The organism is Micromonospora sp. CNZ303, assembly GCF_004345505.1.
In genome coordinates this window covers 1-87,292 of record NZ_SLVT01000028.1, presented here as the reverse complement: position 1 = coordinate 87,292, position 87,292 = coordinate 1, and the positions used below count along the sequence as shown (strand labels likewise).

At 73.5% G+C, this 87,292-nt stretch carries 92 protein-coding genes, 1 tRNA gene and 1 pseudogene; 58 read left to right on the top strand and 36 right to left on the bottom strand.

Annotation, left to right across the window (positions count from 1 at the left end):
* Positions 1-340, top strand: a 340-nt coding sequence (locus EV374_RS32810; protein ID WP_165947941.1) for a hypothetical protein, incomplete at its 5' end; no start/stop codon positions are given.
* A 48-nt stretch (positions 341-388) separates the two neighbouring features.
* Here the strand turns inward: EV374_RS32810 and EV374_RS30215 are convergent.
* Positions 389-637, bottom strand: coding sequence for a GntR family transcriptional regulator (locus EV374_RS30215; RefSeq protein ID WP_486486041.1), 249 nt, complete (start codon positions 635-637; stop codon positions 389-391).
* Positions 638-814: 177 nt separating this feature from the next.
* Here EV374_RS30215 and EV374_RS30210 point away from each other — a divergent pair, with 177 nt between their 5' ends.
* The gene (locus EV374_RS30210; RefSeq protein WP_132240554.1) at positions 815-1,339 is read left to right on the top strand and encodes a hypothetical protein; all 525 of its coding nucleotides are present in this window, start codon (positions 815-817) and stop codon (positions 1,337-1,339) included.
* Between the two features lie 107 nt (positions 1,340-1,446).
* On the opposite strand, the gene EV374_RS30205 is transcribed toward EV374_RS30210, so the two are convergent.
* Positions 1,447-1,533: transfer RNA gene (locus EV374_RS30205), tRNA-Ser, on the bottom strand.
* A gap of 83 nt (positions 1,534-1,616) precedes the next feature.
* Between EV374_RS30205 and EV374_RS30200 the strand changes: the two genes are divergently transcribed.
* Complete coding sequence (locus tag EV374_RS30200) at positions 1,617-2,168, top strand: AAA family ATPase (protein ID WP_132240553.1); 552 nt, start codon at positions 1,617-1,619, stop codon at positions 2,166-2,168.
* A 9-nt stretch (positions 2,169-2,177) separates the two neighbouring features.
* On the top strand, positions 2,178-3,155 hold the full coding sequence (locus tag EV374_RS30195; RefSeq protein WP_132240552.1) for an NAD(P)H-quinone oxidoreductase: 978 nt from the start codon (positions 2,178-2,180) through the stop codon (positions 3,153-3,155).
* Between the two features lie 84 nt (positions 3,156-3,239).
* Here EV374_RS30195 and soxR read toward each other — a convergent pair whose 3' ends face one another.
* Positions 3,240-3,704: a redox-sensitive transcriptional activator SoxR gene (gene soxR, locus EV374_RS30190; RefSeq protein WP_132240551.1), complete on the bottom strand. Its 465-nt coding sequence runs from the start codon at positions 3,702-3,704 to the stop codon at positions 3,240-3,242.
* A 46-nt stretch (positions 3,705-3,750) separates the two neighbouring features.
* On the opposite strand from soxR, the gene EV374_RS30185 reads away from it, so the two are divergent.
* Both EV374_RS30185 and EV374_RS30180 read left to right on the top strand, forming a co-directional pair.
* Positions 3,751-4,518 carry a thiamine pyrophosphate-dependent enzyme gene (locus tag EV374_RS30185; RefSeq protein ID WP_132240550.1) on the top strand — a complete coding sequence of 256 codons (768 nt, stop codon included), beginning with the start codon at positions 3,751-3,753 and terminating at the stop codon, positions 4,516-4,518.
* Between the two features lie 2 nt (positions 4,519-4,520).
* Complete coding sequence (locus EV374_RS30180; protein WP_132240549.1) at positions 4,521-5,423, top strand: transketolase; 903 nt, start codon at positions 4,521-4,523, stop codon at positions 5,421-5,423.
* Between the two features lie 101 nt (positions 5,424-5,524).
* On the opposite strand, the gene EV374_RS30175 is transcribed toward EV374_RS30180, so the two are convergent.
* Positions 5,525-6,232, bottom strand: coding sequence for a glycosyltransferase family 2 protein (locus tag EV374_RS30175; protein WP_132240567.1), 708 nt, complete (start codon positions 6,230-6,232; stop codon positions 5,525-5,527).
* A 120-nt stretch (positions 6,233-6,352) separates the two neighbouring features.
* On the opposite strand from EV374_RS30175, the gene EV374_RS30170 reads away from it, so the two are divergent.
* Positions 6,353-8,515 (top strand): hypothetical protein, encoded by a 2,163-nt coding sequence (locus EV374_RS30170; protein ID WP_165947940.1) that lies wholly within the window; start codon positions 6,353-6,355, stop codon positions 8,513-8,515.
* A gap of 156 nt (positions 8,516-8,671) precedes the next feature.
* A complete protein-coding gene (locus tag EV374_RS30165; protein WP_132240548.1) occupies positions 8,672-10,270 on the top strand; it encodes a ricin-type beta-trefoil lectin domain protein in 1,599 nt (532 codons plus the stop codon).
* 101 nt (positions 10,271-10,371) lie between these two features.
* Here the strand turns inward: EV374_RS30165 and EV374_RS30160 are convergent, their stop codons facing one another.
* The 8 genes from EV374_RS30160 to EV374_RS30125 form a co-directional block, all read right to left on the bottom strand.
* Positions 10,372-10,962: a hypothetical protein gene (locus EV374_RS30160; RefSeq protein ID WP_132240547.1), complete on the bottom strand. Its 591-nt coding sequence runs from the start codon at positions 10,960-10,962 to the stop codon at positions 10,372-10,374.
* 55 nt (positions 10,963-11,017) lie between these two features.
* Positions 11,018-12,433: a sensor histidine kinase gene (locus tag EV374_RS30155; protein ID WP_132240546.1), complete on the bottom strand. Its 1,416-nt coding sequence runs from the start codon at positions 12,431-12,433 to the stop codon at positions 11,018-11,020.
* Positions 12,426-13,118 carry a response regulator transcription factor gene (locus EV374_RS30150; RefSeq protein ID WP_132240545.1) on the bottom strand — a complete coding sequence of 231 codons (693 nt, stop codon included), beginning with the start codon at positions 13,116-13,118 and terminating at the stop codon, positions 12,426-12,428. Before EV374_RS30150 ends, EV374_RS30155 begins: the two co-directional genes overlap by 8 nt.
* A 68-nt stretch (positions 13,119-13,186) precedes the next feature.
* Positions 13,187-13,699, bottom strand: a complete 513-nt coding sequence (locus EV374_RS30145; RefSeq protein ID WP_132240544.1) for a hypothetical protein — start codon at positions 13,697-13,699, stop codon at positions 13,187-13,189.
* Between the two features lie 129 nt (positions 13,700-13,828).
* Positions 13,829-15,427 (bottom strand): glycoside hydrolase domain-containing protein, encoded by a 1,599-nt coding sequence (locus tag EV374_RS30140; protein WP_132240543.1) that lies wholly within the window; start codon positions 15,425-15,427, stop codon positions 13,829-13,831.
* 165 nt (positions 15,428-15,592) lie between these two features.
* Positions 15,593-17,188 (bottom strand): glycoside hydrolase domain-containing protein, encoded by a 1,596-nt coding sequence (locus EV374_RS30135; RefSeq protein ID WP_132240542.1) that lies wholly within the window; start codon positions 17,186-17,188, stop codon positions 15,593-15,595.
* 186 nt (positions 17,189-17,374) lie between these two features.
* A complete protein-coding gene (locus EV374_RS30130) occupies positions 17,375-18,418 on the bottom strand; it encodes an aminoglycoside phosphotransferase family protein (RefSeq protein ID WP_486486040.1) in 1,044 nt (347 codons plus the stop codon).
* A 77-nt stretch (positions 18,419-18,495) separates the two neighbouring features.
* The gene (locus EV374_RS30125) at positions 18,496-19,668 is read right to left on the bottom strand and encodes a thiolase family protein (protein ID WP_132240541.1); all 1,173 of its coding nucleotides are present in this window, start codon (positions 19,666-19,668) and stop codon (positions 18,496-18,498) included.
* 87 nt (positions 19,669-19,755) lie between these two features.
* Between EV374_RS30125 and EV374_RS30120 the strand changes: the two genes are divergently transcribed.
* Positions 19,756-20,184, top strand: a complete 429-nt coding sequence (locus tag EV374_RS30120; protein WP_132240540.1) for a PH domain-containing protein — start codon at positions 19,756-19,758, stop codon at positions 20,182-20,184.
* Between the two features lie 27 nt (positions 20,185-20,211).
* Here EV374_RS30120 and EV374_RS30115 read toward each other — a convergent pair whose 3' ends face one another.
* Positions 20,212-21,126 carry a rhomboid family intramembrane serine protease gene (locus EV374_RS30115; RefSeq protein ID WP_132240539.1) on the bottom strand — a complete coding sequence of 305 codons (915 nt, stop codon included), beginning with the start codon at positions 21,124-21,126 and terminating at the stop codon, positions 20,212-20,214.
* 94 nt (positions 21,127-21,220) lie between these two features.
* Entirely contained in the window at positions 21,221-21,751 is a 531-nt protein-coding gene (locus tag EV374_RS30110) for a peptidylprolyl isomerase (protein WP_132240538.1), read from the bottom strand.
* Between the two features lie 84 nt (positions 21,752-21,835).
* On the opposite strand from EV374_RS30110, the gene EV374_RS30105 reads away from it, so the two are divergent.
* Positions 21,836-22,666 carry a hypothetical protein gene (locus tag EV374_RS30105; protein WP_132240537.1) on the top strand — a complete coding sequence of 277 codons (831 nt, stop codon included), beginning with the start codon at positions 21,836-21,838 and terminating at the stop codon, positions 22,664-22,666.
* Positions 22,667-22,830: 164 nt separating this feature from the next.
* Here EV374_RS30105 and corA read toward each other — a convergent pair whose 3' ends face one another.
* The 3 genes from corA to EV374_RS30090 all read right to left on the bottom strand — a co-directional run bounded on the left by corA (position 22,831) and on the right by EV374_RS30090 (position 25,986).
* Positions 22,831-23,889, bottom strand: a complete 1,059-nt coding sequence (gene corA / locus EV374_RS30100; protein WP_421458551.1) for a magnesium/cobalt transporter CorA — start codon at positions 23,887-23,889, stop codon at positions 22,831-22,833.
* Positions 23,890-24,326: 437 nt separating this feature from the next.
* Entirely contained in the window at positions 24,327-25,421 is a 1,095-nt protein-coding gene (locus tag EV374_RS30095; RefSeq protein ID WP_121397512.1) for an aminotransferase-like domain-containing protein, read from the bottom strand.
* 106 nt (positions 25,422-25,527) lie between these two features.
* Entirely contained in the window at positions 25,528-25,986 is a 459-nt protein-coding gene (locus EV374_RS30090; protein WP_132240536.1) for an ester cyclase, read from the bottom strand.
* Positions 25,987-26,166: 180 nt separating this feature from the next.
* Between EV374_RS30090 and EV374_RS30085 the strand changes: the two genes are divergently transcribed.
* The 5 genes from EV374_RS30085 to EV374_RS30065 all read left to right on the top strand — a co-directional run bounded on the left by EV374_RS30085 (position 26,167) and on the right by EV374_RS30065 (position 29,946).
* Complete coding sequence (locus EV374_RS30085) at positions 26,167-26,616, top strand: NUDIX domain-containing protein (protein WP_132240535.1); 450 nt, start codon at positions 26,167-26,169, stop codon at positions 26,614-26,616.
* The gene (locus EV374_RS30080; RefSeq protein ID WP_132240534.1) at positions 26,613-27,383 is read left to right on the top strand and encodes a hypothetical protein; all 771 of its coding nucleotides are present in this window, start codon (positions 26,613-26,615) and stop codon (positions 27,381-27,383) included. The genes EV374_RS30085 and EV374_RS30080 overlap by 4 nt, the downstream gene beginning before the upstream one ends.
* Positions 27,384-27,462: 79 nt before the next feature.
* Positions 27,463-28,194 (top strand): phosphocholine cytidylyltransferase family protein, encoded by a 732-nt coding sequence (locus EV374_RS30075; protein WP_132240563.1) that lies wholly within the window; start codon positions 27,463-27,465, stop codon positions 28,192-28,194.
* On the top strand, positions 28,182-29,249 hold the full coding sequence (locus EV374_RS30070) for an iron-containing alcohol dehydrogenase family protein (protein WP_132240533.1): 1,068 nt from the start codon (positions 28,182-28,184) through the stop codon (positions 29,247-29,249). Before EV374_RS30075 ends, EV374_RS30070 begins: the two co-directional genes overlap by 13 nt.
* Positions 29,224-29,946: a CDP-alcohol phosphatidyltransferase family protein gene (locus tag EV374_RS30065; protein WP_132240532.1), complete on the top strand. Its 723-nt coding sequence runs from the start codon at positions 29,224-29,226 to the stop codon at positions 29,944-29,946. Before EV374_RS30070 ends, EV374_RS30065 begins: the two co-directional genes overlap by 26 nt.
* Positions 29,947-30,331: 385 nt before the next feature.
* Here the strand turns inward: EV374_RS30065 and EV374_RS30060 are convergent, their stop codons facing one another.
* Positions 30,332-31,582 carry a glycosyltransferase gene (locus EV374_RS30060; RefSeq protein ID WP_132240531.1) on the bottom strand — a complete coding sequence of 417 codons (1,251 nt, stop codon included), beginning with the start codon at positions 31,580-31,582 and terminating at the stop codon, positions 30,332-30,334.
* 136 nt (positions 31,583-31,718) lie between these two features.
* Here EV374_RS30060 and EV374_RS30055 point away from each other — a divergent pair, with 136 nt between their 5' ends.
* From EV374_RS30055 to EV374_RS30035, 5 genes are all read left to right on the top strand, one after another.
* Positions 31,719-32,579 (top strand): DNA-formamidopyrimidine glycosylase family protein, encoded by an 861-nt coding sequence (locus EV374_RS30055; RefSeq protein ID WP_132240530.1) that lies wholly within the window; start codon positions 31,719-31,721, stop codon positions 32,577-32,579.
* A gap of 265 nt (positions 32,580-32,844) precedes the next feature.
* The gene (locus tag EV374_RS30050) at positions 32,845-34,416 is read left to right on the top strand and encodes a sugar transferase (RefSeq protein WP_132240562.1); all 1,572 of its coding nucleotides are present in this window, start codon (positions 32,845-32,847) and stop codon (positions 34,414-34,416) included.
* A gap of 38 nt (positions 34,417-34,454) precedes the next feature.
* A complete protein-coding gene (locus tag EV374_RS30045; protein WP_132240529.1) occupies positions 34,455-35,705 on the top strand; it encodes a histidine kinase in 1,251 nt (416 codons plus the stop codon).
* A 17-nt stretch (positions 35,706-35,722) separates the two neighbouring features.
* Positions 35,723-36,484: a LytR/AlgR family response regulator transcription factor gene (locus tag EV374_RS30040; RefSeq protein ID WP_132240561.1), complete on the top strand. Its 762-nt coding sequence runs from the start codon at positions 35,723-35,725 to the stop codon at positions 36,482-36,484.
* 132 nt (positions 36,485-36,616) lie between these two features.
* On the top strand, positions 36,617-37,267 hold the full coding sequence (locus tag EV374_RS30035; RefSeq protein WP_486486039.1) for a DUF5701 family protein: 651 nt from the start codon (positions 36,617-36,619) through the stop codon (positions 37,265-37,267).
* Between the two features lie 55 nt (positions 37,268-37,322).
* On the opposite strand, the gene EV374_RS30030 is transcribed toward EV374_RS30035, so the two are convergent.
* Complete coding sequence (locus EV374_RS30030; RefSeq protein WP_132240527.1) at positions 37,323-38,555, bottom strand: hypothetical protein; 1,233 nt, start codon at positions 38,553-38,555, stop codon at positions 37,323-37,325.
* Positions 38,542-39,063 (bottom strand): RNA polymerase sigma factor, encoded by a 522-nt coding sequence (locus EV374_RS30025; RefSeq protein WP_486486038.1) that lies wholly within the window; start codon positions 39,061-39,063, stop codon positions 38,542-38,544. The genes EV374_RS30030 and EV374_RS30025 overlap by 14 nt, the downstream gene beginning before the upstream one ends.
* A 285-nt stretch (positions 39,064-39,348) precedes the next feature.
* Between EV374_RS30025 and EV374_RS30020 the strand changes: the two genes are divergently transcribed.
* The 17 genes from EV374_RS30020 (at position 39,349) to EV374_RS29940 (ending at position 56,675) form a co-directional block, all read left to right on the top strand.
* Positions 39,349-39,738, top strand: a complete 390-nt coding sequence (locus EV374_RS30020) for a hypothetical protein (protein WP_132240560.1) — start codon at positions 39,349-39,351, stop codon at positions 39,736-39,738.
* 1 nt (position 39,739) lies between these two features.
* Positions 39,740-41,377, top strand: a complete 1,638-nt coding sequence (locus EV374_RS30015; protein WP_132240525.1) for a sodium/solute symporter — start codon at positions 39,740-39,742, stop codon at positions 41,375-41,377.
* A gap of 155 nt (positions 41,378-41,532) precedes the next feature.
* Entirely contained in the window at positions 41,533-42,297 is a 765-nt protein-coding gene (locus EV374_RS30010; RefSeq protein WP_132240524.1) for an ABC transporter ATP-binding protein, read from the top strand.
* A complete protein-coding gene (locus tag EV374_RS30005; RefSeq protein ID WP_132240523.1) occupies positions 42,282-43,982 on the top strand; it encodes an ABC transporter permease in 1,701 nt (566 codons plus the stop codon). The genes EV374_RS30010 and EV374_RS30005 overlap by 16 nt, the downstream gene beginning before the upstream one ends.
* A gap of 90 nt (positions 43,983-44,072) precedes the next feature.
* Entirely contained in the window at positions 44,073-44,567 is a 495-nt protein-coding gene (locus EV374_RS30000) for an SRPBCC family protein (protein WP_132240522.1), read from the top strand.
* A 169-nt stretch (positions 44,568-44,736) separates the two neighbouring features.
* A complete protein-coding gene (locus tag EV374_RS29995) occupies positions 44,737-45,300 on the top strand; it encodes a flavin reductase family protein (RefSeq protein WP_393171412.1) in 564 nt (187 codons plus the stop codon).
* A 197-nt stretch (positions 45,301-45,497) separates the two neighbouring features.
* Positions 45,498-45,869: a DUF485 domain-containing protein gene (locus EV374_RS29990; protein WP_132240520.1), complete on the top strand. Its 372-nt coding sequence runs from the start codon at positions 45,498-45,500 to the stop codon at positions 45,867-45,869.
* Positions 45,847-47,520: a solute symporter family protein gene (locus EV374_RS29985; RefSeq protein WP_132240519.1), complete on the top strand. Its 1,674-nt coding sequence runs from the start codon at positions 45,847-45,849 to the stop codon at positions 47,518-47,520. Before EV374_RS29990 ends, EV374_RS29985 begins: the two co-directional genes overlap by 23 nt.
* Positions 47,521-47,624: 104 nt before the next feature.
* Positions 47,625-48,602 (top strand): UDP-glucuronic acid decarboxylase family protein, encoded by a 978-nt coding sequence (locus EV374_RS29980; protein WP_132240518.1) that lies wholly within the window; start codon positions 47,625-47,627, stop codon positions 48,600-48,602.
* Between the two features lie 75 nt (positions 48,603-48,677).
* Positions 48,678-49,916: an LCP family protein gene (locus EV374_RS29975; RefSeq protein ID WP_132240517.1), complete on the top strand. Its 1,239-nt coding sequence runs from the start codon at positions 48,678-48,680 to the stop codon at positions 49,914-49,916.
* A 231-nt stretch (positions 49,917-50,147) separates the two neighbouring features.
* Positions 50,148-51,362, top strand: a complete 1,215-nt coding sequence (locus tag EV374_RS29970) for an LCP family protein (protein WP_132240516.1) — start codon at positions 50,148-50,150, stop codon at positions 51,360-51,362.
* Between the two features lie 213 nt (positions 51,363-51,575).
* Positions 51,576-52,523 carry an LCP family protein gene (locus EV374_RS29965; RefSeq protein ID WP_486486037.1) on the top strand — a complete coding sequence of 316 codons (948 nt, stop codon included), beginning with the start codon at positions 51,576-51,578 and terminating at the stop codon, positions 52,521-52,523.
* Positions 52,524-52,576: 53 nt separating this feature from the next.
* Positions 52,577-52,912: a rhodanese-like domain-containing protein gene (locus tag EV374_RS29960; RefSeq protein ID WP_132240515.1), complete on the top strand. Its 336-nt coding sequence runs from the start codon at positions 52,577-52,579 to the stop codon at positions 52,910-52,912.
* Positions 52,913-52,922: 10 nt separating this feature from the next.
* Positions 52,923-53,714 (top strand): glycerophosphodiester phosphodiesterase family protein, encoded by a 792-nt coding sequence (locus EV374_RS29955; RefSeq protein ID WP_132240514.1) that lies wholly within the window; start codon positions 52,923-52,925, stop codon positions 53,712-53,714.
* 73 nt (positions 53,715-53,787) lie between these two features.
* The gene (locus tag EV374_RS29950) at positions 53,788-55,245 is read left to right on the top strand and encodes an ATP-binding protein (RefSeq protein WP_132240513.1); all 1,458 of its coding nucleotides are present in this window, start codon (positions 53,788-53,790) and stop codon (positions 55,243-55,245) included.
* Between the two features lie 36 nt (positions 55,246-55,281).
* A complete protein-coding gene (locus EV374_RS29945; protein ID WP_132240512.1) occupies positions 55,282-55,731 on the top strand; it encodes an ATP-binding protein in 450 nt (149 codons plus the stop codon).
* Between the two features lie 59 nt (positions 55,732-55,790).
* Positions 55,791-56,675 (top strand): DUF5926 family protein, encoded by an 885-nt coding sequence (locus EV374_RS29940; RefSeq protein WP_132240511.1) that lies wholly within the window; start codon positions 55,791-55,793, stop codon positions 56,673-56,675.
* 114 nt (positions 56,676-56,789) lie between these two features.
* Here the strand turns inward: EV374_RS29940 and EV374_RS29935 are convergent, their stop codons facing one another.
* Positions 56,790-58,007 (bottom strand): arginine deiminase, encoded by a 1,218-nt coding sequence (locus tag EV374_RS29935; protein WP_132240510.1) that lies wholly within the window; start codon positions 58,005-58,007, stop codon positions 56,790-56,792.
* A gap of 163 nt (positions 58,008-58,170) precedes the next feature.
* Here EV374_RS29935 and EV374_RS29930 point away from each other — a divergent pair, with 163 nt between their 5' ends.
* The 5 genes from EV374_RS29930 (at position 58,171) to pheA (ending at position 61,720) form a co-directional block, all read left to right on the top strand.
* On the top strand, positions 58,171-58,911 hold the full coding sequence (locus tag EV374_RS29930) for a hypothetical protein (RefSeq protein WP_132240509.1): 741 nt from the start codon (positions 58,171-58,173) through the stop codon (positions 58,909-58,911).
* A 176-nt stretch (positions 58,912-59,087) separates the two neighbouring features.
* Positions 59,088-59,546, top strand: a complete 459-nt coding sequence (locus EV374_RS29925; protein ID WP_132240508.1) for a hypothetical protein — start codon at positions 59,088-59,090, stop codon at positions 59,544-59,546.
* 75 nt (positions 59,547-59,621) lie between these two features.
* Complete coding sequence (locus EV374_RS29920; RefSeq protein WP_132240507.1) at positions 59,622-60,011, top strand: ACT domain-containing protein; 390 nt, start codon at positions 59,622-59,624, stop codon at positions 60,009-60,011.
* A gap of 248 nt (positions 60,012-60,259) precedes the next feature.
* Complete coding sequence (locus EV374_RS29915; RefSeq protein WP_132240558.1) at positions 60,260-60,757, top strand: hypothetical protein; 498 nt, start codon at positions 60,260-60,262, stop codon at positions 60,755-60,757.
* A 9-nt stretch (positions 60,758-60,766) separates the two neighbouring features.
* The gene (gene pheA / locus EV374_RS29910) at positions 60,767-61,720 is read left to right on the top strand and encodes a prephenate dehydratase (RefSeq protein WP_132240506.1); all 954 of its coding nucleotides are present in this window, start codon (positions 60,767-60,769) and stop codon (positions 61,718-61,720) included.
* A 127-nt stretch (positions 61,721-61,847) separates the two neighbouring features.
* Here pheA and EV374_RS29905 read toward each other — a convergent pair whose 3' ends face one another.
* The 3 genes from EV374_RS29905 to EV374_RS29895 form a co-directional block, all read right to left on the bottom strand.
* Complete coding sequence (locus tag EV374_RS29905; protein WP_132240505.1) at positions 61,848-62,570, bottom strand: AIM24 family protein; 723 nt, start codon at positions 62,568-62,570, stop codon at positions 61,848-61,850.
* A 64-nt stretch (positions 62,571-62,634) separates the two neighbouring features.
* Positions 62,635-62,979, bottom strand: a complete 345-nt coding sequence (locus tag EV374_RS29900; protein ID WP_172896728.1) for a metallopeptidase family protein — start codon at positions 62,977-62,979, stop codon at positions 62,635-62,637.
* A gap of 227 nt (positions 62,980-63,206) precedes the next feature.
* Entirely contained in the window at positions 63,207-63,638 is a 432-nt protein-coding gene (locus EV374_RS29895) for an OsmC family protein (RefSeq protein WP_132240504.1), read from the bottom strand.
* Between the two features lie 112 nt (positions 63,639-63,750).
* On the opposite strand from EV374_RS29895, the gene EV374_RS29890 reads away from it, so the two are divergent.
* On the top strand, positions 63,751-64,536 hold the full coding sequence (locus tag EV374_RS29890; protein ID WP_132240503.1) for a hypothetical protein: 786 nt from the start codon (positions 63,751-63,753) through the stop codon (positions 64,534-64,536).
* Between the two features lie 101 nt (positions 64,537-64,637).
* Here the strand turns inward: EV374_RS29890 and EV374_RS29885 are convergent, their stop codons facing one another.
* Positions 64,638-65,159, bottom strand: a complete 522-nt coding sequence (locus EV374_RS29885) for a GNAT family N-acetyltransferase (protein ID WP_132240502.1) — start codon at positions 65,157-65,159, stop codon at positions 64,638-64,640.
* Between the two features lie 195 nt (positions 65,160-65,354).
* Between EV374_RS29885 and EV374_RS29880 the strand changes: the two genes are divergently transcribed.
* Together EV374_RS29880 and EV374_RS29875 are read left to right on the top strand one after the other, a co-directional pair.
* On the top strand, positions 65,355-66,176 hold the full coding sequence (locus EV374_RS29880; protein WP_132240501.1) for an HAD family hydrolase: 822 nt from the start codon (positions 65,355-65,357) through the stop codon (positions 66,174-66,176).
* Positions 66,176-66,988 carry an HAD family hydrolase gene (locus tag EV374_RS29875; protein WP_132240500.1) on the top strand — a complete coding sequence of 271 codons (813 nt, stop codon included), beginning with the start codon at positions 66,176-66,178 and terminating at the stop codon, positions 66,986-66,988. Before EV374_RS29880 ends, EV374_RS29875 begins: the two co-directional genes overlap by 1 nt.
* Before the next feature lie 33 nt (positions 66,989-67,021).
* Here the strand turns inward: EV374_RS29875 and EV374_RS29870 are convergent, their stop codons facing one another.
* Positions 67,022-67,630: a bacterial proteasome activator family protein gene (locus tag EV374_RS29870; RefSeq protein ID WP_132240499.1), complete on the bottom strand. Its 609-nt coding sequence runs from the start codon at positions 67,628-67,630 to the stop codon at positions 67,022-67,024.
* A gap of 82 nt (positions 67,631-67,712) precedes the next feature.
* Between EV374_RS29870 and EV374_RS29865 the strand changes: the two genes are divergently transcribed.
* Positions 67,713-68,510, top strand: a complete 798-nt coding sequence (locus EV374_RS29865; RefSeq protein WP_132240498.1) for an alpha/beta hydrolase — start codon at positions 67,713-67,715, stop codon at positions 68,508-68,510.
* Positions 68,511-68,589: 79 nt separating this feature from the next.
* Positions 68,590-69,786 carry an ABC transporter substrate-binding protein gene (locus tag EV374_RS29860; RefSeq protein ID WP_132240497.1) on the top strand — a complete coding sequence of 399 codons (1,197 nt, stop codon included), beginning with the start codon at positions 68,590-68,592 and terminating at the stop codon, positions 69,784-69,786.
* Between the two features lie 58 nt (positions 69,787-69,844).
* Here EV374_RS29860 and ddaH read toward each other — a convergent pair whose 3' ends face one another.
* Complete coding sequence (gene ddaH, locus EV374_RS29855) at positions 69,845-70,678, bottom strand: amidinotransferase domain-containing protein (RefSeq protein ID WP_486486036.1); 834 nt, start codon at positions 70,676-70,678, stop codon at positions 69,845-69,847.
* A 59-nt stretch (positions 70,679-70,737) separates the two neighbouring features.
* Between ddaH and EV374_RS29850 the strand changes: the two genes are divergently transcribed.
* Together EV374_RS29850 and EV374_RS29845 are read left to right on the top strand one after the other, a co-directional pair.
* Positions 70,738-71,196 carry an Lrp/AsnC family transcriptional regulator gene (locus EV374_RS29850; RefSeq protein ID WP_132240496.1) on the top strand — a complete coding sequence of 153 codons (459 nt, stop codon included), beginning with the start codon at positions 70,738-70,740 and terminating at the stop codon, positions 71,194-71,196.
* 127 nt (positions 71,197-71,323) lie between these two features.
* A complete protein-coding gene (locus tag EV374_RS29845) occupies positions 71,324-73,246 on the top strand; it encodes a beta-propeller domain-containing protein (protein ID WP_132240495.1) in 1,923 nt (640 codons plus the stop codon).
* 105 nt (positions 73,247-73,351) lie between these two features.
* Here the strand turns inward: EV374_RS29845 and EV374_RS29840 are convergent, their stop codons facing one another.
* The 3 genes from EV374_RS29840 to mobA form a co-directional block, all read right to left on the bottom strand.
* Positions 73,352-74,458 (bottom strand): T3SS (YopN, CesT) and YbjN peptide-binding chaperone 1, encoded by a 1,107-nt coding sequence (locus EV374_RS29840; RefSeq protein ID WP_132240494.1) that lies wholly within the window; start codon positions 74,456-74,458, stop codon positions 73,352-73,354.
* 80 nt (positions 74,459-74,538) lie between these two features.
* Positions 74,539-74,805 (bottom strand): DUF6457 domain-containing protein, encoded by a 267-nt coding sequence (locus EV374_RS29835; RefSeq protein ID WP_132240493.1) that lies wholly within the window; start codon positions 74,803-74,805, stop codon positions 74,539-74,541.
* Positions 74,802-75,488 carry an NTP transferase domain-containing protein gene (mobA, locus tag EV374_RS29830; RefSeq protein WP_132240492.1) on the bottom strand — a complete coding sequence of 229 codons (687 nt, stop codon included), beginning with the start codon at positions 75,486-75,488 and terminating at the stop codon, positions 74,802-74,804. The genes EV374_RS29835 and mobA overlap by 4 nt, the downstream gene beginning before the upstream one ends.
* A gap of 235 nt (positions 75,489-75,723) precedes the next feature.
* Here mobA and EV374_RS29825 point away from each other — a divergent pair, with 235 nt between their 5' ends.
* Positions 75,724-75,978, top strand: coding sequence for a hypothetical protein (locus EV374_RS29825; protein ID WP_132240491.1), 255 nt, complete (start codon positions 75,724-75,726; stop codon positions 75,976-75,978).
* 18 nt (positions 75,979-75,996) lie between these two features.
* Here the strand turns inward: EV374_RS29825 and EV374_RS29820 are convergent, their stop codons facing one another.
* Positions 75,997-76,611 carry a response regulator transcription factor gene (locus tag EV374_RS29820; protein ID WP_132240490.1) on the bottom strand — a complete coding sequence of 205 codons (615 nt, stop codon included), beginning with the start codon at positions 76,609-76,611 and terminating at the stop codon, positions 75,997-75,999.
* 133 nt (positions 76,612-76,744) lie between these two features.
* Between EV374_RS29820 and fdhD the strand changes: the two genes are divergently transcribed.
* Positions 76,745-77,647, top strand: coding sequence for a formate dehydrogenase accessory sulfurtransferase FdhD (gene fdhD, locus EV374_RS29815; RefSeq protein ID WP_132240489.1), 903 nt, complete (start codon positions 76,745-76,747; stop codon positions 77,645-77,647).
* 53 nt (positions 77,648-77,700) lie between these two features.
* The gene (locus EV374_RS29810; protein WP_132240488.1) at positions 77,701-78,108 is read left to right on the top strand and encodes a hypothetical protein; all 408 of its coding nucleotides are present in this window, start codon (positions 77,701-77,703) and stop codon (positions 78,106-78,108) included.
* An 84-nt stretch (positions 78,109-78,192) separates the two neighbouring features.
* On the opposite strand, the gene EV374_RS29805 is transcribed toward EV374_RS29810, so the two are convergent.
* Positions 78,193-78,903, bottom strand: coding sequence for a GAP family protein (locus EV374_RS29805; protein WP_132240487.1), 711 nt, complete (start codon positions 78,901-78,903; stop codon positions 78,193-78,195).
* A 162-nt stretch (positions 78,904-79,065) separates the two neighbouring features.
* Between EV374_RS29805 and EV374_RS29800 the strand changes: the two are divergent.
* The 3 genes and pseudogenes from EV374_RS29800 to EV374_RS29790 form a co-directional block, all read left to right on the top strand.
* A pseudogene (locus EV374_RS29800) lies at positions 79,066-79,234 on the top strand (Scr1 family TA system antitoxin-like transcriptional regulator); the annotation flags it as partial.
* 12 nt (positions 79,235-79,246) lie between these two features.
* Complete coding sequence (locus EV374_RS29795; RefSeq protein ID WP_132240556.1) at positions 79,247-79,441, top strand: DUF397 domain-containing protein; 195 nt, start codon at positions 79,247-79,249, stop codon at positions 79,439-79,441.
* 395 nt (positions 79,442-79,836) lie between these two features.
* Positions 79,837-80,709: an alpha/beta fold hydrolase gene (locus tag EV374_RS29790; protein ID WP_132240486.1), complete on the top strand. Its 873-nt coding sequence runs from the start codon at positions 79,837-79,839 to the stop codon at positions 80,707-80,709.
* A 122-nt stretch (positions 80,710-80,831) separates the two neighbouring features.
* Here EV374_RS29790 and EV374_RS29785 read toward each other — a convergent pair whose 3' ends face one another.
* Positions 80,832-81,620, bottom strand: a complete 789-nt coding sequence (locus EV374_RS29785) for a class I SAM-dependent methyltransferase (protein ID WP_132240485.1) — start codon at positions 81,618-81,620, stop codon at positions 80,832-80,834.
* A 163-nt stretch (positions 81,621-81,783) separates the two neighbouring features.
* On the opposite strand from EV374_RS29785, the gene coaD reads away from it, so the two are divergent.
* On the top strand, positions 81,784-82,206 hold the full coding sequence (gene coaD / locus EV374_RS29780) for a pantetheine-phosphate adenylyltransferase (RefSeq protein WP_132240484.1): 423 nt from the start codon (positions 81,784-81,786) through the stop codon (positions 82,204-82,206).
* Positions 82,207-82,269: 63 nt separating this feature from the next.
* Here the strand turns inward: coaD and EV374_RS29775 are convergent, their stop codons facing one another.
* Positions 82,270-82,776: a VOC family protein gene (locus EV374_RS29775; RefSeq protein WP_132240483.1), complete on the bottom strand. Its 507-nt coding sequence runs from the start codon at positions 82,774-82,776 to the stop codon at positions 82,270-82,272.
* A gap of 103 nt (positions 82,777-82,879) precedes the next feature.
* On the opposite strand from EV374_RS29775, the gene EV374_RS29770 reads away from it, so the two are divergent.
* Both EV374_RS29770 and EV374_RS29765 read left to right on the top strand, forming a co-directional pair.
* Positions 82,880-83,644 (top strand): AraC family transcriptional regulator, encoded by a 765-nt coding sequence (locus EV374_RS29770; RefSeq protein ID WP_486486042.1) that lies wholly within the window; start codon positions 82,880-82,882, stop codon positions 83,642-83,644.
* Between the two features lie 108 nt (positions 83,645-83,752).
* The gene (locus EV374_RS29765) at positions 83,753-84,916 is read left to right on the top strand and encodes a serine hydrolase domain-containing protein (RefSeq protein WP_132240481.1); all 1,164 of its coding nucleotides are present in this window, start codon (positions 83,753-83,755) and stop codon (positions 84,914-84,916) included.
* Between the two features lie 7 nt (positions 84,917-84,923).
* Here the strand turns inward: EV374_RS29765 and EV374_RS29760 are convergent, their stop codons facing one another.
* Both EV374_RS29760 and EV374_RS29755 read right to left on the bottom strand, forming a co-directional pair.
* Complete coding sequence (locus EV374_RS29760) at positions 84,924-85,964, bottom strand: DUF4192 domain-containing protein (protein WP_132240480.1); 1,041 nt, start codon at positions 85,962-85,964, stop codon at positions 84,924-84,926.
* Between the two features lie 167 nt (positions 85,965-86,131).
* On the bottom strand, positions 86,132-87,292 hold a 1,161-nt coding region (locus tag EV374_RS29755; RefSeq protein WP_132240479.1), incomplete at its 5' end, for a pectate lyase family protein.

Here is an 87,292-nt window from a genome sequence, read left to right as displayed (position 1 = left end):
CTTCCAACCGGACGAGCACCCCGACATCAACCGGTGCCTGTGCGGCGACAACCGGGACGAGCTGTTCCGCCAGGCCCGCGACCTGCGCAAACAGGTCGAATCGCAGGTCACGTTCGGCGTACGGGTCGAGACGACCAACTGGCAGACCGACCCGGACGGCACGGTCTCGGCGATGGTGGACCTCCGGTTCACGGAGGTCGACTCCACGGGGAGCGTCACCTTCACCGGCGCCACCCACCGGTGGCGCTTCCAGACGGCGGAGGAGGGCGGTTTCGGCGGCGGCTGGAAGGTCTGCCGCGTCGACGCGCCGCCGCTGTGCGGCACCTACCTCCGCTGCTGACGACACCTCCGCAGGTACGGGGCGAGCCGAACGAGCAGGCTGGGACCTCTACTGCGAGTCGGTGTCAGGCCGCTCGGCCACGAACGTTCCTCGTGCATGCACGGTGACGACAAGACCCCGGTCGCGCAGTTCCCGCATGGCCATCCGCACGGTGCCCCGGGCTACGCCGTAGGTCTGCTGGAGGTGTAGTTCGCTCGGCAGCGGCTGACCAGGAGTTAGTTTGCCCTCTTCAATCTGGGCGGCGAGCAGGTCCGCCAACTGCCGATAGAGCGGCACATTGGACAGCGGGCTCGTCATGGGCGAGAGCGTAAGCACGCACATGATCTGTACGTCTGCGGGGATATTCAGTCTCTAGACGTCTAGCATCTAGACGTCTAGAGACTGTACGTTAAGTCACGGTCACCCAACAGAGCGGCCCTCGGCCAGCGACTGCACCGCCGACCGAGGGCCTTGATCGCCCCAGGGAGGCGACCCGTGAGCACCCTACCCACCCTGGCCGCCTGTCGAGAGCCTGCGACCGTCCGCATCGAGCTCTACACAGCCGACTCCCTCGACGCCTGCGCCTACACCTGCGCAGCACACGTCAGCAGCGCAACGACTGCGAGCGCGCGGGCGGGACTGAATGCCCACCCGGCCGGCGCGGCAGGTCTGGATCGGCACTGCGGCTACGTGCACGTGTACCAGACCGGCGCCCTTGCCGAGGTCAACCCGACCGCCTGCCCGCGCTGGTGCGACCGGGACGGCTGCCAGCGCCGAGGCCACCACCGTTCCCGAACCCGTCACCTGGACACCAACCGGCTGGAGGCGTTCATCGTCGACGTGGGCCTGGTGCAAGCACTGCACCCGGCCGCCGAGGCAATGGTGAGCCTGACAAGCGTCGAGGACAGCGCCGCCGCCAACCTCGTGCTGTCGATAAGGCAAGCCCGGGTGTTGCGGTACCGGCTGAGCCACCTACTGGACATAGCCACGGCAGTTCGCAACGGCGCGCGCTGGGCGTAGCCGCACTCCCCGTTCTGGCGGGCTTAGGCCCCCACCCGCCCCCCCACCAGCGCTCAGCCCCGGCCGAAAACCGGGGTTGAGCTGCGTCAGGACCGATCGTCAGGAAGCGGAGGGTGTGGGATTCGAACCCACGAAGACATCGCTGCCTTACCGGTTTTCAAGACCAGCGCCATCGGCCACTAGGCGAACCCTCCCGGGCCGCGCGCCCGAGGGTGCGCGACGTGCCTAGTCTGCCACGGACCCGCTGCGGGCGAGCGGGCACCGCACCCGCGCTGGCATGATCGACGGCGTGTGGGAGAACCCGTCGGTGGTGCTGATCAGCGGAATCATGGCCGCCGGAAAGTCCACTGTGGCCGAGGCGCTGGCCCGGCGGCTGCCCCGCGCGGTGCACCTGCGCGGCGACGTCTTCCGGCGGATGGTGGTCAGCGGCCGGGAGGAGATGACCGCCGAGCCGTCGCCGGAGGCGTGGCGGCAGCTGCGGTTGCGCTACGACCTCGCGGCGTCGGCGGCGGACCGGTACGCCGCCGCCGGCTTCACCGTGGTGCTCCAGGACGTGGTCCTCGGCGCGGAGCTGCCGGCGATGGTCGACCGGATCCGGCACCGGCCGTTGGCGGTGGTGGTGCTCGCGCCAAGCCCCGAGGCTGTCGCCGCCCGCGAGGAGGCGCGCGACAAGAAGGGGTACGGGGACTGGCCGGTCGCCGACCTGGACGCGGACTTCCGGGCGCAGACGCCCCGGATCGGGCTCTGGCTGGACACCTCGGCGCTGACCCCGGCGCGGACGGTGGACGAGATCCTGGCCCGGGCGTGGACCGACGGGCGGGTGGGGTAGACACGGAACATGCGCGCGATGACTGTCCCGGAGCCCGGCGGACCCGACGCACTGGTCTGGAGCGAGGTGCCCGATCCCGAGCCCGGCCCGGGCGAGGTGGTCGTCGACGTGCGGGCCAGCGCGGTCAACCGGGCCGACCTGCTGCAACGGCAGGGGCACTACCCGCCGCCGCCGGGCGCGCCCGCGTACCCCGGGCTGGAGTGCTCCGGGGTGATCAGCGCGATCGGTCCCGACGTGACCGGCTGGGAGGTGGGCCGGGAGGTCTGCGCGCTGCTGGCCGGCGGCGGCTACGCGGAGCGGGTCGCGGTGCCGGCCGGGCAGCTCCTGCCGGTGCCGGCCGGCGTCGACCTGGTCGACGCGGCGGCGCTGCCCGAGGTCGCCTGCACGGTCTGGTCGAACGTGGTGCAGGTGGCCCGGCTCGGCAGGGGCGAGACGCTGCTGCTGCACGGCGGCGGCAGCGGCATCGGCACCTTCGCGATCCAGCTCGGGGCCGCGCTCGGCGCCACCGTGGCGGTCACCGCCCGCGCCGCGAAGCACGAGCGGCTGCGTGAGCTGGGGGCGGCGCACACGATCGACTACCGGGAGCAGGACTTCGTCGAGGAGGTCCGGCGGGTCACCGGCGGCCGGGGCGCCGACGTCATCCTCGACATCATGGGCGCCGCCTACCTGCCCCGGAACGTGGCGGCGCTGGCCACGGGCGGCCGGCTGGTGGTGATCGGCATGCAGGGTGGCCGCAAGGGCGAGCTGGATCTCTCGGCGCTGCTGGCCAAGCGGGGCACGATCGCGGCCACCGCGCTGCGGTCCCGGCCGCTGGCGGAGAAGGCGGAGATCGTGCGCGGCGTCCGCGAGCAGGTGTGGCCGCTGGTCGAGTCGGGGGCGGTCCGGCCGGTCGTGGACCGGCGGGTGCCGATGACGGAGGCGGCGCGGGCGCACCGGCTGGTCGAGTCGAACGACCACGTCGGCAAGGTGCTGCTCACCACCGGCTGACGCGCGGCCCGCCCCGGCGGGGGACGGGCCTGGCCGGGCTGGCGACTGCCTGGCGCTGCGGCGATGGAGCGGGCCCGCCCGGGGTCAGGGCGTCGGCGTCGGATCCGCGGCCTCGCGGGGCAGCACCAGGCGGGCGCCGGGGCCCTCGCCGGCGAGCGAGTCGCCGGGGTTGTTGAGCGTGCAGCGTTGCAGGGACAGGCAGCCGCAGCCGATGCAGCCGTCGAGGTCGTCGCGGAGCTTCGTCATCAGCCGGATCTTCTCGTTGAGCCGCTCCCGCCAGGTCGCGGAGAGCCGCGCCCAGTCCTCCGCGCTCGGCGTACGGGACGCGGGCAGGGAGTCCAGCGCCTCCCGGATCTCCTCCAGCGAGATGCCGACCTGCTGGGAGATCCGGACGAAAGCGACCCGGCGCAGCTCGGTGCGGGCGTAGCGGCGCTGGTTGCCGCCCGTCCGCTCCGCCCGGATCAGCCCGAGCCGCTCGTAGTAGCGCAGCGCCGAGGGCGCGACGCCGCTGCGGACGGAGAGCTGGCCGATGGTCAGAGACTCGTGCATCACGTCGCCTTGAGTTGAAGTGGACTTCAACTTGCAGGCTAGCGGCATGACCACGACCACCGCCAGCGCGGATCCGGCCCCGACCGCCGCGCCACCCCGTGACCCCACCGCCGCGCCACCCCGCCACCCGGGCGCCCCGCCGCTGCCGGGACCCGTCGCGCCGCTGTACGAGCGGGTGCGCGCGGGCCGGGAGTTCGGCGCGAACGTCCGCTCCACCGTCGACGTGCTCTGGGTGCTCTACGACCGGATCCTCCGGGTCACCCCGGAGACCGTAGACGACCCCGGGCGGGACCGGTTCCTGCTCTCCAAGGGCCACGCCGTGGCCGGCTACTACGCCGTACTCGCCGCGAAGGGGTTCGTTCCCGCCGACTGGCTCGACGACCAGGGCGGGCCCGCCAGCCGGCTCGGCGACCACCCCGACCGGGTGCTGGTGCCCGGGGTGGAGATCGGCTCCGGCTCGCTGGGTCACGGGCTCGGGCTCGGCGTGGGCACCGCGCTCGGGCTGCGCGCCCAGGGCCTGCTGACGCCCCGGGTGCACGTGCTGCTCGGCGACGCGGAGCTGGACGAGGGCTCCAACCACGAGGCGATCGCGTACGCGGGGGCGACCGGGCTCGGCAGCCTGACCGCGATCGTGGTCGACAACGGCTCCGCCACGCACGGCTGGGCGGGCGGCGCCGCGGCCCGGTTCACCGTCAACGGCTGGACCGCCACCACCGTCGACGGGCACGACCACGACGCCCTGCACACCGCCCTGACCGGGCACGACAACCACCGGCCGCACGTCGTCGTCGCGGTCGTCGACCAGGGGGAGTGACCGTGCGGGACCGCTTCATCGAGACCACCACCGCGCTGCTGGCGGAGGATCCGCGTACGGCCCTGGTGCTGGCCGACATCTCCGCCGACGCGTTCGCCCCGGCCGCGTACCGGCACCCGGACCGGGTGCTGAACGTCGGCATCCGGGAACAACTGCTGGTGGGCGTGGCCGGCGGGCTCGCCCTGACCGGGCTCCGGCCGATCGCGCACAGCTACGCCCCGTTCCTCGTCGAGCGGGCGTACGAGCAGCTCAAGCTCGACCTGGACCACCAGGGCGTGGGCGCGGTGCTGGTCAGCATCGGCGCGTCGTACGACCGGGCGGCCGCCGGCCGGACCCACCTGTCGCCTGCCGACGTCTCGCTGATCGACACCCTGCACGGCTGGACCGTGCACGTTCCCGGTCACCCCGACGAGGTGCCGGCGCTGCTGCGGAACGCGGTGGCCGCCGACGGCTCGGCGTACCTGCGACTGTCGACGCTGCACAACGCCCGCCCGTACGGCGGCGACGGCGCGCTGCGGGTGATCCGGGACGCGGGGCCGGGCGCACCGCTGCTGGTCGCGGTGGGGCCGGTGCTGGACGCGGCGGTGGCGGCGGTGGCCGACCTGGGCGTGACGGTGGCCTACACGCACCGGCCGCGACCGTTCGACACGGCGGGCCTGCGGGCGCTGACCGGCGACGCGGTGATCCTGGTGGAGCCCTACCTGGCCGGTACGTCGGCCCGGGTGGTGTCGGCGGCCCTGGCCGACCGGCCGCACCGGCTGCTGGCGCTCGGCGTGGGACGGGAGGAGCTGCGCCGCTACGGCTCGGCCGACGACCACACCCGCTGGCACGGGCTGGACGCGACCGGGCTGCGCCGTTCGGTCGCCGGGTTCCTGGACGCGGCGCCGGTGCCGGCCGGCCGCTGAGGCACGCCGGCCGCTGAGTCACGCCGACCGCCGAGTCACGCCGACCGCGGCGGCGTGGAGGCCGGCGGTGGCGGGGGGGCGACGCGGGAGGGCAGGAGGGGTCAGCGGGTCGGGGCGCCGAGGCGGCGGCGGCGGGTGCGCTCGCGGCCCAGGATCCAGATCGCCTCGACGCCGTCCTTCCAGGTGATCTTCTTGCCCTCTTCGCGGCCCCGCGCCCGGTAGCTGATCGGGACCTCGTAGGGGCGGATACGCTGGCGCAGCAGCTTGCCGGTGACCTCGGCCTCCATGCCGAAGCCGCGCGAGCGGATGTCGAGCGAGCGGTAGAGCGCGACCGGCATCAGCTTGAAGCAGGTCTCCAGGTCGCCGATGTAGGAGTTGAACAGGACGTTCGCCGCCATCGTGACGCCCTTGTTGCCCATCACGTACCAGAAGCTGTAGGCGCTGTGGCTGCCGAAGGTGCGGTTGCCGTAGACCACCGTGGCCCGCCCGTCGAGCACCGGGTCGAGCAGCTTCGGGATGTCCAGCGGGTCGTACTCCAGGTCGGCGTCGAGAATGACCATGTAGTCGCCCTCGGCGTTGTCGACCGCCGTCTTGATGGCGGCGCCCTTGCCGGCGTTACGCTGGTGCGTGATGACCCGCAGGCGCGCGTCGTCGGCCCGACCGAGGATCTCCCCGGTGCCGTCCCGGCTGCCGTCGTCGACCACGACCAGCTCGATCTCACACGGGTAGTCGACCGCCAGTGCCTGCTTGAGGGCATCCGCGATGCGCTCTTCCTCGTTGTAGACCGGCATGAGGATCGAGAGCTTCACGGAAATCTCCACGGTGGCGACGATATGTCTGCCCTAGCCTAGCCTGGCGGCCGGCGACCGGCGCTCAGCACTGCGGGCATTGGGCGCGGCGGCCTCAGGTTCATGGTGTTTACTGCCGGCATGTCGGCAGTCGGCTACCTGCTCGCCCTGGCGCCGCTCGCCGCAATCGGGCTGCTCGCCGTCGCGCTCCGTCCGGTCGCGGCCGGGACCGTGGCGGGGCGGCGCCTCGCGCTGGTCCGGGCGGCTCTGGCGACCGGGGCGTTCGCGGTGCTCACGGTGGAACTACTGGGCGCGCTGCGGCTGCTCACCCTGCCGGCGTTCGCCGTGGCGTGGCTGACGTTGCTCGCGGGCGCGCTCGCCGCCGTCGGCTGGCGACGCCGCCGGGACGAAGCGCGCGGCACGGCCGTGGTCGCCGCCGCGCACCGCGCCGTCGAGGCCGTCGTCACGTCCGAGCCCGCGCTGGTCGGCGCGACGGCCGGCCCGGCCGTCGGCACCCCGCCCCCTCCTCCGCCGCCAGCCGCCGCACGTCCCGTCGCACCCCGCCACGCCGGGCGGTGGACCCGGCTGGCTGACGCCTGGCGTACGGCGGGCCGGGGTGAGCGGCTGCTCGCCGGCACGGTCGGCGGGCTGCTGCTGGTCGAGTTGCTGATCGCCCTGCTGGCCGAGCCGAACAACTTCGACTCGCAGACCTACCACCTGCCCAAGGTGGAGCACTGGGTCGCCCGGGGCGGCCTGGACTTCTGGCCCACCGCCATCCACCGGCAGGTCACCATCCCGCCCGGCGCCGAGTACCTGCTGCTGCACCTGCGCCTGTTCACCGGCGGGGACGCACTGCACCACCTGGTGCAGTGGGCGGCCGGCGTCGGCGTACTGCTGGCGGCCACCCGGATCACCGCGCAGCTCGGCGGGGGACGGCGGGCCCAACTGCTGACCGCGTTCGTGCTCGCCACCACCCCGATGGTGGCGCTCCAGGCGACCAGCACCCAGACGGACCTGGTCTGCGCCGCCTGGGTGGCCTGCGCGGCCACGCTCGCCCTGGACGGGCTGCGCCGGCGCGCCGGGGCCGGGGCGATGCTGGCGCTGGGGGCGGCCACCGGGCTGACCGCGCTGACGAAGACCAGCGGCCTGGTCGCGGTCGGGCCGCTGCTGCTGCTCTGGGGGCTGGCCCAGCTCCGGCTGGCCCGGACCGGTGGCGTCCGGTCGCGGCGGCAGGTGCGTCGGACGGTCGCCGGGTCGGCGCTGATCCTGCTGGTGGCGGTGGTGGTGGTCGGGCCGTTCCTGGCCCGGGTGACCGCCGAGTTCGGGCATCCGCTCGGGCCGCCCCGGCTGCGCGAGTCCATTCCGATGGAACGGCACGACCCGCCGTCGCTGCTGGTCAACGCGCTGCGGATCGCGCACACCGCGTTCGACACGCCGCTCGCGCCGCTGCGCCGGGCGGGTGCCGAGGCGATCGTCGGCGCTGCCGGGATCATCGGGGTGGACCCGCAGGACCGGGCCACCACCTTCGGGCGGGAACGGTTCCCGGTGCCGTCGTGGTATCCGGACGAGGACCGGGTGGCCTTCCCGCTGGCCGGGGCACTGGCGGTGATCGGCGCGGCGTACGCGCTGGCCCGGCCCGGTCGGGTCGCCCCGACGCAGGCGGGTCCGCTGCGCGCGTACGCGGTGGTCGTGGTGGCGGCCGTGCTGCTGCACACCGCCATGATCAAGTGGCAGCCGTGGGGCAACCGCCTGCTGCTCTACGCGCTGGCGCTGGCCGTACCGCTGGCGGGGCTCTGGCTGGACGCGCTGTTCCGGCGCCGGGCCGGCGGCGCGGGTGGACGGCGGCCGGTGGCGGCCGGGCTCGCGGTGACCGTGCTGGCCGGCTGCGCGCTGGCCGGGGTGCTGGCGGTGTCGTACGGCTTCCCGCGCCGGCTGGTCGGGGCGGGCTCGGTCTTCACCACCTCCGAATGGGACACCCGGTTCCTGCGGCGTCCCCAGTGGGCGGAGGAGTTCCGCTGGGCCGCCGGGGCGGTACGCGCGACGGACGCCCGCCGGATCGGCCTGGTGCAGCAGAACGACAACTGGGAGTACCCCTGGTGGCTGCTGCTGCGCGACGCGGACGGCCGCCCGCCGGAGCTGGTGGCGCTCCAGTCGGTGCTGCCCGGGCGCCCGCCGGCCGACCCGGCCTCGGTGGACGCCATCGTCTGCACGGGCAGCCGGCCGGCCTGCACGGCGCTGGTGCCGGCGGGCTGGCGCGTGCAGTTCCGGGGCTACGTGGGCTACGCCCTCCCGCCGGGGAGCTGACCGCCGGGAAGCCCGCCGTCGCGCGATTCGACCGGATCGCCCTGTTCTGCACTCTGCGCGCAACGATTACGAGACGCATTCACATACCTCGAAGCCGACGCTACCTTCTGGTAACTCGATCGACGTCCCGCGATCGAGCCCGAAAGGAGTGCGTCGATGCTTGGTTCCTCCGCCAGGCGCGAACGCGCGACCCGACGACGGGCCCTCACCGTCGTCGCCGCCGCCGCTCTCGTCCTGCCGATGCTCGCCGGAACGGCCTCCCCCGCCACCGCGGCCGACCGTCCGGCCGTCCAGCCGCTCCCCGCCAACCTGGAGACGATCCGTGCCGCCGAGGCCACCGCGCTCTACGGCACGCCCGCCGTCCGCCCCATCGAGCAGCGCCGCACCGCGCTGATCACCATGGGCGACAGCGAGATCTCGGGCGAGGGGGTGGGCAACTACGTGCCCGGCACCCACGAGCCCGGCAACTGGTGCGACCGCTCGTACGACCAGGCGGTGTTCCGCACCGGCCTCACCGCCGACGAGAAGTACAACATCGCCTGCTCCGGCGCGACCCCGTGGAACCTGATCCGGGGCGGGCCCACCCAGCACAACGAGCTGAACCAGGGCGACCACCTGGCCATCAAGGCACGCAACACGCACATCAAGCTGATCTGGGTGGTGGTCGGCGCCAACGGCGACGGCACGATCCAGTTCGGCCCGGTCGCCACCGACTGCGCCGTGCGCCGGGTCCTCCTCCAGGGCGCCTGCTATCCCACCTACACCGACCAGTGGACCGTCCGCACCGACGGCAGCCGCCGGGCCGTGCAGGACGCGCTCACCGACATCCGGCGGACCATGACCGGCGCCGGCTACCTCCAGTCCGACTACGAGCTGGTGCTCATGTCGTACCCGAGCCCGGGCAGCCCGGACGTGGAGGACAACCCGAACTTCCCCGGCTGGTACGCCGGCGGCTGCCTGCTCTACCTGGCCGACGCCGCGTTCGCGCGGAACAAGGCGGTGCCGCTGTTCGAGTCGGCGCTGCGGGCGGCGGCGGCCAACACGGGCACCCGCTACCTGGACGCCAGCCGGCTCTTCCACGGCCACGAGGTGTGCACCGACAGCACCTCCGTACGCGGCCTGTTCATCGAGCTCGGCGTCTGGGACGAAAACGCGGCCCGCCAGTCCTTCCACCCCAACAAGCGGGGGCACGGCATGTTCGCCCAGTGCGTCACCCAGTTCGTCAACTCCGGGCGGCAGCGGGCGACCTGCGTGGACCCGGCGAGCACCGGCAACGGCGTGCTCTACGACGGGCTCTTCGAGTTCAAGCAGCTGCGCAACGCCGCCACGGGCACCTGCGTCGACGGCAAGGGCTACGACTCGCGCAACGGCACCCCCCAGCAGTCGTACGGCTGTCACGGCGGACGCAACCAGGGCTTCTGGTACGACCCGACCCGCCAGTCGCTGCACTCGGAGCTCTCCCACGACCGCTGCCTGGACGTCTCGGGCGGATCGCTGAGCGCCGGCACGGCGGTGAACATCCACGACTGCCACGGCGGCGCCAACCAGAAGTTCGTGCTGGCCGGCAACCAGATCAAGGCGGCCGGCAACGCCAACCTCTGCCTGGCGTTCGACAACCCGCTGCTGGGCACCCCCCGGCTGCGGCTGGCCGCCTGCTCCACCAGCAGCCGCCAGCAGTGGTCCTTCGAGTCCCGCAACTTCGCCAACCCGGTCGGCTACGGGCACGACGACTTCATCGGCTCCCGCGTCTACTGAGTCCGACCCGCCCGCGTGAGCGGTGCCGCCCTCCCCGGGTGGCACCGCCCGCGCCGGCCGGCGTGGGGTGGCCCGCCGTCGCCGACGGGCCACACCCCCACCTACTTCTGCCGGGCCGGCACGACGACCAGGCGGGCGACCCCGCCGTCGCCCTCCTTGGCACCGGCCACACCGACCGTCGTGCCGACCTTCACGTCGGCGGAGCGGATCGTCGTGCGACGCTCCACGACACGCAGCTTGTCGCCGAAGGTCCAGGTCATGGTGAAGCCGTCGGCGGACTTCACGGTCATCGAGTCGCCGTCGACGGCGGTCACCTCGCCCCGCTGCACGACGACGGTCCGCGTACCGCCGTCCTTCGTCCGGACCACGGCCTCGCCGTGCAGGGCGTCCCGCCGCAGCAGCACCCGGGCCTGCCGGCGCTCGCGGCGCTCCTCGGCGCGTTCCCGCCGCTTCTCCCCGGCCGCGCCCGGCGACGCCTCCGGCGAGGCGGGTGCGGCCAGCGGCTCGACGTCCAGGTCGCCGGCGTCGAGGCCCAGCGCGGCCAGCGCCTGGCCCTCCGCGCCCAGCGCCGCAGCGACCTCGACGGCGGTCTCCCGGGCCGGCTGACCGGCCGGTCCGGCGGCACCGCATCCGCCGACGCCGAGCGCGACCGCCGCGAGCAGCGTGGTGGTGGCGATTCCCCAACGTGCCATGGGTCTCCCTCTCGTCCGTGGAACCCCAGCCTCCCGCCCACCGGCGAGCGGAGGGTCAGAGCGATGTTCGGATCCGGTAAGGATCCGGGGGCAGCCGGACGGTGAACGCGGCGCCGCCCTCCGGCGCGTGCCCGGCCGCGACGTCCCCGCCGAGCCGGCGGACCAGGCCGGCGGCGAGCGCCAGCCCCAACCCGCTGCCGACCTTGCGCACCCCCCGGTAACGCTGGTGCAGGGCGCCGCGCTCGAAGGCGACCGCCAGGTCGTCGTCGGTGAGGCCCGGTCCGCCGTCGCGGACCTCGACGACGCCGCCCGCCAGTGGGTCCGCGCCGGCCGCCCGGACCGCGAGCACGATCGGCGCCCCCGGCGGTACGACCCGCAGCGCGTTCTCCAGCAGCCCGTCCACCACCTGCCGGATCCGGCCCGGATCGGTGTGGACCGGCACCGGCGCGTCCGGGACCTCCGCACGGAACGGCACCCCCACCGCCGCACACCGGTCGGCCCAGGTCCGGCCCGCATCGGCGGCCAGCCGGGCGAGGTCCACCGGCACCGGTTCGAGCGGGAAGTCGGCGGCCTCCAGCCGGGCCAACGCCAGCAGGTCGCTGACCAGCCGGTCCAGGTGCCGCGCCTCCGCGAGCACGGTACGACCGGCGCCGGCCGCGTCCGCCGGCCCGATCACTCCGTCGGCCAGTGCCTCGGCGTAACCCCGGATCGCGGTCAACGGGGTGCGCAGCTCGTGCGAGACGGAGAGCAGGAACTCCCGTTGCCGGCCCTCGCTCGTGGCCAGCGCGGCGGCCAGCCCGTTCAGCGCGTACGCCAGGTCGGCCACCTCGTCGGGCGGCTCCACCGGCACGCGTACCGCCCGGTCCCCGGCGCGCAGCCGGGCGGCGGCGTCGGCGGCGCGCCGGATCGGTCGGGCCAGCCGGCGGGCGAGCAGCAGCCCGGCGGCCACCCCGGCGGCGAGCCCGGCCAGCAGCGGCAGCCAGAGGCTGGGCACCACCTGCCGCCACGGCGCGGCGGGCCGGGCCCGGGTCAGCACCACCCCGTTGCCGCCGGGCAGGGCGCGCCCCTCGATCAACGTGCGCCGCCCGTCGATCACGCGGCGGGTCGACACGTTGCGCCCGTCGGCGACGCGCCGCACCACCCGTGGCGGCAGGCCGGGGCGCTCGGCCACCCCGCCCCGGACGAGGTACGCGTCGACGCCCTGGGCGTTCAGCTGCCGGACGATGCGCTCCTCGTCGGCGGTCCGCCCGGTCTCCAGCCTGGGGCGCAGCACCTCGGCCGCGAGCCGGGCCTGGGCTGCCAACGCCTCCCGGTCGTGCCGTTCCACGCCGCGTACCGCCAGGGGCACCGCGACGATCGCGGTGACCAGCACCGAGACCAGGGCGACCGCGCAGGTGACCAGCACCGCGCGGGAGGTCAGCGTCCGGCCGGGACGGTGCCGTGGCGGCGGCGCGACGGTCGGCTCAGCCATCGGCGGAGTACCCGACGCCCCGGTGGGTGCGGATCACACCGGCCGCGCCCAGCTTCGCCCGGACCTGCGCGACGTGCACGTCGACCGTCCGGGTGCCGGCGTGCGCCGCGTACCCCCAGACCCCGGCGAGCAGTTCCTCCCTGGTGAAGACCCGACCCGGTCGGGCCATCAGGTGCGCCAGCAGGTCGAACTCGGTGGAGGTGAGCTGGACCGGGGTGCCCGCGACCGTCACCGTGCGGCGGGTCGGGTCGAGGGCCACCGCGCCGACGACCCGGGGCAGGCCCGTGCCCTCGGGCGTCCCGGCGGCGCGCCGCAGCACCGCCCGCACCCGGGCGACCAGTTCGCGGGGGCTGAACGGCTTGGTGACGTAGTCGTCCGCCCCCAGCTCCAGCCCGACGACGCGGTCCACCTCGTCGTCGCGGGCGGTGAGGAAGATGACCGGCGTCCAGTCGCCGGCCTCGCGCAGGCGGCGGCAGACCTCGGTGCCGGTCATGGCGGGCAGCGCGATGTCGAGGACGCAGGCCACCGGGCGCAGGCGACGGGCGGCGGCCAGCCCGGCCGCCCCGTCCCGTTCCAGGTGTACGCCGAAGCCGTCCCGGGTCAGGTAGAGCCGGACCAGGTCGGCGATGGCCGGCTCGTCCTCCACCACGAGGACGAGCCCGCGAGGCGCGGCGTCGACGGTCACCGGCCCATGATTGCCGACCCGGTGCCATCGCGCGGGTCAGCGGATGTTCGGGTTCGGTAAGAAGACGGTCAGCGCGCCACGGCGGGCCGGAAGGCGGCGGGCCGCGCGACCGGCGGCGCCTCGCCGATGGTGGCGACGAGCCGCTCCCGGGGCGTCCGCAGCCGGGTCCGGAAGGCGTGGTTGAGCAGCGCGTCGAGCTGCCACACCTGCTTCGGGTGGCGGGTGCGGATGAGGAACCGCTCGCGGATCCCGTCGATCGCGGTGGCGGCCAGCTCGACCGAGTGCAGGCGCGCGTCGGGGCTCCAGGTGACGTTGCTGAGCTCGCGCAGTTCCGTGTTGAGGTGCAGGCGCAGCCGGTGCAGCACGCGGGTCTGCTGGGTGACGACCAGCCGTCGATGGGTCAGCAGGAGCAGGTACTCGCCGGCCATCGGGCGGTCCGGCCGGGCGCACCGGGTGACGAGGATGGTGGCGTCGCCGGAGCCGACGCAGCGCCGGAAGACCGGCATGTGCCGGGTGACGGTCTGCACCGCCAGCCCGGCCTCGGCGGCGGCCGGGAGGAACGTTCGGGAGAAGACGTCCATGCCCTGCCCAACGACGGCGGCGCGGGGGTGACATGGGCCACGCGCAAATTGCAGAACTTCCACGGCGGGCCGTCGCACCGCCTGTCCGACTCCGGGCCCACCGCATCGGTGGACCCGGATCGGGCGACCTCAGAGCAGCGGCTGCATCGAACCGAAACCGCTGCCCAGCCGGGTCGGGCTGAGCCAACCGGCGCCGTTCCACCGGTACCGCAGCACGTAGCCGGTCGACTGCTGGACCGCGACCAGGTCCGGCAGGCCGTTCCGGTCGAAGTCGCCGAGCTGGACGAGATCGCGCATGCCGCCCCAGCCGGCGCCGGCGTCGAGCGGGCTGCCGAGGAGCCCGTCCGGGCCGCCCGGGTGGATGTGCAGGCGGCCCGTGCTCTTCTCCCGCGCGAGCAGGTCGAGGCGCCCGTCGCCGGTGAAGTCGGCCCCGCCGGTCAACTCGTCCCGCTCGGTCCAGCCCGCGTCGCCGAGGGCGACCCGGCTGCCGAACCCGGTGCCCGTGCCGGGATAGAGCCAGAGGACGCCGGTGGAGGTCTGCACCGCCGCGAGATCCTGGTAGCCGTCGCCGTTCCAGTCGCCGACCGGAGTGATCTCCCGCATGCTGTTCCAGCCGCTGCCGACCCGGACCCGGGTGGTCACACCCGCGCCGTTGCCGGGGTAGAACCAGAGGTAACCGGTCGCCTTCTCGCGGGCCAGCAGGTCCTCGCCGCCGGACCGGTCGAAGTTGCCGGCCCGGACGATCGCGTCCATGCCGTTCCAGCCCGCGCCGAGCGAAATCCGGCCGCTGAGCGTGGCGCCGTTGCCGCCGTAGACGTAGAGCTGACCGGTGGCCGGATCACGGTAGCCCAGGTCCGCCCAACCGTTGCCCGTGAAGTCGGCGAACCGGGTGGCCGGCAGCACGGCGAGGTCGAGGTGGTTGCTGTCGATGTTGATCGTCACCCCGCCCCACGTCTCGTGGTGGTCGCCCTGGTACTGCTTCATCCGCCGGTTCGGCAGCCAGTACGACTCCGGCAGCGCCTCGTCCGTCACCGTCTGCACGCCGTCCCAACGGGCAAAGTCCAGATAGTCGGGGCGGCCGTGGCCGGCGAGCTCGTACGCGGAGACCTGGTCCGCGAGCCCGCCGGAGGCCACGTCGGTGTAGAAACCGGAGAGGTAACCGTGGTCGTGCAGCCGGGTGGTCCAGGCGTGGGTGAAGGTCCGCACCGCCGCCGAGCAGGTCGCGTCACCGCTCGGGTACTTCTCCATGTTGTAGAAGACCGTGCTCTCCCGGGCCAGCCCCAGGTCGCGCGCCCGCGCCGCGGCGTCGTCGGCCGCCGACCGCCCCTGCGCCGCCGCCTGCGCCGGGTCGATACGCGGCTTGCTGGTGTTGCGGCAGGGCGCCTGCGGCCCGACGTAGAGCGGGAAGAACCGCCAGCCCGCTGCCGCCTGCGTCGTCACCCACTCCCGGGTCAGGTTCGGCTGGGCGCAGGCTCGGCCGTTCCCACCGATGTAGATGCCGACCGCCCGGTACGGCGAGGCCAACCACGCCTTCATCGCCGCGTTCGACGGCGCGGTGCAGGTGTCGAAGCCCAGACCGGTGAAGGTGCCCGGGTGCGGGCCGGCATAGCTGGCGGCCCGCACGGGACCGGCCGTGGCGGTCAGGGCGACACCGGCGGCGAGCACGGCGACCGCCGTCGCCGCGACGGCCCGCCAGCGACCGACGGGCAGAGTGGAATGAAGCGTCACGAGTCCCCGATCCTCGTTGTGGATGGCCGGCGGGCGGACGTCGACACGTCTCTCGCTCGACACCGGCGCGCCGATTCTGCCCCGGCCGGCCGTCCTTGTCGAGACCGGCGACCACGACGGCGCCACCGGCCGGGCCCGCCGCGTCGCCGGGCCCGGCGGCGGCACTCAGAGCAGCGGCGTCATCGGTCCGAAGCCGGTGCCGAGCCGGATCGGCGCCGCCAACCCGGTGCCGGTCCAGCGGTACCGGTAGACGTAGCCACTCGAAACCTGCACGGCGACCAGGTCCGGCCGGCCGTCCCGGTCGAAGTCACCGGGCTGCACCAGGTCGCGCATCGTGTCCCAGTCGGCGCCGATCTTCGTGCGGGTGTCGGGCGCGCCGGTACGACCCGGGTAGAGGTAGAGGTCGCCCGTGCTCTTCTCCCGGGCAACCACGTCCGGGTAGCCGTCGCCGTTGAAGTCGCCGCCGCCGTTCAGCTCGTCCACCGTGTTCCAGCCGGATCCGAGCAGCACCCGGGTGGTGAACGCGGTGCCCGTGCCCGGGTAGAGGTAGAGGGCGCCGGTGGAGGTCTGCACCGCCACCAGGTCCTGGAACCCGTCGCGGTTGTAGTCGCCGATGCCGGTGATCTCCCGGACGCTGTTCCACCCGGCGCCCAGCATGATCCGGCTGCCGACCCCGGAGCCGGTGCCCGGGTAGAGCCACAGGTAGCCGGTGGCCTTCTCGCGGGCGATGACGTCCTCGCCGCCGGTGCGGTCGAAGTCACCGGCCCGAACGAGCACGTCCATGCCGTTCCAGCCGGCGCCCAACGTCACCCGGCCGCTCAGGGTCGTGCCATTGCCGCCGTAGACGTGCAGCTGCCCGGTGGCCGGGTCCCGGTAGCCGACATCCGACCAGCCGTTTCCGGTGAAGTCGCCGAACCGGGTGGCCGGCAGCGGGGCGACGTCGAGGTAGTCGCCGTCGATGTTGATGGTGACCCCGCCCCAGGTCTCGTCGTGCGGGCCGACGTGCTGCTTGATCCGCCGCTTCGGCGCCCAGTAGTCGGCGGGGATGCCCGGGTCGGAGACCGTCGCCACGTCGTCCCAGCGGGCGAAGTCGAGGTAGTCCGGCCGCACGTAGCCCGGGGTGTTGTACGCGGCGACCTGGTCGGCAACCCCGCGGGCCATGCTGCTGTAGAAGCCGGAGAGGTAGCCGTGGTCGTGCAGCCGGACGGTCCACGCGCTCATGAACGTGGTGACCGCCGTGGTGCAGGCCGCGTCGCCGCCGTCGTAGTCCTCCATGTCGTAGAAGAGGACGCTCTCCCGCGGCAGGCCGAGGGCCACCGCCTGTGCCATGGCGTCGTCGGCCTCGGTGCGGCCCTGCGCCGCCGCCTGGGCCGGGTCGATGCGCGGGCGGCCGGTGGCCAGGCACGGGGCCTGGAGGCCGACCCACATCGGCACGAGGTGCCAGCCCGCCGCCGTCTGGGTGGCGACCCACTCGGCCGTCAGTGCGGGCTGGGCGCAGCCCCGGCTGGACCCGCCGAAGTAGATGACGATCGCACGGTACGGCGAGTGCTCGCGCCAGGCCTCCATCTGGGCGCTGGTCGGCGCGGTGCAGGCGTCGAAGCCGAGGCCCGTGTAGGTGCCGGGCTGCGGCCCGACGGCGGCGTGGGCCGGGCCGGTGGTGACCGCCAGGGCGAGGGCGGCGCCGAGGATGCCGGTGGTGGCGACGGCCACGGTCCGGCGGGTGGCACGGCGCAGCCCGCCGAGCGAGAGGGTGGACTTCACGTTCTCCCCGTTCTGTCCTGTCAGTCGGACGGGCCGGCAGGGTGGACGCTCCGCGTCCCGTACGCCGCGCCGGCCCGCTGATTCTGACCACAGTCGACGGTCTGTGTCGAGGCCGCTACCGTGTTCGACGTCGGGCCGCCGACCGGAGCGACGATCCTTCCCGGCCGGGCGTGCCCGGCACCGCGCTCAGACCGGATCGGGCTCGAACAGCTCCTGCAACCAGCCGGGCACCGCGGACGCGTACTCCGCCCGGGCCGGATCGGGGGTCTGGAGGGCCCGACGCCAGGAGAGCGCGCGGCTCACCCGGGTGACGCGGACGGCCAGCCGGGCCGCCTCGCGGAGCGTCCCCGGGTCGTGCCGGTCGGACCACGGCTCCAGGTAGGCGTCGCGCAGCCGCGCCAGCGCCGGGTCGCCCTCGGGCAGCCCGAACGCGTCCGCGACCGAGTTGAGCGTCACCAGCAGGGTGCCGAACGGGTGGGCCACCGAGGCGTCGCCCCAGTCGAAGAAGCGGTGCCCGTCGTCGGCGACGAAGACGTTGCCGTCGTGCAGGTCGTCGTGCTGGACGGTCGGCGTGAGGCCCGACGCGGCCAGCCGCCGGCAGTCCCCGGCGAAGGCGGGCAGGTGGGCGCGCAGCCGCCCGTACGCCTCGGCGGTGAGCCCGTCCGCCGCCCCGAGCAGCAGCGCCTCCTCGTCGTCCAGCAACGCCTCGAACAGCTCCGGCAGCACCTCCGGCCGGTGGTCGGGCACCCCGAGCGCGAGCAGTTCGCCGGCCCGGGGCGCGACCGCGCGCTGAAGGTCGGCGTACTCGGGCAGGACCCGTTCCCAGCGGCTCAGCTGGCTCCGGTCGCCACCCAGCGCGTCGCGCAACGTCCGGCCGCCGTCGGGGAGCAGGGACCAGCCGCGCTCGGCGTCCACGGCGACCGGGTCGAGCACCCGGCCGGGGGCGAGTCGGGCCAGGGCGGCCAGCAGCGCCGCCTCGTGCCGGGTGCCGGGGTTGTTCGCCTTGAACCAGACGTCGCCGGCGTCGGTCGGCACCCGCCAGACCAGCGACCAGGGCCGGACCCGGGGCTCGACCGGCCCGACGATCCGCCGCCCGAGCCGACCGAGCTGGTCGCCGACCCAGCCGAGCGCGGCATCCCGCCAGTGCGGGTCCGTCCAGTCGACAGGTGGTGTGGTCGCCCGGTGGGCGGGCGGCGTGGCGGCGTCAGTCACGCCGGGCAACTCAGTCACGCCGGGCAACCTAGCCGCCGCCCGTGCCGCGGGACCACGGGTTTTCCCGTCGCCCCACGGCAGCTCGGCGGTGCGCCCTACAGCAGCTCGACGATTGTCGCGTTGGCCATGCCGCCGCCCTCGCACATCGTCTGGAGGCCGTAGCGGATGTCGTTGTCCCGCATGTGGGCGAGCATGGTGGTCATGATCCGGGCGCCGGATCCGCCGAGCGGATGGCCGAGGGCGATCGCGCCGCCGCGCGGGTTGAGCCGCTCCGGGTCCGCCTCGGTCTCCGCCAGCCAGGCCAGCGGCACCGGCGCGAACGCCTCGTTCACCTCGTACACCCCGATCTCCTCGATGCCCAGCCCAGCACGGCGCAGCGCCTTCGCGGTGGCCGGGATGGGCGCGGTGAGCATGGTGACGGGGTCGTCGGCGGCGACGACGGCGGTGTGCACGCGGGCCAGCGGGCGCAGGCCGTGCCGGCTGGCCCACTCACTCGTGGTGACGGCGAGCGCCGCCGCGCCGTCGGAGATCTGCGACGCGGAGCCGGCGGTGACGACGCCGTCGGGGCGGAACGGGGTGGCCAGCTCGCCGAGCTTCTCCAGCGAGGTGTCCCGCCGGATGCCCTCGTCGGCGGCGAACTTGCCGCCGTCGGCCAGGGCGACCGGGGCGATCTCGGCGTCGAAGGCGCCGGCGTCCTGCGCGGCGGCGGCCTTCTCGTGGCTGGCGAGGGCGAACTCGTCGAGCTGCGCGCGGGAGAAGCGCCAGCGCTCGGCGATCAGCTCCGCCCCGACGCCCTGGTTGAACGGCAGCGGCGCGTCGTCGGCGAAGCCCTCGACGCCGCGGTAGCGGTCGCGCAGCTGGTCGCTGAACGGCGACCCGCCGGCCACGCTGGAGCCCATCGCGACCCGGGTCATCGACTCGACGCCACCGGCGACGACCAGGTCGGCCTGGCCGGAGAGGACGGTGGCGGCGGCGAAGTGCAGGGCCTGCTGGCTGGAGCCGCACTGCCGGTCGAGCGTGGTGCCGGGCACCGACTCGGGCCAGCCGGCGGCGAGCACGCCGTTGCGGGCGACGTTCCACGACTGGTCGCCGACCTGGGAGACACAGCCCCAGATCACGTCGTCGACCTGCGCCGGGTCGATGCCGGTGCGCTCGGCGAGGGCACGCAGCACGTGCGCCGAGAGGTCGACCGGGTGCACGGCGGCCAGACTGCCCTTGCGCCGCCCCACCGGGGTGCGTACCGCGCCGACGATGACTGCGTCACTCATGACTACTCCCCGGTAACTTGGCCGGCCCCGATCCTACGTCGTCGGCGGGCCGGGCGTCCTCCCCCGGTGCCCTGGCATGCTGAACGGATGGCTGCACACCCGGCCCCGACCCGGCAGTGGCGGGTGCCGCCCACCCTGCCGGCGCTCAAGCTGACCGGCGCGGTCGCGCTGCTCGCGCTGGCCCTGCTCCTCGACGGGAGCGACCCGATCCGGCTGGCGCTGGCCGTGCTCACGGCCGCCGCGCTCGCCGGCTGGGCCGCGCGCGACCTGGTCGCGCCCGTCCGGCTCGCGGTCGACCCGGACGGGATCACGGTCGTCCAGGGCTTCGCGGGACACCGGCGGCTGCCCTGGTCGGCCGTCGAGAAGGTGACCGTGGACCGCCGCGCGCGGCGGGGCCTGACCAGCGAACTGCTGGAGATCGACGCGGGGGAGTCGCTGCACCTGTTCGGCCGCCACGACCTCGGCGCGGATCCCGCCGAGGTGGCCGAGGCCCTGCGCGAGGCCCGCCCGCACTGAGCGGGCCCGCGCATCCGGGCGCAGGGGTCAGCCGCCGACGATGGCCGCCGTACGGACCATGGCCAGCCCGATCAACGCCACCACGATCAACGCGCCGCCCGCGAACTGCACCAGCGTCCGACGCGACCGTGGGGCGTACGCGAACACGAGCGCCAGCAGCGCGCCGATCACCAGGCCGCCCAGGTGCCCGGGGATCGAGATGCCCGGCACGGTGAACGTGAAGACCAGGTTGATCACCAGGACGGGGAGCACCTGGGAGATGTCCCGCCCCATCTTCCGTTCGATGACCACCAGCGCGGCGAACAGGCCGAAGATCGACGTGGAGGCGCCGGCGGTGAGCTGGTTCTCGGCGCTGAACAGGTAGGCGGCGACGTTCCCGCCCAGCCCGGCGACCAGGTAGAGCATCAGGAACCGCAGCGGCCCGAGGCTGGCCTCCAGCGACCGGCCGAGCACCCACAGCGCCCACATGTTCAGCAGCAGGTGGACCACGCCGTAGTGCAGGAACATCGCGGTGACCAGGCGGTACCACTCGCCCTCGGCGATGCCGCCGACCGTGCCGTCCGGGAAGAGCGCGCCGCCGAGCACCGAGCCCCAGTCGGTCAGCGGCGTACTGCCGCCCATCAGACCGCCGAAGCCGGAGCCGCCGACCAGCGCGTCCCCGCCCCGGTCGGAGGCGATGGAGAGCAGCATCATCAGCACGTTGAGCGCGATCAGCGCCTTGGTGACGTAGCCGTGGCGGCCGGCGGCACCGCCACCGAAGGCGGTACGCGCCGGCCGCACGCTACGACGTCCCTCCGCCACGCACTCCGGGCACTGGAACCCGACCGACGCCTCCCGCATGCAGTCCGGGCAGATCGGCCGGTCGCAGCGGGTGCACCGGACGTAGGTCTCCCGGTCGGGGTGCCGGTAGCAGACCGGGGTGGTGGGTGGTGACTCGCTCACCACGCCGGCCCGCCGTCGCGGATCGCGCGGACCACCAACCGGTTCCGGCCCTCGGAGCGCTCAGTCATGTCGGCAAAGGTACCTCGCGGACCGCTCAGGCAGCGGTCCGCTCGATCTCGACCCGCTCGATGACGACGTCCTGGAGCGGCCGGTCGTTCGGGCCGGTCGGGGTGTTGGCGATCGCGTCGACGACCTTCACGGACTGCTCGTCGGCCACCTTCCCGAAGATGGTGTGCCGGTTGTTCAGGTGCGGCGTCGGCGACACGGTGATGAAGAACTGCGAGCCGTTGGTGCCCGGCCCGGCGTTCGCCATCGCCAGCAGGTACGGCTGGTCGAAGCGCAGCTCCGGGTGAAACTCGTCACCGAACTTGTAGCCCGGGCCACCCCGCCCGGTGCCGGTCGGGTCGCCCATCTGGATCATGAAGCCGCTGATCACCCGGTGCGAGATCGTGCCGTCGTAGTACGGCCCGCTGCCCGGCTGACCCGTACGCGGGTCGATGTATTCGCGGTTGCCCTCCGCCAGCTCGACGAAGTTCTTCACGGTCTTCGGGGCGTGGTTCTGGAAGAGCTCCAGCCGGATCGGGCCAGCGTTGGTGTGCAAGGTGGCGTAGACAGCCTCGGCCACGGGTACTCCTCACTCGTTGGTCAGTTCCATGCGGATCCTCCCATGTGCCCGATCTGGCAGTGCGGAGGCATCCGAAGGTGGAGGATGACGAAGGAACAACTCCCAGGAGGTGGGACCGTGTTTGGAATCGGGCGGCGTAAGACCCAGGGGCAGCTGGCCAAGGTGGAGCTGAACCAGGGCCTCGGTCACCTGAGGCAGGCCGCGACGTACGCCGCGAGGGGTGCCGGCGCCACCGTCGCCCCGCGGGTCCAGGCGGCCCGGGGCGCCGTCGCGCCGACGGCCGTCATCGTGCGCGACCGCGCGTCGAGCGGCCTCGCGTCCACGGTCGCCGCGCTCGCGCCGCTGGCCCTGGCCGTCCGCAAGGCGCAGGCCGAGGCGGCGGGCAAGGCGGTCACCGGCAGGAAGGCCCTGGCAGCCAAGCAGGTCGCTGCCGGCAGAAAGGTCAAGGCGAAGAACATGAAGGCTTCCCGGAAGAAGAACTCCCGGCGGGGCGGGTCCATGATGACCGGTCTGCTCGCGGCCGGCGCGGTGGCCGGGGTCGCCGCGGTGGCGATGCGGCGGCGCCGGGAGCAGCAGGAGTGGGCCGAGTACGACCCGACCCGCACCCTGGAGCCGATGCGCGACGAGGTGGAGACCATGGAGATCCGGACCCCGGTGACCGACGCCTCGACGGTGTCGAGCGGTTCGGGCGTGGCCGGCGGCCCGACCGGCGCCGGCAGCTCGGCGGTGGCCGGCAGCTCGGCGGTGGCCGGCAGCGACAGCGCCTCCACCACCACCCCCGGCAAGCAGCCGACGGTCCACGCGACGGACAAGGTCCCGTCGGTGGCCGAGGGCGCCAAGGACACCTCGGGCCGTCCGGCGGACGACCTGACCGAGGCGCTCGGCAAGGGCGGCGCCAAGAACGGCCGCCGCTGACCCCCTGTCGGTCCCGGAAAGCGCCGGCGAAGCGGCTCCCCGCCGCACCGCCGGCGCTTCCGCGCCCGACGGAGGCCACGGCACCGGGTCCGCGCCGGGTCCGCGCCCGGCGGCTGCCCGTCAGGCCGCGGGCCGTCAGGGGGCTGCGCGTCAGGACCGGGCCGTCAGAGCCAGCCGTTGCGGCGGAACCAGCGGTAGAGGGCCAGCGAGATCGCGAGCATCAGGGCGAGCACGACCGGATAGCCGTACGTCATCCGCAGCTCCGGCATGACCTCGAAGTTCATCCCGTAGATGCCGGCGATGGCGGTCCACACCGCGGCGATGGCGGCCCACGCCGCGATCTTGCGCATGTCGTTGTTCTGGTCGACCGTGACCTGGGCCAGCCGCGCCTGGAGGATCGAGTTGAGCAGGTCGTCGTAGGAGTTGACCTGCTCGACGGTGCGGCTCAGGTGGTCCTGCACGTCGCGGAAGTAGCGGCGGATCTCCTTCGGCACGTCGCGGTTCATCTGCGCGGTGAGGGTCAGCAGCGGGCGCTGCAACGGCATCACCGCGCGCTTGAACTCCACCAGTTCCCGCTTCATCTGGTAGATCCGCTGGATCCGGCCGGTGGACTGGCGGTCGAACACGTCGGCCTCCAGCGTGTCGAGGTCGTCCTCCAGCCGGTCGGCGACCTCCAGGTAGATGTCCACCACCCGGTCGGTGACCGCGTACGCCACCGCCCAGGGCCCCTGGAGCAGCAGGTCCTGCTTCGTCTCCAGGTCGGCGCGGACGGGGGCCAGCCGGCAGGCGTCCCCGTGCCGCACGCTGATCAGGAAGTTCGGGCCGATGAAGAGCATCACCTGGCCGGTCTCGACGACCTCGGAGTGCTCGGTCAGCTCGGCGTGCTCGCAGTACCGGGCGGTCCGCAGCACCAGGAAGCTGACCTCGCCGAACTGCTCCAGCTTGGGGCGCTGCTGCGCCTTCACCGCGTCCTCGACGGCCAGTTCGTGCAGCCCGTACGTGGCGGCGATGGCGGTCATCTCGGCCAACTCCGGCTCGTGCAGGCCGAGCCAGACGAAGCCGTGCTCCTCGCGGCGGGCCGCGGCGAGCGCCTCGGCGTACCGCCAGTCGCCGGGCTGCCGGCGGCCGTCGACGTAGAGGGCGCAGTCGACCACCGCGCTGCGCTGCGGGCCGGTCGGCGGGGACGCCTGCTGGGGGGTGTCGGAGTTGAGCCGGCGGGTCATCGCCCGCACCGGCGCCACCCAGTCCCGGGGCCTGAGCACCCGTCCGCCGTTCGACGCGGTCGTCCGTTCCCGGTCCGTCATCACGCCCCCTCCCCACGCGCTGCCGCCGGTGAACAGTACGCCGCCGTCGATGATCACCGCCGGTGACGATCGGCGGGAGGGTGGCGCCGGGTGGGCCGGGTCGCTTCAGGGGGGTGAGGGGACGACACGGCCCACCCGGCGCCCTTTGGGGGCGGGGGTTGTGCTGGTCGCGCCGCCCCACGTGCCGCCGGCCGGGCCGGCCCGGTCCCGTCGCCGGGCGCGGCGGGGGCCGGCACCGGGCGGTGAGTTCCGCTACACGTGGTGAGTGACGCTCGCAGCATTGTGGGCCGTCGGCCGCCCCGGCGGGAGACCCGGGGCGGCCACGATCGTCCAACTGTCAGAAATCTGACAGAAATTCAGCTCCGTACGGCCGCCATGGCCTCCGCCAGGCGCCGCACGCCCTCGTCGATGCGGTCGGCGGTCACCGCCGAGTACGCCAGCCGCAGGGCGTGCCGCCCGCCGTCGACGACGAAGTCGCTGCCCTTGACCACGGCGACCCCGCGCTCGGCGGCGGCCGGGGCGAGCCGGTCGACCTCCACGTCCTCGGGCAGCTCGACCCAGAGGAAGTAGCCGCCGTCCGGCTCCACGAACCGGGCCTCCGGGATGTGCCGGCGCAGGGACTCGGCCAGCACCCGGGCCCGCTCGCCGAGCGCGGCGCGCACGGTCTCGATGGAGCGCTCGATGTCGCCGGAGACGCAGAACTGGTGCACGATCGCCTCGGAGACCATGCCCGGCGAGATGTAGAGGCTGGTCGCCTTCTTCGCGATGTCGCCGATCAGGTCCGCCGGACCCACCAGGTAGCCGACCCGTACGCCCGGGCAGACCGTCTTGGTGAAGCTGGAGGCGTGCACGACCACGTTGCGGGTGTCCAGCGAGAGCATCGACGGCAGCGCCTCGCCCCGGAACCGGATGTCGGCGTACGGGTCGTCCTCGAAGATCGTGAACTCGTACTCGGCGGCGAGGTCGAGCAGCTCCCGGCGCTTCTCCAGGCTCAGCGTCACGCCGGCCGGGTTCTGGTAGTTCGGGATGACGTGCGCCAGCCGGGGCCGCACCCCGGACTCCAGCAGCTTGCGCAGTTCGGCGGTGTCGAGCCCGTCCGGCTGGATGGAGACGCCGTGCAGCTCGCTGCCCATCCGCTGGAGGTTGAGCAGCGTCCGGTCGTACGTCGGACGCTCCACCACCACCGCGTCACCGGGGCGGACCAGGTGGTCGAAGAGGAACGCGTCCGCCTGCAACGACCCGTTGGTGATCAACACCTGGTCGGCGGAGACCCCGTGCTTCTCGGCGATCCACTTCCGCAGCGGGAGGTAGCCGACGGAGGTGCCGTAGGCGGTCACCCCGGCGGGGTCGGCGTCGAACGCGCGGACGGCGGCGGCCTTGAGCCCCTCGACATCGACGATGTCCAGGGAGGGAGCGCCACGGGCGAAGGAGATCAGCTGCTCGGCGGTCATGGCTGTTCAGCGTACGGAAGGCGACGGGGTGCGTGCGGAAGGCACGGCGATGTCCGCATCCTGAGCCACCGGGACGGGTGACCGGCGTCGACCGGTCGGCGACAGGTCAGACCGGAAGGCCGAGCGGGTCGTGCTGCGCTTCCCGGGAGAGCCCGTCCACGTGCAGGCCGAGCGCCGCGATGAGCTGCCCCCAGTCGAAGTAGGACCGCCAGGCCGCGATCCGTCCGCGCCGGACCCGGACGACGTCCACCACGTCCCAGCTCACCAGCCGGCCGGTCGGCGCGACGGTGCCGAACGGGGTGTGCAGTACCCCCGTGTGGGTGCCGGTCAGCCGCTGCTCGACGGCCGCGCCGCCGGCCGTCTGCACCGACCCGAGCGGGTCGACGGACAGGTCCGGGAACGCCCCGGTCCAGGTGCGCAGCAGGGCGGGCAACTCGATCGGGCGCACCGTGACGCCGGGCATCGAGTAGAAGGCGTCGGCCGCGTAGAGGTCCGGCAGCCGGGCCACGTCCCGCCGCAGGAGCATCGCGTACTGCTGCTCGACCAGCCGATCCGCGCCACGCATGAGGACCTCCGTCGCGGGTCACGGCCCGTCCGTGCCCGCACGGAATCCTTACCCGTCGATCGGCCGGCCACACCATCGCGCGTGCCGGCGTTCCGGCCGGCCCGGCCATCGGGGCGGCCCCCGGACCGGCGACGAGGCCGGGCGTCGCCGCAGGGCGCCACCGCTCGCTACTGTCGTGGCGTGTCCACCGAGCCTCTACGCTGCGCCGGCGCGCTGATCGTCGACGACGACGGTCGACTCTTCGTCCAGCGACGGTCTCCACACCGGCGCATCTTTCCCAACTGCTGGGACATCGTCGGCGGCCATCTGGAACCGGGCGAGGACTGGATGGACGCGCTGCGCCGGGAGGTGACCGAGGAGACCGGCTGGACGGTGTCGCACGTGCTCGGCCACGTCGGGGAGTACCGCTACGTCGCCGACGACGGCCTGGCCCGCGTCGAGCGCGACTGGCTGGTCCGGGTCGACGGCGACCTGGCCCGGCCGACGCTGGAGGCGGGCAGGCACACCGAGTTCCGGTGGCTCGCCGCCGACGAGCTGGACCTGCTCGACGAGCACCGCGACGTCAACGACGGCCTCATCCGCCGGATCGCGGCCGAAGGCTTCGCCGCCCTGCGTTCGATCGGTCTGTGAACGACACCGTCGAGCTGGCGCCGCACCGGTTCGCCGGCCTGGTCGCCCCGGCGGTGGACCGTGCGTTCGTCGCCGGCATCCTCGCCGGCCGCGACGGCGGCGGCGCCGAGCTGAGCCAGCGGTACGGCGGGCCGGCGGCCACCGGCTTCCTGCTGGAGTTCCGCACCCGCCTCGCGGCGCCGGGCGGGACGGTCGACGAGGCCGGCTTCGCCGCCGTCACCCGCTACCGGGACCCGGTCGAGTGCCGACGGGCCCTGGACAAGCAGGTCGCGTACGGGATGATCCACCGCAGCCCCGAGGGCGGGCTCACCGCCACCGAGCGCGGGCTGGCCTTCCTCGCCGAGATCTGGCAGGTGCACGCCGAGGTCACCGAGGAACTCTGGGCGGGGCACGAGGACCGGGTGCTGCGGCTGGTGGAGGCGTTCGGCCGGGTACTCACGTGCGCACTGGTGCTGGCCGACGAGGAGGGCGCCGAGGCGGGCGCCGCGTTCGCCGCGACGGCGCCGCCCTACGAGCCGGACGGCACCACGACCGGCGTGCTGCTGCTGAACCGGCTCGGCACGATGCGCTACCACCGGGCCGACGCGCACGCCGCCGCGTGGACCGCCGCCGGGCACAGCGCGGCGAGCGCCGCCGCCCTGCCGCCCGGCCCGGAGCAGCTCGCCATCGAGCTGGAGACCGACCGGCGGGCCGCCGCCCCGTACGCGGTGCTGACCGCCGAGGAGCGGCTGGCGGTGCTGGCGGACCTGGCGGCGCTGCCCGGCTGACCCGGTTGACCGCAGCGGTGCCGCCGCCCGGGGCTATCCTCCAGCGGTGACCGGGACTCGTACGACGGAGGACGCCGCAATGATCGGGATGGTGCTCGCAGCCGGGGCGGGGCGCCGGCTGCGCCCGTACACCGACACCCTGCCCAAGGCGCTGGTGCCGGTGGACGGCGACACCACCATCCTGGACATCGCGCTGCGCAACCTGGCCGAGGTGGGGCTCACCGACATCGTGATCGTGGTCGGCTACGCCGCCGACGCGGTCGTCTCCCGCCAGGCCGACCTGGAGAAGCGGTACGGCGTCACGCTCACCCTCGTGCACAACGACAAGGCCGAGGAGTGGAACAACGCGTACTCCCTCTGGCTGGCCCGGGAGCACTTCGCCCGGGGCGTGCTGCTGGTCAACGGCGACACCGTGCACCCGGTGAGCGTGGAGAAGACCCTGCTGGCCGAGCGCGGTCCGGGCATCCTGCTCGCCGTCGACACCATCAAGCCGCTGGCCGAGGAGGAGATGAAGACCACCTTCGACGCCGCCGGCCAGCTCACCCGGATCACCAAGCTGATGGACCCGGGCGAGGCGTACGGGGAGTACATCGGCGCGACGCTCATCGAGCCGCAGGTGGCCGACGCCCTCGCCGACGCGCTGGAGGCGACGTGGCGACGGGACCCGAACCTCTACTACGAGGACGGCTACCAGGAGTTCGCCGACCGGGGCGGCGAGGTGCGGGCGGCGCCGATCGGCGACGTCTCCTGGGTCGAGGTCGACAACCACGCCGACCTGGCCCGGGCGCGGGAGATCGCGTGCCACTACTAGCCCGTACGGTCAACACCCCGCTCGTGATCGAGGTCCGGCGGGGTGCGGTGGCCGACCTCGGGCCGCTGCTGGCCGACCGGCGGATCTCGGCCGGCGGGGACGTGGCCGTCGTGGTCGGCCCCGGGCAGGGTGAGCGGATCGTCGAGCTGTGCCGGCCGTCGCTCGGCGCGGCCGACGTCTTCACGGTCGCCGGCGGCACCATCGACGCGGCGAACGACCTCGGTGACCGGCTGCGCCGCCGCCACTACGACGCCGTGGTGGGCATCGGCGGCGGCAAGACCATCGACACCGCCAAGTACGCGGCCACCCGCTACGGGATCCCGATGGTGACGGTGGCGACGAGCCTGGCGAACGACGGCATCGCCTCCCCGACCGCCTCGCTCGACCACGAGGGCGGCAAGGGCTCCTACGGGGTGCACATCCCGATCGCGGTCATCGTCGACCTCGACTTCGTGGAGAACGGCCCGGACCGGCAGACCCAGGCCGGCATCGGCGACGCGGTGAGCAACCTGAACGCCTGCGCCGACTGGGAGCTGGCCCACGAGGTGCGCGGCGAGCCCATCGACGGGCTCGCGGTGACGCTGGCCCGGACGGGCGCCGAGGCGCTGCTCAACCACCCCGGCAAGATCACCGACGACAGCTTCCTCACCACGCTGGCCGAGGCGCTGATCATGGGCGGCATCGCCAGCTCGGTGTGCGGCTCGACGCGCCCCGCCAGCGGCGGCGACCACGAGATCTCGCACGCGATCGACCGGCTGCACCCCGGCACCGCCGCCCACGGCGAGCAGGTGGGGCTCGGCGCCCTCTTCTGCACCTTCCTGCGCGGCGACACCGACCGGTTCGGTCGGCTCGCCCACTGCCTGCACCGGCACGGCCTCGCCACCACGCCGGGCGACCTGGGCCTGACCGACGAGCAGTTCGTCGATGCCGTGCAGTTCGCGCCCCGGACCCGGCCGGACCGTTACACGATCCTCGAACACCTGGCGATGTCGCCTACCGAGACGCGGGAACGGCTGGCAGACTACGCCGGTGCAATCCGCGACCACCTTGGCTGAGCCCCGTCCCACTGTCGCCGACTTCCACCGGGTGAACCGGGGCGGCGGCCTGTTCAGCGAATCGATCAGCCAGTGGCTGGGCGCGGTCTTCGCGCTCGTCGCCCAGCGCCTCGGGCTGCGCCCGACCGCGCTGACCATCGCCAACCTGGTGCTCGGCCTGGCCACCTCGGTCACTGTGGTCGCGCTCGCCGGGCGGGTCGCCGCCGGTGACGTGCCGGCCTGGGCGGTCGGGCTGCTCGCGCTGGTCGGCTGGCAGGTGGCGTACGCCCTGGACTGCGCCGACGGCCAGCTGGCCCGGGTGACCGGGCAGGGCAGCGCCGCCGGTGCCCGGGTCGACGTGCTCTGCGACGTCGCCGCCCAGATCGCCCTGGTGGCCGCCCTGTCGGCGACGGCCGTGGCGCAGGAGCCGTCGACGCCGAGCTGGCTGGTCGCCATCTTCGCCGGCACCTGGATGGTCAACCTGGTCACCTCCGTGATGCAGGCCGGCCCGAACGCCGCGAGCATGGTCACCTCGACCTCGCTGCCCGTACGCCTCGTGAAGCTGGTCCGCGACTACGGCGCGGTCATCTTCGCCGCCGGCCTGGTGCTGGCCTTCGCCCCCGCCCTCGTCCTCTGGGTGATGGTGGCGTTCACGATCGTCAACGGCGGCTTCCTGCTCGCCAGCATCGCCTTCTCCGCCCGCGCCTCCCTCCGCTGAGGCGCCGGGGCGGCCTGCGCCCGGCCGACCTACCCTCCTTCGGCCCCTGTCGAGCTGCCCCGTCTGTGCTACCGCTAGGCCGGCACCTCCGGCCCACGCCGGACCGCACGCGAGGCGCCGCCGCCATCACCGTGGCGGCGGAGATCTTGGTAAGAGAGCGCCCCTCCAGGGGCACTTTGCTACCAAGATCTCCGGCCGTCCCAAGTGGTAGAACGAGCTTCTCGGAAGGTGGCGAAGTTCGGGCAGGGACGGCGGTCAGTGGTCAGACCGGCCTGATCGTCCAGGGGTTTGCCCTCGATGCGAGGCTCGCGGCAGCGGCGGCCTCACCTCCTGGCTGGGTGACAGGCCTCTGAGCCGCCTGACCAGAGAATCGGCGACCGGGCGGTCAGCTCAAGGAGGCGTAGACGTCGAGGAGGCGCTTGGTGACCACGTCGGGGTGGAACGTGCGCTCGTAGCGCAGCCGGGCGGCCGGCGCCAGCGTCGCGGCACCGGCCCGGGCCACCGGCAGGGCGGCGGCCATGGCGGCCGGCTCCGGGGGCACCACCCAGCCCGCCTCGCCCGCCTGCACGCCGGCGGGCAGCGCGACGCGGCCCTCCCCCGGGGCGGCCGTGGCGACGGCGGCCGGGCCGGTGCCGGCCGGCTCCCGGGGCGCGTCGGCGCCGACGAGGTACGGGATGCCGCCGAGCGCGGTGCCGAGCACCGGGCGGCCGGCGGCGAACGCCTCGATGATCACAGTGGGCAGCACGTCGTGCCAGGTGGAGGCCGCGATGATCACCGCGCTGGCCTCGACCGCGGCGCGCACCCCGGTGCGGTCGAGCGGCCCGAGGTAGGTCACGTCGGCGCGCTCGGCGGCGGCGGCCTCGGCCAGCGGGCGCAGCTCGCCGTCGCCCGCGATGCGCAGCGGGCCGAGCGCCCCGTCCGGGTGCCGCCGCCAGGCGTCCAGCAGCAGGCCCAGCCCCTTCTCGGGGGAGAGCCGGGCCATGTAGAGGAAGCCGTCGCCGAGCGGCGCGGGCGTTCCCGGGTCGGGGATGCCGTTCGGCTTCACCACGATCCGCTCGGCGGGGACGCCGTAGTCGCGCAGGTGGTCGGCGACCGCCGAGGTGAGCGCGACGAAGCGGTCCACCGAGCGCCAGGTGCCCCGGTGCACGGCCAGCGTGGTCGCCATCAGGGCGCTCTGCGCCCGCGAGCCCCGGTAGCAGCGGTGCACGATCGCCGGCACGCCCAGGGCCCGGCCCCGGCAGTCCTGGCAGATCATCCCGTCGCGGAAGTAGAGCCCCGAGGAGCAGACCTGGCGGTAGTTGTGCACCGTCTGCACCACCGGCACGCCGTGCCGGTGCGCGGTCCGCACGATCCAGGGCGAGATCAGGGGGTACGGGTTGTGCAGGTGCAGCACGTCCGGCCGGTGCTCGGTGATCAGCCGGCTCAGGTCCTCCTGCGCGCGGGGCGCCCAGATCGGCGAGATCGGCAGCAGCGCCTTCGCCGACTTCGACATCGTCGGGATCTCGTCCGAGCTGCGGATGAACGGCAGCACCTCCACCCCGGCCGCGGTGAGCTGGGCGATCTCCGCGTCGACGATCGTGTTCTCACCGGAGGGCTGAGCCTCCCGGTACCGGTTGTGCGCCACCACGATTCTCACGCAGCTTGCCTTTCGTTCGCGACTGTGCCGGTCTCTGCTCGCGACTGCGGGGCTCGCAAGCTCACTCCTCGCGCTCACGGCAGGGACTCGCAAGCTCATTCCTCGCGCTCACGGGAAAGAAGGCTACCGTTGGCTGGTGCCCGAACTACCGGAGGTTGAGGCGCTCGCGGAATACCTGCGTGAGCGGGCGGTGGGGCGGCGGGTCGACCGGTTGGAGGTCGCCGCGATCAGCGCCCTGAAGACGTACGACCCGGCGCCGACCGCCGCCGCCGGGCGGACCGTGACGGACGCCCGCCGGCACGGCAAGTTCCTCGACGTGGTGCTCGACGGCGACCTGCACCTGGTGGTCCACCTGGCCCGGGCGGGCTGGCTGCACTACCGGGAGGCGTTCGGATCCGCCGCCCCGCTGCGCCCCGGCAAGGGCCCGATCGCGCTGCGGGTACGCCTCGACGACGGCTCGGGCTTCGACCTGACCGAGGCCGGCACCCAGAAGAGCCTCGCCGTCCACCTGGTCACCGACCCGGCGGCGGTGCCCGGGGTGGCCCGGCTCGGCCCCGACGCGCTCGCCGCCGACCCGGCCACCTTCACCGAGCGGATGCGCAGCCGCAAGGGCCAGGTCAAGGGGGTGCTCACCGACCAGACGGTGCTGGCCGGCGTCGGCAACGCGTACTCGGACGAGATCCTGCACGCGGCGAAGCTGTCCCCGTTCGCGCTGACCAACCGGCTGACCGACGAGCAGCTGGCGACCCTGCACGCGGCGACGCGGGAGGTGCTCGGCGACGCGGTGCGCCGTTCGGTCGGGCAGAAGGCGGCTGAGCTGAAGGGCGAGAAGCGCTCGGGGCTGAAGGTGCACGCCCGGACGGGGCAGCCCTGCCCGGTGTGCGGGGACACCGTCCGCGAGGTCTCGTTCGCCGATTCCAGCCTCCAGTACTGCGCGACCTGCCAGACCGGCGGGAAGCCGCTCGCTGACCGCCGGTTGTCGCGGCTCGTACGGTGAGTGACGACACTGCCGACTACGGAACGGATTCGGCCATCCCGCGCCGAAGGTCTGAGTTGCGGCTCTACCGGGCCCGCCATCCATCGGTATAGTGGCTCGGTCCCCGGCTTCTGAAATGGCGCGGAGCCGGCCAGACGCCCAGCGGCACCACACCTGACGCGTTGTCCCTCGGGTCAGCGCACGGGTCGGCGCCCGCGTGGGAGACTGGGACGGTGGGCGACCGGGCCCTCACGGTGAGTGAGTGGCTCGTGTCATGCGGGAGGACATGGGTGAGGTGACGACAAGCCTCCAGCGCCCGGTAACCAACACAGGCCGGAGCAAACTCGTGCGGCACGTCGACAGCTTCGAGATCCAGCCGCCGGCACCGCCGTCCCACAACGGCGTACCCCGGTCCGCGTGGGCTCGGGCCCGCCGTCGCGTGTCCCGCTGGCACCGCCCCTACATCACACTCCTGCTGCTGCTCGACTTCGCAGCCGCCGCCGTCGCCAGCCTGATCGCCATCGAGACGTTCGACCAGTCGCGGGCGGGCTTCTACAACGCCGAGCAGGATCCGACGTGGTTCCACACGGTGGCGTTCGGGCTCCTGCCACTCGGCTGGCTCGTCAGCCTCTGGGCCAACCGGGCCTACGACCGGCGCTACCTGGGCCTGGGCCCGGACGAGTACAAGCGGGTGATCCGGGCCGGCGTCGCCGTCGCCGCGACGGTGTCCTTCCTCGCGTTCGCCACCAAGACCGACCTGTCCCGCTACACGGTCGGCACCGCCCTGCTCGCGGCCCTGCTGCTGATCCTGCTCAACCGGATGCTCTGCCGCTTCGTGCTGCACGTGGTCCGGCGCAACATCAGCCAGGCCGGTCACCGGATGGTGCTGATCGGCACCCTGCCGGAGTGCCTGGAGGTCTACACGGCGGTCACCCGCAACCCGGCCGCCGGGCTGATGCCGGTCGCCATCCACGTCACCGACGGCTACGCGGCGGCCAAGGGCATCGAGACCCCGGTCCCCGTGTACGCGGGCCGCGACGTCCTCGCCCTCGTCCGGGAGGTCGGCGGCGACACGATCGCGGTCTGCGGCTCGGCGAGTTCCGAGCCGGGCGAGCTGCGCCGGCTGGCCTGGCAGTTGGAGGGCTCGGGCGTCGACCTGGTCGTCGCCCCGCAGCTGACCGACATCGCCGGCCCCCGGGTGCACATCCGGCCGATCGAGGGCCTGCCGCTGCTGCACGTCGAGGAGCCGACCCTCTCCGGGCCGGCGCTGCTCGCCAAGAACCTGATGGACCGGGTGGCCGCCGGGTTCGGCCTGCTGCTGCTGGCCCCGGTCTTCCTGTTCATCGCGATCGCGATCCGGATCTCCGACCCGGGCCCGGTCTTCTTCCGCCAGCCCCGGGTGGGCCACGAGGGCCGCACCTTCCGGGTCTGGAAGTTCCGCACCATGTACGTGAACGCGGAGGACCGGCTGGCCAGCCTGGTCGACCGGAACGAGACCGACGGCATGCTGTTCAAGATGAAGGAGGATCCCCGGGTCTTCCCGGTGGGCCGCTTCCTGCGCGCCTCCTCGCTGGACGAGCTGCCGCAGTTGATCAACGTGTTGAAGGGCGAGATGTCGCTGGTCGGGCCGCGTCCGCTGCCCGCCGACGACGGCGATTTCCTCGGCGACGTACGCCGCCGCCTGCTGGTCCGGCCGGGCATGACGGGGCTGTGGCAGGTCTCCGGCCGCTCCGACCTGTCCTGGGACGAGGCGGTCCGGCTCGACCTCTACTACGTCGACAACTGGTCGCTGGCGTACGACCTGAGCATCCTGTGGCGCACCGTCGGGGTGGTGCTCGCCCGCAAGGGCGCGTACTGACCCTTGGCGTGTGGGCCGGCAGGGGCCAGGATCGCTGCGTGGGTGGCAACCTCTCGGGCGTCTTCGGCGTCGTCTCGCTGCTCGCCGCGCTGGGTGCGGCCCTGTTCGCGGTGGTCCGGCTGCGCGCGCGGCGGGGCATCGCCACGGCCACCCAGCGGGCCACGTACGAGGTGCTGCACACCGCCGGGCTGGCCGCCGAGCCGCTGCGCGCGGGCCTGAGCACCGCGAACGCGGCGAAGGCCGTACGCCATCTGCGGGCGCTGGTGGGTGCGGCCGGGCTGGCGCTGACGGACCGGGAGAGCCTGCTCGCCCTCGACGGGCGGGGCGGGCACCACCACGCGCAACTGGTCGCGGCGGCCCGGCGGGCGGTGGCGACGGGCCGCTCGACGGTCCTCGGCGAGCCGGAGCTGCACTGCGACCGGGTCGACTGCCCGGTACGCGGCGCGGTGGTCGCCCCGCTGGCCGGCGCGGACGGGCGCCGGGTCGGGGTGCTGGTCGCGGTCGCCGACGGCCAGCCGGAGCCGGGCCTGGTGCAGGCCACCCTGGAGACGGCACACTGGGCCGGCAACCAGCTCGCCCTGGCCGAGCTGGACTCCTCGCGGGAGCGGCTGGCCCGCGCCGAGGTACGCGCCCTGCGCGCGCAGATCAGCCCGCACTTCATCTACAACGCGCTGACCGCGATCGGCTCGTTCGTCCGCACCGACCCGGACCGGGCCCGGGAGCTGATCCTGGAGTTCGCCGAGTTCACGCGGTACTCGTTCCGGGCCCACGGCGAGTTCACCACGCTGGCCGAGGAGCTGCGCTCGATCGACCGCTACCTGACCATCGAGCGGGCCCGGTTCGGCGACCGGCTCCAGGTGCGCCTCCAGATCGCCCCCGAGGTGCTGCCCGTGACGCTGCCCTTCCTCTGCCTGCAACCGCTGGTGGAGAACGCCGTCCGGCACGGGTTGTCCCGCAAGCCGGGCACGGGCATGGTGAGCATCGAGGCCCGGGACGCGGGCACCGAGTGCCACATCACCGTGGAGGACGACGGAGTGGGGATGGATCCGAGCACGCTGACCGCCGGCATCGCCGAGCTGGCCGGCGCCGCCGGGGACCCGGGCGACGCCGCGCTGCCCGGCGTGGGGGACGACCCGGGCCAGCACGTCGGGCTCTCCAACGTCGACGAGCGGCTCCGGTCGGTCTTCGGGGACGGCTTCGGCCTGGTCGTCGAGACGGGCCTCGGCTCGGGTACGAAGGTGAGCATGCGGGTGCCGAAGTTCCATCCCGGCGTACGGGCCGGCTCGTGATCGAGCGGACCGCGGAGTTGGGGGCGGCCGGGTTCCTGCGGGTGCTGGCCGTCGACGACGAGCCGCCGGCGCTGGACGAGTTGGCGTACCACCTGCGGGCCGACCCCCGGGTGGCCCGGCTGCACACGGCGGGAGACGCGACGGAGGCGCTGCGGGTGCTCCGCGACGGCGACGTGGACGTGGTCTTTCTCGACATCCGGATGCCCGGGCTGGACGGCATGGAGCTGGCCCGGGTGCTGCGCCGCTTCGCCCGGCCACCGGCGATCGTCTTCGTCACCGCGTACGACGACGGGGCGGTGGACGCGTTCGACCTGGGCGCCACCGACTACGTCCGCAAGCCCGTACGCGCCGAGCGGCTCGCCGAGTCGTTGCGCCGGGTGATCGGTGCGCGGGTGGTGCCGTCGCACCCGGCGGCGCTGGCCCGGGCGGAGGAGGACCCGACCATTCCCATCGAGCTGGCCGGCACGACGCGGATGCTGCCCCGCTCGGCGGTGCGCTGGGTGGAGGCGCAGGGCGACTACGCCCGCCTGCACACCGCCGACGGCTCGCACCTGGTCCGGGTGTCGCTGGCGACCCTCGCGGAGCGCTGGGCGGACGCAGGGTTCGTCCGCATCCACCGGTCCTACCTGGTGCAGCTCAAGCTGATCGCGGAGCTGCGGCTGGTCAACTCCGGCTACGTCGTGGTGGTCGACTCGGCGGAGCTGCCGGTCAGCCGCCGGCACACCCGCGAGCTGAAGGACAAGCTGGTCCGCGCGGCGAAGCAGGACTGGAGCCGCTGACCCACCCCGTCGGCGGGCACCGCTGTGGCTCGCCGCCGACGGACGCGCGCGGACGGAAATTCTTTCGTCGACGGGAATACGCTCGCGTTGTCGTACGCTGTACGGTACTCCGTACGACAATTGGAGGCCGCCTTGTTCGACGCCGCGACCGAATTCGACCGCCAGCTCGACCGGCTGGTGGAGCTGCGCTATCCGGCCCTGGCCGAGCTGACCGAGGACGCCTTCCGTGACCTGGTCGCGCCGCTGCGCGCGGCGGCCGTCGCCGGGGCGGCCGACCTGCCCGCCCCGACCGAGGGGCGGGTGCCCTTCCTCCTGGTGGTCACCCGCGACCTGGTGCCGGTGGAGGAGCGCGTCGCGCTGACCACCCTCGCCGGCAAGCGGAAGCCGGGGATCGTCGACCGGCACTACGCCGAGGGCGACCTGCCGAAGTTCGACCCGATCAAGGAGCTGGAGGTGCCGGCCGGGCCGGCGTACCTGCTCTTCGACGTCGACCGGGGCGAGGAGACGCTGAACCTGGCGCCCTCCGCCGCCATGGAGGTGATCACCGGCCAGGACCGGCTCCCGCTCACCATCGACGAAGGGCTCGCCTTCGTCACCCTGTATCCGGAGGCGCTGGCGAAGAACAAGTGCTTCTCGCTGGTCGGCTCCCGCTGCGGCGACAAGCGGGTGCCGGCGCTCTGGATCAGCCAGAACGCGCCGAAGCTCGGCTGGTGCTGGTACGGCAACCCGCACACCTGGCTCGGCTCCGCCTCCGCCCGCCCGGAGCGCGTCGGCCTGGGCTGAGGATGTCGGTGCGGCCGGGACACACCGGCCGCACCGACATGCCGCCGCGCGTCGGTCACCGGGGCAGCGGCAGCCGGCTCCACGTCTCACCGTCGGCGCTCACCTGAACGTGCGCCGTCTCGGGCCGGTTCATCACGTCGCGGCCCCCGAGCCAGGCCAGGCCTCGTGCCACTCCGACGGTGCCCTCGCTTCCGAGCCGCTCGCTCCGGACGAAGTGCCGCCCGCCATCCCGGCTGACCCAGAGGTACGCGGTGGCGCCGCCCGCGAACGGCTCACCGACGAGGAGAGTCCCGTCCCGTCCAAGCGTGAACGGCCTCACCGTGGAGCTGGCGGGAAGATCAGTGCCGACGTCGGCCCAGGACAGGCCGGCGTCCGTCGTGTGCAGCAGCCGGGACGAGCCGGTCGGTGGGCCGTTGCCGCCCGCCGGCCGGGGCTCGGCCAACAGGTACGCCTCCTGAGCGCTGACCGCCGCGAGCGCCACGGCCGTCACGCCCTCCGGCACCTGCGACGAGATCCAGGTGGCTCCCCGGTCGACGCTGCGCGCGACATGGGCGGCGCCCCCGAACTCGGGAGACGACTGCACGAACCAGAGCGCCCCGTCGCCGCTCCGGTCCATGCTGACCCGCGCGTGCGTCGCGGGTAGATCCCCGAGCCGGTAGACCTTGTGGGTGCCGGGCTCGACGGCGAGGGGACGGGTCATCGCCCCGCACCGGTCCTGGCAGGTCACCGGCCGTGCCCGCGCCGGGAACGCCGTCACGTCGGTCACCGCCGACTCAACGTCCCGCCACGTCCGGCCGCCGTCCGTCGAGAGGACCGCCTGGCCGTCGACGCTCACCAGGTAGGTCCGCTGGTCCAGCACGCTGTACCGGACGTCGGACACCCCGAACCCGTCCGCGTCGGGAGTGGTGACGCAGGCACCGTCGTACGCGGCCGTCCGCCACGGCGACCAGGTCCGGCCGGCGTCCTCGGTGGCCGTGAAGCTGATCCGGCAGGGATCCCGCACCTCGACGCCGACCGCGACCCGCTCGGCGAGCAGGAACAACTCGCTGACCCCCCGCTCGATCGGCTGCTCGGACGGGTCCGGGGCGGCCCAGTCCCCGCCGCCCGGATCGCGCACGGACGGGACGAGGGTCACCCCCGCGAGGGCAACCACCACGGCCAGCCCGGCCCCGGTCGCCCGTCGGCGCCGTCGGCCACGGGCCGCCCGCCGGAGGTCGCCGAGCGGGGGTTGGCGGACGGCGTCGGCGACGGCCTCGACGTCGAATCCGGTGAACTCACGATCGGACATCGGCCCTCCCGGTCTGCGTGCTGTCGGTGGCGTCGGAGTCGGTGAGCAGCGCCGCCAGCGCCTGCCGGCCCCGCGACAGGCGGGACTTGACGGTGCCGGCGGAGACGCCGAGCGTCGCCGCCACCTCGTCCACCGGCAGGTCGACGAGGTAGTGCAGGGCGAGCGCGTCCCGTTGCCCGGCGGGCAGCCCTCGAAGGGCCGTGAGCAGGGCCAGGTGCTCCGGCGCGGTGTCGGCGACGACCGGCGGCGGGCCGATCCGGCGCAGCAGTCCGTCGAGCACCCGACGTCGCCGGTACCGGCTGCGGGCCACGTTGACCGCCACCCTCCGCAGCCACGCCTCCGGGTTCTCGAGGCGGGCGAAGCGCCGGGGCGCGGCGAGCGCCCTGGTGAACGCCTCCTGGACCGCCTCCTGCGCCTCGTTGAGGTCCCCGGTCACCGCGTAGAGCTGGACGACCAGCCGGCGGAAACACCCGGTGTAGACCTCGGAGATCAGATCACCGTCGGACACCGTCACCTCCCTTCTCCGTCTCTCCCACTCCCCGGCGGGGAAGAAGGTTCCGGCGACGGCGGTTCCCACAGAGTTATCCACAGGGGTGACCCGTTCTCCACAGGTTGTCCACAGCCCGGTGTGGACGGCTTCACCCGAGCCGGCCCGGGCGGGCGTAACGCCGACTGCCGCCCTTGACATTCGCGGCGATCGGGCGAGACTGCCGGGGTGGCCGCTGCCGACGATCCCGTCCCCGCGCCCCGGCAGGGCGGATCCGGGACGCCCGGACACGCGGGCCGGCCCGGGGTGCCGTCGCAGGCCCCGGCCGCCCAGCCCCGGACCCGGATCGTGCTGGCCGAGGTGTCCCGCCGCGAGGACCGGGCGGAACGCACCCGCGCCGAGTTGGCCCAACAGACCCGGGTCGGCGACGCGCTCGTACGGGGGCTGGTCCGGGCCCAGTTCGCGCTGGCCCTCCGGCTCTCCCTGGTGGTGGCGATCGGGCTCGGCGGGCTGCCGTGGCTCTTCGCCGTCGCGCCCGCCGTCGGCCGGGTCACCGTGCTCGGCGTCAACCTGCCCTGGCTGCTGCTCGGGGTGGCGTCGTTCCCGTTCCTGATCGCCGTCGGCTGGGCGTACGTGCGGCTGGCCGAACGCAACGAGCAGGACTTCACCGACCTGGTCCAGCGGCCGGAGCGCTGAGGTGGGCAACGGTTACGTCGTACCGGCGATCGTGGCGGTCACCCTGGTCACCGTCGGCATCGGCTTCTACGGGCTGCGGCTGGCGCGGACCACCTCCGACTTCCTGGTCGCCTCGCGGGCGATCAGCCCCACCTGGAACGCCGCCGCGATCGGCGGGGAGTACCTGTCGGCGGCGAGCTTCCTCGGGGTCGCCGGGCTCATCCTCAAGTACGGCGTCGACGTGCTCTGGTATCCCGTCGGCTTCGCCGCCGGCTACCTGGCCCTGCTGCTCTTCGTGGCCGCGCCGCTGCGCCGCTCCGGCGCGTTCACCCTGCCGGACTTCTGTGAGCTTCGGCTCGGGTCTCGTCGGCTGCGTACCCTCGCCACCGCCTTCGTGATCTTCATCGGCTGGCTCTACCTCGTGCCGCAGCTCCAGGGGGCGGGGCTGACGCTGGCGACGGTGACCGGGTCGCCGTACCCGTTGGGGGCCCTGCTGGTGGCCGTGGTGGTCACCGCGAACGTCGCGCTCGGCGGCATGCGCGCGATCACCTTCGTGCAGGCCTTCCAGTACTGGCTGAAGCTGACCGCGCTGGCCGTACCGGCGATCTTCCTGGCGTTGCAGTGGCAGGCCGACGCCCGCCCGGCGGTGACCCCGCCCGACGGGCCGGCGTTCCGGACCGCGACCACCGTCGTGGTCGAGCACCGCGCGACCCTCACCCACCCCGACGGCCGGATCCAGGAGGTACGCCCCGGCGACGAGCTCTCCTTCGCCGCGGGTGACCCGGTGCCGGAGGTGTCCGGGGTCGCCACCGACGCGGCCGACTGGCTGCTGCCCAGCGCCGGGGACGACGACCGGGGACTGTTCGCCACGTACTCGCTGATCCTGGCCACGTTCCTCGGCACGATGGGCCTGCCGCACGTGCTGGTCCGCTTCTACACCAACCCCGACGGCGCCGCCGCCCGCCGCACCACGCTGGTGGTGCTCGCCCTGGTCGGGGCGTTCTACCTGCTGCCCACCATCTACGGGGTGCTCGGCCGGATCTACACCCCGCAACTGCTGCTCAGCGGGCAGACCGACGCGGTGGTGGTGCTGCTGCCCGGCGCGGCGCTCGGCGACGGCACCGCCGGCCGGCTGCTCGCCGCGCTGGTCGCGGCCGGCGCGTTCGCGGCCTTCCTCTCCACCTCGTCGGGGCTGCTCACCAGCGTCGCCGGGGTGATCTCCACGGACGTGCTGGGGCGCGGCTCGGTACGCGGCTTCCGGCTCGCCACGGTGATCGCCGGGGCCGTGCCGACGGTCCTCGCGCTCAACCTCGCCGGGCTGGACGTGTCGCAGGTCGTCGGGCTGGCCTTCGCGGTCGCCGCGTCCAGCTTCTGCCCCCTGCTGGTGCTCGGCATCTGGTGGCGCGGGCTGACCGACCTCGGCGCCGCCGCCGGGATCCTGGTCGGCGGCGGCGCGGCGGTCGGGGCGGTGCTGGTCACGGTGCTCGGCCCGCCGCTGTCCGGCTGGCCGGCCACGCTCACCGCCCAACCGGCCGCCTGGACGGTGCCGCTCGCCTTCACCGTGATGGTGGCGGTCTCGATGGCGACCCGCCGCCGGGCGCCGGCCGACGTCGGCGCCACCATGCTCCGCCTGCACGCCCCGGAGGCGCTGCGCCTGTAAGGAAGGGCCCCCTGTTAACGCCTGCGGTAGAGGAAGGGGCCCTTCCTGACAGGCGGGCCGGGCGTTCAGCGGCGCCGACGGGTACGACTCGGGGATGACCGGGGATCATCCTGCGGCCGGAGCAGCGGCTGGTTCGGGCCGGATACGGTCGACGCATGACTGTTGAGCACCCGGCGCTCTCCCTGCGTGGCCTGGCGAAACACTTCGACGGCAAGGTCGCCGTCGCCGGTGTCGACCTCGACGTGCCGGCCGGTTCCTTCTACGGTCTGCTCGGCCCGAACGGCGCGGGGAAGACCACCACCCTGTCGATGGCGGTCGGGCTGCTCCGGCCGGACGCCGGGGGCGCGTGGGTGCTCGGCAACGACGTCTGGGCCGACCCGGTGCGGGCGAAGCAGCTGCTCGGCGTGATGCCCGACGGCGTACGGCTCTTCGACCGGCTCAGCGGCGCGGAGCTGCTCGCGTACCACGGTCTGCTGCGGGGGATGGACCCGGCGGTGGTCGACCAGCGGGCGGCGGAGCTGCTGGACGTGCTCGCGCTCGGCGACGCCGGCCGGACCCTGGTGGTCGACTACTCGGCGGGCATGAAGAAGAAGATCGGCCTGGCCTGCGCACTGCTGCACGGGCCCCGGCTGCTGGTGCTGGACGAACCGTTCGAGGCGGTCGACCCGGTCTCGGCCGCGCTGATCCGGGACATCCTGCACCGGTACGTGACCGGGGGCGGCACCGTCGTCTTCTCCAGCCACGTGATGGAGGTCGTCGAGCGGCTCTGCTCGCATGTGGCGATCCTGGCGGCCGGCACCATCAAGCGGGTCGGTCCCATCGACGAGGTGCGCGGCGGCCGCTCGCTGGAGCAGGTCTTCGTCGAGGTGGTCGGCGGCCGTACGGCGACCGGCGAGGAGTTGGCGTGGCTGTCGCAGTGACCGGGCCGACCGTCTCCGCCCAGCCCGCCCGGCGGGTCTCCGCCCGGCACTTCGTCCGGCTCAAGCTGCGGGTGATGGGCAACAACTTCCGGGGCCAGGGCTGGCGGGTCGCCCTCTTCGTGGGCGGCGCGGTGCTCGGGCTCTGGTTCGCCGGCACCGGCTTCTTCCTCTTCGCCGCGCCCGGCCTGGCCGACGAGAGCCGCTACGCGCTGATGGTGGCCGCCTTCGGCGGTGGCCTGACGGTGCTCGGCTGGCTGCTGCTGCCGCTGGTCTTCTTCGGGGTGGACGAGACACTGGACCCGGCGAGGTTCGCGCTGCTGCCGCTTAGCCGCCGCACCCTCGTCACCGGGCTCTTCGCCGCCGCCTTCGTCAGCGTCCCCACGATCTCGGTGCTGCTGGCCCTGTGCGGGCTGGTGGTCACCGCCGGGGCGCTGGGTGGCTGGTCGGCCGCTGCGGTCGCCTTCGTCGGGGTGGTCGCCGGGCTGCTGCTCTGCGTCGCCGCGGCCCGCGCGGTGACCAGCGCCTTCGCCACCGCGCTGCGGTCCCGCCGGGTCCGCGACCTGGCCGCCGTGCTGCTCGCCGTACTCGCCGCGCTGCTCGGGCCGTTGCAGCTCCTGGGCATCGCCGCCCTCTCCGACGCCGACTGGGACCGCCTCCAGGGGGTGGCCGAGGTGGTCGCCTGGACCCCGTTCGGCGCCCCCTGGACGGCCGGCATCGACGTGGCCGAGGGCCGCGTCTGGGCCGCACCGGTGAAGCTGCTGATCACGGCGGCGACGATCGTCGCGCTGCTGGCCTGGTGGTCCCGCTCGCTCGAGTCCGCGATGGTGGGCGCGGCCAGTGCCGGGCCGGCCCGCGCCCAGCGTGGTACGACCGGCGGGGCGGTCGCCCAGCTCTTCCCGAGGGCTCTCGGCTGGGCGCGGCGGGACCGGTTCGGCGCCCTCGTCGCCCGGGAGGCCCGCTACTGGTGGCGGGACGCCCGCCGCCGGGCCAACCTGATCACCGTCGCGGTCGTCGGTCTCTTCGTGCCGGTCATGGTCAACCTGGGCGGCTCGGGCTTCACGATCGACGGCGCGGAGGGGTTCACGGCCAGCACCGAGGCGTCCCCGGTGCTGTCCAGCCTGTCGATGCTCTTCGTCGGGCTGCTCGCCGCCGTCACCCTGGCCAACCAGTTCGGCTTCGACGGCAGCGCGTACGCGGCGAACGTGGTCGCGGGCGTCTCCGGCCAGCAGGAGCTGCGTGCCCGGATGGCCGCGTTCTCGCTCTACGTCCTGCCGATGCTGGCGGTGATCTCCGTGGTCGTCGCGGTGGTCATCGGCGAGCCCGGCTGGATCGGGCTGATGGCGGGCACGCTGTTCGGCACGTACGGCGCGGGGCTGGCGGTGAACTGCTTCGTCTCGGTGCTCGGGGCGTACTCGCTGCCGGAGACGAGCAACCCGTTCGCGTTGAACACCGGTGCCGGGATCGCGAAGAGCTTCCTCACCCTGCTGGCGATGCTCGCCACCGCGGTGGCGGCGGTGCCGATGGTGGTGGCCGCCGGGCTGCTCGGCGACGTCTGGCTCTGGCTGGCCCTGCCGCTCGGGGCCGCGTACGGCCTGGGGGCGGCGCTGCTCGGCGCGTACCTGGCCGGCGACGTGCTGGACCGCCGGATGCCGGACCTGCTCGCCACGGTGACGCCCAGGCGCTGACGGCCGCCGGCACGCGCCGGCTCCGCCGGGCGGAGGGCGGGCCGGCGCACGCCGGACGCGGTGGTTGCCGGCCGGCGGCACAATGGCCTGATGCCCGTCGTCGAAGCGGTGATCACCGTGCCGGTCCCGCCCGAACTGGCCTTCGCGGTCTCCCAGACCACCGCGCCCGTGCGCTACCGGTGGGACCCGTTCGTGCGCGAGCAGCACTTCACCGACGGGGCGACCCGGCCCGGCAAGGGGGTGCGGACCTTCACCCGGTCCCGGCACGGCCTGGCGATGGTGAGCGAGTACGTCTCCTGGGCCCCGCCGAGCCACGTCGGGATGAAGATGGTCCGCGGGCCGTGGTTCTTCGAGATGTTCGCCGGCGGGTGGCGGTTCGCGCCTGCCCCGGAGCCCGGCCACGCCGTCGCCACCTGGCGGTACAGCTTCCGCTGCCGGCCCGCGTTCCTCCGCCCGGTCGCGGACCGGATCGGCTCCTGGCTGCTCGGCCGCGACATCCGCCGCCGGATCGCCGGGTACGCCGCCGGCTGCACGGACCCGGAGGTGCTTGCCGCCGCCCGCCGGTCACTGACCGCCGACGACTGACCCCTCCAGCGGTACGCGCACCCGCCGAGATCTTGGCCGGGAACGGCCCCTGGAAGGGCGCAGAACGTCCAAGATCTCAACCGACTGCCCGTGGGGTGGTGTTCACCGGTGCACATGGTGGCGGCGCGATTCGCCCCGAGGCCTTCGGGGACATGCTGCTGAGCGTCACATCCGGGCCCGTCGGGGCGGGGCAGGCCGCACAATGTTTCACGTGAATCATGAGCCGGGCGCCGAGATCCACCACATCGACCCGTTCGCCGTGCCCGCCGACCAACGCTCGCCCGTACGCCGGTTGCGGGGTCGGCTGGCGTCGCCGGTGACGCTCTGGACGGCGCCCGAGCCGGCGGGCCTGACGGTCTCCTCGACGCTGGTCGCGGAGGGCGAGCCGGACCGGCTGCTCGGCCTGGTCGACCCGGAGTCCGACCTGTGGGCGGCGGTCGAGTCCGCCGGCCGCTTCGCGGTGGCCCCGCTCGGCCCGGCGCACCGGCAGCTCGCCGACCGGTTCGCGGGACTCTTCCCGTCCCCCGGCGGCCTGTTCGCCACCGGCGCCTGGACCGACACCCCCTACGGCCCGGTGCCGGCCGACGCCGGCGGCTGGGCGGGGTGCCGGCTCGACTCCGCCCGCGAGTACGGCTGGGGCCTGCTGGTGGAGGCCACCATCGAGGCCGTCGAGCTGACCGGGGAGACGGACCCGCTGCTGCACTACCGGGGCCGCTACCGCGAGCTGACCTGACGACCGTCGACGGCGGCCGTCCGGCCCACCCGGGCGACGCCCGGTACCGGTGAACGGAGTGAGCTGCGTCACTCGGCGCAGCCACCGTGCCGTTCGGCGCAGCCGCCGACCGGCGTCGATCTCGCCCTTCCGTGGCGGGGAGCGCGCTTTCTACCGTGCGCGAAACTCCCCACGCCTGTGAAGGTGGTGATCCACGAATGTCCACGGACACACCCGCGTCCACGCCGTCGGCCTCGGCGGCGGACCGGTACCTGGCCGTGCAGCGGTCGGACGAGTTCGCCGGGTTGCGGCGCACGCTGCGCGGCTTCATCTTCCCGATGACCGTCGCGTTCTTCCTGTGGTACGCGCTCTACGTCATCCTGTCCGCGTACGCGCGGGACTTCATGGGCACGAAGCTCTTCGGCAGCAACATCAACATCGCCCTCGTCTTCGGCCTGCTCCAGTTCGTCTCGACCTTCCTCATCGCCTGGCTCTACTCGCGGTTCGCCGACCGGAAGATCGACCCGGTCGCCGACCGGATCCGTGCCGAGATCGGGGAGGTGGGCAATGAACACGGTCCTCGCGGCTGAGGCGGGCAGCACCACCGCCCGCAACCTCACCATCACGCTCTTCCTGGTCTTCGTGGCGGTGACCCTGGCCATCACCATCTGGGCCAGCCGGCAGACCAAGACCGCCACCGACTTCTACGCCGGTGGCCGGTCCTTCTCCGGTTTCCAGAACGGCATGGCCATCGGCGGCGACTACATGTCGGCCGCCTCGTTCCTCGGCATCGCCGGCATGATCGCCCTCTACGGCTACGACGGCTTCCTCTATTCCATCGGCTTCCTGGTCGCCTGGCTGGTGGCGCTGCTGCTGGTCGCGGAGCTGCTGCGCAACTCCGGCCGGTACACGATGGCCGACGTGCTGGCCTTCCGGATGCGCCAGCGCCCGGTGCGTACCGCCGCCGCCGTCTCCACCATCACGGTGTCGATCTTCTACCTGCTGGCGCAGATGGTCGGCGCGGGCGCGCTGGTCGCCCTGCTGCTCGGCATCAAGCCGGGTACGACGTTCCTCGGCATGGACGCCGACACCGCCAAGGTCGCCACCATCATCATGGTCGGCGCGCTCATGATCGTCTACGTCACCGTGGGCGGCATGAAGGGCACCACCTACGTGCAGATCGTCAAGGCGTTCCTGCTGATGGGCGGCGCGACGATCATGACGGTGCTGGTGCTGGCGAAGTACAACTTCAACCTGTCGGAGCTGCTCGGCGCCGCCGCGGCCTCCTCCGGCAAGGGCGACGCGCTCCTCGGACCGGGGTTGCGCTACGGGGTCGAGGTGGCCGGCGACGCGACGCAGACCTTCTACAACAAGATGGACCTGCTGTCGCTCGGCATCGCGCTGGTGCTCGGCACCGCCGGCCTGCCGCACATCCTGATCCGCTTCTACACCGTGCCGACGGCGAAGACGGCCCGCAAGAGCGTGCTCTGGGCGATCGGCATCATCGGCACCTTCTACCTGCTCACCCTGGCCCTCGGCTTCGGCGCGGCGGCGCTGGTCGGCAGCGAGGCGATCACCGCGCAGGACAAGGCCGGCAACACGGCCGCGCCGCAGCTCGCCGAGGCGCTCGGCATCGAATTCCTCGGCGGTGATCTCGGCGGGGCGACCCTGCTCGCGGTCATCGCGGCGGTCGCCTTCGCCACGATCCTGGCCGTGGTGGCCGGCCTGACCCTGGCCTCCTCGTCCAGCCTGGCGCACGACTTCTACGCCAACGTGATCAAGGACGGTAAGGCGTCCGAGCGGCAGGAGGTCAGGGTCGCCCGGGTCTCCGCCCTGGTGATCGGCGCGATCTCGATCGTGCTGTCGATCTACGCGCAGAACCTGAACGTGGCCTTCCTGGTGGCGTTGGCGTTCGCGGTGGCCGCCTCCGGCAACCTGCCGGCGATCCTCTACAGCCTGTTCTGGCGGCGGTTCAACACCTCGGGCGCGGTGTGGGCCATCTACGGCGGCCTGCTCTCCGCCGTACTGCTGGTGTTCTTCTCGCCGGTGGTCTCCGGAGCGGCCACCTCGATGTTCCCCGAGCACGACTGGCAGTGGTTCCCGCTGTCCAACCCGGGCATCCTGTCCATCCCGTTCGGCTTCCTGTGCGGGTGGATCGGCACCGTGATCTCCAAGGAGCACGACGAGGAGAAGTACGCGGAGCTGGAGGTGCGTTCCGTCACCGGCGCCGGCGCCCACTGACGACCCGACAGATACAAGGAAGGGTCCCTTGCTATCGCCCTGGCGATAGCAAGGGACCCTTCCTTGCGTCAGGGCGGCTCGGGGCAGTGGGTAGGCTGACCGGCATGAACGCTGTTGCCCGCTTCGGACCCGGTCACCGCATCCTCGTCACGGGCGGCGCCGGCTTCGTACCGTCGCACCTGGTGGACTCCCTGATCGCTCGCGGCTGCACCGTGGTCGCGCTCGACAACTTCATCACCGGGTCGAAGGAGAACGTCGCCCACCTGCTGGACGAGCCGAACTTCACCCTGGTCGAGGCCGACATCTCCGACGGCCTGCCGACCCACCACCCGGCGATGGCCGAGCGGTTCGACGCCATCCTGCACATGGCCTCGCCGGCGAGCCCGACCGACTTCGAGAAGCTGCCGGTGGAGATCCTCCGCGTCGGCTCGGTGGCCACCCTGCACCTGCTGGAGCGCGCGGTCGCCGACGGCGCCCGCTTCCTGATGGCCTCCACCTCCGAGGCGTACGGGGACCCGAAGGAGCACCCGCAGCCCGAGTCGTACTGGGGCAACGTCAACCCGATCGGCATCCGCGCCGTCTACGACGAGGCGAAGCGCTTCTCCGAGGCGGCCACCATGGCCTACCACCGGAGCCGGGGGCTCGACACGGCCATCGTCCGGATCTTCAACACGTACGGCCCGCGGATGCGCCCTGACGACGGCCGGGCCATCCCGACCTTCATCTCGCAGGCGCTGCGCGGCGAGCCGATCACCGTGCACGGCACCGGCAACCAGACCCGTTCGATCTGCTACGTGTCCGACCTGGTGCACGGCATCCTGCTGCTCCTCGACTCCCGCGAGACGGGGCCGATCAACTGCGGCACCGAGCACGAGATGAGCATGCGGCAGCTGGCCGAGACGATCGTGTCGCTCACCGGGAGCAGCTCCGAGGTGACCTACATCACCCGCAGCGCCGACGACCCGGAGATGCGCCGCCCGGACCTGACCCTCGCCCGCGAGCTGCTCGGATACGAGCCGACCGTGGCGCCCGAGGACGGCCTCCGCCGCACGATCGAGTACTTCCGCGAGCGGATGGTCTAGCGAACGCCCGCCGCCGGCGCACACGTCGGCGGCGCCACGGGGCGACAGTGGCTACGCGTACGTACCCTGAGTTACATGTCAGCGACCATGCCCGCCGGAGTTCCACTCCCGCACCTGCACCGCAGCGCCGGGCGCGCCTCGGTGCCCGGCCCCGGCCGGGACGCCGGACGCGCCCGGCCGGCCGAGGCCCGCTGGTCCCCGTCGGCGGACGAGCCACGGGCCGGCGGCCCGGGCGGTCCCGCGGGGCCGGGCGGACCGGCCGGGCCAGGCGGACCGACCGGACCGGACCGGCCGGGCCGGGGCGGCGTCCGCCCCCGCTGGGGCCGGATCGCCCTGGTGGCCGGCGTGGCCGTGCTGGTGCTCGCGCTGCTCGGCGGGGTGGGCGCCTGGTTCTACGCCCGCGGCCTCGACGACGACCTCGCCCGCACCGACCCGTTCTCGGAGATCACGGGGGGCCGCCCGGCCAAGGCGGTGGACGGCGCCCTGAACATCCTGCTGGTGGGCAGCGACTCCCGGGACCCGGACGCCCCGGTGGACAAGTCCAGCAAGTGGCGGGCCGACACGATCATCGTGATGCACATCCCGTCGGACCACCAGAAGGCCTACCTGGTCTCCATTCCCCGTGACCTCTACGTGCCGATCCCGGAGGGCGCCAACGCCGACTGCGGCAGCGGGCAGCGGGGGAAGATCAACGCCGCCTTCGCCTTCGGCGGGCTGCCGCTGGCCGTCCGGACGGTGGAGTGCTTCACCGACGTGCGGCTCGACCACGTGATGGCGATCGACTTCGCCGGCTTCAAGCAGGTCACCGACGCCCTCGGCGGCGTCGACCTGAAGGTCGAGCGGACCGTCACCTCGATCCACAAGCCGTACCGGACGTTCACCAAGGGCACCAACCACATGGACGGCGCCGAGGCGCTGGACTGGATCCGGCAGCGCAAGCAGTTCCCGGACGGCGACTTCGCCCGGATGCGGCACCAGCAGGAGTTCCTCCGCGCCCTGATGGACAAGGCGGCGAGCACGGGCACGCTGACCAATCCGAAGAAGCTGAACGACTTCCTCAAGTCGGTCACCGCCGCGGTCACCGTCGACCAGGGCTTCTCGCTGGTCGACATGGGGGTCCAGTTCCGCAACCTGCGCGGCGAGAACCTCACCTTCGTGACCAGCCCGCACGTCGGCAGCCAGACCATCGACGGTGAGTCGGTGGTGGTGTCGGACAAGGAGAAGGCGCTGACCATGTACAAGGCGATGTCGGCCGACACCATGACGGCCTGGGTCGAGGCCAACCAGAAGAAGAAGGACGGCACCGGAAACTGACCAGATCCGCCGGCCGGCCCTCCCGTGATCGACGAACGTCATCACGATTCGGAGGGCCGGCCGAGCGCTTCCTGTGAGCCAACCGCCGACCAGCCGTATCGATCTGTCCGTTCGGTCAGTTTTCCTGGATGACGGCCGTACGAACGGTATTTGACGGTCGGACGACCTCGCCAGGACGGGAAAGCGTCCGTAAAGTGATCCCGCCCCCTGACAACGCGAGCTGGAGCACGCATGCCGGTTCAGACCAGCCGTCGCCCTCCGGCGCTGGAGTCCCCCCGTGGCCCGGTCCGGGCCTCCACGAGCATCCCGAAGCAGCCCGTCAAGGGCGGCAAGCCCGGTGGCGGGTCCGCGAAGAAGCGGTCGCGCCGCAAGGACCCGCTCTGGGCCCGACTCACCCTGATCTTCGGTGCCGTGCTGATGGTGGCCAGCGGAGCGGCCATCGTCGGCAGCAAGGCGCTGATCAGCAGCGCCACCGGCAACATCGCCCAGCGCAACCTCCTCGGTGACGCCGGCAAGACCGACGCCGAGGGTGGCGCCAGCCTGGACGGCCCGATCGACATGCTGCTGCTCGGTGTGGACGCCCGGGAGCGGTGGGCCGCCGACGACGTGCGGGCGGACAGCATCATCGTGCTGCACATCCCGGCGACGCACGACCAGGCGTACCTGATCTCGATCCCCCGGGACACCGAGGCCCAGATCCCGGCGTTCAAGAAGAGCGGCTACTCGGGCGGCACCGACAAGATCAACGCGGCGTTCCAGGCCGGCGCCCGCAACGGCGGCGGCTGGGAGGGCGGCGCCCAGCTGATGGCACAGACGATCAAGAAGATGACCGGGATCAGCTTCGACGGCGCGGCCATCATCAACTTCGGCGGATTCAAGAACGTCATCGAGGCTCTCGGCACGGTGCGCATCTGCGTCAAGCAGGAGGTCGAGTCGATCCACATGTCGTACGTGGACGGCAAGCCGATGTGGAACGCGGACGCGAAGAAGACCGGCAAGCAGCGGACGCCCGTGGTGCACAAGAAGGGCTGCCGCGAGATGGAGGGCTGGGCGGCGCTGGACTACTCCCGGCAGCGCAAGAGCCTCAAGAACGGCGACTACGACCGGCAGCAGAACCAGCAGCAGCTGATCAAGGCGATGGCGAAGAAGGCCACCCAGGACGGGACGCTGACCAACCCGATCAAGCTGAACAAGCTGATCGACGCCGCCGGCAAGGCATTCATCCTCGACACCGCCGGCGTGCCGGTCCCCGACTTCGTCTTCACCATGCGCGGGGTGACCGGCAACGACCTCGTGATGCTGAAGACGAACGGCGGCACCTTCCACAGCGACGGCACCCGCGAGACGCTCAGCGCCCAGACGATGGACATGTTCCGCGCGGTGAAACAGGACAAGCTGGCCGAATTCGTCTTCGCCAACCCCGAGGTGGTCTCCAGCCGCGAGTAGCGCCGGCCCGGGGCGGTTCGCCGGGCGATGTCGGCGAAGCGGCCCGGACCGCCGTGGTCGACTCGTAGCCTGACGTGAGAGGGATTCACGTACGGGTCGCGGGGAGGCGTCACGTCCAGATCGACGGGCGACGGTCGGGGCCGGGCCGGGACCGACACCCGGCCCGCCCGGCCGCCCCGCGTCCGCTGGCCCCGGCTGCTGCTCGGCCTGGGCGTGGCCCTGGTGCTGCTGGCCGGGCTCGCCGTGGCGGGCCTGGAGGCGCTGAGCGACCGGTACGACCGCAGCGTCGTCCGGGAACAACTGCTCGACCCCACCGCCCGCCGGGAACGCACCGACCCCGACGGGCCCCTGAACTACCTGCTGGTGGGGACCGACCGCTGGCAGAGCGGCAGCGCGGCGGACCGACGCTCGGACACCATCCTCATCGTGCACGTCCCCGCCGGCGGGCGCGAGGCGTACCTGGTCTCCGTCCCCCGGGACCTGCTCGTCGCCATCCCCGCCGGCAACGGCTACGGCGGCGGCCAGGACAAGATCAATGCGGCGTACGAGCACGGCGGCGGCGGCCAGCCGGGCACCCGCCTGCTCTCGGCCACCCTGTCCCGGTTGACCGGCATCCGCTTCGACGGCGCGGCCCTGATCGACTTCTCCGGCTTCCGCAAGGTCATCGACCTGCTCGGCGGCGTACGCATGTGCGTGGACACCGAGGTCCGCTCGATCCACACCGACCGCATCTTCACGCCCGGCTGCCAGCAGATGGACGGCGGTGAGGCGCTGGACTACGTCCGCCAGCGCTACGACCTGCCGGGCGGCGACTACGACCGGCAGACCCACCAGCAGCAACTGCTCCGGGCGGTGCTGGAGCGCACGAGTGAGACGTCGCTGCGGACCAACCCGGTCAAGCTGGACCAGGTGATCCGCGCCGTGGGCGGCTCGTTGACCGTGGACACCAACGGCGTACGGCTGGAGGACCTGGTCCTCGCCCTGCGCGACCTGCCGGCGGACGCGCTGCGCGGCGTGCAGGTCCCCTCCCACCCCCAGACCATCGACCAGGTGTCGTACGTGGTGCTCGACAACGGCGGAAACGGCCTCTTCGAGGCGGTACGCGACACCCGCGTGCCGGACTGGGCGCGGGCCAACCCGCGGTGGGTCACCCGGCTGTGACGCCCGGGGGCGGCCCGCCACCGGCCGCCCGGGCGAGGATCTAGGCTTGGCCCGTGTTCGGATCCCAGGTTCCCACCGTGACCGTGACCGAGATCGCCGACGACGCGTACCTGCTCGACGTCCGGGAGGACGACGAGTGGAACGCCGGCCACGCCCCCGGCGCGCACCACCTGCCGATGATGGAGCTGCCGGCCCGGATCGCCGAGGTGCCGACCGACCGCGACGTCGCCGTCATCTGCCGCTCCGGCGGGCGCTCCGCGCAGGTCGTCGCCTACCTGATGCGCAACGGCTGGGACCAGGTGCGCAACGTCGAGGGCGGGATGGGTGAGTGGGCCGCCGCCGGACGAGGAGTGGTCCGCGAGGACGGGCAGCCGGGCCGGGTCCTCTAGGACGGTCGGGATGGACGCCCCTCTCGTCTTCGCGCACCGCGGTTCGTCCCACGACCTGCCCGAGCACACCCTCGCGGCCTACCTGCGGGCCCTCGACGAGGGCGCGGACGGGCTGGAGTGCGACGTCCGGCTGACCCGGGACGGCCACCTGGTCTGCGTGCACGACCGCCGTCTCGACCGCACCAGCAACGGCCAGGGACTGGTCAGCGCCCGTACCCTCGCGGAGCTGGAAACGCTGGACTTCGGCTCCTGGCACCCCGGCTGCGCGCCCGCCGACGGCGACGAGGTGCTGGACGAGTCGCACACGCGGCTGCTGACCCTGGAGCGGCTGCTGGCCGCGGTGCTGGCCGCGGGCAGGCCGGTGCGGCTGCTGGTGGAGACCAAGCACCCCTCCCGCCACGGCGGGAACGTCGAGCGCCGGCTCGTCGCGATGCTGCGCCGGTACGGGCTGACCGAGCCGAAACCGGACGATCCGGTACGGGTCACCGTCATGTCGTTCTCGCCGCTGGCCGTACGCCGGATTCGGGGGTTGGCCCCCGCGCTGCCCACGGTGCTGCTGCTGGATGTGCTGCCGCGCTGGGTGCGGCCGGGGCGGCTGCCGTTCGGCACCCGGATCGCCGGCCCCGGCGTCGCCCTGGTGCGCGCCCGCCCGCAGCTGGTGCCGGCCCTGCGGGCGGCGGGCAACCAGGTCTTCGTGTGGACCGTGAACGAGCCGGCGGACCTGGACCTCGTCCTGGCCGCCGGGGTGGACGGCATCATCACCGACCGGCCGGCGCACACGCTGGCCAGCCTGGGCCGCTGACCGGGGTGGCAGCGCGCGGAGGCCCGGTCGGGCAGGGGTGTCCCCGGACTGGCCGGCGGGGCACACTCGGAGGATGCCGGAGCGCACCGACCTCTCCGCTCTCATCGCCGGCCACACCACGGTGATCGAAATGATCAACTCGGGCGGCACCGGCCTTCCGGTGCTCACCCACCTGCTCCGCGTGGCCCGGTCGGCGCTCGGCGCGGCGGGCACGGCGTTCGTCGAGTTCGCGCCGACCGGCGGTCGGGTGATCGCCGCGACCGGCGCCGCCGAGTGGGCCGTCGGCCACCCCGTGCCGGCCGACGACCCCGCCACCGTCTGCCTGCTCTCCGGCGCGCGGGTGCGCCAGGTCCGCACGGACGAGCTGACCGGCCGGCTCTCCGCCGAGCTCGCCGAACGGGGCCTGCTCCGGATGGTGGTCTCCCGCGCGGAGATCGGCGGGCTGACGGTCGGCAGCCTGCACGTGCTCTACCCCGACGGCGACGACCCGCCCGACGCCGAGCAGCACGCCGTCGCGGGCTACCTGGCCTCCTGCATCGCCCACATGTACGGCGACCAGACCGGGCTGCCCGTGCACGGCGACGGGCCGGTGGTGGCGGCGCTGGCGGACGGCCTGGCCGTCGTCGACCGGGACAACCACGTCCGGCTCTGGAACCCGGCCGCCGCCCGGGTCACCGGCCGTTCCGTGGCCCAGGCGCTCAACCGGCCGTTGCCCTTCCCGCTGCCCCCGTCCGGGCAGGTGCGCGACCACCGGATGCCGGACGGCCGCTGGCTCACGATCACCTCTGGCGAGCTGCCCGGCCCCGGCGCCCTGCGGGTGGTCACCTTCCGGGACATCACCGACCAGCAGCGCCGCGACCACGACCGGGACCTCTTCGTGGCGGTGACCAGCCACGAGCTGCGTACGCCGGTGACCGTGATCAAGGGCTATGCGGACACGCTCACCGACCACTGGGAGTCGCTGACCGAGACCGACCGGCGGCAGGCCGCCCGCGTGATCGGGCAACGCGCCAACGAGCTGGCCCGGCTGGTGGACCGGCTGCTCTCCTCCGCCGCCGAGGCGGGGCCGGGCGACCAGCCCCCCGCCCCGTACGACCTCGGTGACGCGCTGCGCGCGGCGGCGGTCGACCTCCCGGCGGAGCTGCGGCAGCGGCTCGTCCTCCGCCTCCCCGCGGACCTGCCCAAGGCGCTCGGCCACCGGCTGAGCCTCGCCACCATGCTCACGGAGCTGTGCACGAACGCCGGCAAGTACTCCGAGCCTGGCTCGCTCATCGAAATCACCGCCGACGCGGACGGGTCGACGGTCTCCTTCCAGGTACGCGACCGGGGCATCGGCATCCGGCCGGAGCACGTGGAGCGGGCCTTCGACCGGTTCTGGCAGGGCGAGTCGGGCGACCGCCGCCGCTACGCCGGGGCCGGACTCGGCCTCTATCTCGTCCGTCGGATCGTTGAACAGCAGAATGGATGGGTATCCCTACGGCCGAGGGCCGGTGGCGGTACGGTCGCAGAGGTGCGGCTGCCCCGCGGGTGACCGGCGACGGGCAACGGGGGCGGGAAAGGGACGAAGGTGTTGACGGGAGCTGCCGATCGGGCATGGTGCGTGGTGGTCCCCCACCACGCCGCTGGGGCGCGGGTGGCGCGGCGACGCCTCGCCGAGGAGCTGGCCGACGTCGTACCCCCGCCGCTCCTGGCCGACCTCGTCGCGGTCCTCGCCGAGCTGGTCGGCAACGCGGTCCGGCACGCCGACCCGCTGCCCGGCGGAGTGGTCCGGGTGGCCTGGCGGCTGCGCGACTCGTCCGGCGGCCAGCAGGTGCAGCTCCGGGTGACCGACGGCGGCGCCGCCGCGGGCCCCACGATGCGGATCGCCGACACCGACGCCGTCGACGGGCGGGGGCTGCACATCATCTCCGGGCTGGCCGACCGCTGGGGCGTCGAGCGCGACGGCCTGGGCCAGAGCGTGTGGGCCGAGTTCGACCCCGCCGACGTCACCCGGTCGGACCTTGCGGTGGCCGGCTGACCGACCGCGAGGGCGGGTCCCGCCCCACCGGGCCGCCGGGGCCTCTAGGCTGTGTCGCCGTGAGCAAGCGTCGAAAGAGCCAGCGGGCCGCCGAAGCCACCCCCAAGCGGGAGAAGGTACGGGACATCTTCGTGCCCCGACCGTTCGAGGGGCTGACCGACGAGCCGGAGTGGATCGCCCTGCGGGAACTGGTGCCGGCCGCCTCCGCGCCGCTGCGGCTGGCCCCCGCCCTGGTCGAGGAGTTCGGCGACCGGGAGGTCACCCTGGCCACCGTGCTGCCGATGGCCACCCCTGCCATGACCAAGCCGGACGGGCGGGTCCTCATCGGGCTCCAGCGTCACCTCCAGTCGGGCGACGTCTCCCGGGACCTGGCCGAGGCGCTGCTCTGCGCGCTGCGGGCCGAGCCGGGCCGCCCGGTGCCCGTGCCGCCGCTGCCCGGCCCCGGCCCCCGGTTGCAGGACGTCCTCGCCGACGGCCCGCTGGAGGTCAGCATGCACGACGGGTTCGAGTTCTGGCTCGACCCGGGGGCCGGCGACGACCCGAACGTGCAGGCGTCCCTGGAGCGGGCGAACGCCGCGATCTACCCCACGGTGCGGCTCGCCGCCGCCCGGGCCGCGTACTGGTGCCAGGTGCCGGAGAAGGCGCACGTGCGCTGGGTGCTGCCCGACGACGAGGACGCCGCGCTGGACGCGCTGTCGCGGCTGAGCGTCGCCGGCACGCTGGTGCTCGGCGAGAACACCCGCTTCGCGGGCATGTTCCGGGCCCACGGCCGGCTGGTGCCCGTCTGGGACCTGCCGGAGGACGTCCCGGCCGCCGACTGGGAGCAGCCCGTCGCCGACTTCGCCAAGCGGTACGCGGAGGCGCTCGCCGAGCCCGCCCCGCTGGACGCCGCCGGCCGCCGGGCCCGCCACGGCCTGCTCGGCCGCCAACTCACCCTGCGCTGAGCCGGACACCCCGCCCGCCCTGTGCCCTCGCCCCGCCGCGCCCGCCTCGCGCGGCGGCTGCGGTGTAAGGAAGGGCCCCTTCCTAACGTATTCGGTATAGGAAGGGGCCCTTCCTCACACCGGTGGGCCCAGCGGCTCGCGGACCAGCGGGCAGGACATGCAGCGTGGTCCGCCCCGGCCCGAGCCCAGCTCCGAGCCGGCGATCGGGATCACCTCGATGCCGGCCCGCTCCAGCTGCGCGTTGGTCTCCGTGTTGCGCTCGTAGCCCACGCAGAGCCGGGGCGCGATGGCCAGGGTGTTGTTGCCGTCGTCCCACTGCTCGCGTTCCGCGGTCACCGGGTCCAGGCCGGTGTCGATGACCCGGAGCTGGGGCAGGTCCATCGCGTCGGCGGCGGCCCGCAGGAACGGCGCCGGGCCGTCCACCCGCGGGTCCTCACCGTCCGCCCCGGCGATCACCGTGTACGCCGACAGCGTGTGGGCGATGTTCGGGTACATCAGCACGGCGTCCACGTCCACCATCGTGCAGACGGTGTCGAGGTGCATGGTCGCCCGTTCCTGGGCGATCGGGACGACGAGGATGGTGTGCGCGAGCCCGGCGGCGAAGACCTGCCGGGCGAGGCGTTCCGCGCCGGCGGGCGTGGTCCGCTCGCCCACCCCGACGGCCAGCACCCCCGGCGCGAGCAGCAGCACGTCGCCGCCCTCCAGGTGCTCCAGGCCGGGCTGGTAGACGAGCTCGGTGCCGGCGAAGCGGGGGTGGTGCCGGTAGATGGCGTCGGTCAGCGTGGTCTCCCGTCGCCGCGCCGGCATCGCCAGGCTGGTCACCCCGACCCGGTCGCCGACCCAGAACGAGGAGTCCCGGGTGAACAGCAGGTTCGGCAGCGGGTCGATGACGAAGTCGTGCCGGTCCATCAGGGTGTAGACGAGGCCGCCCGGGCGCTCCCGGCTGACCCGGAGCTCCTCGTGGGCCAGCCCGGCGATGAGCACGTCGGCGAGCGCGACGGGATCGAGGTACGCGAGGTGGTCGGCGACCCGGGCGCGCAGCGAGTCGCCGAGTCTGGGCGAACGGAGCACCTCCCCGGTGAGTTCGGCCCGCGCGTCGGCGACGGCGAGCGTCTCGGCGAGGAGGGTGGCAAGGTAGAGGACCTCGACGCCGCGCTCGCGCAGGGCGGCGGCGAAGGCGTCGTGCTCCTCCTGGGCCCGTCCGACCCATGGGATGGCGTCGAAGAGGAGCGTGTCGTTGTTCCGGGGGGTGAGCCGGGCCAACTCAGGACCGGGGCGGTGCAGCAGCACCGTCCCGAGCCGACCGACTTCGCTGTCCACGTAGTGGGTCACCCTCGCAGCGTAGGGCAGGGTTTGGCGGCATCCGATAAAACAGGGGTGGATGAATATGGCATTCATCCACACTCACTCCGGCGTTCCAACTTGCCGACACAGGGGACTGGCAACGTAGGGTAGTGAGGACATAACTTCGAGGGACCTTTTGCCGGAGGTCGCGATGACTGTCTTTCCCGCTCGTCAAGCCGTACCGTCCGCCCGGGCACTGCCGCCCGCGGCGGTGCCACACCCCCGCGTGGAGTCGCCGGGGGTGCTCACACCCGTCCGTCCGTCCCCGTTGGAGTGGGCCCGCCGCCGCAGGGCGGAGCGGGGCGCCCGGCGGCTGGAGGCGGCCGGGGCACGGGCGCTCGGCCGGCTCGACCATCTCGGGCCCGCGTGGCACGTCATCGAGTGGCCCCGCACGGACGCCGCCGATCTCCTGCTCGACCACGAGCGCGACGAACGTGCCGGCTTCCTCGCCATCGGGCCGAGCGGGCTCTTCGCGGTCACCATCGCCGACCACGGCCGGGCCCGGGTGCTGGTGGCCGGCGACGTGGTCCAGATCAACGGCAAGCGCCCGCCCTACGTGGCCGAGGCCCGCCGCGACGCCAAGCGGGCCAGCAAGGCCCTCTCCGACGCCGTGGGGCTGCCGATCCCGGTGACGCCGGTGCTGACCTTCGTCGGCTCCGGCGTCATCAGCGTCTACGGCCTGCCGAAGGACTGCCTCATGGCCACCCACCGCGAGCTGGACCGCCTGCTCGTCGCCGGGGGCAGCCGGATCAGTCCGGCCACGGCCGAGAAGCTCTCGCGGGTCGCGCAGCACCCGGAGACCTGGGTGAACGGCGCGTACCGGCCGGCTGCGGACTACCGGTGGTACGAGGGCGGCCGAACGGCCGCTGACAAGCCGGCCAACCGACGGTAACGTCACCGGCGACGCCACGCACCCGGGTGCCGGTCGGCACCCGTCGGTCGCGCCGTCGCCGGCCGCCTGGTCAGGGCACTCCCTCACCGACCGGCGGCCCGGTGACCACGCGCGGTCGGCGTCACCCGCGACGACCGGCTAGCGTGGACGGACCGTCGGTGTACATAGGAGGCGCGGTGGCCCACGTCGAACTCTCGCTCTCTGACGTGTTCGTGCCGACGGCGGGAACACCGACAGGGCAGGAGTTCGACAACCTCGGTCGGTGGTCGTCGACCGTCTCCCACGCCGACGAGCCGTGTTTGCTGATCGACGCCGGGACGAGGGTCGTCGCCGTCTCCGTCGCCGGCTGCGAGCTGCTCTGCCTCGGCGACCCGGAGGACGTGACCGGGCTGCCGCTGCTCGACGGCGGGCTACGGCTGCTCGACTTCACCGCCAACCGCTGCGAGCTGACCGAGCCCGAGATCGACAAGATCCCGCCGCTGCTCGCGCTCTCCTCCGGGCGGCTGGCCCGAGGGCTGCTCCGGGTCCAGGCCGCGTCGACCGACGCGCCGGACTCGACCGTCGACGCGATCTCCACCCCGGTGTTCACCAGCGGGACGGTCGCCGGCTCACTCACGTTCTTCTCCCCGGTCTGACCAGCGGCGGGATGTGGCGTTCGCCGCACGCGGCGAATCTGGGGCGGGCCCGCACCGAGGCCGTAAGGTGCCCTCATGCTCGATATCGCTCTGCTGCCGGGGAAGTACGCCGTGTGCCGCCTGGCCGCCGGCTCCGCCCTGCCGCCCGAGTTGTCGGGCGGGCTGAGCAACGGCGACGTCGTCACGGTGAGCTGGACGGCCGACGGGATCTCGCTGATCTGCCCCGCCGACCGGGCGCCCGAGCAGGCCGTCGGCGAGACCGACTGGCGCTGCCTGCGGGTCGCCGAACCGCTCGACCTGGCGGTCAGCGGCACCCTCGCCGCACTGGTGGACCCCCTCGCCGCAGCCCGGGTCAGCGTGGTCGCCTTCTCCACCTACGACACCGACTACCTGCTGGTTCCCGCCGTACGGCTCCGCGAGGCGACCGCCGCGCTGGAGCGTGCCGGCCATCGCGTCCTCGGCTGATCTTCACCCGGCCGCTGGTTCCTCCTAGGATGGGCTCGGCCTCCCGGCCGCAGTGACGCTCCCCGATGTCCCGAGGATCGGCCGTGCCGCCCACCCCCTCGCGCCCCGCCACGCCCGCCCGACCGCCCGGCCGCCCGGCCCGGCCCGGAGCGGTTCGCCCGTGCGCCCCGTCGGCTCCGCCCCTGCCGCCCGTACGGGCCTCGTCCCGCCCGGCCCCGCCGGCGTACGCCCGCCGCCTCGCCGCCGTCGTGCTGCTGGCCGCGCTGCCCCTCGCCGGCTGCGGCACCCCACCGGAGCTGCGCCGTCCCGCCCCGACCACCGCCCCGACCCGCACCGCGCTCCCCGCCACGCCCGGTGCCGCGCCGACGCCCCCGCCCACCACCGGCCTGCCCGGCGCCGGAGGGATCACCCCCACGGTCGACCCCGGCCTGGTCGCGGTCCCGTGCCCGGACGGCCCCTCGGGAGCGCGGATCGTCGACCTGGTGCGGGGCCGGGGTGGCGTGCTGCCGAACGGCGTCCGGGTCCGGGTGCGGACCGGGCCGCTCTGCGCCGGCGAGTGGCACTACACGGTGCTCGACGTGACCGGGCACGAGACGCTCCAGGTGATCACCCAGGGGCGGCCGAACGCCCCGCGCCTGGTCACCGCCGGCACCGACGTCTGCACCGCCGAGGTCCGCGCCGCCGGGCCGCCCGGTATCCGGACGCGCGTCTGCGAGGGCGGGTCGCTCGGCGTACCGGGTGCGTAGGCTGTCGCCATGCCGGGAACACCGCCGACGCGCTTCGTCTATCTCGGGCCGGAGGGCACCTTCGCCGAGCAGGCGTTGAAGAGCATCCCCGCCGCCGAGCGGGGCAGCCGCACGCCGGCCCGCAGCGTCCCCGAGGCGCTGGAGGGCGTACGGACCGGGGAGGCGGACGCGGCCCTGGTGCCGCTGGAGAACTCGATCGGCGGCGCCGTCGGGGTGACCCTGGACGAACTCGCCGAGGGCGAACCCCTGGTGATCACCCGCGAGGTGGTCCTGCCGGTCGAGTTCGTGCTCGCCGCGCGGCCCGGCACGACGCTCCCGCACGTGCGCAGCGTCGCCGCCCACCCGCAGGCGTCCACCCAGTGCCGCGGCTGGCTGCGCGCGCACCTGCCCGATGCCGTCGTGGTCGACGTGCTCTCCAACGGCGCCGCCGCCGCCGGAGCAGCCGCCGGCGAGTACGACGCGGCGATCTGCGCCCCGATCGGGGCCGGGCGGCACCGGCTCGACGTGCTCGCCGACAAGATCGCCGACCACCCGGACGCGGTGACCCGCTTCGCGCTGGTGTCCCGCCCCGGGCCGCCCCCGCCGCCGACGGGCGACGACGTGACGTCCCTGGCGGTCTACATCGCGCACGACCGGGTGGGCGCGCTGCTGTCGGTGCTGATGGAGCTGGCCGTCCGCGGGGTCAACATGAGCCGGATCGAGTCCCGCCCGACCGGGGAGGCGCTCGGCCGCTACGTCTTCTTCCTCGACTGCGCCGGGCACGTGGCGGACGTACGCCTGGGCGAGGCGTTGCAGGGGCTGCGCCGGGTCTGCGCCGACGTGCGCTTCCTGGGCTCGTACCCCCGGCACCGCTTCCCCGGGACGGGCGACCGCCCGATCCCGGCCCCCGCCGGCCTCTCGGACGCCGACTACGCCGACGCTGCCGCCTGGCTGGCCCGCCTGCGCGCCGGCGACCTCGGCTGACGGCCGGCCCGGGACCGCCCCGGGGCCGACCCCGGGCCCCGCAACGGCACCGCCCCCGACCGGCGTCGGATCCGGTGGGGCCGGTCGACGCGGCGCGGGGGCGGTGCGAGGTGGTGCGGGGCGTGCCTCAGCTGAGCAGGCCGCCGAGGAGCCCGCCCTGCTGCTCCTGGGAGCCGCTGCCCATGACGGGCGGCTCCTCGGAGGGCTGGACGACGACGAAGCCCTGGCCGGCGAAGCTCATCGTGAACGCCTCGCCGGTGGTCCGGCCCAGCAGCGTGCCGAGGCCGAGCTGCTCGGCGCGGTGGTAGCCGGTCTGGAGGTTGGCCGACCAGCAGACCGCCGCCTGCGGGTCGACGTAGGTGGGGGCGTCGACGCTGAGCACCACCGGGGTGCCCTTGGTGGTGATGGCGATCCGGCCGTAACCGCTGAAGACGCAGTTGAACAGGCCCGACGAGGACGCCATGCCGGCCCCGCCGACCATCCGGATGTCGTACTGGAGGGTGGAGTCGAAGGCCAGCACGCTGGAGCCGTTGATGGAGAGCGCGTCGCCGGGCTCCAGGTCGATGACGTGCACGTCCTTGGCGAAGTCGGCGAGGAAGACGTCACCCCGGCCGGAGACCTTCATCAGCGGGACGCCCTCGCCGGTCAGCTTCTGCTTCAGGAACTTGCCGAGCCCGCCGGAGCCGAGCGCCTGGAACTGCACCTGCCCCTGGTAGGCGACCATCGACCCGACCCGGGCCATCACCTCGCCGTTGAGTTCGACCTTCAACATCTTGGAGTTCTGCAGCCGCATGCCGGGCTGCGCGGACTCCTTCTCAAGGTTCTCCGCCGAGAACAGCTCGCTGCGCATGGAAGTGCCTCCTGAGTTCGCGGTACCTGGACCGACGGTAGGCGACGGTGGCAACCGCCACCCGCTAGCCCCAGCCCAGCTCGTGCAGGCGGGCGTCGTCGATGCCGAAGTGGTGGGCGATCTCGTGCACCACCGTCACCGCGACCTCGTCGACGACGTCCTCGTCGTCGTCGCAGATGCGCAGGATGGGGTTGCGGTAGATCAGGATGCGGTCCGGCAGCACGCCGGCGTAGTCCCAGCCGCGTTCGGTGAGGGCGTGCCCCTCGTAGAGGCCGAGCAGGTCCTCGCCGGGGGGCGGGTCGTCCTCCACCAGGATCACGACGTTGCTCATCAGGGCGAGGAGTTCCTCGGGCACCTCGTCGAGCGCGTCGCCGACCAGCTCCTCGAAGCGCTCGCGACTCATCTCCACCGGCACCCCGCCCATTCTGCCCGACGACACGGCCCGCCCGCGCCGGTCAGTCCGCCGGCCCGGCTCGGCCGCCGGGGTCGGTCGGAGCCGGCAGCCGGCCGCCCGTCACGGGTCCGGAGCCTGCGGCCGACCGTCCGGAACCCGCCGACCGCGCGCGCCCGGCCCGACTCGGCGGGCCGCCACGGGGAGCGTGTTCCCGTGGCGGTCGACGCCGACGACGGGGACGGTCAGGAGGCGAGGCGCGCGGTCAGGCTGATCTGGGCGCCCGGTGCGAGCAGGCGGGAGATCGGGCAGTTCTCCTTGGCGGTCTCCGCGAGCTTGGTGAACTGCGCCTCGTCGATGCCGGGCACCTGGCCGACGGTGTCCAGCTCGATCCGGGTCACCGCCATTCCGGCGTCGGTCTTGTCGAGGTGGACCTTGGCGGTGGTCTCCACGGAGGTGGGCGGCGAGCCGGCCTCGGCGAGCGCCTTGGAGAAGGCCATCGAGAAGCAGCCGGCGTGGGCCGCGCCGATCAGCTCCTCCGGGTTGGTGCCCTCACCCTCCTCGAAACGGGACTTGAAGGAGTAGTTCCCCTCCAGCCCGCCCTTGCCGGTGCGGATCGTGCCGGACCCCTCGGTGAGGTTGCCCTGCCATTGTGCGGAAGCGGTACGGATAGGCATGCACCCGACGCTAGCCCAACGGGCACCCTCCGGCGACCGTTCACGCTCCGCGTCACCGGGTGCGTACTGTGTCATGATTCGGGGCAGGCCCGCGAACGCGGAAGGGTGGCCGATGTCCCAGAGTTCCCCCATTCCCCGGCAGGAACACCGGTCCGACGGTGCCGCCGTCCTGGAGTGGGGCACCGCGCAGCCGGACAGGCCCGGGCGGTTCGGGCGTACGTTCTCCGGCCTGGGCCGGGACCCCCGGCTCCCCGTGCTGCTCGCGGCGCTCGGCGCGGTGGCCGCCCTCGCCTCGATGCTCGGCGAGTGGCAGGTGATGACCATCCCCAACGGCGGCCCGCAGGGCAACACGCCGCTGCGGGTGCCGGGCGGGGTGTCCGACGTCGGTGGGTTCGGGGTGGGCTACCTGGTCGGGCTGTTCGCCCTGGTCTGCGCGGTGGTGCTCGCGCTGCGCGGCACCCCCGCGGTGCGTCCGAACGCCCGGCTCGCCGGGCTGGCCGTGGCCGGGGCGCTGCTGGGGCTGCTGGTCGCGGCCACGGCCTCGCTCGACGAGGCCGCCCAACGCGTCTTCTTCTACTCCACGGACGACGGGTTCCAGGTCGAGTACGGCCGGGGCCTGGTGACGGCGTTCCTCGCCTGTGCGCTCTTCGCGGCGGCGCTGAAGCTGGCCCCGGCCGACGCGGCCCGGATCGCCGGGAAGTCCGACGGCGGGACCGAGGCGGAAGACGGGACCGAGGCGGGTGCCGGGGCCGGGGCGGACGGCGGAGCGGGGGCGGAGCCGGTGGGCTGGCGCCGCCGCAGGTCGCGGGACCTGACGGACGACGGGCTGCCGCCCGCGCCGGCCGACCTCACCGTCGGGCCGGCCGCCCCCTTCGCCCGCCCCGAACTCCCGGACTGACCGGGGGCCGGTTCGCCGACGACCATGGTGACGAACGTCAGCCTGCCGGCTCGACGAGGACGACGACCTCGCCCGTACCCGATCGCCGAAGGTGGCGTCCCTCAGGGAGCCACCCAGCGGACCTCGCCGTCCGCTCGCTCGTCGGTGGCCCGCAGGCCGAGCCGCTCGGCCACCCGGGCCGAGGCCCGGTGGTCTGGGTGCACGTGCGCGACCAGCGCCCGGATGTCGCGCTCCGCCAGCCAGCCGACCAGGCCGGCGGCGGCCTCGCCGGCGTAGCCGCGGCCCTGGTACGGCGTCAGGACGACCCAGGCCAGCTCGGCGACCGGCCGGTCACCGTCGAGCCGCACGGTGGCCTGCACGGTGCCGACCGCGTCGCCGCTGTCCCGGTGCCGGACGACCCAGTTGAGCCAGCCCTCCCGGCCGTCCGGCGACCGCCCGACCGTCTGCCGGCGGTACCGCTCCCGGAGCTGCTCCAAGGTGGCCGGGCTGCCCCCGATGTACCCGTGCAGGGCCGGGTCGTCCAGGAGGGGGGCGAGTTCCTCGGCGTGGTCGACGCGGAGCGGCTCCAGCAGCAGCCGCTCGGTGTCGACGGCCTCCGCCACCGGCCAGTCCCGCTCTCCCATCCGTCCCACCCTACGGCCCACGGCAGGGTCCCGGACGGGGACACCGGCGGGCCGTCGACCGTTGGCACGGCATTCGCCGCAACGCCATGGTGGGGGCCCGTTCCGCGAGGTACGTTTGCTGCCCGCCGTCACTCAGGGTCGAGGCACCGAGGACCGAGACGGCTGGCTGCGACGGCGGCGGGCGAAGGAGGAACGATGACCCGCCCGGGCCTGCCCAAGCTGATCGCCACGGATCTCGACGGGACGCTCGTCCGCAGCGACGACACCGTCTCGGCGTACACCCACGCGGTGCTCGACCGGGTGCGGGCCGCCGGTATCCCGGTGGTCGGCGCCACCGGTCGCGGGCCGAGGCTGGCCGGAATGACCCGCAACGACATCCGGGCCGCGGACTTCCTGGTGATGGCCGGCGGCGGCCGGGTCGTCGACCAGAGCGACCCGGCCGGGCCGGTGGTGCTGCGCGACGAGCGCCTCTCCGCCGAGGTGCTGACCACGCTGCTGGCCGACCTGGAGGCGGCCGTCGGGCCGCTGACCGTGATGGTCGAGGCGTCGGACGAGCACGGCGCCCCGCTCTGGGGCGACTACCACCCGAGCTGGCCCTACCAGCACGAGTTCGAGGCGCGCAGCCGCGCCGAGTGCCTCTCGTGCGACGTGATCAAGGCGTTCGTCCGGACCGCCGACCACCACGTCGACGAACTGCTCGCGGTCGCCCGGCAGATCGTCCCGCCGGAGGTCGCCACGCTCACCCAGGCGGGGCTGGGCTTCGTCGAGATCTGCCCGCCGGGCGTCGACAAGTCCACCGGGCTGACCGTGGTGGCGCAGCGCCTCGGCGTCGACCCGGCCGAGGTCCTGGTCTTCGGCGACATGCCCAACGACCTGCCGATGTTCGAGTGGGCCGGCTGGGCCCGGGTCGCGGTCTCCAACGCCCACCCGGTGGTCCGCGCCGCCGCGGACGAGGTGACCCTGCGCAACGACGACGACGGGGTGGCGGTGTACCTCGATCGGCTACTGTCCCGCTGATGGGAGAGGCACCACGGCTCATCGCCACCGACATCGACGGCACCCTGCTCCGGGACGACCGCACGCTCAGCCCGCACACCGCCGAGGTGCTGGCCCGGCTGTCCGCGCGGGGCACGCCGGTCGTGCTGGTCACCGGCCGTCCCATCCGGTGGCTCAAGATGGTGTACGAGCAGCTCGCCGAGCCGCTGCCGGCGATCTGCGCCAACGGCGCGGTGGTCTACGACCCGGTCGCGGACGAGGTGCTGCGGGCTGATCCGCTCGCCCCGCAACTGCTCGCCGAGGTGGCCCGGCGGCTGCGCGCCGAGGTGCCCGAGGTCAGCTTCGCGGTGGAGATCGTCGACAGCCGGCAGATGCGGCACGAGGCGCACTACCCGCTGCGCTGGGACGCCGACCACGACGCGATCCGGGCGGTCGAGACTCCCGAGGAGCTGCTGGCGGCACCGGCGGTGAAGCTGTTGGCCCGGTCCGCCGAGCAGGATCCGGACGCGTTCGTCGCGCTGGTGGCCGCCGCCCTCGAAGGGCTGGCCGAGGCGACCCACTCGTCGTACTCGGGGCTGGTGGAGATCTCCGCCGCCGGCGTGACCAAGGCGGCCGGGCTGGCGTGGTACTGCGCGCGGCTCGGCATCGACGCCCGGGACGTGCTCGCCTTCGGCGACATGCCGAACGACGTGCCGATGCTGACCTGGGCCGGGCGGGGAGTGGCGGTGGCGAACGCGCACCGCGCCGTCCTGGAGATCGCCGACGAGGTCACGGCGGCGAACTCGGCGGACGGCGTGGCGGCGTACCTGGAGAAGGTCTTCGGGGTGGGGTGAGCGGCCGGCCGGCGTCCCCGGCCGGCCGCGCGGTCAGAGGTACTGGCCGGTGCTGTGCCCCTCGCCGCCCTGCGGCGGCTGGCCCATCCCCGGCATGCCCGGCAGCATGCCGGCGCCGGGGCCGCTGGGCAGCGCCTGCCGGCCGGAGCGCATCTGCTCCAGCTGCACCCGGGCGGCCATCTGCTGGGCGACCAGAGCCGCCTGGATGCCGTGGAACAGGCCCTCCAGCCAGCCGACGAGCTGGGCGTGCGCGATGCGCAGCTCGCCCTCGCTGGGCGCCTTCTCCTCGGTGAAGGGCAGCGAGATGCGCTCCAGCTCCTCGCGCAGCTCGGGGGCGAGCCCCTCCTTCAGCTCGACGATCGACCGCTGGTGGATCTCCCGCATCCGGTGCCGGCTGGCGTCGTCGAGCGGGGCGGCCTTGACCTCCTCGAGCAGCTGCTTGATCATGCTGCCGATCCGCATCACCTTGGCCGGCTGCTCGACCAGTCGGGTCGGGTCCTCGCCGTGTGCCTCGTCGGTCTGCACGGTGCCGACGGGCCGCCCGTCCGGGCCGACCACCACCACCGTTCCGGAGTGACCGGTGCCATCCTGGCCCGGCTCGTCGTTCTGTCCAGCGGAGTGCGCTTCGGTCATGGGACCCATCTTTACCCAGCCGCGAGCGCCCATGCGCCCGGGGACCGATCCCGACGGCGGATCCGCGCGTGATCCGCGCTACGGTCGCGCCATGCCCGCCGACCCCCGCGACGTGCTCAGCCGGCCCGCTCCGGCCCCCGACGTCACCGTCTCCTACGGCGACCACCCGGACCAGCTCGCCGACCTGCGCGTCCCGGCCGGGTCGGGCCCGGCCCGGCTGCTGGTCGTCGTGGTGCACGGCGGCTTCTGGCGGGTCGAGTACGACCGGCGGCACACCGACCCGCTGGCCGCCGCGCTGGCCGGGCTGGGCCACCCGGTGGCGCAGGTGGAGTACCGCCGGACGGGGCAGCCGGGTGGCGGCTGGCCCGCGACGCTGACCGACGTGCTGACCGGAGTGACGGAGCTGCCCCGGCTCGCGGCCGAGGCGCTGCCCGGCCGGGTCGCCGCCGGGCCGCCGCTGCTGGTGGGCCACTCGGCGGGGGGACACCTGGCGTTGTACGTGGCGGCAACCGCCCCGGACGCCGTCGGCGGCGTGCTGGCGCTGGCCCCGGTGTCGAACCTCGCGGAGGCGTACCGGCTGGATCTGGACGAGGGCGCGGTGGCCGCGCTGCTGGGCGGCGGCCCGGCGGACCACCCCGAGCGGTACGCGGCGGCGGATCCACGTTCATTGGTACCCATTCCGACACGGACAGTAGTCGCGCATGGCTCACTCGATGAGCACGTTCCGGTCCGGATGAGTCGGGAGTTCGCCGCCGCCGGCCGGGCGGCAGGCGGCGACGTCCACCTCGTTGAGCTGCCAGAATGCGAGCATTTCGGGCTCATCGATCCGGAGTCCGCCGCGTGGCCACAGATCACGGCTGCTTTCCGATCGCTGCGGAAAGATCGCTAAGCATTGACGCAGCGTCGCTGACCGGGTAGAACGCCGAGGGGGCGTGATCCGCCCTGCAACGCTCCCCGGAAGGAACTCGGTGTCGCAGATGAACCGCAGGCGGGCCCTCCAACTGCTGGCCGCTCTCGGTACGGCCGGACTGGTCGCCGGGTGCGGCACCGACGACGCCGACGGCGAGGCGGCGGGCACGGGAAGCCCGATCAAGATCGGCCTCGTGGCGCCGACCAGCGGCGGCCTCAAGGCGATCGGCGACGAGATCACCAACGGCTTCCAGCTCTTCCTCGAGCTCAACGACAAGCTGCTGGGCGGGCACCCCACCACCCTGCTCACCGCCGACGAGGGCGAGAGCGTCAAGACCGGCAAGGCTGCCGTCGAGGGGCTGCTGAAGCAGGGCGTGCTCGCCCTCACCGGTGTGGTCGACGCGAACGTCATGTCCGGCATCCGGGACACCGTCGAACAGGCCCGGGTGCCCCTGATCGGTTCCAACGCCTCGCCGTCCAGCCTCCAGAGCGTCGTCTACATCTGGCGGACGTCGTACGTGCTCGACGAGGCCGGCCGGGCGCTGGGCCGCTACCTGCGCGAACAGCTGGAGTCGTCGGCACGGCTGGCGATCATCGCGCCGGACAGCGTCGGCAGCCAGGACGTGGTGCGGGGCTTCCGGCAGGAGTTCGGCGAGTCCGACCCCCGGATCAAGGACGCGGTGGTCTCGACGGAGGTCTTCACCAACCCGTCGAAGTCCGCGTACCGGGCCGACATCCGCAAGGCGCTGGGCCGCAACCCGACGGCGGTGTTCTGCTTCTTCGCCGGGCCGGCCGCCGTCGAGTTCATCAAGCAGCTGCGCATCGAGGGGTTCACCGGCAAGGTCTACGCCCCCGGCTTCCTCACCGAGGGCGCCGTGCTGAGCAGCGTCAAGGCCGAGGACGCGCTGGGCATCCAGACGGCGCTCAACTACTCGTCCGACCTGAACAACACGGCCAACCGCCGGTTCGCCTCGGCGTACCGCAAGAAGCACGGCACCTCGCCGACCACCTACGCGATGGCCTCGTACGACGCCGCGCAGGTGCTCGACCAGGCGATCCGGATCGCCGGCGGGTCGCCCACCCCGCAGCAGGTCAACCTGGCCCTCGGCAAGATCGGCCAGATCGACAGCCCGCGCGGGGTGTGGCAGTTCAACCAGCCCCGTACGCCGCAGCAGAGGTGGTACCTGCGCGAGGTCCAGCTCGACGGCCAGGTGCTCTCCAACGTCCTGGTGACCGAGCTGGCCACGCTCGGCTGAACCACCACCGCGCCCCACCCCCACGCGTCCGGTGGCGGTGGGGCAGCGGAGCGGCGGGTCAGGGGCGGAGTTCGGCGATGCAGCACTTCACGCTGCCGCCGCCCTTCTTCAGCTCGGCCAGCTCGACCGGGGCCGGGTGGTAGCCGGCCGCCTTCAGCTTCCCGGCCAGGCGGGTCGCCTCGCTGTTCAGCACGACGTTGAGCCCGTCGCTGACCAGGTTGAGGCCGAAGGCCAGGGCGTCCTCGGCGTCGGCGACCACCGCGTCGGGGAAGAGCTGCGTGAGCACCCGCTGGCTGGCGGCGGAGAAGGCGCCCGGGTAGTAGACGACGTTCTCGTCGTCGATCGAGGCGAGCGCGACGTCCAGGTGGTAGAAGCGCGGGTCTACCAGGCGCAGCGACACCACGGGCCGGCCGAGGGCCTCCTGCGCCTCGGCGTGCGCCGGCAGCTCGGTGCGGAAGCCGTGCCCGGCGAGGATCAGCCCACCGTGCGCCTCCGGCAGGTACGCGAAGTCGCCCTCGCCCTCGTTGGTCTCGATCGGCGCGATGAACCGCCAGCCCTGCGACTCGTAGAACGCCCGGTGCGCGGCGGCCTCGGCGGCCCGCTGCTCGTGCTTGAACTGCGCGCCGTAGACCGTGCCGTCGACCACGAACGCCCCGTTGGCCGCGTAGACCATGTCGGGCAGGCCCTGCTCGGGGGTCAGCAGGTGCACCTCGTGGCCGAGACCGACCAGGGTCTCCCGCAGCCGGTCCCACTGCTTGACCGCTAGCTGCGAGTCGACCGGGGTGGTCACGTCCATCCACGGATTGATCGCGTACTCGACCGCGAAGTGCTCGGGCGAGCACATGAGATATGTCCGCTTTCGCGCGACTCGCTGCTGGTTCACGATGACCAAGGGTAGGTACCCTCGAACTTTGGTAACAGCCACAACCGTTGCTTCCCAGAGGCGGAACGTTGCAGATAGATGACGTGGACCAGCGGATCATTGCGTTGCTCGTCGCGGACGCCCGCGCCTCGTACGCCGACATCGGTCAGCGGGTGTCGCTCTCCGCTCCGGCGGTCAAACGGCGGGTGGACCGGCTGCGGGCGGCCGGCGTGATCCGGGGCTTCACCGCCGTCGTCGACCCCGCCGCCGTCGGCTGGACCACCGAGGCGTTCGTCGAGCTGTTCTGCGCCGGTCGGACCACCCCGGCCCAGATCGGGGTCGCCACCCGCCGGCACCCGGAGGTGGTCGGCGCGTACACCGTCTCGGGCGAGGCCGACGCCCTCGTACACCTGCGGGCTGCCGACATCGGGCACCTGGAGGCGGCGCTGGAGCGGCTGCGGGCCGAGTCCTTCGTGACGTCGACCCGGAGCACCATCGTGCTCTCCCGGCTCGTGGACTCCCCCGGCGTCGGCCCCTCGCCCCGCTGACCACCCCCGGCACCCGACCCGGCCCGGCGGCCGACACGGTACGGCGATCGGCATGGCGTGGCGGAAACGGCGTGGAAGGTGGAGTCGGGGTCGGAACCGCGCGTCCGACGGGCGCGTCGAACCGGCCATGACACGGCGAGCCCACATTTTCGCGGTCGGCACGCTGGCCGCGCTCACGCTGCTCGGCGGAAGCGCCCTCCCGTCGGTGCCCACCGACCTGCCGGTGCCGGGCCAGCCGACCGCCGCGCCTCGGCTGGTCTCCTACGAATCCTGCGCCGACGCGCTGGCCGGGCTGCGCGCCGCCGCCGGCGCGTCCGTCGGTCCGTGGGGCTTCGGCGGCGGCCAGCGCATCGCCTTCGATCTCGGCGCCGTGCCCAAGGCCGCGTCCGACGCACGGACGCTCTCCGCCCAGGCCGCCCCGGAGCACTCAACGACGAACGTCCACGAGCCGGGCGCGGACGAACCGGACCTGGTCAAGACCGACGGGCGACGGATCGTGACCGTCACCGGGGGCACGCTGCGGGTGGTGGACCCGGCCGCCCGGCGGGAGACCGGCCGCCTCGACCTCACCGGTGCACTGCCGGAGCTGCGGTGGGGGCGGCAGACGACCCTGCTGCTGCACGGCGACCGAGCGCTGGTGCTGGCCCAGGTGGGCGCGGGCCGGATGCCGGCAACCCGCGCGATGCCGCTCAGCGACGTACGGCGCAGCGACGTACGGCGCAGCGACGTACGGCGCAGCGACGTACCGCGCCTGATCCTGGTCGACCTCGCAGGCGCGCCGCGGGTGCTCGGCACGTACCGGATGGACGGGAGCCTGGTCGACGCCCGGCAGACCGGATCCACCGCGCGGGTGGTCGTCCGCACCCAGCCCCGGCTGGTCTTCCCGCGCGGGAAGCGGGGCACCGACGCGACACGGACCGCCGCCAACCGGGCGGTGATCGCCGAGGCCGGGGTGGAGGCGTGGCTGCCGGCGTACGAGTGGACGGCCGGGGCGGAACGGCACACCGGCCGGGTCGGCTGCGACCGGTTGAGCCGGCCGCCCGCCTGGTCCGGCACGTCGATGCTGACCGTGCTCAGCTTCGACCTCGCCGGCGACCGCCTCGGCGACGGCGACCCGGTCAGCGTCGCCGCCGACGCCACCACCGTCTACGGCACCGGGAGCAGCCTCTACCTCGCCGGGGAACGGCCGGTGCCGCCCCGGCCCGGCTCGTTCCGGGGGGACGTCCGGCGGCCGGACCCGCAGGTCACCGAGATCCACCGGTTCGACACCGGCGCGCCCGGGCGTCCCCGGTACGTGGCCTCCGGTTCGGTGCCCGGGTCGCTCATCAACCAGTACGCCCTCTCCGAGTGGCAGGGGCACCTACGGGTGGCCACGACCACGGGCGACACCTGGGGCAGCCGACCGAACTCGGAGTCCGCCGTCCACGTGCTGCGTCCCGACGGGGACACGCTGGTCCGGACGGGCGCGGTCACCGGCCTCGGTCCGGGCGAGCGGATCTATTCCGTGCGCTTCCTCGGCGGCTCCGCGTACGTGGTCACGTTCCGGCGGACCGATCCGCTCTACGCGGTCGACCTGACCGACCCGACCGCGCCCCGGGTCACCGGGGAGCTGAAGATCACCGGCTACTCGGCGTACCTGCACCCGCTGCCGGAGGGCCGGCTGCTCGGGGTGGGCCAGGAGGCCGACCGGCAGGGGCGGGCGCAGGGGCTCCAGGTCTCGCTGTTCGACGTACGCGACCCGGCCCGGCCGAGCCGGCTCGACCAGTGGCACGTGCCGAGGGCGTACTCCGCGCTGGAGCACGACACGCACGCCTTCCTGCACCACCCGGAGACGGGCCTGGTGGCGCTGCCGGTCGGCGACGACGTACGCCTGCTGCGGGTGACCGGGACCGACATCGGCGAGGTCGGCACGGTCTCCCACACCGGCCCGGCGAGCCCGGTCCTGCGGTCGCTGCTGGTCGGGAACGTGCTCTGGACCGTCTCCGCCGCCGGCCTGCGGGCCACCGATCCGACCACCGCCCGGAGCCTCGACTGGCTCCCCGTGACCTGATCCTCCCTCCCCGGCGGGTGGGGCCCGGTTTCTCGGGGTTTCCGGGCTCCACCCGCCACCACCGGTCCGGGCTGCACCCCGCCGCCCGCCGTGGTGGGGCGTGGATCAGAGGTACATGCCGGTGCGGTGTTCCTCCTGGTCCCGCTTGACCGGCTTGTCGCCCTCGCCGAAGAACCGCTTCCCGCCGAACTCGCCGTGCAGGCGGTCGTCCAGCTCGTCCGCGAGCCCGGTCATCACCTGGACCGCGAGCATGAGGTGGGTGGCCTGGAAGTTGCGGCCGAAGACGGGGATGGACGCCCACACGGTGTCGTCGGCGCAGTAGAGCCGGCCGATCGGCATCCGGTTGGTCAGCTCGGAGAGCTTCACGTAGAGCCGCTCGGTCGGCTCGACCTCGGTCAGCACCGGGGAGAAGACGTCCACCAGCGGCGGGTTGTCGCGGACCCGGACGAAGACCATCGCCGAACCGGCGCGGATGTTGATGTCGCCGTCGGAGTCGACCTGCAACCGGTCCGGCTCCGACTTGAGCATGGTCGAGACGACGGTGCGGACCTGCTCGGCGAGCGCGGCCGCGTCGTGCTCGGGCGCCTGGGCGGCGGCGGCCGCCGCGAGCGCCTCGTCGAGGTCGGCCTCCACGTTGCGGTCGGGGCCGAACTCGCTGCGCGCGGTGCCCAGCGGTTCCACCGGCAGCGCTTCGCCCTCGGCGTCGTGGATGAGGTAGACGAGGAAGGCGGGGTGCGGGGCGCCGTAGACGTCGCGCAGCGTCCGGGTGAGCAGGGCGGCCAGCCGGGTGGCCTCGGCGGTGCCGCTGTCCAGCCCGAAGTGCTCGCCGGAGCCCGGCACCACGCCGGGCGGCGACCAGCCGAGCGCGATCATGTCCGCCACGGCGGCCCGGTCCAGCCGGTAGCCGTCCGGCAGGGTGGCGTTGCCGACCGCGCGGGCGGCCAGCCGGCCCTCCTCGCCGACGTCGATGCTGACCGAGTAGACCGCGTCGCCGGTGCCGGAGGCGGTCGGGTCGAGCGTCAGCTCCACGTGCGTGCCCGTGGGCAGCGCCGCCAACCGCTCGGCGAGTGCCCGGGCGAACTCGTGCCAGGCCTGGGTGACCTTGGCCCGCAGGTCGGCCGTGCTGGGCTCGTCGAGCAGGATCGGCTCGTGGTGCGCCGGCAGGGTGCCGGGCGAGTCGCCGCCCGACGCCGAGGGGTGGTCCGCCGTCATGATCGCCTCCGTCCGTCACGGTCACCCTACCCACGCGACGGGGGAGACGAATCAGCCCGACCGTGATCGGACAGCGGAGGTCAGGCCGGTGTCCCGCCCGGGCGTTCGGCGCCGAGCCCGACCGGCCAGGCGGCGGCCAGCGCGCTGAGCCGGGCCGCGGCGCCGGCCGGGTCCGCGCCCCGCCCGACCGCCAGCCCCAGCAGGTACGCGGTGACGGGCGCGCCCGGCCGCAGCACCTGGTGCGCCACGTCCTTGGCCAGGTCGAGCACGGCCGGCACCGGCACCTGGGCGGGATCCAGGTCCAGCTCGGCACAGGCCGCCGTCACCCAGTCGTCCATGACCGTCATCGCGCCCACTCCTCCGCCCGGCGTACGTCCTCGTCAGTGTCGCAGTCGAACCAGGGCGGCGGGCCGGCACCGGCCCACGGCACCTCGCGCACCCGCAGCCCGGCGAGCAGCGCCCTGATCGGTGCCCCCGCCAGCGGCGCGGCGGACCCGTCGGGAGGCTGGTCGACGCGCTTGCGGGCGCCGCCGGCATGCCTGGCGGCGCGTTCGAGGGCGCCGCCGGTGGGCCCGCTGGCGCGCTCGGCGGCGAGGCGGTCCAGGGCGGCGCGCAGCGGGGCCACCCGCCACACGCCGCAGAGGGTCTGCCGCCGCCCGTCGCCGTCGACGTAGCAGGCGCCGTCGTGACCGGCGTCGAGGTGGCCGAGCAACTCCCCGACCGCCGCGCGGGTGAGCAGGGGCAGGTCGGCGGCGAGCAGGGCGACCACCGGCGTACCGGGGTCGAGCAGGGCCAGCCCGGCCGCCGCGGCGGCGACGGGGCCACCGCCCGGCGGCTCCTCCCGGGTCACCCGCACCCCGGCGGGCACCGGTCCGGCCGGCCCGACCAGGATGCGCGGCGCGGCGTCGGCGACCGCGCCGAGCACCCGGTCCCGCATGGGCCGGCCGCCAACCGTCCGGGCGGGCTTGTCGACGCCCCCCATCCGGCGCGCGGCCCCGCCCGCCAGCACCACCGCCGCGTACGCGTCCACCGGGCCACGGTATCCGCCCGACGCCTCGTCGGGAGACGCGAGGCGTCTGACGGGAGGTTGCGAGGATCTCCCGTGTGGAGCGACGGCCTACACAGAAGTAGGACGTGATCGTGGACGGCCGCCGGTGGAGCCTGGTCCTGTGGCGCGGCCCTCCCGAGCGACGGGCTCGACGGGGGACGGGCACGGCAGATCGGGTCCGGGTCTGCCGTGCCCAGCAGAGACGAGGAGTGCACCGATGAGAGCAACCACCAGGAAGTTCGCGGCGACCGGCGCGATGGCGCTCGCCATGACGGCCGGCACGGTGGCGGTCGTGGCCGCCCCGGCCCAGGCGGCCTACAACAGCCCGCTCTACCCCACGCTCAAGGCGTGCAACGCGGCCCGGCCGGCGTACGTCAGCTCGTGGACGTCGCCGGGACCGTGCTACCCGATGTACAACTGGGACGGCACGAAGCGGATCGGCTACTCGTTCCTCGTGCAGACCCGGGGCTGACGTGCCGGCCGCCCGGTCCTAGGCGGCGGGGTTCGCCTCGAACGCCATCGCGATCCGCGTCAGTCCCGCCTTGTTCACCGCGCCCGTCTTCTGTCGCAGGCGGTGCGTGTATGTGTCGACCGTCGACTTGGACAGGCAGAGCCTGCGGGCGATCTGCTGGTGGGTGAGGCCCTCGGCGACGAGCCGCAACACGTCCCGTTCCCGGGCCGTCAGCATGGGCTGTCCGCCGTCGCCCACGTCGGCGACGGCGTCGGGCAGCAGGGCGACCCGCGCCGCGCCGTCGAGGTAGAGGTCGCCCCGCCCGACGGCGTGGACCGCCCGCAGCAGGGTGGCCTCGTCGACGTCCCGCCCGAGATAGGCGAGCGCGCCCGCGTCCAGGGCGGCCCGCACCCGTACCACGTCCTGGCACGTCGCGAGGACGACGAACGCCGGCCCCTCGGGCCACCACGGGCCGGCGTTCGACTCCGCGCAGCGGTCGGCGACGACGACCTGCAGCGCGTCCCGCAGGGCGGCGACCGGCTCGACCGAGGGGAACACGCCGACCACGGTCACCCCGGGGGCCCGCAGGAGGGCGTCGGCGACGCCACGGAAGGTCAGCGACCCGTCGTCCACGACAGCGACCCTGACGGTCATGGCCCCACCCTCTCCGGACTTCCTCCTGCGGACGGTCACACCGTACGGCGGGCGGCGTACAGGCCGCGTACATCGCGGGTACGGACGGGCCGTCGCCGCGCGGCGCCCAGACCCCGGGGTGCAGGATGGCGGGATGGGACGGGCGACTGACCGGCGCGGCGTGCTCCGCATCGACCTCGACGCGGCGGCGACGGGCCGCGCCTCGGTACGCCGGCAGGACAGCCTCGCCGTGGAGGAGCCGCTGGAGATCCGGGTCGGTGCGGCCGGTCCCGGCCGGCGGCGGCCGCTCGCGGTGACCATGCGCACGCCGGGCGACGACCTCGACCTGGCGATCGGTTTCCTGCTGACCGAGGGGCTGATCCGCTCCGCCGACGACGTACGCACCGCGCAGCTCTGCGCCGGCGCGGAGACACCCAACACGTACAACGTGGTGGACGTGGTGCTGGCGCCCGGCGTGCCCGAACCCGCCGTCGATCCGGCCCGGAACTTCTACACCACCAGCTCCTGCGGGGTGTGCGGCAAGGCGAGCATCGACGCCGTGCGTACCCGATCGGTCTTCGCGGTGGGCGACGACCCGCTGACCGTGTCGGCGGCGGTCCTGACCGCCCTGCCGGACCGGCTGCGCGCGGCGCAGCGCGGCTTCGACCGCACGGGCGGCCTGCACGCGGCGGGCCTGTTCACCGCCGACGGCGACCTGGTGGTGCTGCGCGAGGACGTGGGCCGGCACAACGCCGTCGACAAGGTGGTCGGCTGGGCGGTCCGCGAGCGGCGGCTGCCGCTGGCCGGGCACGTCCTGCTGGTCTCCGGGCGGGCGAGCTTCGAGCTGACCCAGAAGGCGTGGATGGCGGGGGTGCCGCTGCTCGCGGCGGTCTCCGCGCCGAGCACCCTGGCGGTGGAACTGGCCGAGGAGGCTGGGCTGACGCTGATCGGCTTCCTGCGCGGCGACACGATGAACGTCTACGCCCGCCCGGACCGGATCGACGTCACCGCCCCGTCGCATGATGCTGCGCAATCGGATGATCACTTTGGGTGTTGACAGGACTTATGGTTGACGCCGGTAAGCGACCTTCGTCACAGAGGAGAACGATCGTGCGCCGCATCAGGACCGTCACCGCACTGCTCGGCCTGCCACTGCTCGTGTTGCTGGGCGCAACGCCGGCGAGCGCGGCGAGCACCACCGACGTCACGTCCGCGACCCTGGTCGCCCGGGGCGTCGCCGTGGACGTCACCGTCTCCGTGACGTGCCCGGCCGGCATGTCCGGCTCCTTCGAGCTGGTCGTCCGGCAGCGCTCGGGCGACAGGATCGCGTACGGGTCCGGTTGGGCGCCCCTCTCGTGCACGGGCCAGCCGCAGGCGGTGCCGGCACGGGTGCTCGCGCAGCACGACGGCGCCATCTTCCGTACCGGCGTTGCACTGTTCACCGGCGGCACCGAACTGTGCAACGAGGAAACCTGCGAGTACGGGCAGATCGACGACACGGCCCGCGTCACTCGCTGAGCCTGGCGGACCCCCCCTCGCGGACCCGGTCGGTGAGCCGCGCGCCGTCGCGCTGCGCCTCACCGACCGGGTCCGCCGAGCAGGTCACAACCTGATCCACGTGTCGAACAGCCCCAACCGGAACGCGGCGTCGCGGGCCAGCAGGAAGCCGGCGATGCCCAGGATCCAGCCGAGCATGCTGCCCGAGGTTCGCATGATCCAGGCGTTGAGCCGGGCCAGCACCGGCTCGATCAGCCTCGGCAGCGCCATCCGGGCCGCCAACAGCAGCACCGCCGGCAGGACCATGACCAGGCAGTAGCCGGCGAGCAGCCCCACCATTTCGGCCGCGCCGAGCCCCGAGGTGGTCAGCAGGCCGACCGCGCCGAGGTACGGCAGCATCGTCGCCACCTCCGCGAGCGCGGCGAGCAGCGCCAGCCCCACCAGCCACCGCGCCGAGGAGTCGCCGGCGGTGGCCCGGTCCCGCCAACGCAGCACCCCGCCGCTGCGCGGACGCCGCTTGCTGTCGTAGCGGAAGCTGAGCAGGAACAGCCCGACCCCGAGGACGAGCTGCGCCCAGAGCACCGGCCGGTTGTCCATCGCCCCGCCGAGGACGTCGGCCAGCCGGCTGCCGCCGAGGGCGAGCAGCAGCCCGACGCCGAAGTAGAAGACGGCGATCGTGCCGAGGTAGACGAGGATCCGTCGGGCGTTGACCGGCCCGGGAGCGAGCAGCAGCCAGACGGGAATGAAGAGCGTGCCGATGCTCGTGCTGTCGACCAGGGCCAGGCCGGCGAGCGACAGCAGCAGCCCGACGCTCATGCGGGGCTAGCGATCAAGATGTGCACGGAACCCATTCTGTGCCGGCGTCGGTCCTGTCGACTCGCCCTACGGAACGAACGTCCACTACATCTTTCGACGGAGACCAGCGTGCCGGTGCCCGCCGTGCCCGCAGGCCGCGCAGCGCCAGGTAGGCCGGGTGAGATGGCGGCGCGACCAAACGTCATGGTGCATGTCCTGCCGCTGAACGCGGGCTTCCACCCGGGGCAGGCCGGACCGTTCGTCATCGCCACGACGAGCGACGGGGAGGACGTCGGCTACCTCGACGATCAGGCCACCGGCCCGCATCACAAATGACGTTGCTCCGCTCTGGGAAGGCAAGATCATGGCTGACCTGACCGGCGCGCAGTGGCGCAAGAGCACCCGCAGCAGCTCGAACGGCGGCAACTGCGTCGAGGTCGCCGACAACCTTCCCGGCATCGTCGCCGTCCGCGACTCGAAGGACCCGGCCGGCCCGGCGCTCACCTTCGCACCGGTGGCGTGGCGCGCGTTCGTCGCCGAACTGGCCGAGCGGGCCTGACGTCCGAAGCGCACGTCGGGCACGGCGCGGGCGAGCAGGATCGCGGACACCCAGCCAAACCCGAGCGCCGCGCAGGAGACGGCTCGTAACCGCCGGCAGTCGAGCTGGCGCCTCGTCACGCAGCCTTGACCGGGTGATCCGCGCCTCGTGCGGCGGTGGCGGAGCCCGCCCGCGGGCGAACAGGTCGCGCGACGCTGTCGAGCTGAGTCGTCTGTGACATCAGGCGATGCCTGGTTCGCTGCGACACCAGATGGCGTGAATCGTCTGCGACATCAGCTCGACAGTCCCACGCGAGCCGCAAGGGCCGCCCGATCCTGACGGTGGACCGCATCGGCGCGCCGCCAGCTCCTCACCGGGCGAGACGGAGACGCCCGGTCGGTGCTTGACTGCCCGGCATGGAGCTGAGCGTCGGCGAGCAGCAACTCCCCGCCACCCTGACCCTGCCGGCCGGGCCGGCCCGGGGCGCCCTCGCCGTGCTGCACGGCTCCCACGCCGACAACCGGTCGTACTTCCTCTATGAGCACCTGGCCAGGCTGCTGCCGCCTGCCGGCATCGCGGTGCTGCGCTACGACCGGCGCCCCCGGATCGACGGACGCGACGTGCCGATGAACGCCCAGGCCGACGATGCGGCGGCGGCCCTGGACGTGCTGCGCCGGCAGGTCGGTGACGTCCCGGTCGGACTGTGGGGGTTCAGCCAGGGGGCCTGGGCGGCGGCGCTGACCGCCAGCCGCCACCCGGTCGACCTCCTCGTGCTCGTCGGGTGCAGCGGGGTCAGCCCCGCCCGGCAGATGCGGTACGGCACCGCCGAGCAACTTCGCCGCCACGGGTACGGCGATGCCGACCTCGCCGAGCTGGACCGGCTGCGTGGGGTCGCAGAGGCGTACCTTCGCGGCGGGCTGTCCCGGACGGTCGCCCAGGCGGAGCTGGACGCCGCCGTCGAGCGGCCCTGGTTCCCGCTGGCGTTCCTGCCGCGCGAGGTGCCGGAGCCCGGCGCCTGGGCCGACATGGACTTCGATCCGGAACCGGTGTTCGCGGCGCTGACCTGCCCGGTGTTGCTCTGCTACGGCGACACCGACGCCTGGATCCCGATCGAGGAGAGCCTGACGGTGTGGTGCCGGGCGGCCGTTGCGGCAGACCTGACCATCGCCCGGCTGGCCGGCTGCGACCACGCGCCCACCCTGCACGAGGCCGAAAACCTGGCCGGCATCAGCCCGCAGTACGCGCAGATCCTGCTCTCCTGGCTGGACCGGCGGCTCCCCACAGTTTGATGACGTGCCGGCGTGGCGCGCGTTCGTCGTCGAGTTGGTCGAGCGGGCCTGACCATCCGGGGTGCGCGCTCCGATGCCGGCGGGCCGTGGAGATGGAAGGCTTGGCTGGGCGAGGTGCGGCTTCAGTCGGGCGTACCGAACTGGAGCCGGACGCGGACCCGCTCGGTGACCTCGTCGCGTCCGCCGAGGGCGTCGCGCACCTCTGCGGCAAACGTGGCTCGTCCCTGCGTGGACGGCAGCCGGTCCGCCGACAGGGCGGAGAAGACTCCGCCCACCATGTCATCGACGGTGAGCGGTGCGTCGTACTGCACCGACGACTCCGCGTACCGGTAGCCGGCGCGAACGAGGGCGTCCTGGTTGCGTAGGCGGCCGGCGTCGTCGGTTTGGCAGGCAGCGGTGACGGGGTGCCCGAGCAGCCGTTCCAGGCATTCGCGCAGCGCCCTGGACCAGTCGGCGTCCTGGAGCCACAGCGGCGCTCCGTTGGTGACGACGGCGACGCCGCCGCCGGTACGCAGCAGCGGCCGGGCGGCCCTGAACAGCGCGTCGCGGTCCATGAAGTGGATGGCGACGGCGGCGGTCAGTGCGCCGATCGTCCGTTCGCCGAGTAGCCGACCCAGCGCGGGCAGGTCGTTGTCGGTGCCGAGCATCCACACGGTGTTGGCCGTTGCGGTGTCGAGGGCGGCCTGGCGGGCCAGAACCAGCATGTCCGGCTCCGGGTCCACGCCGATGACGGCCCCGGCCCGGGCGGCGAGCGGGAGGCTCAACTGGCCGGTGCCGCAGCCGAGATCGACCACCGTGTCCTCGGCGCTGAGGCCGAACGCTCCGACGAGGGCGTCGAGCACCTCGGGCGGGTAACCCCGCCGGTGCCTCGCGTAGTACGTCGCCACCTCACCGCTGAAGCTAGCTCTCATTGCGACAGCCTGCCCTCAGCGCCCATCGGGAAGCGAGCGATTCTGCTCAGGGCATGGCCCAGGTGTCGCGGCTTGCGCCGGGCACGGTGAGTCCCTGTGGGTGTGACGTACTGCCCACAGGGAGGGGCCAGCGGATCCGACAGCCGATACCTACAGTCGGGCCATGAGCACCGGCAGAGGCGTGCGGGCGGTCTACCCCGGCAGCTTCGATCCCTTCACTCCCGGGCATCTGGATGTGGTGGACCGGGCACGCCGCCTCTTCGACGAAGTGGTCGTGCTCGTCGCCATCAACAGCCTCAAGAATCCGGGCACCGACGAAGAGGCGCGAGCGGCCGCCGTCCGGGCCGTTCTGCCGGTCGGGTGGACCTCCGTCAGCGTTGCGGCCTGGAGTGGGTTGACCTCCGCCTACTGCCGTCGCCACGAGGTAGGAGTGATCGTCCGCGGCTTGCGGAACACCACCGACCTGCAGAGCGAGTACCGGCTCGCCGCGATGAACGAGTCGCTCGGTGTCCCCACGGTGTTCCTGCCTGCGCAGCCCGAACTGGCCGCGGTGTCCTCGACCGCGGTACGCACGCTGGGGAAGTGACCTTCGTCCACGCAGCCGCGGACGGCCGGACATCACGCGAACGGCCGGCGCTGTCGCCCCGTGTCAGCTCGCCTGGTTCTGCTGCTCGGCCCATTCGGCGACCCGTCGCGCGCTCTCCTTCTCGGAGAGGTCCTCCACCCGGGTCATGACCGACCACCGTACGCCGAAGGGGTCCCTGATGCTGGCGAACCGGTCGCCGGACACGAACGTGGACGGCGCCTCGCGGACCACGGCGCCGGCGGCCTCGGCCCGGGCGACGACCGCGTCCACGTCGGGGCAGTAGAGGCCCATCGAGTAGCAGTCCTGGTCCCCCTCGGGGGCCGCGACGAGCCCGTAGTCGGGCATCGGCTCGCCGAGTTGCAGCAGCCCGTGGCCGAAGTCGAGGACGGCGTGGGCCACGACTCCGCCCATCTCGGTCACGTCGACCACCCGGGCACCGAAGATCTCCCGGTAGAAGTCGATGGCGCCGCGCGCGTCCGGGATCGCCAGGAAGGGAGTCAGGCTGGTGGCGCCGTGCGGCGTACCGTTCGTGGTGTGCTCACCGTCGGCGGCTCGGGTCGTTGCAGTCATGTGACCGATCGTAGGAACGGCGGGCGTGGGCCGGCTTGAAGATTCGCGCCAGGTGCCCGCCCCGGGTGCGGCGAGCCCACGGGGTGTCCTCTACCCGGCGCGGCTGCCCACGTTCGACCGGCTCCCGCCGCCGGACGCGGTGCGGCAGTTGGTGCGGTGGTTCTGGATCCCGGAGTGGCAGATCCAGCCGGGGCGGTCCTCCCGGCAGCACCTGATCGCCTTTCCCGCCTGCAATCTCGTCGTCGAACCGGACGCGGTCGGCATCTCCGGGCCGACGACCGGCAGTTCGCACCGTGACCTCACCGGAACGGGCTGGGCCGTCGGCGCCCTGCTGCGGCCGGCGGCCGTACCCCACCTGGTCGCGGACCCGGCGGCCCTGCGGGACCGCTACGAGGCCGTGGACCTGCCCGTCCTGCACGAGCGGGTGCACCGCGAGATGACCGGGCCGGGCGATCGGCGGACCCGGCACCGCCGGGCCGTCGACGCCTTCGCGGGGTGGCTCAGCGAGGCGATCCCACCGCCGAACGACGAGGCGCTGCTGGCCAACGCGATGGCCGAGGCGATCGACACGGATCCGGCGATCCGGACGGTCGAGGATGCCGCCGTACGCGTGCGCCTGTCCACCCGCTCGTTGCAGCGGCTCGCGGGACGGTACGTCGGGCTGCCGCCGTCGACGATGATCCGTCGGCGTCGGCTACAGGAGGCGGCCGAGCGCCTGCGTACCGACCCGGACACGACCCTGGCCGCCGTCGCCGCCGACCTCGGCTACAGCGACCACGCCCACCTCGCCAACGAGTTCCGGTCGGTGCTCGGCCTCTCCCTGAGCGACTACCGGCAGCGGGTCACGCGCGAGGACGGCGGGGTGTGACAGGACGGATGACCGGGTTCTCCCCGGTCGTCCGATCCGGGTGCGCCAGGGGAATCTCCCCGATGCCCCGGCCGGCACCGGGAGACAAGGCTCGATGTCATGAAAATCATGAACAGCCGGACCGCCCTCGTGGCGACGGCGCTCGCCACCGTGCTGACCGTCGTGGCCCCCGGCGCGGTCACCGCCGCGCCCCCGGTCCGCTCCGCCGCCGACTGCCGCCCCGGCGGTCTCGACCCCGGCCCACTCCGGCAGGCGATCGCCGGATTACCCAACTCCGACGCCACCAGCGCCCAGGTGCGAATCACCACCCCGGACGGCTGCTGGACCGGCGCCACCGGCGTCCGTGACCTGCGCGGTCAGGCCCCCGTGCCGCCGCACGCACGCTTCCGGATCGGCAGCGTCACCAAGGTCTTCACCGCCGCGCTGGTGCTGCAACTGGTCGCCGAGGGCCGCATCGACCTGACCGACCCGGTGCAGCGGCACCTGCCCGGGCTGCTGCCCGCCGACTACCCGACCGTCACCGTCCGCCAGCTGCTTGACCACACCAATGGCATCCCCAGCCCGACCATGCCGGACGGCATCGAGTGGCAGCTCGCCCACCGGTACGACCGGTGGACCCCGGAGCAGATCGTGCGACTCGGCCTGCGCAACCCCCGCGAGTTCGAGCCCGGGACGAAGCAGCACTACACCAACATGGGCTACATCGTCGCCGGCCTGCTGGTGGAGAAGGTCACCGGCCACCCGTACGCGCGGGAACTGGACCGGCGGATCGCCCGCCCGCTCCACCTGCGGGACACGTACGCCCCCGGCGACGACCCGCGCATCCTCGGTCCACACGCACGCGGATACCAGGCCGTCGTACGCGACGGGGTCACCGAACTGGTGGACGCCACGACGTGGAGCCAGACCTTCACCCCGGCCTCCGGCAACGTCATCTCCAGCCTCGCCGACCTGGACACGTTCGTCGCCGCGCTCTTCGCCGGCCGGGTCGTGCCGCCGGCCCAGCTGGCCGAGATGTTCACCCTGCCCGGGGTCCCCGACATCGCCGGTGGTCGGGCCCGGTACAGCGCCGGGCTCACCGCGTTCCCGCTGCCCGGAGGCGAAGTGCTGTGGATCAAGACGGGCTCCCGGTTCGGCTACCTGACCGGCGTGGCGGCCACCCGCGACGGCCGCTTCCGCACGCAGTACTCGATCACCGGAACCGACGCCAAGGGTGAGGAGCTCAGCCGTACCGCTCAGGCCGTCATCGGCGCCGCGCTCGGGATGCTCTGACGGGGGGTCAGCGGGGGCCGCGTCGGCGGCGCCGGCGGCGTAGCACTCCGGGGGTTCCCACCGCAGGCCAGCCGTCCAGTTCCGACGGTGGCACGCCCCGGCGCAGCAGGTCGTCGAGGAGCAGCGCCATCGAGTGGCCGGGGTGCTCGGCCAGCGCCCGTTCCAGGGCCACGGCCGCCAGCGCGCCCTGCCCCGCCCGCCAGGCCGCGAACGCCAGCAGCGTGGCCGGCACGGCGATCAGCTCCGGCTCGGCCCGGCGCAGCACGTCGGTCCAGAGGGCGATGTCCTCGTCGCGCCCGTCGGTGCGCTCCCAGGCGTGGTCGCGGACGGGCACGTGGGTCAGCAGCACGCTCAGCCAGGCGACCTCGTCGTCGGTGAGCCGCTGACCCCGCCGGTGCCGGCGCAGCGTGCTGCGTACCGCCGCCGCCCCTGCGGACCGCACCGTCCGCTCGCCGCGCGGGTCGGTCGCGGGCGCGCGGTCGAGCAGGTCCGCGAGGCGTCGCTCGGCGCGTGCGGTGGCCCGGCGTACGGCCGAACGGGCGTGACCGGTCACCGGGGCGACCTGCGCGACCAGGGCGGCCCGGTCGGGCAGCGCGACCTGGCCGGCGAAGACGGCCGCCGCGCTGACCTCGCTGGCGCCGACGTCGTAGGGGGTGCCGTCGGGCGGGCAGCACGCCGGCTCGGTGCAGAGGTACGACCAGTAGCGGCCCCCGGTGACGCGCAGGGCGTCGAGCACGGGGAGCCCGGCGGCGGTGAGCGCGGCGCGCACGGCGTCGACGGCCGGGGTGACCAGCGGCGCCGGGCCGTAGCCGAGGACCGTGGTGGTCTCGGCGTGCTGCCGGGCGATGACGCCGGCGAGGTGCCCGGCGGGGTCGCGCGGGTCGGCGAGGTCGGGCAGGTCCGCGCGGGCGGCGAAGGTGATCCGGCGGTCCCGCATCGCCACCACGACGACGCTGTCGGTCGGGTGGAAGCCGAGCAGGTAGGGCACGGCGGCGATGAGGTCGGCGGGGGAACGGACGGCGAGCCGGGGGCGGTCGGTCGGGGTCATGGCTGGCAGCCTGCGGCGGGGGCGTCGCGGTCGCCGGCCCCTGTGGACGACACGCGGGTTGTCCACAGATACGGGGAGTATCGTCGCAGCTCACGCCGTTTTTCGACCGTGCCGGAACGCGACGGTGGCACCGGCCGATCCGATCGGCCGGTGCCACCGCGGGTCGGTCAGTTACCGATTCCGGCCTGCGGGCCGGCGTGGGTACGCAACATCGCCGGGATGTCGGCGGCGTTGTGCAGGGTGTACGGGTAGAAGCTGCTCGGGTTGAACGCCGAGCCCTTGGACTTGACCTTGCCGGAGTCCCACGGGCTGTTGACCGTGACGTTGCCCCGCTGGACGAGTTCGCCCGCCTCGACGTAGTACGGGTTGCGGACGTTCTCGTAGTAGCTGTTCTCGATGACAGCCTTGGTGAGGCCCCGCACGTAGTTGCCGTACGAGGCGCAGTTCTGCAGGTAGTTGTTGTACATGTGCAGGTTGGCCAGGTTGTCCGCGCTGGGGTTGCGGGTCCTGGTGTTCTGGAACCAGTTGTGGTGGATGGTCATCCGGGCCGTGACGTTTTCGGTCCAGCCGATGCCGAAGGTCTTGTTGTTGTCGGCGAAGTGGTTCCAGGAGACGGTGATGTTGGTGCTGTCCTTACGGCTGTCCAGCAGGCCGTCGTTCATCCGCTGGAGCCGGTTGTGGTCGATCCAGACGCGGTTGACGGTGTCCATCTGGATGGCGTCGTAGTCGTAGGCGTCGTCGCCCGGGTCGTCGTCCGGCATCAGGGTGTCCCGGATCGTCAGGTTGCGGATGATGACGTTGTTGACCCCGGAGCCGAGGAAGAACCCGCCGCCGACGATGTGGCCGCTGGTGCCCACGCCGATGATCGTCTTGTTGGACGCCACCCGCAGCTCGGTGCCCTTCGGGCTGATGTTGATCGTGCCGGCGACCCGGATCACGTAGGGGGCCGACGCGGTGACGTACTGGTTGAGCTGCGCCTGGGTGGTCACCGTGACGGTCTGCCCGCCGGCCCCGCCGGTCACCCCGGTGGCGAACCCGTCGGGCGCGTTGCCGTACGGCACCGACGGGGTGCCGCCAGAGCCGAGCTTGACCAGCTGCCACTGCTGGTTGGCGCCGTCGAGGTCGGCGAACTGGGAGATCCGACCACCGTTCGCGGTCGACCACTCCCACACGTCCAACGCCTTGCGGCTGTGCCGGTTGACGAACCGCACGAACCCGTCCGCCGAATCCACGACCCCGAAATGCTGCCGCGTGTTCGTACCCGCCGACTCCTGCGTCAACGCCGCGCCATCCTCCGCGCTCGCGATCTGCAACACCTTCCCGCTCTG

Bases quoted from the DNA above. Each gene is read 5' to 3' on its own strand.
- EV374_RS30050 (WP_132240562.1), top strand. From the start codon at position 32,845: ATGGGTGAGGTGACGACAAGCCTCCAGCGCCCGGTAACCAACACAGGC.
- EV374_RS29870 (WP_132240499.1), bottom strand. From the start codon at position 67,630: ATGGGTCCCATGACCGAAGCGCACTCCGCTGGACAGAACGACGAGCCG.
- EV374_RS30160 (WP_132240547.1), bottom strand. From the start codon at position 10,962: ATGGCACGTTGGGGAATCGCCACCACCACGCTGCTCGCGGCGGTCGCG.
- pheA (WP_132240506.1), top strand. From the start codon at position 60,767: ATGCCGGGAACACCGCCGACGCGCTTCGTCTATCTCGGGCCGGAGGGC.
- EV374_RS29775 (WP_132240483.1), bottom strand. From the start codon at position 82,776: ATGACTGCAACGACCCGAGCCGCCGACGGTGAGCACACCACGAACGGT.
- coaD (WP_132240484.1), top strand. From the start codon at position 81,784: ATGAGCACCGGCAGAGGCGTGCGGGCGGTCTACCCCGGCAGCTTCGAT.
- EV374_RS29875 (WP_132240500.1), top strand. From the start codon at position 66,176: ATGGGAGAGGCACCACGGCTCATCGCCACCGACATCGACGGCACCCTG.
- EV374_RS30030 (WP_132240527.1), bottom strand. From the start codon at position 38,555: ATGTCCGATCGTGAGTTCACCGGATTCGACGTCGAGGCCGTCGCCGAC.
- EV374_RS29835 (WP_132240493.1), bottom strand. From the start codon at position 74,805: ATGACGGTCATGGACGACTGGGTGACGGCGGCCTGTGCCGAGCTGGAC.
- EV374_RS29785 (WP_132240485.1), bottom strand. From the start codon at position 81,620: ATGAGAGCTAGCTTCAGCGGTGAGGTGGCGACGTACTACGCGAGGCAC.
- EV374_RS29825 (WP_132240491.1), top strand. From the start codon at position 75,724: ATGAGAGCAACCACCAGGAAGTTCGCGGCGACCGGCGCGATGGCGCTC.
- EV374_RS29905 (WP_132240505.1), bottom strand. From the start codon at position 62,570: ATGCGCAGCGAGCTGTTCTCGGCGGAGAACCTTGAGAAGGAGTCCGCG.
- EV374_RS29895 (WP_132240504.1), bottom strand. From the start codon at position 63,638: ATGCCTATCCGTACCGCTTCCGCACAATGGCAGGGCAACCTCACCGAG.
- soxR (WP_132240551.1), bottom strand. From the start codon at position 3,704: ATGCACGAGTCTCTGACCATCGGCCAGCTCTCCGTCCGCAGCGGCGTC.
- EV374_RS30000 (WP_132240522.1), top strand. From the start codon at position 44,073: ATGCCCGTCGTCGAAGCGGTGATCACCGTGCCGGTCCCGCCCGAACTG.
- EV374_RS29880 (WP_132240501.1), top strand. From the start codon at position 65,355: ATGACCCGCCCGGGCCTGCCCAAGCTGATCGCCACGGATCTCGACGGG.
- EV374_RS29970 (WP_132240516.1), top strand. From the start codon at position 50,148: ATGCCGGTTCAGACCAGCCGTCGCCCTCCGGCGCTGGAGTCCCCCCGT.
- EV374_RS29950 (WP_132240513.1), top strand. From the start codon at position 53,788: ATGCCGGAGCGCACCGACCTCTCCGCTCTCATCGCCGGCCACACCACG.
- EV374_RS29840 (WP_132240494.1), bottom strand. From the start codon at position 74,458: ATGACGGCGGACCACCCCTCGGCGTCGGGCGGCGACTCGCCCGGCACC.
- EV374_RS30155 (WP_132240546.1), bottom strand. From the start codon at position 12,433: ATGGCTGAGCCGACCGTCGCGCCGCCGCCACGGCACCGTCCCGGCCGG.
- EV374_RS29765 (WP_132240481.1), top strand. From the start codon at position 83,753: ATGAACAGCCGGACCGCCCTCGTGGCGACGGCGCTCGCCACCGTGCTG.
- EV374_RS30105 (WP_132240537.1), top strand. From the start codon at position 21,836: ATGACGAAGGAACAACTCCCAGGAGGTGGGACCGTGTTTGGAATCGGG.
- EV374_RS29955 (WP_132240514.1), top strand. From the start codon at position 52,923: ATGGACGCCCCTCTCGTCTTCGCGCACCGCGGTTCGTCCCACGACCTG.
- EV374_RS30165 (WP_132240548.1), top strand. From the start codon at position 8,672: ATGCTTGGTTCCTCCGCCAGGCGCGAACGCGCGACCCGACGACGGGCC.
- EV374_RS29985 (WP_132240519.1), top strand. From the start codon at position 45,847: ATGAACACGGTCCTCGCGGCTGAGGCGGGCAGCACCACCGCCCGCAAC.
- EV374_RS30095 (WP_121397512.1), bottom strand. From the start codon at position 25,421: ATGACCGCCGAGCAGCTGATCTCCTTCGCCCGTGGCGCTCCCTCCCTG.
- EV374_RS30215 (WP_486486041.1), bottom strand. From the start codon at position 637: ATGACGAGCCCGCTGTCCAATGTGCCGCTCTATCGGCAGTTGGCGGAC.
- EV374_RS30195 (WP_132240552.1), top strand. From the start codon at position 2,178: ATGCGCGCGATGACTGTCCCGGAGCCCGGCGGACCCGACGCACTGGTC.
- EV374_RS30145 (WP_132240544.1), bottom strand. From the start codon at position 13,699: ATGGACGTCTTCTCCCGAACGTTCCTCCCGGCCGCCGCCGAGGCCGGG.
- EV374_RS30120 (WP_132240540.1), top strand. From the start codon at position 19,756: ATGGCTGCACACCCGGCCCCGACCCGGCAGTGGCGGGTGCCGCCCACC.
- EV374_RS29760 (WP_132240480.1), bottom strand. From the start codon at position 85,964: ATGACCCCGACCGACCGCCCCCGGCTCGCCGTCCGTTCCCCCGCCGAC.
- EV374_RS29975 (WP_132240517.1), top strand. From the start codon at position 48,678: ATGTCAGCGACCATGCCCGCCGGAGTTCCACTCCCGCACCTGCACCGC.
- EV374_RS29980 (WP_132240518.1), top strand. From the start codon at position 47,625: ATGAACGCTGTTGCCCGCTTCGGACCCGGTCACCGCATCCTCGTCACG.
- EV374_RS29820 (WP_132240490.1), bottom strand. From the start codon at position 76,611: ATGACCGTCAGGGTCGCTGTCGTGGACGACGGGTCGCTGACCTTCCGT.
- EV374_RS30185 (WP_132240550.1), top strand. From the start codon at position 3,751: ATGACCACGACCACCGCCAGCGCGGATCCGGCCCCGACCGCCGCGCCA.
- EV374_RS30090 (WP_132240536.1), bottom strand. From the start codon at position 25,986: ATGCGTGGCGCGGATCGGCTGGTCGAGCAGCAGTACGCGATGCTCCTG.
- EV374_RS30170 (WP_165947940.1), top strand. From the start codon at position 6,353: ATGTCGGCAGTCGGCTACCTGCTCGCCCTGGCGCCGCTCGCCGCAATC.
- EV374_RS30010 (WP_132240524.1), top strand. From the start codon at position 41,533: ATGACTGTTGAGCACCCGGCGCTCTCCCTGCGTGGCCTGGCGAAACAC.
- EV374_RS29795 (WP_132240556.1), top strand. From the start codon at position 79,247: ATGGCTGACCTGACCGGCGCGCAGTGGCGCAAGAGCACCCGCAGCAGC.
- EV374_RS29890 (WP_132240503.1), top strand. From the start codon at position 63,751: ATGTCCCAGAGTTCCCCCATTCCCCGGCAGGAACACCGGTCCGACGGT.
- EV374_RS29805 (WP_132240487.1), bottom strand. From the start codon at position 78,903: ATGAGCGTCGGGCTGCTGCTGTCGCTCGCCGGCCTGGCCCTGGTCGAC.
- fdhD (WP_132240489.1), top strand. From the start codon at position 76,745: ATGGGACGGGCGACTGACCGGCGCGGCGTGCTCCGCATCGACCTCGAC.
- EV374_RS30125 (WP_132240541.1), bottom strand. From the start codon at position 19,668: ATGAGTGACGCAGTCATCGTCGGCGCGGTACGCACCCCGGTGGGGCGG.
- EV374_RS29845 (WP_132240495.1), top strand. From the start codon at position 71,324: ATGACACGGCGAGCCCACATTTTCGCGGTCGGCACGCTGGCCGCGCTC.
- EV374_RS29930 (WP_132240509.1), top strand. From the start codon at position 58,171: ATGACTGTCTTTCCCGCTCGTCAAGCCGTACCGTCCGCCCGGGCACTG.
- EV374_RS29990 (WP_132240520.1), top strand. From the start codon at position 45,498: ATGTCCACGGACACACCCGCGTCCACGCCGTCGGCCTCGGCGGCGGAC.
- EV374_RS30075 (WP_132240563.1), top strand. From the start codon at position 27,463: ATGATCGGGATGGTGCTCGCAGCCGGGGCGGGGCGCCGGCTGCGCCCG.
- EV374_RS29885 (WP_132240502.1), bottom strand. From the start codon at position 65,159: ATGGGAGAGCGGGACTGGCCGGTGGCGGAGGCCGTCGACACCGAGCGG.
- EV374_RS30200 (WP_132240553.1), top strand. From the start codon at position 1,617: ATGATCGACGGCGTGTGGGAGAACCCGTCGGTGGTGCTGATCAGCGGA.
- EV374_RS29920 (WP_132240507.1), top strand. From the start codon at position 59,622: ATGCTCGATATCGCTCTGCTGCCGGGGAAGTACGCCGTGTGCCGCCTG.
- EV374_RS29790 (WP_132240486.1), top strand. From the start codon at position 79,837: ATGGAGCTGAGCGTCGGCGAGCAGCAACTCCCCGCCACCCTGACCCTG.
- EV374_RS29865 (WP_132240498.1), top strand. From the start codon at position 67,713: ATGCCCGCCGACCCCCGCGACGTGCTCAGCCGGCCCGCTCCGGCCCCC.
- corA (WP_421458551.1), bottom strand. From the start codon at position 23,889: ATGACCCGCCGGCTCAACTCCGACACCCCCCAGCAGGCGTCCCCGCCG.